Below are 115,343 nucleotides of genomic sequence, written 5' to 3'. Positions count from 1 at the left end.
TAAGGCTTTGTTAATTCATTATTACATTTCGATTTTGTAAATTCGTAACCTAAAAATTAACAAATGAGTAAATACGATATTATTGTTCTTGGAAGTGGTCCTGGTGGTTATGTAACAGCTATTAGAGCATCACAATTAGGTTTTAAAACTGCTATTGTTGAAAAAGAAAATCTTGGTGGGGTTTGTTTAAACTGGGGTTGTATTCCAACCAAAGCCTTATTAAAATCTGCTCAAGTTTTTGAATATCTAAAACATGCTGAAGATTACGGTTTAAAAGTAACAGATGCAGAACACGATTTTGATGCTGTTGTAAAACGTAGCCGTAACGTTGCAGACGGTATGAGTAAAGGTGTTCAGTTTTTACTAAAGAAAAATAAAGTAGACGTAATTGATGGTTTTGGAAAACTTAAACCAGGTAAAAAAATAGATGTTGATGGTACTGAATATAGCGCCGACAATATTATTATAGCTACAGGTGCTCGCTCTCGTGAGTTACCAAACTTACCGCAAGATGGTAAAAAAGTTATTGGATACAGACAAGCCTTAACGTTAAAAGAACAACCTAAGAAAATGATTGTGGTTGGTTCTGGAGCTATTGGTGTTGAGTTCGCATACTTTTACAACTCTATGGGAACTGATGTAACTATTGTTGAATATTTACCAAACATTGTACCTGTTGAAGATGAAGACGTATCTAAATTAGTTGAGCGTTCTTTCAAAAAATCTGGTATTAAAGTAATGACTTCTGCTGAAGTGACTACTGTTGATACATCTGGAGAAGGTGTAAAAGCTACAGTTAAAACTAGTAAAGGTGAAGAAGTTCTTGAAGCTGATATTATTTTAAGCGCTGTTGGTATTAAAACAAACATTGAAAACATTGGATTAGAAGATGTTGGAATTGTTGTGGATAGAGATAAAGTAATTGTTAACGATTTTTACCAAACTAATATTCCTGGATATTTTGCTATTGGAGATATTACTCCTGGGCCTGCTTTAGCACACGTTGCTTCTGCTGAAGGTATACTTTGTGTAGAAAAATTAGCTGGACAACACGTTGAAGCTTTAGACTACGGAAACATTCCTGGTTGTACTTACTGTACTCCTGAGATTGCATCTGTTGGTATCACTGAAAAGCAAGCTAAAGAACAAGGTTTAGATGTAAAGATTGGTAAATTCCCTTTCTCTGCTTCTGGAAAAGCTAGTGCTGGTGGAAACAAAGAAGGTTTTGTAAAAGTAATTTTTGATGCTAAGTACGGCGAATGGTTAGGATGCCATATGGTTGGTGCTGGTGTTACTGATATGATTGCTGAAGCTGTTTTAGGTAGAAAATTAGAAACTACAGGTCATGAAGTTTTAAAAACCATTCACCCACACCCAACAATGAGTGAGGCCGTTATGGAAGCTGTTGCAGCTGCTTATGATGAAGTAATACATATCTAATACTATTAGATATTATAAATATAAAAAGTGTGATTCAATATATTTTGAATCGCACTTTTTTTTTAGAATTTATATTTGCCGCTTAGTTTAAAAATAGAATTTGTAGTTGGTAAGTTTGAATTAAATGGCGCATCATCGGTTAAATTATAATTTAGCCTAGCCTCCATTAAAAACGATTCAGTAAAATCGTATTGCACACCTAAAGTTCCTGATGTAGATACATCTTCAATAACACCATTTTTTAATAATAAACGTGTTATTGGCCCAAACATAACACTAAATTTTTGAGTAAAACTGTATTTTGCAAGTATTGGAAATTCTTTCACCTTATAGTTTGTATTAAAACCTCCAAAGTTGGTTTCAATATTCTCTGCACGGATGTTCCAATTATCACTTATTCTATATTCCGAAAAGTAGTTTGAAAATGGTAAAACGCTGTTGTTTATGTTAACATCATCGGTTATCTCAAAGGCATCTTCCTTCTCTTTAGAATTTTCTTGAGCATTTACAATAAAAAATACAGGGCAGATAAAAAACAGAATAAGTAATTTTTGTTTCATATATAAATTATCGTAAACTTAATACTACACAAATTTAACCTTAATACCTGTTAATCTTTCACAATTTATTTATAATTTAAACTTAAAAGACTTTTACAAAAAGCTCTGTATAGCCAATCCGTAACTTGCCATACCAAAACCTAATATAACCCCTTTAGCATTTGGTGAAATGTAAGACTGGTGACGAAAAGCTTCGCGACCAAATGTATTAGAAATATGTACTTCTACAACAGGAGTGGAAATTCCTTTTATAGCATCGCCAATACCGATGGATGTGTGCGTATAAGCTCCTGCATTTAAAATAATACCATCTATACTAAAACCAACTTCGTGCAACTTATCTATAATCTCTCCCTCTATGTTAGACTGAAAATACTCTAAACTTACCGATGGATACTTTTCTTTTAATTCACTAAAAAAAGCTTCAAAAGTTAAGCTACCATAAATTTCAGGTTCGCGTTTACCTAACAAATTTAGATTTGGCCCGTTGATGATCATTAGTTTTTTCATATGGTAAATATATTTAATTTTTACGCATAAAAAAAGGAAGCCTTTACGACTTCCTTTTTTTTATTTTCAATAACTATTATTACTTAGAATACGAATAATACTCCAAATTTAGCAGTTCCACCAAAAGGATTGTTTACTTCACCTACTCCAAACTCAAAACTGTTTGTAGCTTTAGCTCCAGATACATCTACTTTAGAAGAAGAGTATGCTAAAACATTATCTAATCCGAAAGTAAGTGCAATGTTTTCTTTTACAAAATAGTTAAGACCTAAATCTAGACCAGCTCCAATTGAATTCACTTTAACATCAGAAATTTTGTCATCTAATGTGTTATACCCAACACCAAGTTCAGTATACGTTTTAAAACGTTTTCCTAAATCTAAAAAGTAATAACGTCCAAAAGCACCAATTCCAACATTTGAGTTTTTAGAAGTGTCAGTTCCAGAAGCAGAAGTTTTAGCTGTACCAAAATCTAATTGAACACCAACTGCTAAATCATCATTTAAAAAATAACCTACTTTTGGTGTAAAGTTAAAAGTGTTAGATTTTGTATCAAAGTTTTTGTCATTAGTACTGCTAAAACCTAAACTTCCTTCAACAAAAACGTTACCTTCTCCAAAACCAAATTCAGTAGTATCATCTTGTGCATTTACTGTAGTAAATCCGAAAACTGCAATTGCCGCAGCAAAAAATAATTTTTTCATAATTAAATTGTTTTATTTTAAATATTCCGCAAATTAAAGACTGTTTACCCGTTAAATTAACACTTAATCCCGCTTTGTGATAATTTTAACATTGTTTAGACTACAACTCATTGGTAATCAATATCTACAGAAAAAACTTTTTTTTTAACATAAAAAAAGCCGAAAATCAGTTTTTTTTCATCCTTAAATACACTGTGATTTCTTATTCATTTGTTTATTAAATACTTCCAAAAATATGAGCAATCCAATCTCTATTTAATCCAAAAAATTCTTTACTTTTATCATAATGAAATGGAGTCAAGCTTTAAAAGATTATACCTTTTATCTAAAAATAGAAAGAGGGTTATCTCAAAATTCAATTAACAGCTATGTACTAGATGTTGAAAAATTAATATCTTTTTTAGAGGAAAAAGATATTAACGAAACAGCTATTTCAATTACAGATGAAACCATTAGAGAATTTATCTATAACACCTCTAAACATATTAACGAGCGTTCACAGTCTCGATTAATATCTGGTTTACGTAGTTTTTTTAATTACTTGGTTTTCGAAGATTATAGACCAGACAACCCTTTGGAGCTTATAGAATCTCCTAAAATAGGAAGAAAACTTCCAGACACCTTATCAGAAGAAGAAATTGATAACCTTATAAAAGCCATAGATTTAAGCAAACCAGAAGGCGAACGTAATAGAGCCATGTTAGAAACACTATATGGCTGTGGCTTGCGTGTTAGTGAATTGGTGAATTTAAAACTATCGGATTTATTTTTTGAAGAAGGCTTTATAAAAGTTACCGGTAAAGGAGACAAACAGCGTTTTGTACCTATTATTGATGTTACTAAAAAATATATTGATATTTACAGAAAAGATATTAGAAAACACATGAACATTCAAGCAGGTTTTGAAGATACTTTGTTTTTAAACCGTCGGGGTAAACAATTAACAAGAGCCATGATTTTTACCATTATAAAACAGTTGGCAGTGAAAATAGATTTAAATAAAAGTATTTCTCCACATACATTTAGACATTCTTTTGCAACACATTTACTTCAAAACAATGCAGATTTAAGATCGATACAGCTTATGCTTGGGCACGAAAGTATAACCACCACCGAAATCTATGTGCACTTAGACAGAAACCATTTAACTAAGGTTGTAGAGAAATTTCATCCAAGAAAATAGTGCTTTTATCCGAGAAATATTGTTTCTTATGTAAGATTTGAAACAAAATCAAGACCAAAACTGTGACCTATTACTATTTAATGCGTCTAAATAGCACCTACTTATAATTCATATTACATTAATAACCCTAAGAAAACCAAATGATTAAGCGTATATTCTCCCCTATTCGTCGTCTATTTGAACATAGAACTAATTCTAATAACTCCAATAGTTTAAAATGGCAATTTGCTGTTGAAAACTCTAAAATTGGTGTTTGGGATTGGGATGCAAAGATGAACGAAGTGTTTTATTCAGTTGAATCTAAAAATATTTTAGGATACAATGATCATGAAATTGGTAACCATGCCGATGAATGGAACAAACGTGTACACCCAGAAGATAAAGCTGCTTACAATAGCGATTTTCAAAGACATATTACAGGCGAACTAGAACTCTACAAAAATGAACACCGTGTACTTTGTAAAGACGGTAGCTATAGATGGATTCTAGATAGCGGAAAAATTGTTAGTAAAGATAAAAACGGTAAACCGTTACGCATTATAGGTACACATATAGACATTACATCTCGTAAGCGGAATGAAGTGCTTTTAAATGAAAACTTCAACATAATTACAAGTCAAAATAAAAGACTTTATAATTTTACGCATATAGTTTCTCATAATTTAAGAACCCATATTGGTAACTTTAAAAACGTACTAGAGTTTCACGAGTCGTCTACAACGCAACAAGAAAAAGATGAAATGTTTAATTATTTAAAAACCATTTCGTCTGCGTTAACGACTACTATCACCAATTTAAATGACGTTATTAGTGTAAACTCAGAGTATAACGACCTAAACAATAACATAGGCATAAATGGTGTAGTTAGAGAAACATTAGGTAATCTATCTATTGAAATAGCTACAAAAAGAGCGACTATAAACACAGACTTGCCTTCTAACTTATATCTTAAAGGAAACTCGTCTTATTTAGAAAGTATATTCCATAACCTAATTTCTAACGCTGTAAAATACGTTCACCCTCAAAAGACACCAATAGTAAATATTAAAGGTGTTCAAACAGAGGAAGGCTTTGAAATTTCGATTTCGGACAACGGTATTGGTATTGATTTAGAAAAATATAAAGAGCAAGTTTTTGGAATGTACAACACATTTCACGAAAGCAGTAGAGACGATTCTGAAGGCATAGGTTTATATCTTACTAAAATACAAGTTGAAGATTTAGGAGGTAAAATTACTATTGATAGTAAACTAAACGAAGGCACGACATTTAAACTCTTTTTTCCAAAAGAAAAAGCTTTCCTTCTTAATAAAAAAAAGGAAAGCTTTAATACGTCTTCTACTTTAAACCAGTAGTTTATTTTGCAATATTAACTGCTCTTGTTTCTCTAATTACAGTAACTTTTACTTGTCCTGGATACGTCATATCTGTTTGGATTTTCTGAGAAATATTAAACGACAAATCAGCAGCTGTTTGATCGTTAACCTTTTCGCTTTCTACAATCACACGTAGTTCTCTACCGGCTTGAATAGCGTATGCTTTTTTAACACCACTAAATCCGAAAGCAATTTCCTCTAAGTCTTTTAAACGTTGAATATAACTGTCTAATACTTGTCTACGTGCTCCTGGTCTTGCTCCTGAGATTGCATCACAAACTTGTATAATTGGCGCTAGTAAAGATTTCATTTCAATTTCATCGTGGTGTGCTCCAATAGCATTTATTACATCGTCTTTCTCACCATATTTCTCAGCCCATTGCATTCCCAATATAGCATGTGGCGTTTCCATATCTGTTTCAGCATCTGGCACTTTTCCAATATCGTGTAATAACCCAGCACGTTTTGCAAGTTTAGGGTTTAAACCTAATTCTGCTGCCATCACTCCACAAAGCTTAGCAACCTCACGTGAGTGTTGTAATAAGTTTTGTCCGTAAGATGAACGATATTTCATTCTACCAACCATTTTAATAAGTTCTGGGTGTAGATTATGAATACCTAAATCGATAACCGTACGCTTACCAACTTCTATAATTTCCTGTTCTATTTGTTTTTGAGTTTTCTTAACTACTTCTTCAATTCGTGCAGGGTGAATTCTACCATCTGTCACTAATTTATGAAGTGATAATCTTGCTATTTCACGACGTACAGAATCGAAACAAGATAAGATAATAGCCTCTGGCGTATCATCAACAATAATTTCTACTCCTGTAGCTGCTTCAATGGCACGTATATTTCTACCTTCACGACCAATAATACGTCCTTTAACATCATCAGATTCGATATTAAATACAGATACACAGTTATCAACTGCTTCCTCTGTTCCAATACGCTGTATGGTGTTTATTATAATTTTCTTAGCGTCCTGTTCAGCTGTAAGCTTAGCTTCTTCTATAGAACTCTGTATAAAAGCCATCGCATCATTTTTAGCTTCACCTTTTAAAGACTCTACTAATTGCTCTTTAGCTTCTTCTGCCGAAAGACTAGAAATAACTTCTAATTGTTGTACTTGACTTCTGTGTAATCTTTCAACCTCTTCTTGTTTGCTTTCTAATACATCAAGTCTGTGGTTATAGTCCTTTATTTTACTCTCTAAACTATCGTTAGCTTTTTTACTCTTGGAAAGTTCATTTGATACTTGAGATTCTTTATCTCTAGTGCGCTTTTCAGCTTCACTCATTTTTTTATCACGACTTAAAATAACCTTTTCGTGTTCTGCTTTTAGCTCTAAGAATTTTTCTTTAGCCTGTAGCATTTTATCTTTTTTAATACTCTCACCTTCTAGGTTAGCTTGTTTAAGTATTGATGCTGCATTTTTTTTAGCGTTTTTTATAAGTTTAGACGCATTGTTTTTTTCTAACGTTTTTGCTATAATAAAGCCTATTGCAAGCCCTAATATAACACCACCTACTGCAAATATAATTGAGTTATCCATCGTTTAAATTAGTTGATTATAATATATAAAAAAGCCTACACTAGCATAAAGTTTTGTATAAACTCCTTAAAAACAAGTTTAGGGCTAACAAGCTGATCAAGGATCTGTCTAACACTAAATAAATTTAGTGTTGCAGCCTGCTTTTACAACTTAAACTCACCCTTTTTAAAGAATTAACGTTGAGTTTATCAAAAAAAATAACCAATGTAGGCAGTAACTTTTTAGTTTATTTTAAAGAACGAATTAAGAGCCTATGTGAGAATCTAACAAACTATTAAGCGCAACAAGCTTTTCTTCAACATGCTCGTTTATATTTGTTTTATCTATAGACTTCTGCTCTACTTGAGATGCAAATTGCAAGGCACACATAGCCAAAACGTCTTGTTTATCTCGAACAGAATAACTTTGCTCAAATTTTTTAATCATTACTTCAATGTTCTTTGCCGCCTTACGTAAACCTTCTTCTTGACTTGGGTCAATAGTTAAAGGATATACGCGATTAGCAATAGATAGCTTTATTTTAAGCTTGTCGGACATTGAATTTAATTAGCACTATTCAGATAGTTGTCCAATACAATGGTCAATTTCTCTAATTAGGGCATTTATTTTAAGCTTAGTTTCTCTTTTATTATCGTCACCACCAAGCATTGAATTTGCAATTTTAAGAGCTTCATATTTTTCTTCCCAATTAGCATTTAGCTTTTTTTGGTTCAAAATTTCCTGCTTTGAAACTTCTAATTCTTCATTTAATTTCAAATTAGTTTGCTTTAAAAGCTCTATTTTATGTAATACTTTGCTAATTTTGTTTTCTAACGAATCTACAATATCCTCAATATTACTCATTTACAAATTTCAATACTTATCTTACAAAGTTAACCAAGTTCGCTATAAATTACAATAGTTTTTCAATAAATTTTTAGATTATTCCTTTAAACTCCTTTTAAATACAATGGCTTAGTTTTTGCTTTATTCTTTGTGTTTTCATCTCAAATTAATATTTTAGCAGTTACATTTATTCTATGAAATTTATCCTTTCCCTTCTTTTGTTCTGTTCGTTTTTATTGAACGCCCAAAACAACTATCCACAAGATTATTTTGCAAATCCTTTAGAGGGTACTTTGGTACTCGCTGGTACTTTTGCCGAACTGCGGTCTAATCATTTCCATTCCGGACTCGATATTAAAACCAAACAACGCATTGGCTTAAAAGTAAATGCTTCGGCAAGCGGATTTGTAAGCCGTATTAAAATTGCACATTACGGTTACGGTAAAGCTCTATACATTACACACCCAAACGGTTATACTACAGTGTATGCGCATTTATCAAAACTATCTCCAGAAATTGAAGCTTACATAAAAAAGAAGCAATACGAGGCCGAAAGTTATGAAATTGAGCTATTTCCTACTCCAGAAGAATTACCTGTAACGCAAGGTGAACTTGTGGCTTATAGTGGAAACACGGGCAGTTCTGGCGGTCCTCACCTACATTTTGAAATTAGAAACAAAGACGAGCACCCCATAAACCCAATGCTTTTTGGCATTGACATTCTAGACACTAAAGCCCCTGTTGTGCAATCACTTTACGTGTACCCTTTAGATAGCACTTCATTTGTAAATAAGAAGAATAAAAAGCAAAAAGTAAGATTGGTGCCTCTAAAAAATGGTGATTTTGTTACCGAAAAAATCGATGCCATTGGAAATATTGGTTTTGGAATTAAAACTATTGACCGACAAGATTTGGCAGGAAACTCTAATGGTGTGTACAACATACAAACCGTAATTAATGGTTTGCGTAATTTTGAAATTGATTTTAAAGAATTTTCATTCGATGAAACAAAACACATTAATGCCTTAATCGATTACGAGCATTTTAAAACTAAAAGAGAACGCATTCAACGTTTGTACCGACAAGACAACCAATTAAGCTTATATAAATCGGTATCTAACAATGGTATTTTAACTATAAAAGATAGCACCAATTCCGTTTACAAAATTAGAGTATCCGATTATAAAAACAATTCAACCTGGATTACCGTTAATATAAAGGGAACAAAAAAGACCATTACCGAACCCAAGGAAAAGAAAATAACACCTTATTTTATTAAAGCCGATCAAGTAACCAATTTAAAACAAGATAAAATTACTGTCGATTTTTATAAAGATACTTTTTACAACGATTTTTATTTAGATTTTGAAGTAAAAAACGACACCTTATTATTGCATGACGATACGGTACCAACACAAAAAAGTTTCAATATCTCTTTTGATGTTAGCCAATATAACGATGCCGATAAAAGCAAACTATTTATTGCTCGTCTACTTGGCTACAAAGATTACCCAGCTTATTCTACAACAAAAAGAAAAGGCGATATTTTATCGACTACCACAAAATATTTAGGAAAATACGCGTTAGCAACAGATAGCGTTCCTCCTACTATTAAGGCAGATAATTTTAAAAATAAGCAATGGTTAAGTAATTTTAGATATCTAAAAGTTAAAATTAGCGACGATCTTTCTGGCATTTCTAATTACCGAGCAACCATTAACGGGAAATTTATTTTAATGGAATACGAATACAAAACAAATACTTTAACTTACGATTTTAATGATGGCGATTTTACAGACACTAACAATAATTTAAAAGTTATTGTTACTGATAATGTTGGAAATAGCTCTACTTTTGAAGCGTTATTTTACAGGAAATAACACGAACTAACTCATCAATTCATTTGAAAACAAAACTTTTAATTTTCAGTTTATTTTTTTGGAACCTTTACAATGGGGTTGCGCAAACAGCAACTATAAAAGGTATTATTTTAGATGAAAACAATTTACCCGTAGAACAGGTGAGTATTAAATCTGGTACGCAAGGCACCATTAGTAATACCAACGGGTTTTACAGTTTAACTATAAATATAAATGAAGATGTTTTAGTTGAATTTACACATTTAGCTTTCAAGAAAATATCGAGTACTTTTAATTTGAAAAACGGAGAAATCTTCGAATTCAATCCTGTAATGAGTACTTCTCTCGAGCAAATAGCCGCTGTTGTAGTAACAAGCAACCGCAGAAAAGATATTGAAGGTATAATTACTATAAAACCAGAAACCATTAGAAAAATACCCGGTGCTAATGCCGGTGTAGAAAACCTATTAATGACCTTACCAGGCGTTAGTAATAATAACGAATTGAGCACACAGTACTCTGTTCGCGGTGGAAATTACGATGAGAATTTGGTTTACGTGAATGATATAGAAGTGTATCGTCCGTTTTTAATTCGTTCCGGCCAACAAGAAGGTCTAAGTTTTGTAAACTCTAATTTGGTGCAAAATGTTGATTTTTCAGCAGGTGGATTTCAAGCTAAATATGGCGATAAATTATCTTCAGTTTTAGATATTACCTATAAAACACCTTACCAGTTTGAAGTTAATGCCGATTTGAGTTTACTTGGCGGAAGTCTTTCCGTAGAAAATATTAGTAAAGATTCTAAATTTACAAGCATTATAGGTTTACGTTATCGCGACAATAGTTTGCTAGTTGATGCTAAGGAAACCGAAACTAATGTTAAACCAACCTTTGCAGATGCTCAAGCATTTTTGACTTATAAATTTACCGATAAATTTCATTTGAGTTTTTTAGGAAACGCCTCTATCAATAAATACAATTTTGAACCGCAAAGCCGACAGACCAATTTTGGAACACTTGCCGATCCTATTGCGCTTTTAGTATTTTATGAAGGACAAGAAAAAGATGAATATCAAACCTATTTTGGAGCTTTTAAAGGAAGCTATTTTGCAAATGATGATTTAACATTAAAGTTAATAGCCTCAACTTACCACACTACAGAAGAAGAGTATTTTGATATTTTAGCACAATATAGATTAGGTGAAGTTAATAGTAATATTGGTGACGAGAATTTAGGAGAGGTAGAATTTAGCGAAGGTGTTGGTAGTCAATTAAATCATGGCCGAAACGATCTTGACGCCTTAATTACAAATATTGAGCATAAAGGCGATTTAAGAATTGAAGATAACCATATTGAATGGTCTATAAAATATACTCACGAAGATATTAGAGACCGCTTAGTAGAATGGGAAACCATAGATTCGGCAGGATTCTCTATTAGGCCTCCAAAAACAGTAGCAAACGAGCAACCTTATACGCCATTTAGCGGTCCGCTAGAACCTTATCAAAATATTAGAGCTACAAATAGCACGCAAATTAATAGACTGCAAGCCTATGCGCAATGGAGTAAACGCTCTACTATAGGCAATAGCGATGTTTGGTACAATGCCGGAGGGCGTATACATAGTTGGTCGGTTTCGGGAGATGGAATATCTGGAAGCAATCAAATCGTATTTAGTCCGCGTGCACAATTCACTATAAAACCTAATTGGGAAAAAGATATGCTATTTAGAGTAGCTACAGGTTTATATTATCAGCCACCTTTCTATCGTGAGTTACGTGATGCTTCGGGAACAATTCAGCCTGATGTTAAAGCTCAAAAATCACTTCATGTTGTATTAGGAAACGATTATAGTTTTAAAATGTGGGAACGCCCCTTTAAATTAACTACCGAACTTTATTATAAAGGCATTACCGATGTTAATCCGTACACTTTAGAAAACGTACGTATCCGTTATGCTGCCAATAATAATGCTGAAGCTTATGCATATGGTTTAGATATGCGCTTAAACGGAGAGTTTGTTCCTGGAACCGAATCTTGGTTTAGTTTTGGATACTTAAAAAATGAGGAGAATATAGATAATCGTGGCTATATTGCACGCCCAACAGATCAGCGTTTAAAGTTTGCTGCCTTATTTCAAGATTATGTACCTAATGTACCAAACATGAAAGTGTATTTAAATCTAGTTTACAATACAGGCTTACCAGGTGGATCGCCAAGTTATGCCGATCCTTACGATTATCAAAACAGATTACCAGATTACAAACGTGCCGATTTAGGGTTACAATTTGTGGTAGTCGATGATAAAAAACAATTTGATCGTGGTTGGAGAAAGCCTTTTAAAGCTTTGTCTTTTGGGTTTGAAATCTATAACATGTTTGATGCTCAAAACTCTATAACAAACACTTGGGTACGCGATGTATATAGCAAACGCCAATATGCGATTCCTAATTACTTAACACCGCGTGTTTTTAATGTAAAAACTAGTATGAGGTTTTAATATTAACGTTTTATTTAATAGATAAATTCTCTGAAAAAACAGCAAGTTCATCTGTACCTGAACCTGTTAAGCGCTGAACATAAACCTCTATACTTTCACCTGCTATTAAATCAATATCGGCATTTAATGATACATTTTGAATTTGAAGATCACTATCAATACGTACAACTGCGTTAGATTCAGTAACTAAAACACCTTCTTTAGCAATAACAAAAGCGTAAAAATTACCTGCAGCATTATCTACACGAATAGACATCGATACATTTACTTGAAATTTTCTAGGTTTAATACCATCATAGGTTAATTTATTATTCCCTTCAGACGCTATAAACCGAAACAATCTAGGAGCATCAAAACCACCTGTGCCTTGTACTTCAACAGGAGTGCCGTTAGATATAAATTGAGAAAACCCCGTTGTTAAAGTACCATTAAAGTAAAAATTACCAGATGCTACCCCATCTGTTTCTACGGGAATTCCCGGGCTATCCACATCCCATTTATTAGAAAAATCGTAGCCAGTATAAGGAGAAGAACCATTAACATAATTGCCTCCTCCATAAAAATTAACATTACTTATATTTCCACTAGTCAAAGCTGATACTCCTGTGATATCGATTGCCGCTGTTGCGCCCACTACTTTACTAAAACCACCTTGTTTGGCTATAATATCAAAGTCACCTGTAAAAGTTTGATAAATACCTGTATTATCACTAGCCCATCCTTCAGAATTTAAAAGTAACTGGTGTATATCATCAAAAGTAATTCCTGCTGCATTACTTACGTACTGTACAATACTAATAAAAACTAATCCATATGAAGAAATAGTACCAACCGAAGTTGAGTTCGCTACAACACTATCTCGAAACACAAAACGCTCTGTTCCAGTACTACCCGTTAGATTAAATACCGCTGCTCCAGGTCCAGAGGCTACTAAAGTAAGCCCCCTAATAGAACCGCCAGTATCACCTTCAAAAATAGTACCTCCAACTCGCATTAAAATATCTTCGTTTGTATCCTCTCCAACTAAATAAGCACCATTTAAATTAATTGGTGCAGCTAAAGTTATTGTGCCATTAATTTCATACATAAAGTCGGTAGTAAATAAGTATTCGGTTCCACCACCCGCAGCAAGCTCATCGGCCAAATCGGCTGCAGATTTCACTAATTTATAATTATCTCTAGTTACTGATCCTTCTAACTCAACCCAAACTGTTCCGTCAAAATAGAAAAAAGAACCTTCATCGATATCGAAAACCATTAAACCTTCTGCAGGAGAAGCAATAGCAATTCGCTGTGCAGTTGTCATTCTTGGTGTTAAAATTCCTTGAGTTGTAGATTCTATATCTAGAATTGAAGAAGCATCAGGAGTAGTTGTTCCTATACCTACTTGTGCATATGTTGGTATCTGAAAAAGGACTAAAAATAATAATCCGATAAAAATAGTAGTGTTCTTCATGTTCGCTTAGCTTTAAGTTACTCTAAATATAATAAATAAAGCGCAAAGTTAAGCATAAAAAATCAGTTAAACACTACAAAAACACATTTAAACGTTAAAAACAATCATTTAATCGGATTTATTATATAAAAACAAATTATTATTAAGCGAATTCCTTCAAAATAGAAATCACATAGTCAACCTCTGCTTTTGTATTAAAAATACTAAATGAGAATCTTAAAGACGGTTTCTCTAAATCGTCACCAGATAATATTTCGGATAAAACATGCGATTTTTTATTACTTCCACTTTGGCACGCACTGCCTTTAGAACAAGCAATACCTTTTAAATCTAATTGAAAGAGCAGCATAGCAGATTTATTTGCCGGAATTGGCAAGCAAACATTAATTAAGGTATAAGTGCTTTTTTCTAAATTCTCTGACTCTCCATTAAAGGTAACACCCGGTAAAGCCGCCTTAATTTCATTTATAAAATATAATTTCAGGCCATTAATATATTCATGCTCTTCTTCTGCACGTTCGTGACATAATTTTAGAGCCGCCTCTAAACCAGCAATATTGTGCACACTCTCTGTACCTGCTCGAAGTCCGCGTTCTTGCTCTCCTCCAAAAATTAAAGGTTTAAGGTATCCTATATTTTTTCTGATAAAAGCAAAACCAACACCTTTTGGACCATGGAATTTATGACCTGCTGCAGCTATAAAATCAACTTGAATATCTTGTAAATCTAAATTATAGTGCCCTACAGATTGTACGGCATCACTATGGAAAAGTGCATTATTAGCTTTACATAAATTAGAAACATGCTTAATATCGGTAATGTTGCCAATTTCATTATTAATGTGCATTAAGCTCACCAATGTTTTGGTTTCTGTTTGTAATAAGGATTCCAAATGATTAAAATCCAAATTCCCTTTGCTGTCCAAATTAACAAAACTGACATCAATGTTATGGCTTTCCTGTAAAGCTTCTACTGTATGTAAAACGGCATGATGTTCAATTTTTGTGGTTATAATATGCTTAACGCCTAAATCGCGAACGGCACTATTCAAAATTAAATTATCAGCCTCTGTGCCACCCGATGTAAAAATAATTTCACTAGCCGAAACATTTAAACAACTCGCTATGGCCTTTCTAGATTTTTCGATTAAAGATTTTGAAGACCTCCCGAAACTGTGTGAAGATGATGGGTTTCCGAAGTTTGCTTTCAAAACTTGAGCCATAACATCAATAACTTCATCTCTCAGTTCTGTTGTTGCGGCATTATCAAAATATACTGGTTTCATATTACTTTATTAAGCAACAAAAATACTTCAAATAAAATTATTTCTAATATCGTTCGTTATTAGTTTGAAATGAATTTTACAACATTGCAAAATTCAGTTTACTCATTATTTTTTATTACATATTAAGTAGGTTAAAAAAATGATAAAAACGAATTTAATCTGTAATTTTGAAGTTTATTTGTTATCAATATCAATTCCACTATTTTTGTGGCAAAATAGATGTCCATGCGTAAGTTAATTTATATTTTTATTGCTGTTTGTTTAATTTCAATCCAAGGCTGTGATGATGGTGATATTATTACCGTAGAGCTTGAATTCGACGATGAGTTTAGCGCATGCGAAGGTGTATCAGATCTTGTTCTTTATAAAACGAAAGACGATCCATCAGAATCTTTATCAGTATTAATTTCTGATTTGACTTTAGATGAAATTCTAGCGGTAGAAAGTAATGATTCTCTAGAACTTGCCTTAGGTGCTACGTTTTACTATAGAACTTATAGTGATGAAAGTTTACCCTCAACCCTATTTTGTAACGATATTCCTGATGAAGTAACGATTACTTCTAGTGAAAGTGATGCTTGTACTGCGGAAATTTTAACTGTTTTAACTAAAGATGATGAAGATGGAATTTTAGCAAGCTTAGAAGATCTAGATGGTGATGGCGATTTAACTAATGATGATACTGATGGTGATGGTTTACCAAATTATATTGATTGGGATGATGATGGTGATAATATTTTAACTGAAGATGAAAACCCAGACCCAAATGGTGATGGTGATTTAGAAGATGCTCAAGATACCGATGGTGATGGTATTCCTGATTATTTAGATGCTGATGATGATGACGATGGTGTTTTAACTCGTGATGAAGAAAATGACTCACAAGATCAACGTCCAAATAATGATATTACTAACAGTGATGTTGGTGCAGATTATTTAAATCCTGCCGTTGCAGAAACAGTTCCGGCAACAGCTTATAGAGAACATACAATTTACTACACCTATTTAGTAACTGTAAACTTGCAAGAAATTAGCTTAAGCTTTTTATCTCAAGACGATTTTGATTTTGGTGTTTTAAGCGATAGTGGTTTAACATCATCGGAAAGTGTAACACCAGATTTTGAGTAGGCTTTAATTAACACTTACATTTTGGTAAATATAAACTTCGGTGGCGCCTAAACCATATTTTTGGTAATTGGCGTCGTAATATTTAACGTTGTTGTAGCGACCAAATAAATATTCTAATTCCATTTTAAGCACACCTTCTCCAACACCATGGATAAATACAATTTTCTGTATGCGTTTAGAAATAGCCCAATCTAGCTTATACCTTGCTGTATCTAATTGGGTGGTTAACATATCGTGATTACTCATGCCTCTAGAGGATTTTACAAGTTGATTAATATGTAAATCGACCTCCATTGTAGGTTCAAATCTTTCTTTTGGTTTTACTCTAACAGATTTTCTGCGACCTGGTTTTTCTTTTTCATCTAAAACAGAACTTAAACTTTTATGAGAAAAAACACCAGTAGAAAAATCGCTCTTTGAAGTATCTTTAACGAGTTCTTCGGCTTCAAAATCTAACAAAAAACCATCGATTGTTTCAATAGATATTGTATTTCCGGCAATAGATTTTATATGCCCAGACAGGTTTTCATCTAAAACTAAAACAAAATCGTTTACTTTAAATTTCATAGTAATTAGTTTTCTATTGAGTCGTTGTTTTCTAAATCTTCATCCCTTTTACTTGGTACTAATTTAGAAATTCTATAAACTCCCATCATTAAAAAAACAATACCAACCATTAGTAAATACTGGTTCTGCTCTGCACCAACTTTAGCATACATAGCAACTACTGCTCCAACTAAAATTAATATATAATTTAAATACTTCATTCGGCAAATTTAAACAAATACTAATCAAAATAATTGAGATTATAATTTCTTAAATTACTCAAAAACATTAAATCATTAATTATCAAACACTTAATTTTTAACCATTTTATATAAATAATATGATGTTAACAAAGTTTTAGTATATTTGTATTGTTCCATATTCATTAAAAAACTATGATAAAACCTACACCAAACATCCGTGAAACGCTTTTTAGCTCGTTAAAATGCAGTTTAACGAAAGAAAAAACAACTATTTTATCAATTAGATTTGGTCTGTTCTTCACAGTATTATTATGTCAATTTGCAGAAGCTCAACTAGCTGTAAGAAACAATGCATATGTTTATGTAAATGATGAAATTGTATTTGTTGAAGATGATATTAACCTAGGAGAACCTGCAAGTACAATATATTTAAGAACTGAAGCTCAAATAATACAAGGTATTGGAACTACAGGAAACTCAGGAGAAGGCGCATTAAGTGTTTACCAAGATGGAAATGTTGGAGCTTACGAATATAACTATTGGTGTTCGCCTACAGGACTTCCTGCTGCTACTGCCGGAAATGGCTTATTTGGAATTACACTACTTAATGACATTGTAGATGATGTAAATTCTACTTCTGCAGGTACAACCCACCAGCCTGGCTATAATGGAACATCTGCCCCTTTGAATATAGAGCCTTATTGGATTTGGACTTACCCTGCAGGAACAGACTATACAGGTTGGGTATACGCAGGGGACGCAACACTTATAGCTCCTGGATATGGCTTTTCTATGAAAGGCACTGTTGGCTCTGGAGAAAATCAGAACTACGATTTTAGAGGTAAACCAAATACAGGAACAATTAGCATCACTGTTGTCAATGGCTCCGAAACTCTTGTTGGAAACCCATACCCTTCTGCAATGGATGCTCACGCTTACATATGGGATGCTGAGAATAGAAATGTTTTTGATGGCGTTTTACGCTATTGGGAACAAGACCCTACTACCGATTCTCATAATTTAGCTAGTTATGATGGCGGATATACAACATATACTATTGATGAGTTTTCTTTCGTCCCTACTATTGTTCCAGCTGTCTTTAAAACTTATAATACAGACGGTACTGAAGCTGGAAATAGTGGCACAACCAATACAGGCAAAATACCTGAACGTTATATTCCTATTGGACAAGGATTTAAGATTTTAGCTAATGCTAGTGGAACCTTGAAAGCAAAAAATAGTCATCGTGTTTATGAAAAAGAATCTGGCGGAAATAGTGCTTTTTTCAAATCGGCTAACTCCAAAGGGGAAAAAACTGAAAATTCAATTTTCACAACTGTAGCTGAGGACACGAAACGCTTTAGATTAAATATTAGCTTTAACAACCTTTACTCAAGACAACTAGTTGAGACTTTTAATGATCGCGCTACTGAAAGTTTTGATCGTGGATTAGAAATTAAACAAAACGAAAATGATAAGCTTGGATCTGATGCTTACTGGCTCTTGGAAAATGAAGCTTATCTCGCTCAAGCACTACCTTTTAATGAAGCAATGAAAATACCTTTACATATTACGATAGCTAATGATATGCCAGTAAACATTAAAATCGCAGATGTTCAAAATTTCGATTCAGATTTACCAATTTTCATTCATGACAAAACAACTGACCTATATGTTAATTTACAAAGTCAAGACTTTAGTGTAAACCTCGATGCAGGAAATTACACGGAACGTTTTGAAGTTACGTTTAGAGCAGACGTTACATTGGCTACCGAAGAACATCTTGTAGATAGCATGGACGCTATTCAAAATAACACAACAGATATACTTAAGGTTTTAAATCCTTCGAATTTAGATATAAAATCTATTTTGGTATATGATGTTTCAGGAAAACAAGTAATAACAGAGAGACCTAATGACATTTCTAATGCTTACGAGCTTTCTACAAAACAACTTAGTACAGGTGTTTATATTGTAAAAGCAACACTAGATAACAACACAACATTCAATAAAAAGATAATTATTAATTAAACCATTTTAATACTGGTTAAAAAAAGCCAACTAACAAAAAATCCATAAAGCATTTTTTTGTTAGTTGGCTTTTATTATTTTAGCATACTTAGAACAAATAAAACATGCAATCTCTAGAAAAATACATGCTTCCATGCCTAAATAAAAAACTATTTGGTGTAGAATGTATGGGCTGCGGTATACAGCGCTCTATTTCATTAATTTTTCAGGGTGACTTTATTGCTGCTTTTAAAATGTATCCTGCTATATACCCTTTAATATTTCTTTTTATTTACATAGGAAGTAATATGGTCTTTAAATTTAAGCACTCAAATATTATCACAACAATTTTAGCTATAGCAACAATCGTGACTATTGTAACAAGCTATTTTATTAAAATAATTAATTAAAATTAACACATGGAACAAGAAAAACTGAACCCAACGCTAGTATATGTATTAGCAATTATCGGACTATTATGCTGCTGTATTGGAGGCTTCGGCTTTATATTGGCTGGTATTGCCTTTTTTATTGCAAATAGTAAATTAAATGCAGCAAAAGCAAACCCAGAGAAGTACGATCCTGCAAGCGTAAAAGCGATGAATACTGCAAAAATAGTAGCCTTGGTGATACTTATAATAAACGTACTATACCTAATATCTACTATTTACCAAATTGCTACGGTGGGTTGGGATCAAGTTATGATGCAATCTCAAGAGATTATGGAACAATACCAAAATCAATAATTATTATTGATTTATTACAAATAAAAAAGCGACCCATAGGTCGCTTTTTTTATTTCATTAATTACTAAAACAATTATTTTTCAAATTGAGATAGTGTTTTTGTTATAATTGAAACACAATCTAATAATTGTTCCTTCGTCATCACCAATGGTGGTGCAAAACGAATAATATTACCATGTGTTGGTTTGGCTAATAAACCATTATCGCGTAAAGCTATACATATATTCCAAGCCGTATCACTTTCTTCTGTATCGTTTATTAAAATAGCATTTAGAAGACCTTTTCCTCTAACACCATTTACTATAGAACTTGTTTCTATAAATTTAGACAATTCCGATCGAAACAATTCACCTAACTCAAAAGCATTATTAGCTAATTCTTCATCTTTAATAACATCTAAAGCTGCGATACCAACGGCCGCTGCAATTGGATTTCCTCCAAAAGTACTACCGTGATTCCCTGGCTTTATAACATTCATAATTTCGTTATTAGCTAAAACCGCAGATACAGGGTATGCACCTCCAGACAAGGCTTTTCCTAATATTAAAATATCAGCTTTTACTTCAGGAGTTCCAGAACAATGTTTATCTGCACAACTGCAGTTCCCACAAGTTGCTAATAAACGCCCTGTTCTTGCAATACCTGTTTGCACTTCATCTGCAATAAATAAAACATTGTGCTTTTCACAAAGTGCTTTTGCTGAAGCTAAATAACCTTCGCTTGGCACATAAACTCCTGCTTCACCTTGAATTGGTTCTACAAGAAAACCAGCGACGTTTTTATTATTTACTAAAACATCTTCTAGCGCTTTTAGGTTATCGTATTCAATTTTAATGAATCCTTTCGTATAAGGGCCAAAGTTCTTTCTAGCTACAGGATCGTTACTAAAAGAAATAATGGTTGTGGTACGCCCATGAAAATTATTTTCACAAACTACAATTTCAGCTTCATTCTCATCAATACCTTTTACTTCGTAAGCCCACTTTCTACATAGTTTCAAAGCTGTTTCTACAGCTTCTGCACCCGTATTCATTGGTAATAACTTATCGTAATTAAAGGTTTCAGTAGCGTATTTTTCAAACTTACCAAGCACATCATTATAAAATGCTCTAGAGGTTAAGGTTAATGTTTGCGCTTGCTCTGTCATGGCTCCAACAATTTTTGGATGACAATGCCCTTGGTTTACTGCTGAGTAGGCCGACAAGAAATCGTAATATTTCTTACCCTCTACATCCCATAAATACACACCTTCTCCTCTACTCAATACTACTGGTAGTGGATGGTAATTGTGTGCACCATACTTGTTTTCTAAATCTATCGCTTGTTGCGAAGTTAATTGGTCTAAAACAGCCATTTTAAAAAAATTTAAACGTTTATATCCAAAAAAATGGATATTATAAAATAACCATTCCTTCTCTACCTTTATCCTTTCGAAGTTTCGAAAATTCAGCGTGGGAGAGAAATCATCCCTAGGAATGCCAAATTTATGAAATATTCAATTAAAATGTGTCTTTTTAATATTTAATGTGTCCAAGTAGTAACTATTACTTAATCAATAACAAAAAATTATGGACTATTTAACAAATGTATTAGAACAACTTTCACAATCTATTGGTGGAAATTTATCAAGTGCTTTAAGCGCTTTAATTATCATCATTATAGGTTGGTTTATTGCCGGATTACTAAAACGAGTTATTTTTAAATTACTTAGCAAAACGGGAATCGACAATAAAATGAAAAATTCCAAAATTGGAATTTCAGGCTTTATAAGCAAACTGGTTTACTTTTTAGTAATGATTTTTGTTTTCACTTTGGCTTTAGAAAAATTAGGAATGAGTAGTGTACTCGACCCTTTAAAAAATATGCTAGACGAATTCACTGGGTTTATTCCAAATATTATTGGTGCTGGTTTAGTTTGCTATATTGGTTACATGCTAGCAACTATAGTATCTGAATTAGTTGAACTTTCTGGAGATTCTATTCAAAAACTAACTCCAAAATTAAAATTACCAGAAAATATTGATATTGTTAACGTGATTAAAAAAATTGTGTTCATCTTTATTTTTATTCCGTTATTAATTTCAGCATTTAATATCCTTAATATGGATGCCATCTCGGAACCTGCAACAACGATGTTAAAGGATTTCTTTAGTGCTATTCCAAAAGTAATTTTAGCTGCAATTATTATTATCTTATTTGTAGTTGGTGGTCGTTTTTTAAGTGAACTTATAAAAGACCTACTTAACAGTATGAATTTGAACAACTTTTTCAACAAAGCTGGTTTAGGTGCCGTTACAGGAAACACTAACCTAGTAGCCATTATTGGGAACTTAGTGTATTACTTTATTATTTTATTTGGACTTACAACCGCTGTAGACAAATTAGAATTTGGCTATTTAACCGATATTTTATATACCATTACAAACTACTCTGGTAAAATAATTTTCGGACTTATTATTTTAGCCATTGGAAACTGGATAGCTTCTGTTGCTGCCAATAACTTTGCGAAAAATGATGATAATGCTTTTGTTGCATCTATCATTAGAATTGCCATTATTGCCATTTTCTTAGCCATCGGATTAAGAACTATGGGACTTGCTGATGAAATTATCAATCTTGCCTTCGGTATTTCTTTAGGTACAGTTGCACTAACTATCATACTATCTTTCGGACTTGGTGGACGTGAAGCTGCAGGAAAACAAATGGATAAAATACTTAACAAATTCAATAAAAAATAGTTTATCGCCCTCAAAAAATTAAAAGCTGTTCAGTAATTTACCGAGCAGCTTTTTTTTATGTAGAATATTTTCTTATTTCATTCTAAAAAATTAGAGATTATTAAGCTTCTCCTCGCCTTCTTCACCTAAAAACCATCTTATATTCTAGTTGAAATTAAAATTCCATTAAAGTAATTGAAAATAATATGAAATTTATTTCTGGCTATTAGTATTTTTGCAGCATGTCTAGAAGAAAAACAAGAAAACAAGTTTTTGAAAACGTTGAAGTAATTGATGCCGGAGCTAAAGGAAAAACCATAGCCAAAGCACCCGACGGAAAAGTTATTTTTTTACCTAATGCTGTACCTGGCGATGTGGTAGATGTGCAAACCTTTAAAAAGCGTAAAGCGTATTATGAAGGTAAAGCTACGGTATTTCATAAACTATCGGATAAAAGAACCACGCCTGCTTGCGAGCATTTTGGCACTTGCGGTGGTTGTAAATGGCAAGATATGGCTTACGAGCATCAGCTGTTTTACAAACAAAAAGAAGTTACAAATAATTTAACCCGTATTGGGCATATAGAATTACCAGAAGTTACTCCGATTTTTGGTGCTGAAAATCAGTATTTCTATAGAAATAAAATGGAATTCTCATTTAGTGATAGCCGATGGTTAACTCTAGAAGAAGTGCAGTCGGATGAAGATTTAGGAGATCGAAATGCTTTAGGATTTCATATTCCTGGTATGTGGGACAAAATTTTAGATGTTAAAAAATGTCACTTACAAGCCGATCCTTCTAACGCCATTAGAAATGCCGTTAAAGCATTCGCGCTTGAGAATGATTTAGAATTCTTTAATACAAGAAACCAAACTGGATTATTACGTACCATGATGATTAGAACATCTAGTACTGGTAATATTATGGTAATGATTCAATTCTTTAAAGAAGATAAAGAGAAACGTGAACTAATATTAGATTATTTAGGTGAAACGTTCCCGGAAATTACATCTTTACAATATGTTATTAACGGTAAGGCAAATGATACTATTTACGATCAGGAAGTGATTTGCTACAAAGGCAACGATCATATCTTTGAAGAAATGGAAGGCTTAAAATTTAAAATTAATGCCAAATCATTTTACCAAACCAACTCCGAGCAAGCTTACGAGCTTTATAAAATCACTAGAGATTTTGCAGGACTAACTGGTAATGAGCTTGTTTACGATTTATATACCGGAACCGGAACCATTGCTCAGTTTGTTGCCAAGCAAGCTAAAAAAGTAGTTGGTGTAGAAGCTGTGCCAGATGCAATTACCGCAGCAAAAGAAAATGCACAATTTAATAACATAAACAACGTTGAATTCTTTGTAGGCGACATGAAAAATGTTTTTAATGCCGATTTTATTGAAGCCAACGGTACACCAGATATTATAATTACCGATCCACCTCGTGATGGTATGCATAAAGATGTAGTACAACAAATATTAAATATTGCTCCGGCAAAAGTAGTTTATGTAAGCTGTAACAGTGCTACACAGGCTAGAGATTTAGCCTTAATGGACGAGCAATACAAGGTAGTTAAAACACAAGCTGTAGATATGTTTCCACAAACATTTCACGTGGAAAACGTAGTGCTTTTAGAAAAACGATAATTTAGAATTTAAGCGTTCGTTTTTCTTTTAATTTTAGGAATACATTGTAATAAAGTATGAAATATTTTAAAATTCTTTTTATCCCCATAATGATATTAATTGTGGGGATAACTATAAGTTGTGAACGTGATGATATTTGTCCGGCTATTACACCTACAACACCTAATTTAATTATCGATCTTTTAGATTATACCGACGAAGATAGCAGTAAAAATGTTTTTAAATTAGTAGTAATTGGTGTTGATAATGATGAAGTTTTATCGGGGTATGAAATAGTAACAAGCAACCAATTGGTACTTCCGTTAAAAACTACCGATAATACAACACAGTATGCGCTTATTAACAATTATGTTCTAGACGATAATGATACCCCAGATGATGATACAGACGATTTTCTCTCCGATGAATCAAACATAGATATTATTACCATAAACTATAGCCGTACCGAAGTTTTTGTATCGCGAGCTTGTGGTTACAAAACTATTTATGAAAACGTAACGGTACAAATAGAAAGTGATGAAGATAATTGGATAGAATCCATACAACCCCTAAATTCAAATCAATCTGTAGAAGATGAAACAGAAACACACTTTAACTTATTTCATTAATAGCGTAATGCTATTAATATTTTGTGTGTCTGTAAATGCACAAAACGATAGTATCCCGGAAACAGTTACCGACTCTACTAAAATCAAACAAAAATACGGTATTCGTATAGGTGGAGATATTAGTAAACTAGCACGTTCTTTTGCTGAAGATAACTATAGTGGCTTTGAAATAGTGGCCGACTATAGACTAAAAAAAGATCTTTATGCTGCAGCTGAAATTGGATTTGATAACAAAAACACAATAACAGATTATTTAGATATTACCTCCAAAGGAAGTTATATTAAAGCAGGTTTCGATTACAATATGTACGATAACTGGCTAGATATGGATAATATGGTTTACACAGGGTTTCGTTTAGGCTTTAGCTCCTTTAGTCAAGAACTTAACAGCTACACCATATATAACACCAACCAATATTGGCTGCCACAATATTCATCTAGCGATTTACAAGAGTTTAACGATTTAACTGCTGTTTGGGCAGAAGTCCTTTTAGGTATGAAAATTGAACTATTCAATAATTTATATGCTGGCGTAAACGTGCAACTAAAATTTTTAGTAACAGAAACAGAACCAGACAATTTTCAAAATGTTTACATTCCTGGTTTCAACAAAACATACGATAGCAATAGTATTGGCGTAGGTTTTGGCTATACATTATCTTACCGCATTCCACTTTACAAAAAAGACAACTAGTATATTTTTAACGCGTTTAATACCACTAGAATGAAACGTTCCTTTTACTTTATATTCACCATAGGTTTTTTAATGCTTTGGAGCTCTTGTCGTAAAGATTTTGAGTTTTCTCCAAGCACGGGGAGTCTAACATTTTCGAGAGATACGGTATACTTAGATACTGTTTTTTCAAAAATTGGTTCTAGTACATATAATTTAAAAGTTTATAATAAAAGTGATAGAGATATATCTATTCCTTCGGTAAAATTAACTTTAGGTGAAACTTCTAATTACCGCTTAAGCGTAGATGGTATTGCTGGTAAATCTTTCGAAAACGTTGAGCTATTGGCAAAAGACAGTCTTTATATTTTTATAGAAACTACCGTTGATATTGAAAATGAAGCTGCAACATCAGGCCAATTTTTATACACCGATGCTATAGAGTTTGATAGCGGTACAAAACAACAAAAAGTAGAATTGGTTACCCTTATTCAAGATGCCATTTTTATATATCCTAATCGTGATAATACCACAAAAGTAGTTGAAACATTAAGTCTTAACATTGATGGAGAAACTGTAGAAACCGATTTACAAGGTCGAGAATTATTACCAAACGAACTTAATTTCACAAACGATAAGCCTTACGTTATCTATGGTTTTGCTGCCGTACCAAACAATGAAACCTTAACTATAGATGCCGGTGCGCGTATATATTTTCATTCGGAATCAGGACTATTAGTAACTAACGGAGCTTCTTTAAAAGTGAATGGAGCTTTAAGTAACGACAAAGAAACATTAGAAAATCAAGTTATTTTTGAAGGCGACCGATTGGAACCTGACTTTTCTGAAACTCCAGGGCAATGGGGAACCATTTGGCTTTTTGATGGTAGTATAGACAATATTATCAATTACGCCACTATTAAAAATGCCAACGTTGGTATTTTATGCGATGGAGACCCAAACGCTACAAACCACAAATTAAACATAACAAACTCTCAAATTTATAATTCAGGTAGTTTTGGTATTATGGGCAGAAACACCTCTATTGCTGGAGAAAATGTTGTAATTAATAATGCCGGACAATCTTCTTTTGCTGGAACTATTGGTGGCAGATACAATTTTACACATGCTACTATTGTAAATTATTGGGATAACGGCTTTAGACAATTACCTTCTGTGCTTTTAAATAATTTTGTTTTAGATGAAGATAACAATGCTACCCTAGCCGATTTAGGTGAAGCAAATTTTAACAACTGTATTATTTACGGCAATGATAATCCTGAATTTTTATTAGAACAAATAGAAGACGAAACCGTTGCATTCAACTTTAAATTCACCAATTGTTTATTGCGTTTTCAAGATGATAGCAACTTCTTCTCAGATGAAGTATACAACCTAACGGATACTAATCACTTTGAAAATAACATCTTTAATAAAACACCCGATTTTAAAGATACCGATTTAAATGAATTTATAATTGGAGCCAATTCCGAAGCTATAAACCAAGCTAATACCACGTTTGCGGCACAAGTACCAACCGATATTTTAGGAGTAAACAGAACTACCTCTGCAGATATTGGAGCATACCAGCATATTACATTTCCTGAGGAAGAATAAGAACTTCATTGTTTTTAATAGTTATTCAAATGTTTTTTATAATTTAAAACACATAACAAAACTCAACTCTATTCAATTAAATATATGAGCATATTCTCTTATCACCTTGTTAGAATACCATTTACATTGGCGATAAAAGGCTTGCTCTCAGCCCCTATTAAAAGAAACACTAAAGGACTAATTCATTCTGAATACATGACAGCAATGACATTAGGCTCTCCAATTATTTCTACTTCCAGATTTCTTATAAAACAGGTCGCTATTTTTGCACAATGGGAAAACGAAGAAGCTCTTGAAGATTATTTAAAAAAAGAAAAACTTGGTAAACTCCTGGCTAAAGGTTGGCACGTTCGGTTAGAGTTTATGAGGGAATGGGGAAAGATAAGCGGATTCAAAATCCCTGAACGGAAAGCAACATTAGAAAGCGAGCTATCTCCTGTTGTGGCCGTTACAATTGCTAGAATGAAACCCTTAGCAATTCCAAGATTTTTGCATTGGGGAAGACCTGTTGAAAAATTAGTTCGTGACCACGAAGGTACTTTACTCTCATTAGCCTCAGTAAGGTTTCCTAATACAGTTTCTACCTTTTCTATTTGGAAAACAGAAGAGGAAATGACCAATATGGTTCACGGCCATAGTGCCATGCCTAAACCAAAAAGACATTCAGACGCCATGAAAGAGCGGGAACGAAAAGATTTTCATTTTGAATTTACAACTTTACGTTTTAAACCTATTTCTGAATTTGGCTCTTGGAAAAACAAAGAGAATTATATTCCTAATTTTAAAAAGAATTAAATGGGAATTGCTATTTTAAAACAAAACTTTCAAGATGTAATTACCCAACAATGGGTCATATTATTTGGAAAAAAAATCACCAAGAATCAATATGAATGGCTTTTGGGTCCTTTTGGAACCACAAAAGGCATTGGTGTAAAATTTATTAAGCAACTAGCTAAAAACGAGCAACTAACAATAGATGAGAAAGAAAATGATAAAGGAATATTATCATCTATAAATCAGCTAAATTTATCTAGTGAAGCACAACATAAATTATCTAAAAACGTCATTGATTTCTACGAAAATACAAGTAATTACGATTTCGATTTAAAAGTAAAGTGGAATCCTTTTTTTAAAGTATTCGGTATCTTATTAAGATTATTATTTAGTAATCGTATTGAACAGCTAAACGTTCCTATTGAGAACATCGAGGATTCAAAATCATTAAAAAGTGATATAATTCATTTGTTAGATGCTAAAACAAAAAAAGTTAAACGCACTATATGGCTTAGAACTTTTAAAACATCAGGAGAAGTAGTGTATTCAGGTGTTTATGAAACTTGCGTAATACCATCAGGACAAACGTGTATTAAAGCCATATTTCCTTTACCAAACGGGAACGCTACAGTCATTTTAAGTCCAAGTGTTGGAGAAAACGGCGAACTCATTTTAACATCCTCAGGAAAGAAAATTGGTGATAGTGGTTTTTACTTTTTGCTAAACGACTCCAAAGGAAACTTATGGACTAAATTCATCAAATCATTTAAAGACGAGCTCGTAGTTGGTTCTAGAAATGAAAACATTACGGCTCTACAAACCTTAACGTTATGGAATTTAAGAGTGCTACAATTTCAATATACAATAAATAAAAAAACGTCTGAAATATAATTTCAGACGTTTTTTTTATGTTTTTTAATTTAAGAGTGTTTCAAACTCCAGATTGTTATATTTCACAACTTTAAGCGCTTTAGAATAGTTGAGAAGAAAATTAATAGTCTCCTCCTTGGGCTCAAGTTTTTCTGGGTTTCCAATAGATTTCTTAGAGTAAATTTTTTCCATTTCTTTCAAATTAAAGTTAATTTAAATAGTAAACGCAGCAAAATTCACTTTATTGTATTTAGTAAAACTAATCGGTTAAAACAATGTTATGCTTCTCAATTATTTTACGTAGGTTTATTAAAGCATAGCGCATTCTTCCTAAAGCTGTATTGATGCTAACGCCTGTTCTTTCAGATATTTCTTTAAAACTCATATCATTATAAATACGCATTAAAAGCACATCACGTTGATCTTCCGGAAGCTCATCCACCAAACGGCGCACATCGTTCTCAACCTGTTCCTTAATAATTACTTTTTCAGCATTTAAACTGCTATCACTAAGCACCGAAAAAATACTAAATTCACCTGTGTTATCAAATTTAGGCATACGGCTGTTCTTTCTAAAAAAGTCGATTACCAAGTTATGCGCAATACGCATTACCCAAGGTAAAAATTTGCCTTCTTCATTGTAAGCTCCTCGTTTTAAGGTTTTAATAACCTTAATAAAAGTATCCTGAAAAATATCGTCGGCAACATCGCCATCATATACTTTCGAATAAATAAAACTGTAAATTCTTTGCTTGTGCCTTTTTATAAGTACTTCTAAAGCACATTCATCGCCTTTAATGTAGTTACTAACTAAAATAGCATCTGTAGTAGGTTCGTGTTTCATAATCATTACTTTATGGTAAAGAAAAACTGGGTTTTCTCAAAAATTAAAATTTTTAAAGTAATGTTATGCGATAGGCAGGTGTTGATTTATAATTAATTAGCTGATTCAAAGATAACAAGAATCGTTCCTAAAAAACAAAAATTAATTATTTTTTTTTAACATTTCTTTACTAGCCATTCTATTTTTTATGCTCACAGACTTATATTATCTTTGTGAAATTTGCATACAAAAGCCTATGACTACTAATCTTTCCGAAGTTGATCCAAAACAAAACATCATTATAAAAGGTGCCAAATTACACAACCTAAAAAATATCGATGTTGTTATACCAAGAAACAAATTGGTGGTTATTACAGGTCTTTCGGGCTCTGGAAAATCGAGTTTAGCCTTCGATACGCTTTACGCGGAAGGCCAACGTCGCTATGTAGAAAGTTTATCTAGTTATGCGCGCCAGTTTTTAGGGCGTCTAAACAAACCAAAAGTAGACTATATAAAAGGTATTGCGCCAGCCATAGCCATCGAGCAAAAGGTAAACTCTACCAACCCAAGATCTACAGTAGGTACTACAACCGAAATTTACGATTATCTCAAATTATTATTTGCCAGAATAGGTAAAACAATATCACCAGTTTCTGGAGATGAAGTTAAAAAAGATACGGTTACCGATGTTTTAAATTACTTAAAAACATTTCCTGAACGCGAAAAAATGCTACTCCTCGCTCCTATTCATTTAGAAGAAGGACGAACTATAGAAGATAAATTAAAGGCTCTAAATCAACAAGGTTACGCTAGAATAAAAATTAATGAAGACGTTGTTAGAATAGACGACGCTACAAAAATTGGTAAAAAAGACAAAATTTTATTAGTTGTAGATCGTATTATTACTAAGCACGAAGAAGATTTTTACAACCGCTTAGCCGATGCCATACAAACTGCATTTTTTGAAGGTAAAGGCGAATGTACCATCGAAACTTTAAAGGATAATAAACAACGTACGTTTAGCAATAAATTTGAGTTAGACGGCTTAAACTTCTTAGAACCTAATGTGCATTTATTCAGTTTTAACAATCCTTACGGCGCCTGTCCAACATGCGAAGGTTATGGAGATATTGTTGGTATTGACGAAGATTTAGTTATCCCAAACACCGCTTTATCGGTTTACGAAAGCACCATTTTCCCTTGGCGTGGTGAGTCTATGAGTTGGTATAAAGACCAATTGGTAAACAACTCGCATAAATTTGATTTTCCAATACATAAACCTTATTTCGAACTTACCGAAAAACAGCAACAACTCATTTGGGAAGGCAATAAACATTTCGAAGGTTTAAACAGCTTTTTTGCAGAGTTAGAATCTAAAGCATATAAAATTCAAAACCGCGTGATGTTATCCCGCTACCGGGGAAAAACCAAATGTAAAACCTGTAATGGCAAACGTTTACGCGTAGAAGCTAACTATGTAAAAGTAGGCAGCGCTAGCATTTCCGATTTAGTAGAGAAACCCTTAGATCAATTAGCCGAGTTTTTCAATAACCTAGAATTAAACGAGCACGACAACACGATTGCCAAACGTTTATTAAAAGAAATTAATAACCGTTTAGAGTTTTTGGCCAATGTTGGTCTCGATTACTTAACCATAAATAGAAAATCGAACACACTTTCCGGAGGGGAAAGTCAGCGTATAAATTTAGCAACCTCTTTAGGTAGTAGTTTGGTGGGATCTATGTATATTTTAGATGAGCCTAGCATAGGCTTGCACCCAAAAGATACCGAACGTTTAATAATGGTTTTAAAGTCCCTACGCGATTTAGGTAATACCGTAATTGTTGTAGAGCACGACGAAGATATCATGAAGGCCGCCGATAGCATTATCGATATTGGTCCTGAGGCAGGAACTTTTGGCGGACACGTTGTTGCGCAAGGTGATTACGATGCTATTTTGGCTTCCGACTCGTTAACAGCTCAATACTTAAACGAGACTTTAAAAATTGAAGTTCCTAAAAAACGTCGTCAATCTAAATACTACGTCGATATAAAAGGAGCTCGCGAAAATAACCTTAAAAACATAGATGTTCGCTTTCCATTAGGTATGTTAACTGTAGTTACAGGTGTTTCTGGTAGCGGAAAAAGTACGCTCGTTAAAAAAATATTACACCCAGCTTTACAGAAAAAGCTAACCGATTTTGGTGACAAACCCGGACAATTTTCTAGTTTAGAAGGCAATTTTGCAAACATAAAACAAATTGAATTTGTAGATCAAAACCCTATTGGGCGTTCATCTCGATCCAATCCGGTTACTTATATAAAAGCTTACGATGATATTCGTGCCTTATTTTCGAAGCAGAAATTAAGTGTTATTAGAAACTATCAAGCCAAACACTTTTCGTTTAATGTAGATGGTGGACGTTGCGAAACCTGTAAAGGTGAAGGCGAAGTGACTATAGAAATGCAATTTATGGCCGATGTGCACCTAGAGTGCGAAACCTGTAAAGGCAAACGCTTTAAAAAAGAAGTGCTCGAAGTTACCTTTGCAGATAAAAATATAGACGATATTTTAAACCTAACTATTGACGATGCCGTGGCTTTTTTCGAGGCTAACGATCAGGCTAAAATTAAGAACAAACTCCAACCGCTGCAAGATGTAGGTTTGGGCTATGTAACCCTTGGGCAAAGCTCCTCTACCCTTTCTGGTGGCGAGGCCCAGCGTATTAAACTAGCGTCATTTTTGGGTAAAGGCAACAAAAAAGAAAAGGCACTCTTTATTTTCGATGAACCTACAACGGGACTGCATTTTCACGATATTCAAAAACTATTAAAATCTTTTAATGCTTTAATTGAAAACGGACATTCTATTATTGTTGTCGAACATAATATAGAGCTTATTAAGTGTGCCGATTTTATTATCGATTTAGGACCTAAGGGTGGTGAAACCGGTGGAAACCTTGTTGCTGTAGGAACTCCCGAAGAAATTGTAAAAATTAAAACTTCGGAAATTGGAAAATATTTAGCTGAGAAAATTTAGATTTATTTTTAGGGCGTTACCCGAAAAGGGTCGAGCTATCACTACTCAATCTTTTTGTTTTTTTAAGGAAAACAAAAAGGATTTCAAACATGCCGTTCTATCCCTAACGCGGTGAAGTGAACCATTTTTTAAGTAGGCAATTTTCAGTCGCGGTATTCAGTACTCATTTAGATAACTGAATACACTGTATCAAAAACAAAACAATACTTTTCCAAAACAAGAAGCACAGCTATACGAACTATCGCTGCAAACTATGCGCAAGGGATTGCAGAGTAAAGCCCACAGCCTGACGAAGGAAGTGCGAGGACTTGCAACGAAAAGCCCGACCCATTTCGGGTTGCGCCAAAATAATTTATATATACAGAATGAATTACTATAGCTGAGTTACAAAAAATGTATATCAGGTATAATTATTACTAATATCCACCACGAATTTCTTGATGAATTTGTGTTTTGTATAAATCGATTAACGCCTCCTGAACCTCTTGTGACAATGCTTCTAAAGTTGAAGCTTCCGCATTAGAAATAACATGTTTTGGCGAGCTCGCGCCCGGAATAATAGTACTCACCGCCTCATGATCGAGCAACCAACGCAAGGCCAATTGCACCATGGATAGGTGGCTTGGTAGAATATCTTTTTTTATAGTTTCTACAAATTCTATACCTTTTTGAAATGGCAGACCTGCAAAGGTTTCGCCCACGTTAAAGGCTTCTCCGTTTTTATTGTAATTACGATGGTCGTTTTCTGGAAAAACCGTGTCTTTTGTGAATTTACCCGATAATAATCCGCTTGCCAAAGGTAAACGTACAATAATACCAACACCTTTAACCTGAGCTTGTGGCAACAAATCTGTAACCAGTTTTTGTCTGAATATATTGAATATTACTTGTAGTGAAAGTAAGCCTTCTTGCTTAAGGCAAATTAAACCTTCTTCCACGGTTTCTACGCTAGTACCAAAATGTTTTATAAGTCCTTCTGCTTTTAATTCGCGTAACCAATCAAAAACATCACCGTCTTTTAAATATTGAATTGGGATGCAATGGAGTTGTAGTAAATCTAAAGATTCGACACCTAAACGTGCTATAGAAGCTTCTACACTTTGGCGTAAAATGGCTTTGGTATATTTATTTGGGTATGCATTGTCTGCGCGACCAAATTTAGTTGCTACACGTATTGGTGTTTGGGTGGTTTTTAGAAATTCGCCAATTAAGGTTTCACTTTTTCCGTTACCATAAACATCTGCGGTATCAAAAAAGGTGATGCCGCTTTTTACGGCTTCATTTAAAATCTCGAAGCCAGCTTCTTGAGATAGTCCTTCTCCCCAATCTGCTCCTAATTGCCAACAGCCTAAACCAACTTCACTAACTCTAAATCCGTGTATTCCTAATTCTCTTTTTTGCATACCGTAAAGTTATACTTAAAAAGAGAACTGTTAAAAACATTAAAACGATTTTAACACAACTGTTTTTTGAAACTTTAATTAAAAAAAACACCTTTCATGACATCATGAAAGGTGTTTTTAATTTTTAATAAAGAGTATATTATTAGTTTATGCGTTCACCTGTAATTTCTCGTCCACCTTGCAATAGCGTCACACTTTCTATGTTTCCAGAATTACCTTTATTAAAAGTTAGCTGTGCGGTAACTACTTTTAAATAAAATACGTTTTCAGATTTAGGAAACACATCAAACACGGGTTGTCCTGTTGCTTGAGTTTTAAGTTGACTGCCTTCTCGAGTAACAGCAAGAATAAACCCAGGCATAAGTTGATAATTACCAATGTAGGTTTCTAAAATAGCTTCTGGCACTTCAACATCTTTTAACAAATCGCTTACATCTTCTCCTAATTTTTTTAAAAAATCTATGCCGTTTTGATTGGCTGGATTTAACGCTACCGATTTTTTATAATTTGTAATAGCTAAGTCTTTTTTACCGGAAGTCATTAAAGCTTCAGCATAGCTATCATAAGCATTCGACGATTTTGGAAATTCATTAACAATTAACTCAAATACTTTAACCGAGGCTTCTATATTGTTAGACCCCATCAGTTGGTATCCCATAGCATTTAAGTCACTTTCTTCTAAATTATAAAGTTCAGAGTCTTTAATTTTATTGTAATGAGTAATTCCGGCATCGATACCTTCTGCTTCTATAACGGTTAGCATAGCGTCTGCTACCGATTTTTTAGGCATGCTATACGTTTTGTTATTTATAATACCCAAAATAGCATTTGTTATGTTACTAAGTGGAGCGCCTCCTGTATTATTTAAAAGAACTATTAATGATTTATCTGAAGGTGTTCTAAGTATATTAGTATTAAATCCGTTAATTCCTCCTCCATGCTGAATGGCATAAATACTATCTGTAGAAGTACCAATTTTACTATAACCAACGCCCCAACCGTAAGCGTAATGACTGTTGCTCCAAGCTGAAATTTGAGGTTTAAAATAGAGTTCCATATATTTTTTGGATAGCAGTTTATTTGTGTAAAGCGCTTGATCCCATAAATATAAATCTTCAGCTGTTGAATACATCGAACCTGCCGCATAAGGAATAGACATATCTAAATACTTCGAGTTTTTATAACTACCTGCATTTTTCTCGTAACCTGTTGCTCTATTTTTTAAAATATCGCTGTGGTTATCAAAACCTGTAGCATGCATATCTAATGGTTTAAAAATATTTCCGCTTAATAAAACCTCATAGCTTTTACCTGTTAATTTTTCAGCAATAACACCCAATAAAAAATATCCAGAATTACTATAACTGAAACGTTCTCCCGGTTTAAAGTCTAAATTTTTATCTTGGAATTTTTCAATAAACGCTTCTGGAGTGTATGGGTTTCGACTTTCATCTTCCATAAACCCTGGAAAAGAGGTGTAATTTGGAATGCCCGACGTATGCGTTAATAAATGATGTATCGTGATTATGTTTCCCGTTTCTTTTGGATAATCTGGAAGATAAGTGGTTATTGAGGCTTGTAAATCTAGCTTTCCATCTTGAGCCAATTGTAAAATAAGCATTGCTGTAAACTGCTTAGTTATGGAACCTAGACGGTGTTTTGTATTGGGTGCATTTGGCATATCCCATTCCATATTTGCCATTCCGTAACCCTTTTTAAAAATAACCTCTCCTTTATTTGCTACTAAAACAGAACCATTAAACTTACCGTACTCGACATATTTACTTATAAGTTGGTCTATTTTATCTGCCTTGGTTTGTGCAAACGTAACATGACAAACTAACAATACCGCTAATGCCAGGAAAACCTTTTTTAGGCTTAAAAATTTTGATTGTGATTTCATAAGATGTTTTTTGATTGATTGATTGATTGATTGATTGAACTTATTATGATTATTAATGTATGACGATTAATAACACCTATAAGTTACAGTAAATTTCAAAATAAACTCTTTAAATTAAAAAATGATTGAAGTTTACAAATACAAAAACTATATAATCGCTTTGATAAGCCAAGTTAAATTAGTGGCTATTTTGTGTTAGCGAAAAGCATAAGCAGAACTTAATAAAAACAATAAACATAGCTTTATAAACCACAGTTGCAAACTATGCGCAAGGGATAGTAGTGAAAAGCCCACAGTAGTAACAATGGTAATTGTTGCTACGCGGACTTGTAGCGGATAGCCCGACCCTTTTCGGGTTGCGCCAAAATTAAAAAGAAGCATACTATTCGACCTACTACTAATTATAACCGTTTTGTTTTCATTTGTTTATCGTAACTTGCGATCCGAAAAATTAAATTGCAGTATGTTTACTCCTCGAAACAAAAAAGCGAGAATTCTCTTTTTTAAAACTTTTTCCTTTTTATTAATATTCATTCTAACAGGTTGCTATTCCTATAAATGGGCCAACTATAATGGCACACTTTTAAGCGAGGCTCCAAATGCAATAAAAACTTATTTTGATGCTTCTCCAAACGGTATTATGACTATAAATGCCATTAGCCCAAGTGAGGATTATGCTTTTGATGCTTGGGAAAAAGATCGTGTTTATGCAAAAGATAGTTTGGCTATGCATTTTAATACTGTAGAGCTAAAATTACATAACACCATGCCGGAAGGTACTGTTATTGTTGACTTTACTTTTATGGATGGTAAAGGAAATAAAGTAATTGTTTCTGATTTTGATTTACTTAGAATTGTTCCTAAATTTAATTCTAACGGCCAACATTTGTATCCTGAATTACTTTTAGAGGAGTTTAATAGATACGGGGTTAGCTTAAGAAAAGAGTTTAATGAATTTAGTATTATTACTCCAGAAACAACTTCAATAGAAGATAAAAATGCACTAAATAGAGTGTACAGAACAGGTATTACAAATGGTTGCCTTTCTGGAGGTAAATGGGAATTTAACTTGAATACGGAGGATTTTTCAGATTTCGATAGTCGCCTTCATAATAACATCAATTTTAACCAATCGAAAATTTTAGCGCACTCTTGGTTTTTACTCGATAAGTCTTTTTACAAACATTTAATCGCCCTTAAAAACCCTAACATTGATTTAAAAGATGTTGATTTAACGGGTTTTAATTATGATACACTATCTGAACAATCGCAAAATATTGTTATTGATTTTGATGCTTTAAGAAATCCGATAAAAAAAGTATGGAAAACAGAAATGCTCGAGATAGGCTATAAGTCTGAAAGACCAATTGAACTATTGGATATGGAAGAACATTATAAAATTGAATACGGCTTATTCCTTAATAATAACTTAGCGAGTATTTCTAAGGAAACGTATAAAAGTATTTTAGATCCGGAAAAGCAACCTATAAAATTAGCCCAATTTAGAGATGAAGGTTTCTACTCTAATAAAACGCCGTTAACCTTTGATATGAATTGGTTAAAACACCTAGACAACATATCTATAAGTGCTATTGATATAAAGGATACCGAATGCTTAAGTGAGATACAAATTACAGGAAAATGGGCTCCATTTACGCTTACCATAACAAATGTAGATTTAGCAATGATACAGGAACAAAAACTTTATGGCCTTCATTATGGATTTAATGTTTATCCAAAAGGTCGCCGCTATAACCCTGCGCAACCTACAATAAATTTTGATAGTGATTTAATGCCAAAGGCTTATGAGCAGTCTTTACTTTTAACGGATAAGCATACCGGTAAATGGGTTGATAATTTTAAAAAAGGACTGAGTAAAGTGTACCTAACCTACCCTACTTTAGAAAAAGATGTGCTCGATATTTATTTAATATCCTACGAGCGTATTCTGCCTTTATGGATGGGTCGCGTAAAATTACCTAAAGAATTAAGAGAAAAAGTACGTATTAGAAACCAACTTTACAATTACTAATAGTATACACCTAGTCCAAATTTTACTATAATGAAAAAATATATTTACACGCTTACTCTTATTTTTTGTTTCTTACTTTCATCTACATATGCACAAAGCTCTTTAAAACGCTCTAAGCAAGACCACCGATTTCATTATTTACAAGCTAATATCCATTTTGGATATTTGGATGGAGATACTTCAAATTTTGACTTATCAACGTCTGGACCAAAGAATAGATTGGTTTATCAATATTTTACAAAAAACCAACGCTTACAACAAAAAGGCTATATAAGAAACGTGGCTTTAACGAGTTTTAAATCTCAAATATCTATAGATTTCTTAGGAAGTTTAAATGATAAAACCTCACTTAATTATCAATTAAAATTACAAAACGTAGGGTTATCCTTTGGAACAAAATGGGATAGAACAAGCTTTTTTGTAGGCTATTCTAATATAAAATTTGGACATAACCCCAAAATAGACCCCGTAACATCTTTTATAGCAAATAGCCTGAGTCTCGATTTAGGATTCACTCAAGATTTAGGAGTTACTTTTAAAACAGCAATTTCTGAAAAACTTGATTTTGAAGCTGGTTTTTATAGTGGAGGATTATTAAGAGATCCATTGGTTAGCTATGCACCAAACCTTACGGATGCTCAAAAAATAAATAGAAGTGCTGTAGAATTTATTAATCCAAATTTTAATGGCTCTTGGCTAGGTACTGCACGTATAGGCTCACCTTTATTTAAATCTTTTGAATATGGATTAATTGCCATGACCGGAAAAACTGGAGAAGGTATTAACGAACGTTACTTAACAAGAATTGGTGCAGACGTTGTGAAAAAATTAGGTGAAAAACTTAAGTTTGAATCACAACTTCATGGTGGACCAAATTTTTACCAAAACCGGGATAACAGTATAGATTTAGCACTACAAAACAATATAGAGCTTTATATTAAAGGTGTTTTTGTTATTAATACATCTAACGCTATATTATTAAACCTACCTAATAATAGTAGCGACAGAGAAACTAAAGGAAACCTTGTAAACAGTTTATCTTATGTAGTTTCTCCACATACTCGATTAAGGTTAAATCATTTTTACAATTATGGAAACCTGATTAACAAAAACTGGGGATTAACTTTTCAATTAGTAACTGGTATTGGAAAACGCTAAAATCTTGTAATAACAACTTTTAATACCACAACTAATTTGTGAGCTTTTTCACAATATCCCTAATCGGTAAAATAGCATTGGTATGCGATATACTTGGTCCCGCAACCCAAACCGTTTTATAAGTCGCTTTAGTTGCTGCTTTTTCGGTTGCTTTCATTCCGATAGAAAAACGAATCATTTTCACCCATTTTTTCAAGGTTTTACTTTTATTTAAAACAGATTCTATCCAAGTTGATTTTGTTCCAATTTTTTGAACATAAGGTGTGTTTATTACGGTACATGGTGTTCCAGAAATACGCTCTGTCATTACAATATCTTCCGCTCCATAATCTACACAGGCTTGTTTGTACTCTTCTGTTACACCTGCTTCTACTGAGGCTATAAATGGGCTTCCAACCGAAACTCCATCGGCACCATAACTTATCATTTTATCTATATCAGCTTTACAGCCTACACCGCCGGCAGATATTACCGGGATATTTAAATTGGATTTTAATTCTTTTATCAGTGCTTCGGGAGATAATTTACCTCTATGTCCGCCAGCTTCATTATTTACAGCTATAGCAGCATCTGCTTTTAAACCCTCTACTTTTTTAGCAAAATGTAAATCTGTTACATCACAAAATACTTTAATACCAGCTTTGTGAGCTTGGTTTATAGTTTCTTCTGGACTTCCTAAAGATGTTATTATAAAATCGCAACCTTCCTCGCAAAGTACGCGCAGTTGTTCTTTATACTTTATGTTCGATTTATTCACTATTAAATTAAAACCAAAAGATCCACCTTCTACTTTTGCTGCTTTTAATTCCTGAATGGCTGCTTTTAGCTCTTCTAGCGTTCGGTAATTTAGAGCAGGAATACATCCAGCAATACCACTTTTCATGGCTTCGATAACCATAGCGGTATTAGATACCAGAAACATTGGTGCCTGAATTATTGGGTGTTTTATATTAAGTAGTGTGGTGAGCTTAGTTTCCATTTGGCTGTATTGATTTATACAAATATAGTAAAATATTATGCACGCATAACATTTATTCTATTTCCTCAATTACCAACACCTAATCTATAAATCGATAATAAACCGTTTTTAAATAAGCTCCCTCTGGAAATCCTACAGGATGATCTGTATCATGCTGAGTTTTTAAAAGGATTTTATAATTACGTTTTATAGAGGCTACCACGTCACTATTAATATCATAAAATTCTTGAGCAAGAACACGAGAAGAACAAGACGCTAAAACAAGCATACCATTTTTGGCTGTAAGTTTTTCACCTAATTCCGCTAATTGCGCATATTTCTTTTTGGCTAGTTCTATTTCCGAAGCCTGTTTTGCAAAACTTGGCGGATCTATAACAACCACATCAAAAGTAACCTTATCTTTTATTAATTTTTTCAATTCTAAAAAAGCATCGCCAGCTATAGTGTGGTGTTTCCCTTTAAATTTGTTTAGCTTACCATTTTCGAGGGCTATTTCTAACGCTTGTTTACTTATGTCTAAACTAGTAACTTCTTTGGCGCCGTTAGAAAGTGCATGTACTGAAAACCCACCGGCATAAGAAAAAACATCTAGTACCGTTTTACCTCTACTCAACTCGCCTACTTGTTTTCTATTGGCACGATGGTCTAAGAAATAACCTGTTTTGTGTCCTTTAATAACGTTAGCAGAAAAGTTTACGTCGTGCTCAACAAACTTAACAACTTCATCTTTTAAAGTTCCAAAAACCACATCACCATTTTCTAGTTTATGTTTTTTAGAATTTTCTAAACTTCGACTTAGCCTAATAACAACTGTTTTACAATCTGAGATTTCTTGCAAATCCGGAATAATAGTTTCTATATAAGGTAACCAAATTTCAGAATATATTTTCACGACCAAAACAGATGCATAAACATCGGCAATTAAGCCAGGGAAACCATCATTTTCGCCAAACAACAAACGGTAACTGTTTGTATTTGTTTTTAATAACGATTGACGTTTACTAAAAGCTTTACTAATCTTATGCTTAAAAAAAGCGGCATTAATTTCTGCTTTTTCTGTACTACTGTGTAGCATTTTAATTCGAATTGGCGAATTAGCATCATACAAACCTAAACCCACAACTCGGTTTTTGTTTTTACCAAAAATAATAGCTAAATCTCCCGATTTCGCATTATCATTTACTTTGATAATATTATCTGAGAACACCCATGGATGCCCCTGAACCACAAACTGTTCGCCTTTAGCGTTTAGTTTCACGGCTAATCTTTTTGGATTATAATTAGATTTTATTTTTGAAGAAAATAGCATGCTTAAAATTTACTGTAAAAGTACTCGTTTTCTTTTGGATAAAAAGTAAAATATGCAAGTGAAAATAAAATACTTCTTATTAATTGAAAATAAAAAAAGCGCAACCAAATTAATGATCGCGCTTAAAATAAAAGTATTATAGTTCTATCTTGTTAGAATAATTTCTATTTTAATTTCTGTGATACCGCTTGCACTTGCATTTGGTATAGCTTCTAGGCTATCTGCTGTAAGAACTAGCTTATTTTCTGTTAACTCTGTAATTTGGTAAGCAACAGTTTCCGTACCATCTGTTAGCAATAATTGGTTACCATCTCTAGTCCAAGTACTATTATTTTCAAATGAAAGATCTTCAAAATTTTGTGTTTGACTCTGCCCTAGCGTAGTTGAAACTAATTCTAAACTATAATTACCTTCTCCAACAACGTTATTAGGCATTTCTGTAAAGGTCATGGTAAAATCGATATCATAACCTTGCGCTACATAAGTAGACTCTATAGATTCTCCTAAAACTTCTGTAATTATAGTTCCGTTGTAGCTAATGGCTTGGCCATTCCACGCTCCTGTTAATTCTGCAGAAGTAGACGCTGTATCATCATTTGAGCATGACAATAAAACCATTGTAAACGCAATAAATAAAACACTTAATTTTTTCATAGTCTGTTTTTGTATATTAAATAATTCGACAATATTAAGAAACAAAAAAAACGCAACCAAACTAATGGTTACGTTTTTAATTTTTACGAAATGTTTTATAAAAATTCTAAATAAATTCAGAATACAATATTCACTCATTTCGATTTAGCAAAATATAATTTCTGCTTATTTTACTTCTTCGAAATCTACATCTTCAACATCACTTCCTTCAGCTTGAGCGTCTGCTCCAGTATCTGGTCCTGGTTGTGCTCCACCTGCATCGGCTTGTGCTTTGTACATTTCTTCACTTGCTACTTTCCAAGCTTCGTTTATTTTATCTAAAGCTGGTGTAATAACAGCAACATCTTTAGTTTCGTAAGCTTTTTTCAATTCTTCTAAACCATCAACGATTGGTTGTTTTTTATCTTCCGATAATTTATCACCAAACTCTTCTAATTGTTTTTCTGTTTGAAAAATCATAGAATCAGCTTCGTTTAATTTCTGAGCATTTTCAGCTGCAGCTTTATCAGCTTCAGCATTTGCTTCAGCGTCAGCTTTCATCTTTTGGATTTCTTCTTCAGTTAAACCAGAAGATGCTTCAATACGAATATCTTGTGTTTTATTTGTTCCTTTATCCGTAGCCGATACTTTAATGATACCATTAGCATCGATATCGAAAGTAACCTCAATTTGCGGTGTACCACGACGTGCTGGTGGAATATCATCTAAGTGAAAACGTCCAATAGTATTATTATCGGCAGCCATAGCTCTTTCACCTTGTAATACATGTATCTCTACAGATGGCTGGTTATCTGCCGCTGTTGAAAATACTTGCGATTTTTTAGTTGGTATTGTAGTATTTGCTTCAATTAATTTAGTAAATACATTACCCATAGTTTCAATACCTAAAGATAAAGGTGTTACATCTAAAAGTAATACATCTTTAACATCTCCAGATAATACACCACCTTGGATACCAGCTCCTAAAGAAACAACTTCATCAGGGTTTACACCTTTACTTGGTGCTTTTCCGAAGAATTTCTCAACTGCTGCTTGTACTGCAGGAATACGTGTAGAACCACCTACTAAAATAACCTCGTCAATATCAGATTTAGATAAACCTGCTGCTTTTAAAGCTGTTTGACATGGCTCAATAGTACGTTTTACTAAGTCGTCAATTAATTGCTCAAATTTAGAACGTGTTAACGTACGTACCAAGTGTTTTGGTCCACTCGCTGTAGCTGTAATATAAGGTAAGTTAACTTCTGTTTGTGCAGAAGATGATAACTCAATCTTAGCTTTTTCAGCAGCTTCTTTTAAACGTTGTAAAGACATTGGATCTTTTCTTAAATCCATGTTTTCTTCAGCCTGAAATTCATCTGCTAACCAACCAATGATTTTCTCATCAACATCATCACCACCTAAGTGCGTATCACCATCTGTAGAAAGTACTTCAAATACACCATCACCTAATTCAAGGATAGATACATCATGCGTTCCTCCACCAAAATCAAATACTACTATTTTTTGGTCAGTTCCTTTTTTGTCCATACCGTAAGCTAAAGCAGCTGCGGTTGGTTCGTTAATAATACGTCTAACTTTTAAACCAGCGATTTCACCAGCTTCTTTAGTTGCTTGACGTTGACTATCGTTAAAGTAAGCAGGTACAGTAATTACCGCTTCAGTAACATCAGTTCCTAAATAATCTTCTGCCGTTTTCTTCATTTTTTGAAGAATCATAGCCGATAATTCTTGTGGTGTATATAAACGACCATCAATATCAACTCTAGGCGTATCGTTATCTCCTTTTACTACTTTGTAAGGAACACGTTCCGCTTCGTTTTTAGACTCAGAATATTTGTTACCCATAAAACGTTTAATAGAATAAACCGTTTTTGTTGGGTTAGTTACAGCCTGACGTTTTGCAGGATCACCAACTTTAATTTCACCGCCTTCTACAAAAGCGATTACCGATGGCGTTGTTCTTTTTCCTTCTGCATTAGGAATAACTACTGGCTCGTTACCTTCCATCACAGAAACGCAAGAGTTGGTTGTTCCTAAATCGATTCCAATAATTTTACTCATAATATATTTTTTTATTGTGTTGAAAATTCATTTTTAATTTCGAGTTGTATAAGTCAATCATTATGCCAACCAAAAATAACTGACACAGTGTCATATTTTTAATTTTCAGGTGCCGTATCACTTTACAGACCTAGTTATATGCAGCAAAACGCCGGTCACCTGTCATTCACCTACTGTCAATTTAAATATTTGGGCGCATCCCAAAAGGATCGGGCTCTCACTACTCGCTCCTCCTTAGGTCGGGAGCTCAAACAAACCGTTCCACCCCTTGCGCATATATCTGCCAACTTTAGTAAGCCAATCCAATAAATTTCAATTTGCAATGGTTTTACATTTTGTTTATAAAAAATTGACACATTATTTAAACCTTCTCTTAAAACATTATATATATTTGTCTCCAAATACAACGTTTTCGTAACTATGGAATGTATCTCTGTTTTCGACATGCTAAAAATAGGCATTGGCCCATCAAGTTCTCATACCTTAGGGCCTTGGCGTGCCGCCGAGCGCTGGATTAGCGAATTAAAAGCGAACAGCACTTTTAGTAAGGTTGAAACTATTCAGGTCGATCTATATGGATCATTATCCCTAACTGGAAAAGGCCATGCTACAGACTATGCTGTAATGCTTGGTTTAACCGGTGCCGATCCAGAAACATTGCCTATAGAAACTATAGAAACCACTATTGCAGATATAAAAGCAACTCAAAAAATACATTTTAACAACGAGAAAATATTAGATTTTACACCAGAAACAAATATTGTTTTCAATAAAAAGTTTTTACCATTTCATTCCAATGGCATCACATTTAGTGCTATAATAAATAGCAAAAAAGCGAAATCGACCTTCTACTCTATTGGTGGCGGATTTGTTGTAAAAGAAGAACGTAAAAATGCTAAAAAGAATTTTGAAATAAAATGTTCTTTTCCCTATCCTATTGATAAAGGAACAGAATTATTAAAATTCTGCAAAGATTTAAATAAACCCATTTCTGAAGTTGTTTTAGAAAACGAAAAATCTATTCGTACAGAAGAAGAAATAGATTATGAGTTAAAACGCATTTGGGATACCATGCTAGAATGTATGTATACCGGCTGCCATACCGAAGGGCATTTGCCTGGAGGTTTAAACGTGCGCCGTAGAGCATTTGATATGCATAAACGCTTACAAGGATCATCTCCATACTCAAATCCTGTAGAATGGATTTACTCCATTAGAAATACCGAAGTTAAATTTAGACAAATATTAAAATGGGTAAGCTGTTTTGCATTAGCTGTAAACGAAGTTAATGCGGCATTAGGTCGTGTAGTTACAGCTCCTACAAATGGTAGTGCTGGTGTAATTCCGTCTGTATTAATGTATTATTTAGTAATAGAAAATCACGATGGTAACTTTGAGGATATTAAAAAATTCTTATTAGTTGCTGGAGAAATTGGCAGTATCTTTAAAAAAGGAGCCACAATATCGGCTGCCATGGGCGGTTGTCAGGCTGAAATTGGAGTATCATCTGCAATGGCTGCTGGAGCATTAACAGAATTACTTGGTGGCTCACCAGAACAAGTTTTAGTAGCTGCCGAAATTGCTATGGAACATCATTTAGGTTTAACCTGCGATCCTATTGGAGGTTTGGTACAAATACCCTGTATAGAACGTAATGCCATGGGAGCCATAAAAGCTATAAATGCTGCAGAACTAGCTCTAGATACAGACCCTAACAACGTAAAGGTACCTTTAGACAAGGTGGTTAACACCATGTGGGAAACTGCAAAAGACATGAACTCTAAATATAAAGAAACTAGTGAAGGTGGCTTAGCAGTTGGAGTTAATATGTCTGATTGTTAATCACTTTTTAATTACTTCTTTTTCTTCTAAAAGACATCTTTTTAATTTCACTTAAGTTTTAATCAAAAAAAGGTCTCTTCCCAAATTAATGAGAAGAGACCAGTAGAAAGTGGTTCGTAATACAAAATAGTAACCAACCAAATTTTAACCCTAACTTAAAGTTAATCTTGCACTCTTACTTGACTTTCCACTATATCTTTAATAGGAATTACAATTTTTCCTGTTGTTGTTTTTAATGTTACCGATATACCATCAATAGACTCTATTTCTCCTTTTATATCGTTGAACTCAATAATTTGTCCAACTTCGTATATTTTTCTTGTGTAGAACGTTCTAAACAAATCGCCTACTACTTTTTGCGCTCCTAATCCAACAGCCAAAGCAAATGCTAATAAAAAGGCTGCCAAAATCATGGTAATGTTACTTGTAATTATTTCAGTATCTACACCAGCTTGGTTTAAAGCTGTAATAGAAATAAATATAAGCAGTAACATAAATATTGACTGACTTATCATTTTACCGCCAGACAATTCCATAGACTCAAAGAACGATTGCAAAGATTTTTTAACAAAATTCGCAAACAATAAACCAATAACAAATATGGCTAGAGCCGTAATTAATCTTGGTAAATAACCAATAACACTTTTAATACCATCAGAGATCATTGTTAAATTCAATAGATCTGTAACAATCATTATTAAAATAATGTAAAGCATCCATTTAACAAATTTCGCTACAATATCAATAACATTAAATTGTATCTTCTTATCACCAAATAAGTCAATTTCATTTAATTTATCATCCAGCTTATCAGCCTTCACAAATTTTAATGACTTCCTTATAATATTAACTACTAGTTTAATAATTAATATTCCAATGATTATACCAATTATCGCTCCTGCGATAGTAGGTAATACACTTACTATACTTTCCCAAATTGTACTTAATGATGCTTTTAAGCTGTCGACAAGGTTCATTTTATTTAGAGTATTTTGGTTACTTATTTTCTACTTCTCATGGTAAGCTCTATCACGCTGGATAAATTGTACGAAAACAATTCGGCTATTTCCATTATTAACTTGGCCATGGCAATATCGCTCATAACCTTAGCCTTCAGTTCTTGTGGAACTTCCTTTAATGGCTTATTTATGTCTAAAAACGGGTTTTCCATTATCCAAGGTTATTATTATAAACGGTCACTAATTTATCCTTAGCTCGTTTAATTCGCATTTTTACTGCACTTTCTCCTATTCCAAGAACATCTTCAATTTCTTTTATAGTTAAGGAGTCTTGATATTTTAAAAGCAAAATCATTTTTTCCTCCGGAGAAATCAACTCTAATGCTATTTTTAATTTATCAACTTTCATACTTAGAAAGCTACTATCATCTTCCTCTTCTTCATAGAGGCTTTCTACATTTTCTGCATCAGCATAATCTACTGATTGTTTTTCTATTTTTTTTGCTGTATTACGGGTTACATAATTTACACAATGATTATAAGTGAAGGCATATAACCAAGTTGAAAATTTAGAATTTCCTTTAAAACTTGCTAATTTAACAAATAACTTTAAAAATACATCTTGTGTTAAATCTTTTGCTTCATCTTCATCTTTAGCAAACCCCATACACTTGTTATATACTAAGGTGGCATACCTATCGTATAGAACTTCAAAAAGCAGCGTATCGTTGCTTTGAACGATGCCTTTGATCAAATCCTCGTCGGATTTTTTATTAATTTTTGGTAGGGTTTTCAAATTTAGCTTACGCTAGTTTAATGGTTACAATTGTTAAGACACTCATACATTTAAAAGGTCACAATCTTTTTCATATTTCTTTTTAAAAACACGAAACAAGACTGTAATCACCTAAAATGAAGACGATTATAGTTTAAAATAAAAATAAATGTTTTTTGGAATTCATCTTTGAAGGAATAAGCTCTAACTGTTTAATGTAAATTTAACACAATTTTAAGAAAATAACACTTTCTATTTCTTCTTTTTTATAAGAAATAAAAAAAAAGGCTGCTAATCGAAATTAGACAGCCTTCAAAATGTTAGCAATAATTCAATATTAAATTAAATACTGAAATTTATATATGTAATGCTCTATCTTCAGTTGCAGCTAAGGCTGCTTCTTTGATAGCTTCTGTAAATGTTGGGTGCGCGTGAGACATGCGAGATACATCTTCCGCGGAAGCGCGATACTCCATAGCAACAACAGCTTCAGCAATCATATCGGCAGCACGAGCGCCAACCATATGCACTCCTAAAATTTCATCTGTAGTTTTATCGGCTAAAACTTTTACAAAACCATCTAGATCCATACTCGCTCTACTTCTACCTAAAGCACGCATTGGAAATTGACCTGTTTTATATGCCACGCCAGCTTCTTTTAATTGCTCTTCTGTTTTACCAACAGTAGCAACCTCTGGCCATGTGTAAACAACACCTGGAATTAAGTTATAATCTATATGTGGTTTTTGCCCTGCAATAGTTTCTGCTACAAAAACACCTTCTTCTTCAGCTTTGTGAGCTAACATCGCACCTTTAATAACATCTCCAATAGCATAAATATTAGATGCACTAGTTTGTAAATGCTCATTTACATCTACTAAACCACGATCTGTTAATTTTACACCAGCAGCTTCGGCATTTAAACCATCTGTATAAGCATGACGTCCAACAGATACTAAACAATAATCACCTCTAAACTCTACTTCTTCTCCTTTTTTATTATCTGCTTTAACGATAACTTCATCGCCAACACGTTCCACAGATTTTACTTTGTGAGATGCGTTAATTTTGAATTTTTGTTTCTTTAAAACTTTATTTAATTCTTTAGATAAACCAGCATCCATTGTCGGAATAATACGGTCCATATATTCTACCACAGTTACTTCTGCACCAAGACGTTTGTAAACTTGTCCTAATTCTAAACCAATAACTCCTCCACCAATAACGATTAGGTGTTTCGGAATTTCTTTTAATTTTAAAGCTTCTGTAGATGTAATTACACGTTCTTTATCTAAAGTGATAAATGGTAATGTAGATGGTTTACTTCCGGTAGCAATAATGGTATTTTTTGCTTCAATCTCGATAGTTTCTTCACCAGCAATTGTGATATGCGTAGCATCTTTAAAACTTCCTAAACCTTGATAAACATCAATGTTATTCTTCTTCATTAAAAAATCAATTCCGCCTGTTGTTTGATCTACAACAGCTTGTTTGCGGCTTATCATTTTTTCTAAATTCACTTTAATTTCACCAGGAATTTCAATACCGTGCTCTTCAAAATGTTTTACAGCATCATCATAATGGTGCGAAGAATCTAAAAGCGCCTTACTCGGGATACAACCTACATTTAAACATGTACCTCCAAGGGTACTATATTTTTCAATAATTGCAGTTTTCATTCCTAATTGTGCACAGCGAATTGCTGCTACATAGCCTCCTGGACCTGAGCCAATAACGGCTACATCGTATGAATTCATAATATCTTTTTGAAATTTATCATTGTAATTTGAAAATCAAAAATACGAATGTTTTATGGGAAGTCAATAAAAAAAATAACATATCAAATAGAATTATAATTCTTCTATTTCTTTAGCCTAATTATTTAAAATTCACTTATAAAAAGGGCTAAATGCTATATTATTCACAGAATTGGTTAACCAATTTAGAAATATCTCTCTAAACCTCAATAATTGTTTCTTTTGCTTTGTAGACATAAGTGTAAAGCCACATAAGCGTGAATGTTGGTATAACATCTAGACCTGGCGCTGCTTCTTCTAAGAAAGAAATAACGGCTGCAATTTTACCTGGTTTACCTTTGTAAAGCTTCGTCATTAACCAAGCTGAAACAGGAGCCCATACCACATCGGTAAATTCTCCAAAACCTGGGATTACGAAAGAGACATAGCCTAAGGCATCAAAGGCAATACTAATTGCTAATTTTTTGTATTTGTTCATGTAATAGTAATTTATACTTTTGGATAAACAAGAAACATACCAAAATTATTTTTTGCCTACTTCCCTATTAATTTTAAGAATTCGTTTCTAGTTTCAATTTTCTCAAATTGACCTCTAAATCCAGATGTTGTAGTTATAGAGTTTTGTTTTTGCACACCACGCATCATCATACACATATGCGACGCTTCTATTACTACAGCTACACCTTGAGGCTTTAAAGTATCGTTTATACAGTCTAAAATTTGTTCTGTTAAACGCTCTTGCACTTGTAATCGTCTGGCAAAAACATCTACAATTCTCGGTAATTTACTTAAGCCAACAATGTGTCCGTTTGGAATATAAGCAATATGTGCTTTTCCAAAAAAAGGTAAAATATGATGCTCGCAAAGTGAATACAACTCGATATCTTTTACAATAACCATTTCATTATAAGACTCCTTAAACATAGCGCCTTTTAATATTTCTACAGGATCTTGATCGTAACCTTGTGTTAAAAACTGCATAGCTTTTGCTGCCCGTTCTGGAGTTTTTACTAAGCCTTCCCGCTCGGTATCTTCACCTAAATCTTCAATGATGTTTCGATATCTATTTTTAACATCATCGGTAACCTGCATGTTGTATTCTTCTAGCTTTCTGTAAGGCATCTTGTACTATAATTTAATTTCGAAAATAAATATAAGTCTAAAAATGGACTATACAATAAAATTGATTCAAAATTGTACGGTATAACTTAAAGTAGTAATTTCACGCCTATATTTTATTGAGATGATTAAAGCAAAAAACATTCAGAAATTCTACGACGATTTACAAGTTTTAAAAGGCGTTGACATACATATTAAACCTAGCGAAGTAGTATCTATTGTAGGAGCTTCGGGTGCGGGTAAAACAACTCTTTTACAAATTTTAGGAACCTTAGATAAGGCATCACCTGTTGCCGATTTTGAATTAATTATAAACAACATCAATATTGGCGAACTTAATGATAAGGCTTTAGCTAAATTTAGAAACGAGCATATTGGCTTTATTTTTCAGTTTCATCAATTACTACCTGAATTTACAGCCATAGAAAACGTTTGTTTACCTGCTTTTATTAAAGGAACTAATAAAAAAGATGCCGAAAAACGCGCTAAGGAGTTGTTAGATTTCCTTGGCTTATCATATCGTTATAACCACAAGCCAAATGAATTATCTGGAGGGGAACAACAACGTGTTGCTGTCGCAAGAGCCCTTATTAATAGTCCTGCTTTAATTTTTGCAGATGAACCTTCGGGGAATTTAGATAGTGAATCTGCTGAGAATTTACATAGTTTATTCTTTAAATTACGAGATCAATTCGGGCAAACCTTCGTGATTGTAACGCATAATGAAGAGTTAGCTAATCTTGCCGATAGAAAATTAACAATGGTAGATGGTAATATTGTAAGTTAAGCTTTCTTTAAAAGTCCAACAAGACCTAAAACGGGGCCAATAGCAATAAACAAAAACAAATATTTTACAGCCATAACATCTATTAAACTGCTAGCCAATTGAATACTTACAATGGTTACAGCAAACCCAATAGAGTTAACAATAGTCAATGCCGTGCCTTTATGTTCTGCATTAACATTTTGCGCGACTAAGGTTGAAAATAATGGAGAGTCGGCCACGACAACCATACCCCAAAACACCAAAAATATTATAAAGCTAATTTCCGATTCTAAACTAAAAAATAACGGAGATACTAAACAGCAAATACCAGAAAGTGTTAATGCCATGGCTCCTATCTTTTTGATTCCAAACATTTGAGATAAATAGCCCGAAATTACACAAGCAATTCCTCCAGAAGCTATAATTATAAAACTTAGTAATGGAATGTTAAACGTTACGCTTCGATGATACTCCACATAAGCACTTAAAAGTACGGGAACAAAAGCCCAAAAGGTATACAGTTCCCACATGTGGCCAAAATATCCAAATGCCGCCTTTCTAAACTCGCGCACTTTAAACACGTTAAATAGCACCGAAACATCAAATTTAGCTGCCGATTTCCTATAAGGTCCATTTGGTACAAAAGCAAACATAACACCACCTCCTAGCACAGCCAAAGCAGTTGTTGTATAAATGATGTCTTGCCATAAAAAACCGCTTCCAAAGCCTTTTAAAACGTGAGGGAAAGCAGTTCCTAAAACTAAGGCGCCAACCAAAAAACCTAAAGATTTCCCGAGGCCTTTATTGTAATAATCGGCAGCAATTTTCATTCCTACGGGATAAATACCAGCTAGAAAAAAACCTGTAAAAAACCGAAGCATTACTAAACTCCAAAGATTATGATTTTCTAAAACAATTAAAACATTAAAAACAGCCGCCAGAACAGCACTTATAAAAAATACTTTTGAAGGTGCAAAGCGATCAGTAATGGTTAAAAGTGCAAATAAAAAGGTGCCGATAATAAAACCAAATTGCACAGCTGATGAAAGATGCCCTAAAGCCAAACTATTTAAATTAAAGTTAGTTACTAAATCTTCAATAACTCCATTTGTAGCAAACCACAATGAGGTGCAACAAAATTGAGAAAAAACAATAACTGGTAAAATATACTTGGCTGGCTTCATTAAAATAAATAAGAAAACGAATTTAGTTTTTAATTGGTTAGTAAGACGGATGAAAAGTCAACTTATTACAATATTTTTGCTAATTTTATAAAGCATATCCCTATTAACTTAAAATTAAATAGTAATTAGATAAAAATATGAACTTATCGAAATGGTATCAACTTATCAAGCCTAATTTCAGGTTCTATAAAGATGGTTTTTTTGAATTTCCTTATTTAGCAAACACACCCGAATTATTCATAGAGTCAACTATAAAAACACCGGGAAGTAAGCATGCTGCTGAAGAGCAGGTAGTTTACAGAAACAATCCATTTATTAATGGAGAAATGCATTATAGACAAATTGAAGAGGGTTTATGGCTCACTATCACTAATTTAAAGTTTAAGTATGATACCGTTATTAAATCTAATTACGCCAATGGAATTCCTAGCGATCACTATTCAATAACTTTTACTGTATTTGAAAGCGAGGTTAAACTTCAAAATGTATTTATAGACAAAGTCCCTTTTCAAAACAAATTCTGGAGTTTTAAAAAACCAGGAACCGATGTAGGTGCTTGTTTTTATAAAGGATCAAAATGCCAGTTTTACATCTATTACATAAGTCCTAGCTGGTTAGAAAAACACGTTCCACTAGACATATTGGACCGTAAAATTCCATTTAAAAAATTTTTAGATTCAAGCAAAGGGTTTATTTCTTATCAAGATATTGTCCCTAATGCCGAAGAATTGTCGCATGATATACTGCAAACCTTCAAAACATTTAATAATGATGCTTTTAACTCTACAATATTAAAAGCACAAACATTAAGTATAATAACTACATTTTTTAAAAATGTTTTTGCAGATACTAGAACTGATAATTACCAAGAAAAAAGCTCTGTAGATTACAAAGCTATCGCAAAGTGCGAATCGATGATTTCAACAAAATTATCCAAACCTTTTATAGGAATTGATGCACTTGCCAAAGCATTCAATATGTCTTCTTCTAAACTAAAAGCGGATTTCAAGTCGGTTTACGGAACATCAATACTTCAATATAATATTGATAAAAAAATGGAACTAGCTATGCAGCTCGTCCTTAATACAACTATGCAAATTAAGCATATAGCTAAGGAAGTGGGTTATGATAGTTCTAGTAAATTTAGCGCTACTTTCAAGAAAAAGCACGGAAAACTCCCTTCAGAATTGCGTTCAGTTAGTAAATTGGAATAAAAAATCATTTAATCTTAAAACTTCTCAAAGACTAACTACCTCTTATTTTAAGAGGCACAGAAGAGTGAATTCGACTATTTAAAAAAAATCAAAACTACCGACAAAGCGCTATTTAAATCCGTTTAAATATCTTAATGGGCTATCGTTTTGTCCGAATGGGCTACTCAAAAAATAATTGAGCCTATAACTTTGCGGCTTTAACAACCCTTAAAAATAATTTAAACCAAATCTTATGAAAAAATTTTATTTTTTTATTCTACTCTTTTTAAGTATCAATTATGTTAAAGCACAAAGTCAGGCAGACTATTTAAATTTTGATGGTGTAGATGATTCAGTATCACTAACAAACACATATAGCTCTGTTACCGATTTTACAATTGAAGCTTGGATAAAAACAGATACTGACGGAATAGTTTTATTTAGTATTTCTGGTTATGACAGTAGTTATTTAGCAGTAACTAATGGAAAGCTAACTTATACAACAGGTCGACATGGCTACGGAGGTTTTATTCTTACATCTAATCAAAATGTTGACGATAATACTTGGCATCATGTAGCATTTTCTACAAGCTCAATAAACACAAATGGTCAAGGTAACTTATATATTGATGGTGTTTTAGATAATTCAGGTTCATTCGGTGTATACACAGTTCCAATGGGCTCATTAATTGTTGGAGGTTTTAATAATTCACACTTTAGTGGTTCTATAGATGAATTACGTATTTGGAATGTAATCAGAACTGCTACAGAAATTAATAATGCAAAAAGTAGCGAAATACAATGTAATGAACCGGGTTTAGTAGCCTATTACCAATTTAATAAAGGTATTGATGCAGGCGAAAATACTAATGTAACTAATTTAACTGATATAACGGGAAATGGTAATAATGGAACGTTAACGAATTTTGCTTTAACTGGAACATCTTCAAATTGGTTGGCTGGTTCACCAATAACCTCACTTTCATCTCCACCAGATGTTGTTTCACCAATAGCATATGCACAAGATGACACAGCAACAGCATTAACTGCAACACCAGGTACAAATGGTATAAGTTTATTATGGTATACAGATGCAACGGGAGGAACTGGATCAGTAAATGCGCCAACACCTTCAACTACAACGCTTGGAAATACTACTTACTATGTTTCTAGCGTTAATGCAAATGGTTGTGAAAGTGAAAGAGCAGAAATTGTAGTTACAGTCGCATTACCTGCAACACATTTAAATTTTGATGGTGTTAATGATTATGTTGAAGTGCCTTCAGGAATAAATATAGCTAACTCATCATTTACAGTTGAATTTTATGCTAAACGTGCTTCAAGTGATGTGAATAGTATGGTATTAACCCAAGGATATGAGGTGAATAACGGTCTATTACATATTGGGTTTAGAGACACCAATGATTTTACATTTGCTTTTTGGTACAATGATATAAATATACCAGCTACTAATTATGTTTCTGATAATGCTTGGCACCACTGGTCTTGTGTTTACGACGTAATTAATAGTACAAGACAAGTATATCAAGACGGTATTTTGGTTGGGGAGGATACAGGAGTAGCAACATATAATGGAAATGGAATTCTTCAAATAGGGAAAAGAAATAGTCGTGATTTTTTTAATGGAAATTTAGAGGATCTTCGCATTTGGAATGTTGCACGAACAGCAGAACAAATTAACGGAAGTAAAAATTGCGAATTACAAGGTACTGAAACAGGTTTAATAGCCTACTATAATTTTAATCAAGGTGCCAATTCAGCAACTAACACTTCGGAGACTACAGCTATAGATGCAACAGGTGCAAACAATGGAACATTAACAAATTTTGATTTAACAAGCACAACTTCAAACTGGTTAGCTAACTCTCCAGTAACTACAGGTTCAATAATACCTTCTGAGGCTACAGTTACTACACCAGTAACATATAAGCAAGGTGATACTGCATCACCGTTAACAGCTACAACAGGTACAAATGGTACAGATTTATTTTGGTACACTACTGAAACGGGAGGTACAGGAACAACAACAGCTCCTACACCAGATACTACAACAGTTGGTTCTACCTCTTACTGGGTTTCTAGCGTTAATGCAAATGGATGTGAAAGTGAAAGAACAGAAATTGTAGTTACAGTAGTACTACCTGCAACACATCTTAATTTTGGTAGTTTGAATGACTATGTAGATTGCGGTAACGACCCAAGCTTACAAATTACTGGAAACACAATTACCTTAGAGGCCTATGTGAAATTCAATACTTTTGGTTCAGAACATTGGTTAGGTAATATTATTAATAAAGCAGCACCAACTTCTAGTGGTTATATGCTAAGAGCTGGTGGTAATGGTGCCGTTAATTTTGTTGTAGCAAATTCTGGGTGGCATGAATTAACTACTCCAGATAATACAATTACTCTAGATACTTGGTTTCATATTGCAGGGGTGTATAATGGTACGACATCAAAAATTTACATTGATGGTATTGAGATTGCTTCAACTAATATTGCAATGGGTAATATTGGTAACTCTAATTTTAATGTAAACATAGGGAGAGATCCTCAAGATACAAATAGAGGATTAGATGCATCATTAGACGAAGTTCGTATTTGGAATATTGCCAGAACAGCAGAACAAATTAACGGAAGTAAAAATTGTGAATTACAAGGTACTGAAACAGGATTAGTAGCCTACTATAATTTTAATCAAGGTGCCGACTCATCAACGAATACTTCAGAGACTACAGCTATAGATGTAACAGGTACAAATAATGGAACATTAACAAATTTTGATTTAACAGGCACAACTTCAAATTGGTTAGCTAGTTCTCCAGTAACAACAGGTTCAATAATACCTTCTGAAGCGACAGTTACTACACCAGTGACTTATAACCAAGGTGATACTGCGTCACCATTAACAGCTACAACAGGCTCAAATGGTACGGCTTTATTATGGTATACTACTGAAACTAATGGAACAGGAACAACAACAGCACCTACTCCAGGTACCACAACAGCAGGTTCTACCTCGTACTGGGTTTCCAGCACAAATGACAACGGTTGCGAAAGTGAAAAAACAGAAATTGTAGTAACCGTAGAATCGACGCTTAGCTCTAATAATTTTGATATTAGCAATAAATTAAAAATATACCCAAACCCTGCAACTAACACTATTACCATTGATGTTGATAATTTAACCACTGCAAAATTACAAGTATTAGATCTTACAGGTAAAATTATCAATAACGAAACTCTAGAAAGTATTACAAACAGCATCGATATTACGAAGTATCCTTCTGGAGTATATATGTTTAAAATAATTACAACCGAAGGTACCACAATAAAAAAAGTTATTAAGCAATAATAAAGTTTACAGAAAACCAACTCTATAGTTTTGAGCAATTACTTTATTTGCTAGTTATATAAACTAAGAATGTTTCCTTTACTAGAACGGCTGTATTTTTATGTACAGCCGTTTCTTTTTTTTAAGTTAATACAATCTTGAAGTAAAACCACAGCCATAAGCACAAAAAATTATTTGTAACCTTAACGTCCTTTATAAAACATAAACCTATACTATCAAGCCCTATAAATTATAAAACAACTCGTTTTTATAGTATTTTTGCTTTATTATGAAAGAGCAATCAAAAAGGTTAAACCAACAAGAACTTAAAGAATTTTTAGATGCTAAGGTTTACGAATTTAATAGTCCCAAATTTATTGATAGTGATCCAATTCAAATTCCTCATCAATTCTCTAAAAAGGAAGATATTGAAATCGCGGGGTTTTTAACCGCAACTATTGCTTGGGGAAACCGAAAAAGCATTATTAATAACGCTAATAAGTTAATGACACTTCTAGACCATTCTCCTTACGATTTTATTATAAACCATACAGAAGGTGATCTAGCAAAACTACTTCCTTTTGTACATCGCACTTTTAATGGTGACGATTGTGTTCAATTTATAAAATCGCTACAGCATATCTACAAAAACCATAATGGTTTGGAAGCTGTTTTTGCAAAACATGCCGATAATGCTTTTTTACAGACTTCTATTTCTGAGTTTAAACGTACTTTTTTTGAAATTGATCATTTAAAACGAACTGAAAAACATGTAAGCGATCCGTTAAGAAAATCGGCTGCCAAACGTATTAACATGTTTTTACGCTGGATGGTAAGAAACGATAACACTGGTGTAGATTTCGGTATTTGGAAAAGCCTATCGCCTGCCCTACTATCTTGCCCTTTAGATGTACATTCCGGAAATGTTGCACGTAAACTTGGCCTGTTAGATAGAAAACAAAATGATGCCAAAGCACTTTTGGAATTAGATACCAACTTAAGAAAACTAGATAAAACCGACCCCGTAAAATACGATTTTGCACTTTTTGGTTTAGGCGTTTTTGAAGGATTTTAGCTTCTATTTTTTTATATAAATAATTGAACGGTTTAAGAATTTAATAATAACACAATACTTTTACCTTCTATTTTAACTGTTTTATTATTTTTTTAGCATTAATAATACTAAATTCTAAGTATTTTCGTGTTTCGAAAATACTTTAAGCCCCTAAAGATTCCCTTAAAATGATAGCACCAGATTTCCCTAAAAATGAAAGAGAACGCCTTGCGCAAATTAATAGATATAAACTACTAGATACACTCCCTGAAAGTGATTTCGATAACATAACGAGTTTAGTGGCTACTATTTGCGAAGTTCCTATATCGCTAATTACATTACTCGACTCTGATCGTAATTTTTTAAAATCACATCATGGTATCGACATCCAAGAATCTCCTCGAAATATTTCTTTTTGCGGGCATGCGATATTGCAAGATGATATTTTTATTGTTGAAGATGCTCGAGAAGATATACGCTTTAAAGACAACCCGCTAGTCGCTGGCGTAAATGCTATTTTTTATGCCGGTGTACCGTTAATTACTAAAGAAGGCCTTGCGTTAGGTACTTTATGTATATACGACCATGTACCTAGGAAACTAACAGAAATACAAAAAAAGGCATTAATTACTATTGCCAAGCAAGTTTTAAATCTATTCGATTTAAGATTAAATAATAGATTACTTGCAGAGTCTAAACAAGAATTAACGGACAGAAATAATGAACTTGGAAGATTTGCAAGCCATGTATCTCATGATTTAAAATCGCCTTTGGCTAACATCATGTCGTTAACTACTTTTTTAAAAGAAGATGAAGCCAATACGTTTTCTGAAGAGTCTATTGAATATATCAGTTTTATTGAAGAATCTGCTGAGTCATTGAAAGACTATATAGATGGTATACTTATTCATTATAAGGCGAACGAGTTACTGAATGCTGATAAAGAATACGCAACATTAAATTCTGTTTTTGAAGAAGTACAACGCATTCATTTATTAAATGATAAACAACTAAAATTCAGTAATTACACGGATAGTGTTTTTATAGTAAAAGCTGCTGTAACACAGGTATTAATTAATTTGGTGGACAATGCTTTAAAGTATAACAATAAACCAAATCCTGAAGTTATTTTAGGGTTTTCTGAAAACAAAAATAATTATACTTTTACAGTTAAAGATAATGGTAATGGCATTGCTGAAGCACAACAAGACCAAGTTTTTAAACTGTTTAACAATAACAACCAAGTCGATGTTAAAGGTAAAAAAGGAACTGGTATTGGTTTGTTTACTGTGAAGAATTTAGTTGAAAAATTAGGAGGTACCATTACTCTAAAATCTGAGTTAAATATAGGAAGCATCTTTACTTTTAGTATCGCAAAATAAAGCTAATCGTAAATCTGATACATTTATTTTAAGAAAAAAAAGAAGCGCTACAGATACAAAAAAGACTTTATTACGTAAAATGTAGCTCGCAACTAACTGCGTTAGGGATTGCAGTGAAAAACCCACAGTAAGACCAATGGAATTGGGCTTGCGAGGATTTGTAACGTAAAGCCCGACCCTTTTCAGGTAACGCCCAAATTAAAGTTTTCTACAAAAGTAAAACCCGGCCATGTTTACTTAACGTTTTTAAGTAAACATAGCCGGGCTTTTATAAAATAAATGTTTGTATTTATTTAATCTCTAAAACTTCAAGATCGAAAACAAGATCTTTACCAGCTAAAGGATGATTTCCATCTACAACAATAGATTCGTCTTTAACTTCTACAACAACTAAATTAAATTCTTGTCCATCTGGAGATTTAGACACTAAGCCCATACCTACTTCTGGAGCCATTTCCTGAGGAAGTTCTGATTTTTGAACCTCTTGAATTAAATTCGGGTTAATTTCCCCATATGCCTCTTCTTTAGCAATTGTAATGGTTTTTTTCTCATTCAGTTTCATATCGATTAACCCTTTTTCAAAACCAGGAATTAGTTGTCCTTGTCCTAAAGTAAACTCTATCGGCTCTTTCCCTACTGAACTATCAAAAACTTGTCCGTCTGTTAATTTACCTGTGTAATTTACTTTTACCGTGTTATTCTCTTTTACTTGACTCATACTATAATACTTAATTTTTTAAAAATATTCTTTACATAATTCTTACGCAGCAAATATTTTAGTTTAAACTTTCTAGGCCTGTAGCCACCAAAACCAAGCCAAAAGCCAAAAAGTGAGAATGAATATTAAAAAACTCATGATTTGTTAAATTATTATTCAAAAAAAACAGCTTGCAGCCCTTTGGTAGCAATACTCGATGGTTTTTAAATAATTTTAGAAATAATGGTGATTAAAAATTAAATAATCAGTAAATGTGTCAGTTATGATTTAAAAAAATCATTAAAAATGCACTTTCAATCTTTATTGAAATTCCAAAGTATGGTCTAATTCTTTACAAAACTCATTATTATCAACACAAAGTATGCTTAATGTTTCAATTAATAATTGATTTAACCTTTCGCTTTCTGGATTTACTTTATAAGCCAATTTAAACTCAGAATACGCACCAAGAGGATGATTATTTAACAACCGATTTTCACCCGAATTTACAAGAAAAGAAAAAGTTTCTAAATCTTTTTTCTTTGTGATATTGATAACAGCTTGTGTATGCTTATCGGAATAATCTATAAAATGTTTAATTGTAAAAACGGACAGCAGTAAAGTGCAAAAAACAAAAAGAACTGTTATCAATCCTTTTAGTTTTTTGTTCTCTTTTCTATTAACCTGTAACTTAAATGTTCGTGAATATTTGGGTAACGCCGTAAAAGATTTCAAAGGTTGTTTTTTGAACATCTTTTTTTGCGGATCTCTGGAATAAATCCACTGCTGTAAGCCTAAACCCATGTATCCTCCCATAATATATCTTTAATATATAAGTAGATATTTAGAATAAAATGTTACAGTTATAATCAAAAAAAACCTTCCAGAATAAGTAATCTGAAAGGTTTTAAAGTTCTATTTAGAAGCCGCTTTTAGCGAATCTATTTCTTTCTTTAATTTTTCAATTTCCAATACCTTTTTTTCTTCTTGAAGTTGTTTTAGCAACTCATCGTTAGACATCGGTTTTATAGAATCTATTGGTTGCGGTACGGCGTCAATTTGCTTAGTTTCTTCTAGAAAGTACTTGCCAATACCTTCACTAGATCTCCAAGCTTCGTTTAACTGATCGTAAACTGTTTTATCCCATTGACTCGGGTGTTTTACATCAATCCAAACAACATCGCGATATTCACTATCTACTAATGCCAAATCTGGAGTTGCAGAGCCATCAAAATTATTAGAATCTTCGCGAATTGCCGATATAGTACCTAAGAAAAACATTCTACGGCGTCCTGCGATATCTTTGATATAAGGACGAAACTCAACAGGTTTATTTACCGACCAATCGAATTCCTTACGCGACTCAATAACCTTTAAAGGCATAGCAGAAACTCCGGCATAACCTTGTTTTTTAGATGCATGATCGTAATAATAAAAAGCATTACTACCATCTGCAGGCACAAAAACACTATACGATAAACTGGTACGTTCATTCCCTACAGGCTCTAAACCAAACCAATGATAAAGGCCGCTGTAAGCGTTTGTATTAGTATCAGAGAAATCAAAATCGGTTACAAAGGGTTGTTTATTTTGATCATCGGCTAAATTCGGGATCTTAACAGCTGTTTCCATATTCCATGGTAACGGATCGCTAAAACCACCCAAGAATTTTAAAGATTCGGCCTGTAAACGTGATACCTTTTCGGCTAAGGTATTTTGGCCAATTAAGTAAGGATGATTTTTCATCTCCTCGGCACTAATATAAGTTCCTTTCCCAATTAAAATACGCTCAATGTAATCGTTAAAATCGTGCTCTCCACTATCTATAACCATAACACCTCCATAAGTTGGGTAAGGAAACAAAAAACCTTTCCATTTTATTAAACTCACTACTTCTACCCATTTACCAGCATCATTTTTCATGTAGTAGGTATCACTAGGTTCCATGGTAAATAATTGGAAAATATTAAAACGTTGCACTACGGCATTGTAAGTGTTACGGCTAAATTTTAAAGACTCGCCAATAGAAAATGTTACAGGAATACGATTTTCACTAGAAAAACGAGGAAATGGCGTTGTACTAGACACAGCGAACACCTCTTCCGTATTATCCGTCATACCTTGCCATCTGTATTTCTCAGTGGGTTGTATGGCCATAGTCCATTTATTTTCGGTTCCAACACGAACCAAATGTGGTAATGAAACATCTTTAGTTTCACCCACACTTTCATTCGCCATAGAATACACGTTGCGCATAGGTTGTATACGCTCGTTTTGTGTTAGCGGCAACTCGTTAATTTCAATGCGGTTTAAGTTATTGTAAACGTTGTAAGTTTTCATGTATTCGTACATTTTAAACTGCCATCCAACCACATATAATATTCCGAAAAATATTATTAAAACAACCAGCATACCTAATCTACCACCTGTACTTACCGAGTTTCTAAACTTGCGCAAACCAAAAAATAAAACCACAGCACTAAGCAGAATAACAAAAATGTATTTTCTAACAAATAGTAAAGCCGGTTGGTAATCGTCTCGTAAAACAAATAATAAAATAAGTAAAACTAAAAAACCAATTACGGTTACTGTTTTTTGCTTTTTTCCTTTATTCCAATAATTTTTAATCATTTCTATATTGTAAAATTTTTATTCTTTTTGTTTTGGTTTACACTTAGCGCGAAACCATTATAAACCTTGCTGCAATACGTTTTTCATTGCCATTCTTTCCATTGAAAACGTATCGGAGTTTTCATCTAAAAAGTTAATCAAAAGTATATTTTTTTTAATCAATTCTATGGTGTTAAAACCAGTTGTTTTATCCATTTGCTTTGCCTTTTTCAAAACTTCAAAAATAAGCTCTGTTAATCTTTCAACGTGTTCTTCATTTAGATCTTTAATTACGCTTTTAAAATCATCATTAGGCATTATAGAAATAGCATTTAAAGATAAATCAAAAGTACTTTTTAAAACCGTATCAGTTTCCTCAACAGCAACATCAATGTCGTTAGGTTCAATGTCTACAACTTTACTAATTAATGTTTTTAAGAGCAATGTTAGACGTTGAATTTCTCTAAGTAATGTATCTTTCTCGTTAATCACAATTCCTTTTATTTAAATAATATAAGTTTCGTTTTTCAAAACAAAAAATATTACAAAAGCCCTTTATCTTTCAATCTCTCACGTGCACTTTTTTCTTCAACTTTTGGCTGCTCTCGTTTTACAGTTTCTATTTCGAGATCATCTTTACTCGTTAAATCTTCAATAAAATCCTTTCCTTTTTCAATAGTGTCTTGCATAATATCTTCAAGCGAATCCGTTTGCTCTTCAATAACTTCACTAGATTTAAAAATAAAATTAGCCAAATACGTCCCAATTATGGTACCTACTATCATAGAAGCAAATATAGAAATTGTGGCTACATCTATCGGAATTAAAAAACGGACAACTACAATACCAATTAAAAATAGAAAACCAACAAAAACCAAGCGCAGTAAAAACGACTGCTTGTACACAAAACCTGTTTTATCCTCAGGTTTCATTTGTAGAGCTTTCGAGTTTATAACCTTATTAAAAAAACGATAAAGTCCATTATTTCTAGATTCTCTCCAGTAAATAAAAATTCCGAAAAGGACAGCTGCAATAAAGATTATAAGTTCTAATGTCATGATGTTTTGTTTGTTTTTATGCTATTTTATATCGCTTTCGCGGAAAAAGAACAAGCTTATTTTATAGTGTTAGTCTATTTGTTTTAAATATTGTTACTAATAGTTTCTATAGCCCAATCTTTTAAGGATTCATCCCAAGTTTCAAAACTACTGTAAAATGCTTCTTTATCGAACCAATACATAAACAATACATCTTTGGGCGAAATATTTACCAATAGCATCCAAATTAAATCTTGATGTTTGGCAGATAAAGACGAATGCGGTTGGTGCAGTGCTTCGTACATTTTAGAATCTACAATATCGGAAATTTTATATTGATTACTCGTTTCCAGCTTTTCTAAATAACGCTCTACACTCATTACTTTTTTACGAGCTTTAATGTCGAGTTTATTTAAATAACTTTTATATAAAATCGGATCGTTTAAAATATCTTTTATAGGGTGTTGCGTATCTTTTAAATACGTGGCCATCTCATATTTTTTTACACGTTCGTAACGTTTGTCCTTTACAACCTCGTCTAAATTGCATTCTATAATAACGTGATCACGAAGCTTAGCCATAAGTTCGGGTTGCGAAATATGGAATATTAAAACATCGTAATTAGTATCTTTTATAGCTTCCTTATGCCAAGTTTCATCTTCAAAAACAACAATAGGCGTAATAAAATCTCGCAATACATAAACACCTCCAAAAGCACGCGTATAAAACGAACTTGTGGAATATTCAAGTTCGTGTAAATCTAAATCGCGTTCGCGTAAATCGCCATGCTTCTTTGCGGATTGTAATAAAGCAGCCTGAATATTTTCGTCTATAAAATTCTGATCCCTATTGAAAGTTTTAACCAGTTCGCGTTGCTGTTTTTGAACGTTAAGCAAATCGTTAATTAAATGAAAATGGATGTTTACCGTTTTGTACTTTAAAACATCTAAAGGCTCGTAAAACGCATCAATACCTTGATCGAAATCTAAACAAATAGCACAATCTCTTGTGATATCTTTAATTTTATCACCATGAATTTTAAATACAAATTTCATGAGTTCTCTATCGAACGTATGAAACGGTAAATACACCGGTTTTCCTTTTTGTAAAGGCGAAATTATAATACCATGCGGATTAGCCTCTCCGTTATTCAGGTAATTTATTTCACCCTTTTCTTCTGCTACTTGTGGACTCCAACCGATACCATCAATTTGAAAAGACTTTAATTTTGTTTCCGAAAAACCAAGCTTTACCAAACATTTGTTGTAACGCTCGACGAGTTTCCCGCTCACTGAAATGAGTTCGCTTCGGTATAAATTCGCTTCTAGTAATTTTTGCATGTTTATTTCTTTAATACTTTGAGCTTATTATTACTCACGGTATACTTTGATTCAGTAATTATTACATTCTTTTTTACTCTCTTGTCAACTTATTAGTTATGTAAAAAAACTATTTCAAATAATTATCTTCTTTATTTCATTTTAGTTTTCTTTATCAGAGAATTATAATAGTTCTCTAACTCCATTGCCTGTTTCAAGTGCATTTCTCTATATGTAATTTCTTTTAAAACCAAATCACTCAATTCACTCAACTCTAAATCATTATAATTCTTATTAATAATACTCTCGATAGTTTTATTTTTCATATAAATTGAAATATGATTTCTATAAGAAATTAAACTTGGCCTATATGAAAACAATTCTTCCGCAAGCAATAAAACTTTATCACTATTTTGTTTTAGGGCAATATCTAATTTGTAAAATAACAACATGTCTCTAACTTCATTATTCCTTATTTCAATATTATCTATGTAACTTAGAGCTTTGCCATACTCACCATTAAAGTAATAAAATTTTATTTTTTTCATTAATACTCCTCTATCAACCAATTTATTTTTAAATACATTTTTCTGAATTTCAATAGAACTTTGATATAAATCATTGAGGTTATCTAACATATAACTTAAACTTGGATTTACAGCATGTACTACTTTTCCATTTAAATTCATCATTGCATTTATACCATAATCACTTAGATCATATGTGTTAAGTTTATTTCGAATTTCATCAAGTAAAATTATCTCATTTGTGTTTAGATAATCACTAAATATATTTATTCTATCAATAGTTTTTTCGATATTCAAACTTCTACCAAAAAGCCTTCTACCTATTGGGTCCAGTTTATCTTTTATATTTTCATCATATAAAAATGATTCATTCATACATTTATTCTGAAGTCCAATTTTTATATCTTCTTTTGTGATTTTACCTGCTATTATTTTATTCTGATAACCTGATGCTATTGGGAATTTTGAATTCAAAATTATATCAAATAAAGCAAACAAATCATTCAAAATTTTTATAAAGTCTTTATCTATTTTTATTCTTACTTTATTTACACGTCTATTTTGAGGTAAAAAAGAAAAAACCAACCAAAATATTATTGCAGCCAAGATGGATAAGATAATAGGATAAATAAAGTCTTTAAAAATTTCATTTTCAGGACTATGTATTAACTTATAAATATCTGCCGTCGATTTCCTTATACTATCATTTTGTATTCTTAAATGACTATTTACTTCTTGTATCTCCCTTACCTTCTGGCTCAGGCTATCAATTTTACTTTCTAAAATGTCTTCGTGCAATTCTAATTTAGAATCATTTTTCTCCAACAAAACCTTAGTTTCTTTTTGAGCAAAACCGTTTAATGAAATTACAGTTAAAATTAAAACAAAGATTTCCTTCATTAGTTTCTATTGATTAAACCTAAATTATTAATAATAGCATACTGCAACAAAACAATAGTCCGCATATCTTGAATTTCACCATTATTAAGCATCTCTATCGCTTCTTCAACAGGTAATTCTAGCACTTCAATATCTTCAGTTTCAGTTTCTACACCGCCGCCTTCGCTCACCTTCATATCATCGGTATACTCCGCAATAAAAAAATGCATTTTCTCGGTCATTACACCAGGCGACGTATAGGCTTCGTAAACTTTGGTTACTTTATTTATACGGTAACCTACTTCTTCTTCTGTTTCTCTAATAATACAGTCTTCCGGATTGTCTTTATCCAACATCCCTGCAGTAATTTCTACCAAAAAGCCATCCTCATTATCGTTTTGATATGTAGGCATTCTAAACTGTTTGGTTAAAATAACCGTTTGCTTTTCGGTATTGTAAAGTAAAATTCCTGCGCCATCTCCTCTATCGTAAACTTCGCGCATTTGGTTAACCCAAGTACCGTTAGACATTAAATAGTCAAAACTTAATTTTTTAAGAATGTAATAATTATCAGAAAGCAACGTGCTTTTTATATTTTTTAATCTATTAGATGCCATTTTCAAAAGTTTTTCTTGCTGCTGTTTCTATATTTAATTGGTTTACTCTAGCGTCAACTTTGCGCTTAAAATCGGTATCGGCAATAGTGGCAACGTTATCTAAATAACGTACTACTTCCTGACGTCTAATTTCAGAAAAATCTAAACCTTTCATATTCCCTTTCATCACTTCCTGAAGCATATTAAACTTGGTGTCGTAATCTTGTTTGAAATAAGTTTCAGGGTTTTCAAACCAGCTTTCTTCTAAATCAAAATCGGTAAGACGTAAAGAAATAGCAGACTGAATATTTCTAACATCACGAGATGAAAAGAACGGAAAAGCCTTTTGCATTTCTTGATACAAATTAGCATAAAACAAATGCTCGTTACTTTTAAATTTAGCTTCCACCTTATCGCAAATAGCATGCACTCTAGCTTCACTAGGTTTGCTAGATGTATTTAATATTTCACCCATGTTTTTAGAAAGCCCTTGATCACTTAAATACTTATAACTTTCAGGGTTTTCCATGTTTACAAAATCGGGTAAAGATTGGTTTAGTTTATTCCACCAAATGTAATCTTGATCTAAAAAATCGTGTTCCGTTCGGGCTCCATCAATTTTAAAACGACCTTGTACACGAGAAATCACGGCTTTATCTAGCATTTCGGGTAAATTAGTGAACAAACCAATAGAACTGTTACCATAATTTACGGCATAAGCGCCTTCTGTATAACGTAAAAACACGCCAATAACTTCTTTTACACCTGCAGATACGCCTTGAGCTGTACGCTCTTGTAAATTATTTTCGGCATCATCAATAGGTGCAAAAATCAATTTTGCAGGATCTTGCATCGGTTTCATCCACTCTACCATTTTTTCTGCCGATCCACCTTGGAATGTAGAAATTAAAGTATCTGGCATAGGGTGAAACAAAAACGGGATTTCTAAATTATCGCAATGCTCTTTTAAACGTGTCGCAATAGCAGCTATAAGCATACTTTTTCCTGTACCAGGAATTCCGTAGCCCATAAAAACGGGCATAAACCCTCCAAGTTCCTGAAACGGATTCTTTTTTGCCGTAAAATCGTAACTCAGCATACGCTCTGTTAAACGACGCGCAAAGTGCTTCGCATCTCGGTTACCTACAATTTGTTCAAATTTTATTTTGTTGAATTCAATACTTTTGGCAGTTCCCGAAAACACATTATTCCAGCCAGATATAGCAAACTCCGATTTTTCGAGTTTATACGTTCTATCTTCAATGGTTTCCGTATACTCTAAACTACTTTTTCTAAGTTGAATTTCGCCAATTAAAGCCTCAAAATATACCACTGTAAAATCGATAACATCTTTATCAGACTTTACAATTTCCGGGTGTCCAAGGTATTTATCAAAATAAAACAAACTACACGCAATTCCTTTTAAAGGTGATAACAATGAAACCTCCGGAATACCGGCAAATTTCTGTTTCATAACCGATAAATCGTCTGAAGCAAAAGGTTTTAAATCGTTTAGAATTTTATAAGCTGTAGAAAATAACATGAACGCCGTTGCAGTATGCATTTTACTTTCAAACTCACGTTTTCCGTTAGAATCTAAAGCCGATTTATTTTCGTTTAAACTAGATAATCCCGAAGCATCATAATAGCTATCCTTAATCCAAATGCCCAAAGTAATCCCTTCCTGCACAGCATAAAGAGTTTGATTTAAATGAATAGGAAGCGCTACAGAATCGGGCAATAATCGCTTTTTTAAGGCTAAAATCGTTTTAGAAACCGAGGTAATATCTACCGAAGAACCGCTATTTGCTCTAGATAAATAGAGTAAAATAGATTCGTCTTTAGCATCCTTATCTTTATTTTTCGCTCTTGAGCCTTGCTCCCATTGCACACTTTTTAAGTATGATGAAGCCTCGTCGCGAAGCATATCGAGTTCGGTAAGTTTTATCGGGAAAGTTGAGTTGTGTTCCATTTTTTTAGTTCGCAGTATTCAGTTTTCAGTAATCAGTCACTAATACTCAGTAAAACAGTTCTCTGTATTAACGTATTGGTATCTAATCTTTCTTTAAATATTCTCTGCTTTTTTTAGTTAAACTTTTCTGGGTTTTTCATCATGTAATTAATGAGTTTCCCTATTTCTTCACTTTTATATTGTAATTCTTGTCTTTTTTCTTTTGAAATATAATCGCAAGCTAATGCAAAATCGAGCCATAATTGTGTTTCGGAATTTTCACTATCCGCATCGGATAGTTTACTTTTAAAATGTTTTCATACTGGCGTTTTCTATAACCCTCAGCAATATTTGAACATACCGATCGACTTGATCTGACTATTTGAGAAATTAAAGCATATTGCTCAGAATTAGGAAAGCTTTTAGTGAGATGAAATATTTCCATCGCTAAATCGAATCCTTTTTGATAAGCCAATAATGTTTTAAAACTCATTTTATTTCAATTCTTCTACTTTATACTTTTTTCCTCCTTCACATTCAAATACGCTATGACTGCCTACTGAATACTGCAACTGAGTACTTTTCTACTTTTTAATATCTATTTTTAAACCCGAGACTTCAAACGGTGCTTTCGCTAATCCGTCTAACAACTCTGGCGTTTTATTGTATAATAATTGAATAATACGGTGTGGTGCAAAAATGTATTTCTGCTTAAATACCGTATCCCATTTTTGGAGGGTTTGCTTGCTAAAAAAACTACCTTCTTTAAATTCACTTCCAGATGCAACTTCGTCTATTTCTAAAGAAATGGCATAAGACTCTAAGGGAATTTCCTTTTTAGCAATAGATTCTAAAATAGTATGGGTTACTAAGTTTTCATCTTTTGCAAATACGTTGTGTATAGGTCCCAAATCAACACGCTTTATAAGTTTAGGAGATACTTTAGGCAATTTCCTATCTATGGTATACGCCATAGTATCTAACGACATTTTACGATCTGATGTGGTTTTTAAGACCTCGTAAATTTCATCCTTGTAATCGTTTATTCGGCTACCATCATAATTAAAGTACATAAAACAGATAAACGGTCTGTTTAACGACACATCAAAAAACGACCAGCTTATTAATAAATCTGCTATCGAGTTCTGCGGTGCGCCCAATATTTTGCCTTGTACAAAACGATTAAAAATATATTCTTTCTTTACTGATGAATAATACACAATAGATGCCGCTTGAAACAACTTTCGTTTAGAAATTGGTTGTTTTTTGTGCATTAGAGTGTTTAAAAAATCTTCTTTTAAAGTTGCTATTGGTGTTAGCTTTTCTAAATATTCTTGACGCAATTCTAGATCGTTAAACAGATACCGGAATTCTAAATAATTTGGAAAACCAGACTCGGTTAAATCGACTTTCATATTATCTTCATCGTCATACATATATTTAATACGCATGGCTTCGATGGAATATAATAGTAAATCTGAATATTGCTTGAATAACTGAACTTCTTGCTCATTACAAAGTTTTTGCCTTTGCACGGCCACTATAAGTTCTTTAAAAACAAAGTCGACCATTTTATGATAAAAGACATACTGCTCCTTGGAATCGAGAATGGCAGAGTCTAATGGTGTAACTATTTGGTTTATTGACATTTATTTTAATTAAATATGAATCTTTACAGATTGTTTATTTTGATGTTCTTTCGAAAATAACATCGCCTGTTTTTAATAACACCTTTCCTGCCTTTATGCTTCTGGATAGGTGAATTACACTTAAATCTTTTCCGTTTCTTAAATATTCAAGAATAACCCCATTTTCTAAATTGGCGTTTGGCCCCATAATTTTAATGGAATTCTCGGTTTCTTTAGTGCTCCAAGCCCCTATAATCGTTTTAATTTCATCGCCTTTGGAAATTAAAAAATGAGCAGTATAATCTTTTTTTAAATCAATTTCGAGAATAGAACTAGCTCTATATTTTTTAGCGGCTGGTGAATAACTATTTTGAATCCACTTACCAATAAAGTCCTTATCATCCTGATTTTGGTTGATACTTGTTATTGTATGGTTTGTGCTAGGTTGGAAAGTAGCTTTAGTTTTAAAAGATGTTAAGGTGATAAAAGCAGATAAAACAATGATGATTTGTAATGATTTCATTTGGCTATTTTAAAGTAACATCTGTTTTAAAAACTGGCCTTTGATATAATCCTGCTTTAAGGATTGAACGGCCTGTTTGAGCTCCTCGACCTTAGGAGGGAGCGCGTAGTGAAAGCCTGACTTTTTACGATACTGCAAGGTTTAATAAAAAAACCTTGCAGTGTTGTAAAAAGGAACGCCCACTTTTTTATAAGTGTTTTGTTCTTTACTTTTTTAGCTTAGCAAATCGTCTTCGGTAGCTTCTGGTTTTGGCTTTCCTGCTGGTTCGCCACCATCACCTTGTGGTGCATTTGCATCTGCTTTGTAATAATCTTCGAAAATTTCTTTCATGTCGATACCATAACGCTCTGCAAAGTTTTTTTGAATTTCACCATCTTTAGCACGAATTTCTTGTAAAGCCTCTGCATAACTGCTGTAAACACCTTGCATAACTTTTTCGTGAACAGGTATATTGTCCATCATATCTTGACGCGCTTTAGCACTTGCAGTATGCATAGATGCTAAGGTTTGGCCAATATGCTCATCGGTTTTTACACCTAAATGCTCTAGAATTGCAGCAAATTCTTGATCGGTTCTAGCTTTTAAAGCCACAACATAACCATCGTAATATTTAAGACGTTCTTCGGTATCCGACTTTAATTTTGCACGATGCGTTTGCAAGTTGCTACGTAAAGACGTTAATACTTTTATTGTTAAATTATGCTTGTGCACAAAACTATCTTTACTGGCAGCTAGCGTAGTATAAGCGTTTTTAAGACCTTCCAACTCTTCTACTTTTTGCTCTAAAGCCGTCATTTTACCAATAGCCTCAGAATACTCAGTAGATTGTTTATCGGCAATATCTTCTAGTTCTTGGCGCGCTTGTTTTAATAAAGCGTACTGCTCTTCTAGCTTTCCTTCTACTTCTTTCTTTTTCTCTAAAGCTTTAGTATGGTTTTTAGAAGCTTCTACAATAGCATCTTTTAGTTTTTCTTCAACCTCTTTAATTTCTACTTCACGATTTTTTAAACGTGTTACTGCAGCTTGAGATTTGTATGACAACTCACTTAAAAGTGTTTGTATATCGGCACTTTCTATACGCTCTTGAAACATAGCTTTGGCCTTATTATCGGCTCCTGCACGTACTTTCTCGGCTTCTTTATATTCGGCTTGTTCTTTTTTAATTTTGCTTTTACGTCCCCATAGATTATTCCACCAAGTGTCTGCCTTATTTTCGGCATCCTCTAACTCTATTCTAGCACGCTCTAATGCTTTTTGAGCATCGTCGATTACTTTTTGTTCTGTTGGATTTAATGCTGAAAATTTTTCGAACATAATACCAACTTCATCTTGATAATCTGTTAAATCTTTAATAGCATCTAAAAGTGTAGAACGGTCTTTTTCTGCCATATGAACAACATCGTCCAAGGTGGCGTTTAGAATTTTTTGACGCACTTCTGGGTCATCCTCTTGAGACAATTTAGATTTCATGGTGTCTATGGCTTTTCCCCAATTGACATCTACTTTTTCTGTTTTTTCGTTGGAAGAGGTTTCTAATAAATCAAAATCGTCGGACATACTGATACTTTATTATTTAAGATTAAACATTTTTTTTGCGTAAGCAATTTCGGTAAAATTTGTGAGTTGTAAAAGTAAAACCAAAATATAGTTCTTTTGGTGTTTAAATTTCACTTTTAATTCCTACAAAATATAAGTCTATCACTTTAAAAAAATGTTACACCTCCTTTTATATTTTTAGTTTAAACCCCTACTGTAAAGACAAATAGAAGCTCATTTTTGTAGTAAAAAACTTTGATAAAGTTGTGAATAATAATTAAATAGAGGAAAAACCTTATAAAAAAAACATTATCTTTGGTGAGCTATTAATTATACTTTACGAAAAACATGTTGAATTTTCAACTACATATAGTATCGTTAACAATTGTACTTGTGTCCCAATCTGCAATCGCAACTATACTTACTATTGTACTTATCTTTTTTGCCGCACTGCTATGCCTTGGTGTGAGAAAATCTTATTTGCTACAGAAGGAGAATGAGCGCTTAGAAGCCATGAATCCTCAAATAGAAGATGAAAAAGATAAGCCTTACAAAGATTTTACACAAAGCCACATGTACGATAAAAAATAGCTGTTTTGAATACTAATATTATTTTGAGCGTTTTTAGATTACAAAGAAAACAAACTGTTTTTTTAGAAAATATAAACCCATGAATTTATAATTCGTAAACCCCATAATATGCAGAATACAACAGAGCACCTAAATAGCTTAAACACTCTAATTTCAATTCTCTCTATCGCATTTATTACAATGTTAGTTTTATTTACATTAAACCTATACAAGGTATATAAATTAAAAAAGAAAAACTCTCTACTAGAAACGGAATTGAGGGCGTTAAAAACAAACGCAGAACACGCTTAAAAAAAACCATTTACATAAAATTTATCATAAAAAAACACCCACTTTTCAGTGGGCATTTTTTTTTTAATTTTATACTGTAGAAAAATTATCTAACTAGTTTTTTGTACTTAATTCGTTTTGGCATTAAATCTCCACCAAGACGTTTCTTTTTATTTTCCTCATAATCAGAGAAACTACCTTCGAAGAAATAGACTTGCGAATCGCCTTCAAAAGCTAAGATATGTGTACAGATACGATCTAAAAACCAACGGTCGTGACTAATAACAACAGCACAACCTGCAAAGTTTTCTAAACCTTCTTCTAAAGCTCTTAATGTATTTACATCTAAATCATTGGTTGGCTCATCAAGAAGCAATACGTTTCCTTCTTCTTTAAGCGTCATAGCTAAATGCAAACGATTACGCTCTCCACCTGAAAGTAATTTCACCTTCTTGTTTTGCTCACCACCAGAGAAATTAAATCGACTTAAATAAGCTCTAGAATTCACTTCCTTTCCGCCCATCATTACCAATTCTTGCTCATCACTAAAGTTTTGCCAAATTGTTTTTTCTGGATCTATATTAGAGTGTTTTTGATCTACATAAGCCAACTTAGCCGTATCTCCAACTTTAAACTCACCTTTATCTGGAGTTTCCTCACCCATAATCATTCTAAAAATAGTGGTTTTACCAGCACCATTTGGCCCAATAACACCAACTATGCCAGCTTGAGGTAGATTGAAGTTTAAATTATCATACAACAACTTATCATCGTAACCTTTGGCAACACCAGAAGCTTCGATAACATTGGTACCTAAACGAGGTCCGTTCGGGATGTATATTTCTAATTTTTCGTCAAGTTGTTTTTGATCTTGACTCATTAATTTGTCGTAATTATTTAAACGTGCTTTCTGCTTCGTTTGGCGCCCTTTTGCTCCTTGACGTACCCATTCCAGCTCACGTTCTAACGTTTTTTGACGTTTAGAAGCTGTTTTGCTTTCTTGAGCCATACGTTTAGATTTTTGATCTAACCAAGATGAGTAGTTTCCTTTCCATGGAATACCTTCACCTCTATCTAGTTCTAAAATCCAACCTGCTACGTTATCCAAAAAGTATCTATCGTGCGTTACAGCAATTACAGTACCCTTATATTGTGCCAAATGATGCTCTAACCAATGTACAGATTCTGCATCTAAGTGGTTGGTAGGCTCATCTAAAAGTAATACATCTGGTTCTTGTAAAAGTAAACGACATAATGCTACACGACGCTTTTCTCCACCCGATAATACACCAATTTTTTTATCGCCATCTGGAGTACGTAACGCATCCATAGCAATTTCTAATTTAGTATCTAATTCCCAAGCGTTAGACGCATCGATTTGGTCTTGAAGTTCCGCTTGGCGGTTCATCAATTTCTCCATTTTATCAGCATCAGAATATACTTCTTCTAAACCAAACTGATCATTAATTTTGTTGTACTCATCAAGAATAGCAACCGTTTCGGCAGCACCTTCACGCACAACTTCTATTACAGTTTTATCATCATCTAATTGTGGTTCTTGTTCTAAATACCCAACTGAATAATCTTGAAGAAACGTAACATCACCTTGATAGTTTTTATCGACACCGGCGATAATTTTTAACAAAGTCGATTTCCCCGATCCGTTAAGACCTAAAATTCCAATTTTAGCTCCGTAAAAGAAACTTAAATAAATGTTTTTTAATACAGGTGTATTTGCACCCGGAAATGTCTTGGTTAAACCAGACATTGAAAATATTATTTTTTTATCGTCACTCATTTTTTGTAATTATCTATTTAAAATGGTTTAAGATTTTAATTATTGTGTTTAAATTCTAAATTTAAACACGTCCTTTTAGCGCGTTAAACACCCAAGCCACAGCAAAAAAGCCGAAACCTACAGCTGCAAAACCCCAGCCAGCAACATCATCATATCGAAAAGCGCCTAATGCTATTAAACCTAATCCTACGAAAATCATTATGATTGTAGCCCAAGCTAAAACCGTGTTTTTATTCATTGCCATATTCTTTCTCTTGTATTGATGGTTAGTCTAAAGGCAAATATCGGATTTTTACCAGTAAAACTAAAGTTCTATTCATTATATTTTTTAAAGATTACTTATTCATGTATGAATTAGAAATATAAGAATAAAGCAAAACACGAACGCCTTTCTTATTCTTTTAATCACTTTTCACCAATTATATTAAACACTTCTCAATTAACTTTTATTTAGTAATAAAACCATAATCAACACCGCTTGTAACTCCTATTTTTGCAGTTGATTAAAATCTAATTGAATGAACAAAGCCCTACTTTCTTTAGCTATTGGCGGATTCGGAATTGGCCTTACCGAATTTGTAATTATGGGTATATTACCCGATATAGCAACCTCTTTTGATATTAGTATCCCTATGGCCGGACATTTTATTTCGGCTTATGCTTTAGGTGTAGTTGTTGGTGCGCCAACACTTACCGGTTTAGGTAGCAAATGGCCGGCACACAAAGTGCTATTGCTTTTAATGCTATGGTTTACAGTATTTAACACCTTATCATCTTTCGCAACTGGATATAATTCTTTTATAGTCTTACGTTTTTTATCAGGCTTACCACATGGTGCATTCTTTGGAATTGGAGCTGTAGTTGCCGGTAAATTATCTAAAAAAGGAAAGGAAGCACAAGGCATCGCCATAATGTTTAGTGGTTTAACCTTTGCGAACTTATTAGGAGTTCCGTTAGGAACGTATTTAGGTAAGCATTTTAACTGGAATGTTTCTTTTTTAATGGTTGGTATTGTTGGTGTTTTGGCTGTTTTAGCAGTTAAATTTTGGATGCCTACTTTAAAACAATCTTCAGAAAATAGTTTTATTAAAGAGTTTAAAATCTTTAAGCGTTTAGAACTATGGCTTATTATATTACTAACAACCATAGGTACTGGAGGCTTCTTTGCTTGGTACAGCTATATTGCTCCATTAATTACCGACGTTGCAGGGCATGATAAACAAGTGGTGTCTTATGCCATGATTCTTGCGGGATTAGGTATGGTTATCGGTAACGTTATAGGTGCCAAACTTGCCGAAAAACTCCAACCTATAATGGCGGTATTAATCACACTTGTATTTATGGCTGTTTGTTTAGTATTAAACACCTATTTAGCTTCCGATAAAGTTATGGTTTTAGTGATGACATTTGTAATTGGCATGGTAACATTTTGCTTATCAACTCCAATTTCGCTAGCCATTATAAATGCTTCTAAAGGCGCCGAAACTTTAGGCTCTTCACTAAACCAAAGCGCCTTTAATGTTGGTAATGCAGCTGGTGCTTACTTTGCGGGCTTACCAATTGCAATGGGTTATGGTTATACATCGGCCGATTGGGTTGGCGCAGGTATGGCGGCTTTTGGTGTTTTTATTGCCTTCGGAATTATTCTATATAGAAATTATCGCTTTAAGCGGAAAAATAAAATGAAAGCGTGCTACTCTTAATAGCAATTTAAAATATTTTCAAAATGAAAAAGACTGTCTAAATTTAATTTAAACAGTCTTTTTTTATATCTTAATTTTCAAAGTTTTAGAACAACATCGGTACTTCTATAAAAAGTAAACTAGCATCTTCTTTTGAGTGAATTTCAAATGTATTTGTTTCTGAAACACCTATGGCATCCCTAGAATTTAAAAGTGAATTATTGATGATTACTTCTCCAGAAATCGTCATGACATAAACACCATGATTTTCAGATTTCAAATTATAACTGAAGGTGTTGTCTTTATCCAAATCTATTCTAGAAATTACCGCATCTTGATGAATTTTTAAACTTTCATCATGGACTTCATCTATTGAGGTTACCAAGATTTGAAGTTTGTTTTTCCTTTCATCTACATTGAACATTTTTTGATCATATCTAGGCGTTACGTTTTCCTTATTTGGTATGACCCAAATTTGAAATAAAGATAAATGATCGTCTACCGAACCATTAATTTCAGAATGTTCTAAACCTGTTCCGGCCGACATAATTTGAACTTCACCAGGTAAAACCGCCTGCCATGCATCGTGCATAGAATCGCGATGTTTTAGCACGCCTTTTAACGGAATAGTAATAATTTCCATATTATCATGCGGATGCGTGCCAAAGCCCATTTTAGGAGCTATAACATCATCATTTAAAACACGTAAAGCTCCAAAATTTACTTTTTCTGGATTATGAAAATTAGCAAAACTAAAAGAATGATTGGCCTGCAACCATCCATGATTAGCAAACCCTCTACTATCTGCTGTATGAATTATTGTTTTCATAGTATTATACGTTTTTATTAAAACCTCAGCTTAAAATTTCAAAAACTATTTAAAGTTAAAAAGCTGTATTATTATCTCATTTTATCAAGCAAATCGCTTAATTGTCCTGCTTCTTCTTCATTTAAATTTTTAAACAAATCAGAATTCAATGTATTTGGTATAGATTCTAATAAATCAATGCCTTTTTTGGTGATTTCTATATTAACCACACGCCTATCTTCCTTAGAAGGCAAACGTTCTATATAATCTTTGGCATACAATTTATCCATTAATCGTGTTGCATTAGGTGCACGCTCTACCATCCTATCTTTTATCACTTGCACACTTAACGGCTCTTTGGCACCATTTAAAATTCTTAAAATATTGAATTGTTGTGCAGAAATACCAAAGGGTTTAAAAAACTCAGTTTGGTAACTCGCAATCCAATTAGCTGTGTAAAGAACGTTAAGCATCGCTTTTACCCTATTGCTGGGGAATTTCGAATTGATATCTTTACTTATATCGCCCACAATTATAGACTATTTTGAAGTTTATTAACTGCTTCTTTTAACTGAGCATCTAGTGCGTTGTCTACTATTTTATTTTCCTTAAAATTTTCACCGAAAAAAGGAAGTGAAAAACTCTCTACAATGTTTCCATCATGAAAAGGAAAACGGCCTTTAGCAATCTCTAAAACAGATAAACCCCCTCGCCCACCTGGTGATGTTGCCATAAGTAACATTGGTTTTTTGAAAAATAATTTACCTTCAATTCTAGACATCCAATCAAACAAGTTTTTAAAAACCACAGAATACGCCCCATTATGTTCTGCTAACGATAATATAATGCCATCTGTGCTTTTAAGCATTTCTAAAAACCGATGTGCATCTTTTGGAATGCCATGTTCATTTTCATGATCCATACCATAAAGTGGTAAATCAAAATCGTTTAAATCTAACACAGTAGTTTCTACATTTTCAACCAAACTCGCTGCGTAAGTTGCTAACTGCTTGTTAATAGATTGTTTACTATTACTTCCTGCAAATGCTATAATTTTTTTCATAATTATTTATTTATTCTTTTATTAAAAATATACGATACTATTAAAAACACTAACGCTAGTGCTGCTGTCATGTGTCCGCCATCATTCACCATTATATGCGCAAAAAAAGCTAAAACGAAAGCAAAAAAGAAACCTGAATAAGCCCACTCTTTTAATGCCTTAAAGTTAGGATTCCATACTGCAAATAAACCAAGTAATTTTAAACCTGCATACGGATAAATTAAATACGGCGGGTAACCTAAACTAGTAAATGCGCCAACAATAGCTTCATGTTTAAAAACATACATGTAAACCGAAAACAATACAATTACAGATAATAAACCTGTTGCGATATAAAATATAATTTTATCTCTTTTCATCTTATTTTTATTTCAATATTAGAGTACAAAACTAATCAAAATAAATTTATATTCCAAGGAATATATTTCCATGTAATATATTTTAACAAAACATTCGCTTTAAAATTGATTACGGGTTTTGTAAATTCGTGCAAATAAAATTTCGACCATGGACATTAACTTCAATAAAAACGAAGATCATAATAAACTCTTACTTTCCGAATTAAAAAAACGCCTTGTTAAAGTAAAACTCGGTGGCGGAAAAAGTCGTATCGAGAAACTGCATAGTAAAGGTAAAATGACGGCTAGAGAGCGTATTGACTTTTTATTAGATCCAAAAAAGAAATCTATTGAAATTGCCGCCTTTGCCGGTGAAGATATGTACGCCGAACATGGCGGATGCCCTTCTGGTGGTGTGGTTGTAAAAATGGGTTATGTAAAAGGTAAACAATGTATTGTGGTTGCTAATGATGCTACTGTAAAAGCTGGAGCTTGGTTCCCCATTACTGGGAAGAAAAACTTGCGTGCCCAAGAAATTGCTATAGAAAATAGACTGCCTATTATCTATCTTGTAGATTCTGCCGGTGTGTATTTGCCTTTACAAGACGAAATTTTCCCAGATAAAGAACATTTTGGACGCATTTTTAGAAATAACGCTATAATGAGTAGTATGGGTATTACTCAAATTGCGGCCGTTATGGGAAGTTGTGTTGCTGGTGGTGCTTATTTACCAATTATGAGCGATGAAGCTTTAATTGTAGACAAAACAGGTAGTATATTTTTAGCTGGGAGTTACTTAGTAAAAGCTGCCATTGGTGAAAGTATAGATAATGAAACTTTAGGCGGCGCGACAACACATTGCGAAATATCGGGTGTTACCGATTATAAAGCTAAAGATGATGCCGATGCTTTAAATACTATTAAAAATATTATTGATAAAATTGGTGATTTTGATAAAGCGGGGTACAACCGTAGTGAAGCTAAAAAACCAAAAGAAAACCCTGAAGATATTTACGGAATCTTACCTAAAAGTCGTGCCGATCAATATGATATGTACGAAATTATTAAGCGCGTAGTCGATAACTCGGAGTTTGATGAATATAAAGCTGGTTACGGACAAACCATAATTACAGCTTACGCGCGTATTGATGGTTGGGCTGTTGGCATTGTTGCCAACCAACGTAAACTGGTTAAAACTGCTAGTGGAGAAATGCAATTTGGTGGTGTTATTTATAATGATAGCGCCGATAAAGCCACACGTTTTATTGCCAATTGTAACCAAAAGAAAATTCCGTTAGTATTTTTACAAGATGTTACTGGCTTTATGGTAGGTAGTAAAAGTGAGCATGGCGGTATTATAAAAGATGGTGCAAAAATGGTAAATGCAGTAAGTAATTCGGTGGTGCCGAAATTTACTATCATTATAGGAAATAGTTACGGTGCCGGAAATTATGCCATGTGTGGAAAAGCCTATGACCCAAGATTAATAGTAGCTTGGCCAAGTGCTGAACTTGCGGTTATGAGCGGAAACTCTGCTGCAAAAGTATTACTTCAAATAGAAAAAGCATCTTTACTTAAAAAAGGAGAAGAAATTACTCCGGAAAAAGAAGCTGAACTTTTTAATAAAATAAAAAATAGATACGATAACCAAGTATCTCCTTATTATGCGGCCGCTCGTATTTGGACAGATGCTATTATAAACCCTCTAGACACCAGAACATGGATTAGTATGGGGATTGAAGCTGCTAACCACGCTCCCATTGAGAAGCCTTTCAATTTAGGGGTTTTACAGGTTTAAGAATTCAATCTTCCTATAAAATAAAAAACTCTCAGGCTAATTGGTAACCTGAGAGTTTTTTGTTTAATTCAAAATATGTTTTCTATTACATACTTACGGTGCCTACTTCAATTTCATCTTCTTTTTTATTTAAGCGTAATATTCTAATTTCCTTCTTTTCATTTTTTCTTCCATAATTAGTAAATATGATCACCTTTAAAGTTGTTGGTCCAGATATTTTTTGAACCTGATCGGCATAATAATCTACAAGAATTTCATAATCTCCTTTCGAAGCTTTTTTAATCATGAATTCTTCTGGACCATAACCTTCAGTTATATCTTCAGAAAGTCGCCCGCCATCTTTAGAGGTCTTATTACTGTAGAGTACTTTTTCGTCGTTAGGATTTTCAACCCAAAGATCTAAATCTGTATCATTATGGTTCCAATCTATCACAACTCTAATATCTACATCAAATGTTTTAAGTAACTTTCTTTGATTTTCAGTTAATGTTATCTCGTCTTCATGTTGCGACGCCAAGTGGCACGCTTCTACATAGGCAATGTGCTCAATACCATAAAAACGTTCATCTTCATCTTTTTCTAGTAATTCGCCCTTTACAATTCTAAATAAGATGTCAAAGGCTTTTTGATATTCACCTACGGCTTCATAAGCTAATGCTAAATCGCGATAAGAATGAGGTTCTTCTGGTCTTAATTTCAAAATCTCTTGATAAACATAAACCGCTAAAGCGTCTTCTTTAAAATACTGCAATTTATAGGCTAAGGCTCTACTAAGTTCATGGTTATCTAAATCTATTTCAATTAAATTAGTTACAATCTGCACCGCTAATTCCCTTTGATTAATAGAATCGAAATACTCTGCGATATCCATAAAAAATGTTGGTGTGTTTTTATACGTTTCTCGTAATTTTAAATACGCATTATAAGCTATTTCCGGAGTTTCAGATTTAGATAAGTTTACCAAGTACTCTGCTTTAGGCGACCAGGGCTTGAAAACAATTTCTTCGTCAATCTTTCTATTTAATGCTTCAATTTTTTCTTTGTTTTCCAGTATTCCGCTTTTAGTTGAAATGAGAATAACACCATTTGAAGCTCTACTTCCATAAATAGAACTCCCTGCTCCATCTTTTAAAACTCTAATATTATCAATGTTTTTCGCCGAAATATCTTTAAAATCTTCCTCTGAATACACGATACCATCAACAACATATAATGGTGCATTCTCACTATCATTCAAATTTAATCCATGAACACGAATTGAAGCATCATCTGTATTGTTCGGTGCTCGTTTTGACTCCATATTTAATCCCACAACACGCCCTTGCAAAGCTTCAACTACTATATTTTCGTTTTCTATACTTTCCGAAGAAACTGCTGTAACAGCGCCAGTAACATGAGTTCTTTTTTGCACGCCATAACCAACCACAACAACTTCATCTAAAGACGACGTATCTTCTTTTAAAGCTACATTAACAACAAAATTTGAACCAAGAGTTACTTCTTCAGTTAAAAAGCCAATGTAAGAGTAGACCAAAATTGATCCGAACTCTGCATTAATCATATACTTACCATCAAAATCTGTAACAGCAGCAAAAACATCATTTTTCACATAAATATTTACACCAGGAAGCGGTTCTCCGCCAATACTCGTAACATAACCACTAATTATCCTTTTAGTAGAATCTATAACTCGCGTAAAACCTGAATTTGATGTATTTGAATTTACACCAGGTGCTCCATTATGCTGTGACGGTGTTGTATTCGTTTCTGTTCGCTCTTGTCTAGGTTTTTTAAAATCTTTTATATTTTTAGAAAAATCTTTACTGTACCATCTCATTAAATCTTTGTATTCCGAAAGCAAATCATGTTTTCTACTTTCTACTTGTTTTAATCTATATGCTTCGTTGGCTTCTTCTTGTTTTATAAGCTCTTTATATCTTGCTTTCAATTCTGTTGGAGGTTCAATTTTATAACGTGCATAATCTTCAACACGATCTAAAATTATCATAGAGGTATATGCTGTAATCAAATGGTTTTTTAATGCTAATTGAATAATTTTATCTTTATTTTCTTCGGAATTTCCTTTTAAATAATTCAGCTTTTGCTTTGCCCACAAACGTTTTACAATTGGACTATTTTCTAGATTTTCTAGATTAACCTTTACCCTATCTATTACATCATTGTTATAGCCGAATAACAATTCTATGGTTGTATTGGCTTTAAACTTTCCCGATAACGAAAAATCTTCATTTACAATAGTGTTTTTTAACGGATAGACTTCATATGTTTTATCATTTTCAGCAACTCCTAAAAACTTATAATTCTCTCTTGTAATAGTTTTTATAGCTTGTTTCACCTCAACGTTAGATAGGTTTACATAATTTGCTTGACTTGTATGCGCCAACTGAGAAAGCCTGTTATGGTTTGCTGATGTTAAAGAATTAATAGCATAAATAGCACCATGATTTGTTGGCTTAAAATCGCCTAAATTAAACATACCATCTGTAAAGAGTAAATTGGTTTCAGTAATATAATTTCCTAAATCAATGTAAGATGTGCCACCATCGTAAACTACATTTTCGAGGGCTTTTTTAACCGCGTTCCAATTTCCGTTTTTTATATTATATGTAGTATTACTTCTAATTTTATTATTAAACACAACCACATTCAATTTAACATTTTCTAGATATTGTAAATAGGCATCTAACAACTCAAATTCTTTATCTAGTTTTCTGCGTTCCATAGAATATGATGCATCCCAAAAAACAGTAATAGCCTTTGGTTTCGATTTTAATCGTGATTTTGGTTTAAAAGATTTATAAAAATTAAAATAATCATTGTAAGTGGTTAAGTTGGCTTCATCTTCCAACCTCATTTCTAAAGTAATGGTGTTTCTAGGAATAAAATTTTCAGCTTTAAAATGCGCTTTTTTAACTCCTAATGCATTTTTAAACTTCAAATTATTATAGATAGAAGTATCTGTAATTTGAATATTTTTCTTTCCGAAGGCATTTATTTCTATAGAAAAATGAGATAACTTATTTTCAAAATTTAAAGGTATTTGGTAGCTGTGCTTTTGGTTATTGGCAACAAGTGTTTGCTCGTAAGTTATTTCTATCTCTTTATAACCTCTAGCTGGAATTGGGTAAACTCTAGCTTTATAGTTGTTCCCTTTTGTCATCTCTAACAAACCCGGATCTATGGTTTTTCTTATTGTGCTTTCGTAAGCTACGCGTCCTAATTCTTTTTCTACAATAGCAGCATGCCTCATGCTTCCATTAACATCCATAGCGAAATCTGTAACCGATTGTCCTTGACCTAAAGGAAACGCCAACTCGCCTTCTAATACAGTATTTGAGCCATTATAAAATTTCATTTTATAAGTGGTTAAAGCCACATTACCTGTAATGTTAACCTCAACATTTAAATTAACAAGTTTTAATGTAGAGTTATCTTTTAATTTAACTTCTGGAATGTTTTGAGCATACAAGCTTACACTCAAAAAAAGACATAATAATTGGAAGTAGTACTGTTTCATAATAAGTAATGAATTTTAGGTTCTAGATAAAACTATGCTTATTACAGCACTTAGAAAAATGACAATGAGTGAAACTAACTTTTGATTGAGTGTAGAGTAAAAAATCGTCATATGGTTCAAAATTACCCATTAAAAGTCGAATTAAAATTTAAATCTTATTTTTGCTTCATATAGCTATAACTCCCTAACATGAAATATTTAATTACCCTACTCCTTTTATTATGGAATATCTCTGTCTTTTCGCAAACAGAATTTACCTCCATTTGGAATACAGCAAATACTGAATCTGGATCTTCTGCCGATAATGAAATTTCCATACCTACTCATCCTAGTTACACTTATAATTACATCATAGATTGGGGAGACGGACAAACAGACTCCGCCGTTACTGGTGATATTACACATACCTACACAGCTCCAAACACATATACTATTAAAATAAGTGGAGACTTTCCTTCTATTTATTTTAATAACTCGGGCGATAAAATAAAAATAATAGAAATCTTATCCTGGGGCACTATTGAGTGGCAAACTATGGAAAATGCTTTTTATGGTTGTGAAAACTTAAATTTTGACGCCATAGATTCTCCAGATTTATCGCAAGTGACCACTCTAAGGAACATGTTTAAAAATGCTGAATCTTTTAATGGCATTATTAATAATTGGAACACAAATACTATTACAGATTTATCAGGATTATTCTATGGTGCAGTAATTTTTAACAGACCTCTAGATTTATGGAACACCGGTAATGTAACCGATATGTCTGAAACATTTTATCTCGCTAGAACTTTTAATGAGCCATTAGATAATTGGAATACAGCACAGGTAACAAACATGGCCGACATGTTTCATTCTGCATCTAGATTTAACCAAAACATAAATAATTGGGATGTTAGCAGAGTGACTACAATGGCAAACATGTTTTATAGTGCAAATAGCTTTAATGCGCCTTTAAATAGCTGGGTAGTTGATACGGTTACCGATATGTCTGGTATGTTTTATTCTTCAGATTTTAACCTTTCACTTTCTAGCTGGAATGTTAGTAATGTAACAGACATGTCTAGAATGTTTGGACAATCGGAATTTAACCAACCTATAGAAAACTGGGATGTTAGTAAGGTAACAAACATGAGTTCTATGTTCTATAGACACAGAACATTTAATCAACCTTTAAATAATTGGGATGTTAGTAAGGTAACCAATATGACTAGCATGTTTGATGGTTGGATTTGGAGCGGTATATTTAATCAACCTTTAAATAACTGGGACGTTAGTAACGTGACAGAAATGACATACATGTTTAGAGATAATGCTTTTTTTAATCAGCCTTTGGATAATTGGGATGTTAGTAATGTTACTAATATGAAAGGAATGTTTGAAAACACCAAAGTATTCAATCAAGATATTACCGGTTGGGATGTTAGTAATGTTACAGATATGAGCTCAATGTTTCAAGAAACTGACGACTTTAATCAACCTATCGATATATGGAACGTTAGCAAAGTAACCAATATGAGTTCCATGTTTAATTCGGCTTTAGCTTTTAACCAAACATTAAGCACTTGGGATACCGCTGCGGTAACTAACATGTCTAGTATGTTTAGTTCTTATAATGTAACAACCGTTTTTAACCAACCCTTAAATAGTTGGGATACTGGCGCTGTCACTAATATGTCTAGCATGTTTAGAAATACTAGTACCTTTAATCAAGATTTAGGTTCATGGAACGTAAGTAATGTTACTAACATGAGCATTATGCTATCTGGTTCTGGACTTTCGCAAACCAATTATGATAATACACTTATAGGTTGGGAAGCACAAACGGTTAAAAACAACGTAACTCTAGGTGCTAGCGGCCTCAACTATTGCGATAGTAGAGATCAGCGTCAAAATCTTATAGATAACTCTGGCTGGAGTATCGATGGAGATATTATTAACTGTTCGTTTGTACTTTGTACATCATTAGTTTCTCCGGTAAATGGAGATGTTAACGTGCCTTCGAACGCTAATTTAATTTGGGAAGCTGTACCCGGAGCTACTGGTTATAAAGTGAGCTATAGAATAGAAAATGGTGGTGCTACTACATTTACAGAAACCGATAAAGATGTTGGTAATGTTGTTGGTTTGGATTTCACATCAGACTTAACACCTGGCGATACCGTTTTTGTAACCATTGTACCGTACAATAATACCGATGGTGATGCCGTAGGTTGTACCGAAGAAAGTTTTAGCGTTATACCTAGTTGGGTAAACGACACAACTGCTTTTAAACTCACATTTGATACTAGCTTAACAGAAAGCTATACCTCTGCAGCAAACCAGCTTAAAATAGAAACCAATTCTGGATATCCAGATTATTTAACCTACAACTATTCTATAGATTGGGGAGACGATCAATTTAATAACGACGTTACCGGAGACATCACGCATACCTATCTTTCGCCCGGCGTTTATACGGTAACCATTATTGGTGAATACCCTGCCCATTATTATTCTTATTTTTCAGATAATGTAAAACTAATATCTGTAGACCAATGGGGTACTCAGCCTTGGAAATCCATGAGGAACACATTCTATAATTGCGAAAACATGGAGTATAATGCTACCGATGTCCCAGATTTGTCTCAGGTAACCAATATGTATCAAATGTTTTATCAAGCCAAACTTTTTAATGGCGATATTGATAATTGGGATGTTAGCAACGTTACAGATATGGGGATTATGTTCGCCGGAGCATCGGCTTTTAACCAACCTTTAAATAGTTGGGATGTTTCCAATGTTACCAATATGCAACTTATGTTTTTGTCTGCTACAACATTCGATCAACCATTAAACAATTGGATTACAAGTAGTGTTACCAATATGTCTAGAATGTTCGAAACGGCTTCTGTTTTTAACCAAGACATCAATTCTTGGAATGTTGCGGCGGTTACAACCATGGAAAAAATGTTCAATAGAGCTACTCTTTTCAATCAACCTCTAGATACTTGGGATGTCACGTCTGTAACCAATATGGAAGCCATGTTTAATTCAGCTTCAGCTTTTAATCAACCAATAAGTAATTGGAATGTTGCTGCAGTAACCGATATGAATTCTATGTTCAATTCTGCTTCAGCATTCAACCAAAATATAAATAATTGGAACGTAAGTGCCGTAACAAACATGAGCTCCATGTTTAATAGAGCATCCACATTTAATGAGCCATTAGATAATTGGAATGTTTCCTCGGTTACCAATATGCAGTCTATGTTTAATAGTGCAGATCTTTTCAACCAAAATATTAATACCTGGAACGTTACTAATGTTATCAATATGGCATCTATGTTTCAATCTGCCGAAATGTTTAATGAACCTTTAGATAATTGGGATGTAAATTCTGTGGTAAACATGTCTTCCATGTTCGAAAATGCAGAAACCTTTAATCAACCTATAAATACTTGGGATGTTAGTGCTGTGGCTAATATGACGTCGATGTTTGAAAATGCCTTAGCCTTTAATCAAGATTTAAATAATTGGGATGTAAGTTCTGTAACTCTAATGCCTTCTATGTTTGAAGATGCCCATGCTTTTAACATACCGATAAATTCATGGAATGTAGCCTCTGTAACCAACATGGAGAGCATGTTTAAAAACGCTTTAGCTTTCAATCAAGCTTTGGATAATTGGGATACAGGTGAAGTTTTAACGACTTCTGAAATGTTTAGTGGCGCAGCAGATTTCAATCAAAACATAGACAACTGGAATGTTTCTTTTGTAAACACTATGGAAGCCATGTTTAAAAACGCTACAAGCTATAACCAAACCATGAATTCATGGAACGTAGCCTCTGTAACTACTATGGAAGATATGTTTAGTGGAGCCTCTGCTTTTAACGAAACCATTGATGGATGGAACGTAAGAGCCGTTACTACCATGGAAAACATGTTTTATAACGCAACCAGTTTTAATCAAACTATAAATAGTTGGCGAATTACTAATGTTTTAAACATGAGTGGTATGTTTAGAAACGCATTAGCCTTCAATCAAACTTTAGACCGTTGGGATATTGGAGCAACTAATATGCGCTATATGTTTAGTAACGCTACCGCCTTAAATCAAGAATTTACAGAGTGGGATGTTAGTCGAGTTACCAACATGCAATACATGCTAGATAATACCGCACTAACAAGAGAAAACTACGATGCTACATTAGTAGCTTGGTCTAAGCAAACCTTAACGCCGGGTATAAATCTAGGTGCTCAAGGATTACTGTATTGTGATGCTTTAGAAGAAAGACAATCTATGATGGATACTTACGGTTGGTCGTTTACAGGCGATATTCTAGATTGTCCTATTCCGGTTTGCACACAATTAATTTCTCCTGCTAATGGAGATACAGACGTACCTGTTAACACCAATTTAAGTTGGGAACCTGCGCTTTATGCTCGAGGGTATAGACTAACTGTTACAACACAACCTGGAAATATTGTACTAGTAAACAATGAATCAGTTGCCGATCCTTCCTTTCAATTTACATCAGATTTTTTAGGAGGTGAATCTGTAGAAGTTACAATTACACCTTTTAATGACGAAGGAGAACCTACTGGCTGTATTACAGAAAGCTTCACTATTACCAACAATAGTGTACCAACAGTTCCTGAGTGTACTATATTAACACTGCCAACAAATGGTAGTATAGATGTATCTGTTGAAACTAATTTAGAGTGGACTCCAATAGCAAATGCAGACGGCTACCGCATTACTGCAGGAACAAATTCAGGAGCTACCGATTTACTAAATGATATAGATGTAAACAATGTAACCGTTTATGATTTACCAACAGATCTTCCGGAAAACACAATCATTTATGTTAGTATAACGCCTTATAATAGCACTGGAGATGCAATAACTTGTACTGAAGAAAGTTTCACGACAGAAATTATTCCTGTTGCTCCCGCATGTACTACTTTAACGCTTCCTTTAAATGGAGATACAAATGTATCAACAGATACTAATATTAGCTGGAATGCCGCACCAAACACTACAGGATATTTACTTACCGTAGGAACTACAGGAGGTGGTATTGAAATTCTGAACAATATTGATGTGGGCAATTTTACAACTTATGATCTTCCGGATGACTTACCTCCTAATAGATTAATTTTTGTTTCAATAACACCATATAATGAAGTTGGCGATGCTACAGGTTGTGATGAAGAAAGCTTTAGAACAGGTGCTTTTTCAGCATCAGATCCACCAAGTTGCACAACACTATCTACTCCCTTAAACAATGCAACCGATGTAGACGTTACAACAAATTTAACCTGGGATACCGCAACCAACGCCACAGGATATAGAATTTCCGTAGGAACAACTGCTGGCGCTACCGATATTGTAAACAATGAAGATGTTGGAAACAACACTACTTATAACTTAACTTCAGATTTACCTGAAACGTCCACAATATTTGTCACTATTACACCTTACAACACCGTAGGTGATGCCATTGGATGTAATGAAGAATCTTTTACTACCGAAACTTTACCAACAGCTCCAAACTGTACAACACTTTCCGCTCCTGCTAACAATGCTATTGATGTAGACGTAACAACAGATTTAACTTGGAATGCAGCAACCGATGCTACTGGATATAGAATTTCCATAGGAACAAGTCCTGGAACTACCGATATTGTAAACAATGAAGATGTTGGAAACAACACTACTTATAACTTAACTTCAGATTTACCTGAAACATCCACAATATTTGTCACTATTACACCTTACAATACCGTTGGTGATGCCACTGGATGTAATGAAGAATCTTTTACTACCGAAACTTTACCAACAGCTCCAAACTGTACAATGCTATCTACTCCTGCTAACAATGCTATTGATGTAGACGTTACGACAGACTTAACTTGGAATGCAGCAACCGATGCTACTGGATATAGAATTTCCATAGGAACAAGTGCTGGAACTACCGATATTGTAAACAATGAAGATGTTGGAAACAATACTACTTATAACTTAACTTCAGATTTACCTGAAACGTCCACAATATTTGTCACTATTACACCTTACAACACCGTTGATGATGCCATTGGATGTAATGAAGAATCTTTTACTACGGAAACTTTACCAACAGCTCCAAACTGTACAACACTTTCCGCTCCTGCTAACAATGCTATTGATGTAGACGTAACGACAGATTTAACTTGGAATGCAGCAACCGATGCTACTGGATATAGAATTTCCGTAGGAACAACTGCTAGAACTACCGATATTGTAAACAACGAAGATGTTGGAAACAATACTACTTATAATTTAAGTTCAGATTTACCTGAAACGTCCACAATATTTGTCACTATTACACCTTACAACACCGTAGGTGATGCTACAGGATGTAATGAAGAATCTTTTACTACGGAAACTTTACCAACAGCTCCAAACTGTACAACACTTTCCGCTCCTGCTAACAATGCTATTGATGTAGACGTAACAACAGATTTAACTTGGAATGCAGCAACCGATGCTACTGGATATAGAATTTCCATAGGAACAAGTGCTGGAGCTACCGATATTGTAAACAATGAAGATGTTGGAAACAACACTACTTATAATTTAAGTTCAGATTTACCTGAAACATCTACAATATATGTTGCCATCATACCTTATAATGCCGTTGGTGGTGCCATTGGATGTAATGAAGAATCTTTTACTACGGAGACACTTTTAACACGTCCTGAATGTACAATCCTTAACAATCCTACACAAAATGATATCGACGTTTCTTTAGATACCGATTTTAGCTGGGATCCTGTTTCTAACGCGGATGGATATAAAATTTCAATAGGTTCTTCACCAGGAGGAACAGATATTCTAAATAACGAAGATGTTGGAAACTCTACTTCATATACTTTATCAGAAGATTTAAAGCAAGATACCTCTTATTATGTAAACGTTATACCTTATAATATTATGGGAGACGCAACTTCTTGCGCAGAAAATGTTTTCACCACTTTAACTGCTCCAAAACATGATGTAAAATATGGTTTTTCACCAGATAACGATGGTATCAACGATTTCTGGAATATTGAAGGTATAGAAATGCATCCTGATAATATGGTTACTATATATAACCGATGGGGCGATATGGTATTCCAAATTAACGGATACAATAACACAACCCATGTGTTTAGAGGTATTGCAAATAAAAAGACTAAAATGGGAGCTGATGTATTACCAGAAGGCACTTATTTCTTTAAGTTTAATATAAGTGGTCCGCATAATTTTGACAAACTAGAAGGCTTTGTAGTTATAAAAAGATAAACCCATTTCAATGATTTTTACAAAAAACATAATAGCAATTGCTATCATCACCATATTTGCCTGTAAATTAAACGCACAGCAAACACCTACATTCTCGGAGTATAATTATAACCCTTTTATTATAAATACAGCTTATGCTGGCTTAACGGAAAACCCCGAGTTCTCTTTGAGTAATACAGGATTCTTTAATCAATTTGAAGGAAGTCCGAGAAATTTTTCATTTAGTGGCCATGGTTCTATAAACAGAAACAAAATGGGCATTGGGGCAGGTATTATGCGAGACGAAATAGGTGTTACTACCTCAACCTCTTTTTTCGCGGCATATTCCTATAAAATATTTTTCGATTTTAAAAGTAATAGACCTTACTGGCAATTGTATGATGCAGGTGTTCTATCATTTGGTATTACCGCAGGGTTACAACAATATCAAAGTAATTTAACCCAGTTAGGCATTATAGGAGATCCTAAATTTGCACAAGATATAAACAGTACAATACCAACCATTGGTTTAAGTTTTCTTTTTAATCACGCTTCTTTTTATGTTGGTTTTTCGACTCCAAATGTTATGGGCGATAGTTTGGCATCAGACAGTGATTTGGTGTTAAATAGTCCTTACTATGGATATTTTGGTTATCGTATTTATAATAATCGTTTTGAAGATTTTATGATAAAACCAAACATGCTCATAAAATATGAAGATGGAGCACCGTTACAAGCAGATTTTAATGTAGCCCTTAGTTTTAAAAATAAGCTAGAAATAGGAACAGGTTACCGAACCAGTAATTCCATAAACTTTTTAGCAGGAATCTATTTATTCAATAATCTACGCGCTATATACAATTACAATCTCGCCAACAAAAATTCTACCCTAGGAAACACACATGGTTTAATATTAAGTATTCAACTCGGTGATGGGTATAGTTTGAATTAAATTTACTTACAACTGGAAACAAAAAAAAGACGCTTATATAAGCGTCTTTTTTTTGTTTATTAAAATATGATCGAAATATTACTTCACATCTAAACTATAAGGAAATAATAACTGAATACCTTTACGTTGCGTACGTGTTTTTACTTCTTTGTAAATATTGTATTGTACATCGCCTAGCTCTTCTTTTAAAATGGTCTCTTTAGCTTTCACTAAACCAAAATCTTGAAGCATTTTATCTAAGTCCTTTTTGAAAATAGGAAATTCGTTTATCTTGTATTCTTCAATTTCAGCAGCTTCAGCAGCATATTTTAAGGCTAAATCTAATCCGCCTAATTCATCAACTAAACCATTTTTTATTGCATCGGTACCCGTCCAAACACGTCCTTGCGCAATAGCTTTTACATCATCTTGATCCATACCACGACCATCGGCAACTCTTTTTGTAAACAACTCGTATACATCAATAATTCCTTCTTTAATAAAAGTACGTTGTACATCGCTCATAGGCTCATAAAAACTAAACGACACGGCGTTTGTATTAGTGATTACTTGCTCGGCGTTAATACCAATTCTATCTGCTAACGCTTTACCATTTGGCATCATCCCAAACACACCAATACTTCCTGTAATGGTTGTTGGTTCTGCAATAATCTTATCAGCATTGCAAGCTATATAATAACCACCAGATGCCGCTACGTTCCCCATAGACACAATTACGGGTTTTACTTTTTTAGTTAACTCTATTTCTCTCCAAATTAACTCACTGGCCACTGCACTTCCTCCGGGAGAATTAATACGCAAAACCACCGCTTTGACCTTATCATCTTCTCTTGCTTTTTTAAGCGAAGCTCCCATAGTACCTTGACCAACTTTATCCTCATCACCTTCACCATAGATAATTTCACCTTCGGCATAAATAACTGCAATTCTATTTTGATTACTTTTTAATTTCAATTTATCAGCTGCGTGAATAGCATAATCTGCAATAGAAATGGTCTTTAATTTTTTATCATTTTCAATACCAATAGCATATTTTAATCCATCAATATATTCATCGTGATAAGCAATTTTATCAATCATTTTAGACGATTTAGCTAAAGTTGCATTTCGAGCCAAAAGGCTATCTGCAATTGTATTAAGTTCCGCTTCATCAATCATTCTACTTTTTGAAATATCACGTTTCATTTCTGTCCAAAGCGAATTTAAATACACCGATATTTGCTCACGATTATTATCGCTCATCTCATTTTCTAAAAACGGCTCTACAGCACTTTTGTATTTCCCGAAGCGCACCACTTCCATTTTAACACCCGATTTTTCTTGTAAATCTTTAAAGTATAACTGTTCAGAATATAAACCTTTAAATTCCATCGCTCCAACAGGATTCATAAAAATAGTATCGGCAACCGAAGATAAATAGTAATCTTTTTGCGTATAAATATCGGCGTAAGCCACAATAAACTTACCCGATTCTTTAAACTTCAATAACGCATCTCTTAAAGCTTTTGTTTGCGACAAACCAGCTTGTATAAAATTATTATCAATAGATATTCCTTTTATTTTATCGTCTGTAGCAGCTAATTTAATACCGTCTATAATATTGAAAAGTCCATTTTTTTCATCTTCATTTAAAAAAGGATATTCAGCAAACTCCGTTTTACCTGCATAATCTTTAATTGGAAAATCTAATGTTAATTCTAAAACAGAATTATCTTTTACAGTAATAACATCATCACCTCCCGATCCCATAATAGCACCTAGAAAAATGATTCCTAAAAAGAAAAGTAAACAAAACAACATGATTCCTGTTAATGTCGATAATACACGTTTTATAAATTCCATATTTTTTAAATTATTATTTTTCTATAAGTATTAAAAAAGCCTAAGACGTTACACTTATGCCTCATTATTATTTTTAAATTTTCTAAAAGATTTAACTTTAAATGTGCTGACATAAAACAATAATACCCACCAAGCTATAAAAACCTAGTAGGTATTATTAAAATCACACATTATCGAGGTTTTAAAAAACAACCTGTTCTAAAGTGTTTTTACGATGAATTTTTCCCGAAGCTGTATTTACAAATTTACTTACCGCGTAAATAGCTTTTGGTTTTTCGTATTTATCCAAACCATCAAAAATAGATTCGTCTAGCTTATTATCTTTTCCTTCAATAATTAGAATAGCTTTCTCTCCTAAAGTCTCATCAGGAACAGATGTAATAAAAAATTGTTGAGGTATTTTACACTGTAGCTTCTCTTCTATCACCTCTGGATATAATTTAATACCACCAGAATTAATTACGTTATCAAAACGGCCTAACCATTCAAAACTACTATCTGAATGTATTTTTACAATATCATTTGTAACTATAGTTTCATCTAAAAGCTCTGGAGCATTAATTACTAAACAACTTCTATCGTCGGTAGAAATAGTAATATTTGGTAAGGTTTTAAAGTATTTATCAGACTCCGTATCTGTAAAGTTATTTATCTTCTTAATGGCAATATGCGATACCGTTTCCGTCATACCATAAGTTTCGTAAACATTAGGTTTTTTATCCTGAATTAAAGCTTTTATACTTTCAGAAACACGTCCGCCACCAACAATTACTGTTTTAATTTTATCGAAATATTTAGCGAAGTTTTTAAGTTGCATTGGTGTAAATGCGCAAAATTCGTAATCTTTTTCATAATCGATTCTAGGGAAAGCCGCAGGCTCTACCATATCTAATTCTAAACCTAAAACAATAGCACGAACCATCATCATTTTACCTGCAATAAAGTTTGAAGGCAAACAATGCAATACTTTTTTACCAGGTCTAAGGTCGAAGAAGTTACCAGTTGCAATGGCAGATTTTACCATAGCTTCCTTTTTAATTATTATCTCCTTGGGCTTACCGGTAGATCCCGATGTACGTACTTTTATAAAATCATGCTTATCTAACCAATCGAGTAAAAACTCACCCAATTCGCGCTCGTAAGCAACGCCTTCTTTTACAAAACTATACGCAACCTCCATTAAATCTTCATGAGAATAATGGTGATTATTTAATTTAAACCTTACATGTACTTTAGTGTAATCTGGTATCATAATTATTCTATTATTTTATAGTCTTCTTTTGTTGGTTTAATAACTTTTCCTATTAGTTTATCTTTCCAATTACTCCAATTATATTTCTTAGAAAGAATAAATAAAAGTATTGGAAAAACAACAAATACAGGTATAAATATTTCGCCTAATGCCATGGTATCTGGATCAGACATATCTTTTAAAATTGAGTCGGTTTGGAAGGCAGTCCAGTCGGCAGTAACCAACAGCGCTGTAAACAAGTTATTAGCTGCGTGAAACCCTAAGGCAAGCTCTAAACCTTCGTCCATTAATGTTAAAACTCCTAAAAACAAACCGGTACCAATGTAATAAACCATTATAACGGGCCCTAATTGCTCTACTTCTGGATTTGCAATGTGCATAAGTCCAAAACCAACCGAAGTGATTAAAAGTGGCAACCATTTATTTTTACAAACTACACCAATACCTTGCATTAGGTAGCCTCTAAAAAAATATTCTTCGAAACTGGTTTGTAACGGTATTAAAGTAATAGCTATTGCTGCAAGTATTAAAAATGGTTTTAACCTAAAATTAAGCACATAATCTTCTGGCGCAAAAAAGAAATAATCTATCAATACAAAACCAGAAGAAATAACACCCCAAAGAATAAAAATAAACCAAAAACGGCTCCAATCTATCTTTTTTCGTGCTGTTGTTAATTGTACAAACGATTGCTTATGCAAAACTTTAGCCGAAAAAATAACGCCTGCCAATCCTGCCGCAAAAGAGACTAGCATTAAAAACAGAAACAAATTACTGCCCAAAGCCTCAATCATATCCGGGATTGTAACGGGTATATTTCCGGTCTCAAAAACTTTTATGCCTAATACAACTCCCAAAGGAATCATACCAACCATTTGCCAAGCGGTAAAAACTATTAATACACCTAATAAATATCTCCACCAATCGTGTAAGCCTTTAAAGGCTTGAGCTATATACATACTTCTAAATTAAATTTCCAAGGTTCTACCTTATTATACTGCAATGTACCATTTTTAACTAAAAGCGGTGAATCAAAATTGTTAGAAAACAAACTGCCCGTACCTAAACCTTGTGGTAAATTACTATTTAAACCATAGGTGTATTGTGCAATAGCATTTAAGCCTACATTACTCTCTAAGGCACTTGTAATCCACCAACCTATATTTTGTTTATGCGCTAAATTAATCCAAGAATCGCTGCCTTTAAAACCGCCTATTAAAGTTGGTTTTAAAATAATGTACTGCGGACAAATGTTTTCTAATAACGCTTGTTTTTTTTCTTCGGAAAACACACCTATAAGCTCCTCGTCTAGAGCAATGGGCAATGGTGTAGCCTTACAGAGTTTTGCCATTTCAGCTATCTGGCCTTGCTTTATAGGTTGCTCAATGGAATGTAAATCGAAATCTGATAATATTTTCAGTTTTTCTAAAGCTTCCGAAGGTTTAAAAGCTCCATTAGCATCTACTCGTAATTCAATATCATTTGAATTGAATTCTTTTCGAATTGATTTTAAAAGATTAATTTCTGTTTGAAAATCGATAGCACCAATTTTCATTTTAATACAACTAAAACCAGCTTCTATTTTATCCTGAATTTGTTGTTTCATGAAACTTTCCGTCCCCATCCAAATTAATCCGTTAATAGCAATGCTATCTTCCGTTTTAGTGAATTTTGAAGGAAACAAATCGAAACCATCTATGCTTTCAATAGATTTAAAAGCCATTTCTAATCCAAATTGAATACTTGGAAATTCTTCTAACTGAAGTAATAAAGCATCTAAACCTAATTGAATATTTTTACAAACCCATTTTAATTTATCTTCAAAATCGGGTCTATCATCAATGGAAAGTCCGCGAAACATGCCGCACTCTCCAACACCTTTTTTTTCACCTTCATTTAAAATAATAAACCAAGTATCTTTAGTCTTTAAAATGCCGCGCGAAGTTCCGCTAGCTTGTTTAAAGTTTAAAGTGTATGGTTGGTAAGTTGCCGTCATAGTCATGCTAAAATAACGATTTATTTTATGGAACATCAAAACTAGAGAAGGATTATAATAAAAATTTGAGATTGATTAATTGTTCAATCTTTTACTATAAAATCGATAATTATTTGATGTATAATATTACAAATAACCACTTTCATCCATACACAAGGTATAGACTAAATAATTCAAAATCAATTTAATCAGTTTTAACGACTAATATAATACGTGTTAAAATGAATTTATTAAAGTTCGATGCTTTCTCCTATTTCTAAAAGCATTAAATCTTTATCCTTCTCGAAAAACTTGCGTTTAGCAGCTTCATGATCAATTTCAATATAGCCGAAAGTATCAAAATGGTAACCTAAAATTTTATCACATTCTACAAAATCGCTCGCTAAAATGGCATCGTTAATACCCATGGTAAAATTATCTCCAATAGGAAGAATAGCCAAATCTAACTTAGTTTGAAGCGGTATTAATTTCATATCAAAAGTAAGAGCCGTATCGCCTGCAATATAAATATTTTTATGTTCGCCTTCTATAATAAAACCGCCAGGTTGCCCACCATAAGTACCATCAGGAAAAGACGATGTGTGTATGGCGTTTACATATTTTACATTTCCAAATTCAAAATCCCATTGCCCACCATGGTTCATTGGGTGACCTTCGAAACCAAGATTACCAAAATGCGTAACAATTTCGAAGTTAGAAATTATAACAGCATTGGTACGGTTGGCAATAGCTTCAACATCTAGAATATGATCTTGATGTGCATGAGTTACCATAATATAGTCAGCTTTTAAAGTACTAATGTCAATGTTTGCAGCCTTTTCGTTTCCTGTAATAAAAGGATCAACAAGTATATTGATATCATCTATTTGAATACCTAAACAAGCGTGACCGTAAAATGTGATTTTCATTCGAAATAAATTATAAAATTGAACTCTAAATTTACTAAATATTTACAACACTTGCCCCAAACCCATCAAAATAGATAAAAGCACTGTTGTTAGCGCTAACTTTTTTAATTCGGGATCAAAATGTTTTGGGTTTTGTGTGTTATTCACTTTTTTAAGATGAAGAAATAAAGGAATAAAAGCGATAATAAAAATGAAATTAAATGGTGAATTATAAAACAGAACACCAAATAAAACGGATAACAAAATTGCCGAAACCACAAGAGTAATATGATAAGCTTTAGCTTTTTGACTACCTAATTTTAAGGCTAGCGTAATTTTGTTCGATTTAGTATCAGATTCTATATCTCGCATGTTGTTTAAATTAAGTACAGCTGTACTTAACAAACCTATTACCACGGCAGGTAAAACCACAACAAAATCTATGGTTTTTGCATACAAAATATAACCACCAATAACACTCACTAAACCAAAAAACAGAAACACAAAAACATCGCCCATAGCATTATAGCCATAGGCATTACCGCCAACAGTATATTTTATGGCTGCAATTATAGCAGCAACGCCAAGTGCAAAAAACAACACAGCCAGAAAGAAATGAGCTTGACCAAACGCATAATAAACAGTAAGTAAGGCTAAAATAACAGAAATCGCTACATTTATTGTAATGGCACGTTTCATTTCTATTGGAGATATCACACCACTTTGTATGGCACGCTCTGGCCCTATTCTATCATCATTATCCGTGCCTTTTACGCCATCGCCATAATCGTTTGCTAAATTTGATAGTATTTGAAAACTTAAAGTCGACAAAATAGCCAACACACAAATTACCCAATTAAAAACACCCTGATAGGCTGCTAAAAACGAGGCTAAAATAATTCCAGAAACAGATAAAGGTAAAGTGCGCAAACGCATGGAAGAAATCCAAACTTTTGTTTTATTCATTTATGGAATCCATTTTTTTTCAAAATTAGGCTTACGTTTTTCTAAAAAAGCATTTCTACCTTCGGTAGCTTCCTCCGTCATGTAAGCTAAACGTGTGGCTTCTCCAGCAAATACTTGTTGCCCTACCATACCATCGTCTGTTAAATTCATAGCGAATTTCAACATTTTAATAGATGTAGGCGATTTTGCTAATATTTCCTGAGCCCACTCATAGGCTGTACTTTCTAATTCATCGTGAGGAACAACAGCATTCACCATGCCCATATCAAAGGCTTCTTGAGCCGAGTAATTTCTTCCTAAAAAGAAAATCTCACGAGCTCTTTTCTGTCCTACCATTTTGGCTAAATAAGCCGATCCGTAACCACCATCAAAACTAGTAACATCAGCATCGGTTTGTTTAAAAATAGCATGCTCTTTACTCGCTAAAGTTAAATCGCAAACTACGTGTAAACTATGTCCGCCACCAACAGCCCAACCCGGAACCACAGCAATTACTGCTTTTGGCATAAAACGAATTAAACGTTGCACTTCTAATATATTTAAACGGTGATACCCATCTTCACCAACATAACCTTGGTGTCCACGTGCTTTTTGATCTCCCCCACTACAAAATGAATAAACACCATCTTTAGTCGATGGACCTTCGGCAGACAATAATACCACACCTATATTCACATCTTCGTTAGCATTATATAAGGCATCGTACAATTCTGATGTTGTTTTCGGACGAAATGCATTTCTCACATCTGGTCTATTAAACGCAATACGCGCAACACCATTACATTTTTTATATGTAATATCGGTGTATTCTTTAACAGTTACCCAATTTTCTTGACTCATTTTCTTTATTTTAGCCAAAAATAAATTTTATTTCATTAAAACCCTTCATTACCTATGAAAAATAATATTTCACTACTCGTTTTACTATTTATTTGCCTTTCTTTAAATGCGCAATCGTATAAATTTGAAACGGTTATAGACCTTGAAACTACCGATGTTATTAGCCAAGGAAATACCGGGACTTGTTGGAGTTTTTCTACATCGTCTTTTTTAGAGAGTGAAATAATAAGAATTACAGGTAAAAAGATTGATTTATCTGAAATGTATACCGTAAGAAACACCTACCCGAAAAAGGCTTGGAACTACATTATGCGCCAAGGTAAAACACAATTTAGTGATGGTGGTTTGGCTCACGATGTTTTAAATAGCGTAAAAGATCATGGTTTAGTACCAGCTTTCGCTTTTACAGGTCTTGAAGAAAATGCGACCAGACATAACCACAGTGAAATGCTTACCGTTTTAAGAGGTTTATTAAACACCTATACTAAGGATGTAAAGAAACCATTATCTCCAAAATGGAAACAGGTTACAGAATCCGTTTTAGATATTTATTTAGGAAAAAATGTTGAAACTTTTAATTATGAAGGCGTACAATACACACCACAATCATTTTTAGAATTCACAAAAATAAACCCTGATGATTATGTAAGCTTAACATCATTTTCTCACCAACCTTTTTACACAAGCTTCATTTTAAATATTCCTGATAATTTTTCTAACGGAAGCTTCTATAATATCCCAATTGAGGAAATGATTAAAGTTGCAAATAATGCACTTAAAAAAGGATATACTATTGCTTTAGATTGCGATGTAAGCGAAAGTACATTTACAGCAAACCCTGGTATGGCTATAATTCCAGAAGACGGTAATGTTGATTTAAAGGACTTAACAGAAATTGTAGCAGAAAAAGAGATTACACAAGCCTACAGACAACAAGAATTTGAAAACTTTAATACTACCGACGACCACTTAATGCATATTACAGGTTTAGTAAAGGACCAAAATGGCAATATTTACTATAAAGTAAAAAACTCTTGGGGTAAAAACTCCGAACGCGTTGCGAACAATGGTTTTATATACATGAGTGAAGCTTATTTCAAATTAAAAATGATTTCAATTACCTTAAATAAAAACGTACTTGATAAAAAATATCACAAAATTTTGAATTAAAGTTAATTTTATCAGGAAGTAAATTGCGGATATCACAAAAGTGAATACTAGTGATAATAAAGCAATGTTACTGTGAATATAATTATTAATTTTGTGGCGTAATAACAGTTTGTCAAGAAAACTTGCAAATTATCGAGATAAATCGTACATTACAACGTATTTAAACCCAGATTAATATGATTTTAACAGTTACTCTTACATTTACCCTACTTGTATTCGTTAATTTATTGCTTTTAAAATTTAGCTGTAACAAAACAGTTAAAACAACAAAAGTTAACAAACAACCAGTTATTTTAGCTCCGTATCTAGAATTAGATGCCATGCAAGAAAGACTGGCACCAACAGGTAGCTAATTTGTAGCAAGCGTTTTAATTTTCCCTTTTCTTTTTTTACCACTCTATTATTTCTTCTCCAAGAATTTCAAGCTTTTGATTAACCTTTGAGAAATGTTTATTTCCAAACCAATACCCTCTATTTGCAGATAATGGCGACGGATGCCCACTAGTTAATATCAAATGCTTAGTCGCATCAATTAATTTAGCCTTCTTTTTTGCAAAACCACCCCAAAGTAAAAATATTACATCTTCCTTATTATCACTTACTGCTTTAATTACAGCATCTGTAAACGTTTCCCAACCTTGTTTTTGATGGCTTGCCGCTTCGTGAGCTCTAACGGTTAGTGTCGCATTTAAAAGTAATACACCTTGCTTTGCCCAACGTTCTAAATTACCGCTTTCAGGATACGGAATACTTAAATCCGTTTCAATCTCTTTGAAGATATTAACTAATGATGGTGGATGTTTAACACCATCTGCCACAGAAAAACATAAACCATTAGCCTGCCCATGATCATGATAAGGATCTTGACCAATAATAACCACTTTTACATCATTAAAATGGCAATAATTAAAGGCATTAAAAATGGCTTCTTCCGGAGGAAAACATTTTGAGTCCTTATATTCTTTAGAAACAAATGCTATTAAGTTTTTAAAATAATCCTTTTTAAACTCTGCCTCTAAATAGGGTTTCCAACTTTCGTGAATCTCTAAATTCATTTATAAAATTTTATTAAGAAACTAAATTAACACTATCTTTATTGTAATTTCAATTTAAGAAGAAAAAATGTCGCTTAATTCTTTAGATATAAAAACAGATGCCAGAATGGAGCACGTGTTTAACGCCTATCCGGAATTTGTTAAAAATAAAATATTACATCTTAGAGCTTTAATTCTAGACGTAGCCAACAACATTGAAAGTATAAACACCATTGAAGAAACCTTAAAATGGGGAGAACCAAGCTATTTAGTAAAAAAAGGCAGCACCCTTAGAATTGACTGGAAACCAAAGAAACCAGACCAATACGCTATGTATTTTAAATGCACAAGTAAGCTTGTTGAAACATTTAAAATTGTTTTTAAAGATAATTTTGAGTTCGAAGGCCACCGTGCTATTGTTTTTCAACTTAACGATACCATACCCGAAACCGAGTTAAAACAATGTATTACTGCGGCTTTAACCTACCACAACGTTAAACAATTACCTTTTTTAGGATTATAGCTTAACTAAAAATACGTACCAAAAGTTCTTTTAGTAAATCGCCTTGCGGCACGGCATTAGAACCTACACCTTTACTTTTTACATCAAACTCCCTTAGCGTAGCTACTACGCCACTCACCTTTCTCATTGGGAAATTTCGAGCAGCCGTTATATAATCGTTCACAAAATACGGATTAACTCGAAGCGCAGACGCGACACTCCTTGGCGACTTATCACTTAAACCATGAAACGTAAGCAATTGTGAGAAAAACGCAAATAACAACGATACTGTAACCACCATTGGGTTATCTTTTGGGTTATCACCAAAATAGTGTACAATTTTAAAAGCTTTAACGGTGTTACGCTCACCTACCGCTTTTCTTAACTCGAAGTTATTATAATCTTTACTAATACCAATATTTTCCTCAACGTGCTCTGGAGTAATTTGAGTGCCTTGCGGTAAAATAATTTGAAGTTTTTCTAACTCATTATTTATTTTGCTTAAATCTGTACCTAAAAATTCCACAAGCATTTGTGCTGCCTTTGGAGTTATCTCGTATTTTTTAGGCGCTAAAACACGACGAATCCAATCGGCAACCTGGTTGTCGTAAAGTTTTTTACTCTCAAAAACAATCCCGTTTTTCTTAAGCGTTTTATAAAGCGCTTTACGCTTATCAATTTTTTTATACTTGTAATTAAAAACTAAAACTGTAGTTGGCTGTGGGTTTTCGGCGTATTTAGCCAATTTCTCAATACTTCGAGCTAAATCTTGCGCTTCCTTTACAATTACCACTTGGTGCTCTGCCATCATTGGGTAACGTTTAGCATGCCCAACAATATCATCTATAGTAACATCACGACCATACAATACCATTTGGTTAAAGCCACGTTCAGCTTCATCTAAAACAGAGCTTTCAATAAAATCAGAAATTTTATCAATATAGTAAGGCTCTTCACCCATTAAAAAGTAAATAGGCTTTAAGTTTTTGTTTTTTATATCGGTTACTATTTGTTTTACTTCGTCCAAATCTAGTTTAATTCCTATTTTATAAATTTCAAATTCCTAAAAACGATTGCAGTCTTTAAAACTTGATTATTTCCTTAACTTTGAAAAAATTTAAAATTTCAGTGTTACAAAAATTAAATTTTCCTGAGTTTTCATTTCGTTTCAAAAATAGCGAAAATAAAGTATCTATATTCGATTGCATTCGCAAAAAATTTGTGATTTTACAACCCGAAGAATGGGTAAGGCAACATTGTGTGCTTTATTTAATGGAGGTTAAAAAATATCCCATCTCGTTAATTAACGTCGAAAAAGAACTCTCTATTAACGATTTAAAAAAACGATATGATATTGTTATTTTTAATCCCGACGGTAGTATCCATTTAATTGTAGAATGTAAAGCCCCAAAAATAAATATTAATCAAACCACGTTCGACCAGATTGCACGCTATAACACCGCGCTAAACGCCACGTATTTAATGGTTACTAACGGAATTAATCATTATTATTGTCAAATGGATTTTGAGAACGAACGTTATCAGTTTTTAAAAGATATACCGGAGTATAGTTCTCAGTGAAGAGTAAGCAGTAATCAGTAAGCAGTAAGCAGTAAGCAGTAATTTAATTATTCAGAATAAAACAGATAACCTTTTAACCCATAAACAAACCATCTTTTGAAACTTGCCATTGTTATATTAAACTGGAACGGAACACAACTATTAAAGCAATTTTTGCCATCGGTAGTTACGCATTCTAAAGAAGCCGATATTTATGTGGCCGACAATGCCTCTACAGATAACTCCGTTGCCTATATAAAAACTCATTTTCCTGATGTAACAATAATTCAGAATCAAGAAAATGGTGGCTATGCCAAAGGTTACAACGATGCTTTACAACATATTGAAGCCGATGTGTTTTGTTTATTAAACAGCGATGTAGAAGTTACAGAAAATTGGTTGAAACCTATAATAGAAATCTTTAATAAAAACCCAAAAACGGCCATACTTCAACCTAAAATATTAGACTTTAAAAACAAAGCCTTCTTTGAGTATGCCGGCGCTGCTGGTGGTTTTATAGACAAATATGGATACCCATATTGCAGAGGTCGCATTTTTGATACAATAGAAAAAGATAACGGACAATACAACGACACCATCGATATTTTTTGGGCAACTGGGGCATGTTTATTTATAAAAAGTGATGTTTTTAAAGCACTCAATGGGTTCGACGCTCACTTTTTTGCACACATGGAGGAAATAGACCTCTGCTGGCGTGCAAAAAACCAAGGCCACCAAATAAAATACGTAGGCACATCTACCGTTTACCATGTTGGTGGCGCTACACTAAATGCTATAAACCCCAAAAAAACCTTTCTTAATTTTAGAAACAGCCTATTCATGGTAACTAAAAATGCGAAAGGTAACATATTCGCTCTTATTTTTATTCGTTTAGTTTTAGATGGTATTGCAGCGGTTAAATTTCTATTCGATTTAAAACCCAAACATACATTCGCTATTTTAAAAGCACACTTTAATTATTACTACAATTTAAACCGGTTATTAAAACAACGTAAGGCCACAAAAAATAAAATTATTTACTACAACAAAACATCTGTGGTTATCGATTATTTCGTAAATAAGAATATGTATTACAAAAGTTAAAAAGAATAAGTAAAAGTTTTGTTAATAACTCTGCTATCAACCTATTTTTATATACTTTTGTTAATTATAGAAAGAACATTTTTTAATCCAAAATTATAAAACAACTTATGAAAAAAGTTTTATTACTTAGTCTATCAGCCATGTTACTTTTAAGTTCATGTGTTACTAAAAAACAATTCACAGATCTTGAAGCAAAGCAAAAAGAAACTCAAGATTTACTTAATTCTGCAACCGTAAAATTAAACTCATGTTTAGAAGAGCGTGCTGCTGCAACTGCAAAAGCAACTGTATTAGAATCTCAAGTAAACGATTTACGTAAAAACAACGATAACCTTCAAATATTATCAGCAAAAGGAGCTAGTAGTATCGAAAAAACGTTAGAAAGCATCAAAGAAAAAGAGCTTAAAATTACACGTTTACAAGATGCCATGACTAAAAAAGACAGCATGACTTTAGCGCTTGTAACAAGTTTAAAACGTGAAGTTGGTATTAACGATCCAGATATTGAAGTAAACGTAGAAAAAGGTGTGGTATTTATCTCTATTGCAGATAAATTATTATTCCAAAGCGGAAGCTACAATGTAACATCTAAAGCTAAAGAAGTATTAGCTAAGGTTGCAAAAGTAATTAACAGCAAACCAGATTTCGAAGCTATGATCGAAGGTCATACGGATAGCCAATCTTACCAAAAAGGTGTGCTTTTAGACAACTGGGATTTAAGTGTTAAACGTTCTACATCAATTATCCGTGTATTACAAGACTTAGGTGTTAATCCAGGACAGTTAATCGCTGCAGGACGTAGTTCTTATGTACCTTTAGTAGATAACAATACTGCAGAAAACAGAGCAAAAAACAGACGTACTCGTGTTGTTGTTCTTCCTAAAATTGATCAATTTTACGATATGATCGAAAAAGAAATGAAAAACTTAGAGGCTGCAGGAAAATAAGCAACCTAGTTTAAAATATTTAAAAGCCCGACTGTAAAGTTGGGCTTTTTTTATGTCCTTTTTTTTCTGGGCGTTACCCTATCGGGTCAGGCTTTACGCTACAATTCCTCGTTCGTGCCTCTCTGCGGGATTTTCACTGCAATCCTTAACGCAGGACTCAGCACAAAGGTTTAGTCACTAAAGCAATGTTCTAATAGCTTAATTATTACATTTTTTTATGGGTTTTGATTTTGGAATTGTATTTTTACTTCTTAATAAGTAAGATTATACCTTAGTTGTAGCCAATTTGAGAAAACTCAGAAAGAATGAAATATAATTTTGAAAAAGAATTTTTAGAAAAAGTTGAAGATAAAACTGACAGCACAAACTTGAGAGAAAAAATATCAGACATTGAATTAATAAATCTAAAAAAAGAGTTCCCTAAAATATCATCTGAATTTTTAGATTATCTAAGTGAAATTGGAAGTGGAAACTTTAGAGAGTGTCAATTTAAAGTTCAAAAATACTTATTTGATTTAGAAGATTTAGGACTTGAAGAACATTATGAATTAAAAGATGGAATCAAGTTTTTCGGAGATAATTTTTCTGGAGACTTTTCTGGATTTGATTTTAATGGTAACCCTGATTTAGTAGTTGAATTTTGGCACGAAGACGGAACAATATATGAGACCAATAAAACTTATAAAGACTATATTAGAGAACAAATGTTAATTGGAGATAATGGACAAGATGAAAGAGAATAAAAACTGGCTACAACAATGTATAAACGCAATTACGGCGGATTCGACTGCGTCAGAATCCACTCGGAATTGCTAACGCCTGTGCTTAACCGAAATTTTGTGTATTTTTAATCCGTAACTGACGTTTATACTAACCGTTGTAAGCCATTTGAGAAAAACCTATGAAAACACAAAAAGCATTAGATAAATTAATAAAATCTGACAAAGACCATAAAGTAATTTCTGCATTTGCAGGAGTCATCTATGAAAACTCTCTGAATATGCAGATTAATGTTATCGGAGCAATGCACACTTCTAAATGGTTAAAAAATAGAATAAAGCCTTTTTGGACAGAATATAATCACGGAACTAGAGAATGGATAGAAAAGTGTCTTAATAGGGCAATAGATTTTGATTCAGATGATTATGCTGTTTCTGCACTTTTGAATTGTAAAATTCAGTCAGTTATTTTGAGTTTAAAAAAAATGAAAATGATTTTTATATCTTCTCGCTATTATGAAGATTTTAAAAATGGAAAAGTAAATGTTTTAACATTTGCTAAAAGTATTGATAAACATTCAAGTAAAGTTTTACCGAAGGTTGTCGAGTTTGGCTGGATCGATGGAACTGATGAGATTATAGATGTTTCTGTAATGCGAGCAATGGTTTTTAACACTAAATATGAATTAAAAAACAAACAAGTTTACGGGAAAAACTACTCAACTAATTTTCGAAGAGCAACATTACCTTATGGAAATTGGAATCTAGAAAATTCAGAAGGATTTGAATTAAGAGAAGAATGGAATATTTTTAATGAACTTAACTCTGAAATCAAGAGTGAGTTAATATTAATTGAATAAAAAACGGCTTACAACAAAGTATAAAAACAATTGCGATTTAGTACTTAATCAAAGGTCGTTACGTGTTTGTAACGTCTGATTTTCCTTCGAAAAATCCTCGCACACAAACACGCAATTTTCCATATACGTAACCGCTGTAAACAATTTAAAAAAGGCATTACATTAGAAAATACTTAACTAAAAGTAAGACATTTTTGAGTATATAGGAACTCTTGTCTTTTTTAAAAAATGAAAAAAGATAATGAAAAAAGAAATAATTGATTGGCTCTTTAATATTGAAAAAATAGACGGAATTCCACCTAACTCTTTAATTGCCTTTAATTTAGGATTAATAGAAAGTGAACAGGGATTTATGATTTATTTTGTTGGTGCATTCGAATATTCTGAGGATGACGATGATTGGGCTTGCATTGAACCACCTACCAAACCCTATAGATATTTAAAATTGCCTGATAAAGTTCAAAAAGAAAGTTGGGAAAGTGTTCTTGAACTTTGTAAAAACACATTAACTGAATTAGAAAATGAAGGTAGTCTAAACAAGACCTTGATTAAGAATGCTAAAGCAATTACGACAGGATTTGATGAAGGGGAATTAATAAAAATTAGATAAAAGACGGGTTACAACACTGTATATAAAAAATTGATGTTTTGTGTTTAACCCATGTAGTTGCTTTGATTCCTTGCATCCGATTTTCCTTCGGAAAATCCTCGCTGACAAACCCGGAACTATTCTTAGACATAAACATTGGGCACAATTAAACAAATTAGAATGAAAAAAAAGATAACAACAGAAGAATTTGAAGTTCTTGAAAATAAAATTTGGTTAGAATTTCTTGAAAAAGCAACACCTATTGAAATTCATAAATCATTAATCACATCAAACTTTGACGGAAATAGTTTGCTTCTTAATTTGATTAAAAACAATCCAAAGACGGATAAAGGAACGATTTTAGTCGCTTATTGGATGAGTAGTCCAAGTTATTTCAAAGAGTTTTTAAACAGAGAAGATTTATTGGAGAAAAGTTCATTTTCAATAGACGGTTTTGATTTTGTAGAGGAAATAGAAAAAAAATATTGTGACGGATTCTACCAAGGCAATGAAATAACTTTTGATCCAAAAAGTGATTCTGAAAATTATGATTGGACAAGTGAATATGATGAAGGAGTTCTAGTTAGAAAGATTCCAAAAATAATGTTTGAAAAAATAAATGGAAAAATTGAAATAAAAGAATATCCAAAAGACTTTGATAATGGTTTACCTATGAAACCAATAGATTATGCTCAAAAAGTTTATGATATATTTGAAGAATATGAAGTAGAATAACACTGGTTATAATTAATACGGGTTTCGCGCTTAAACAAAAAGCTATGTATATTTAACAAGTCCGCCAAATCAAAAGATTTGGCTTTTAAAATGAAAAACCTATAAGTAAATCTCAATCTGAACTGAATGATTTTTTCGGACTGAATAAACAAAATGAAATCTATATTGACGGTTATTTATTAGAAAGTAAAAAATATCGAATATCACTAATTGGAGTTACGGAGATTGAAATTGTAGAGCCAGATAACATAAACGGACTTAAAAGCCGAGTACTGAATATATGGACTTTAGCAAAAAGTGAAAGATATATGAAAAGCACAAACTAACCGATGTTTTTTTTGGCTAAGTGATTAATTAGAAATTTACTATTTTAGTGTAAACTCTAACCTTTTACTTGTGTAACCATGTCTCTTACCGAACATTTGAAAAAATCGAATTACGAATAAAATGAGTGATAATTATATAACTATTTGTACAGTAAAAGAAGTTGAAAACCCAAAAGAATTGAGTGAAAAAATTCTAAAATGGTTACAATCAAATGAAATAATAGAAAGTGAATTATCTTACTGTATTTTAAGTATGAGTAACAAAGGTTATAAACCAGGAAACAAACATATAGATGTAATTGGCTCTAACGAAAATATATTAAGACTCAAAGTATGCGGAGTTGAAATAAAAACGGAACGAGAAGTATTTAACGAAGGTGCCTTTACTGCAATGACTAAATTAGAATGCCCAAATTGTATTACCGACAGATTTGAAGGAATAACACCTCAAGATTTTTTTACAGACAATTGTACCGAGGAACAATTAAATAGATTTGATACTGTTTTTCCAGAATTTGACAAATGGACAAATGGACAAATAATGAAAATGCATCTTTAATCTGTCCACATTGTTTAAAAGAAAGCAATTTGATAAATTATAAAACGGACAATTCAATAGCGTTTTCAAATTTTGGATTTACTTTTTGGAACTGGCCAGATTTAAAAAAAGAATTTCTAATGGAATTAAAAGCTAAAATTGGAACAGGTATAGTTAGAATGAATGGACACATCTAAAAAATGCACTACAGCTCCCTATAAAAACAATTACTATTTTAAATCTAACCAAAGGTAGTTGCACTTTTGATACGTCTAATTTTCCTGCGAAAAATTCTTGCATGCAAACACAAAATTATCCTTACACGGCGCTATTATAACAGTCAAAAACAACAGATAAAGAAAGAATGGAAGAATTATTCAATCAAGCTAAAGAATTTATGTCACAGAATCCACATTATGGATATTTAGTTGGTTCAATAGTTCTTTTTATCTTTTCCGTTGGGAATTTTAAAAAATGGAATTGGGCAGTTTCGCCTTCAGGATATAGCCAACGTTGGTGGTATAATTTTTTAGGAGAAAAATATTTTAGCACAATTATGGGAATACTATTTTCGATTGGTGCAATAGCCTGTTTTTTGGGTTTCTATTTATCAAATTAATAACTATACTATGGAAAGTGTAAATATTTTTAAGGTAGAGAAATTACTCCAACCCCGTTGTTTTTTAGCTGATAATGAAAACTTAAAAAAGACAATCCCTACAATCAATTTACCTTTTCGAGAGCGATAACTGATAACTGATAAAATATTAATTTAAATTTTCAATAAAACCACTTTATCATAATTGGATTGGCGTTGAAAAAAAGGTGGAAAATTATATCTTAAACAGATAATTATGAAAAACATTAAACTTGAAATTTTAAGCATTTTAATTTTATGCTTCACAGTAAGTTGTTCGGAAAACACAATCGAAGGTTTTGAATTTGGAGAAAATTTTGACCGAAATAAAATGGATACTTTCTTTTTAGCACTTGAAGAGCAAAATCTTGGAATGGGAAGTGTGGCCATATTTAAAAACGGACAATTAGATTATCAAAAATCATTTGGAGAAGCAGATATTGAAAATAGCATTTCAGCAACACCGCAAACCAAATATAGAACTGCATCAATAACAAAGACGTTTACAGCATCTATGATTATGCAATTAATTGAGGAAAACAAACTCACACTATCAACAACACTTGATACTTATTTTCCAGAGTTACCCAATTCAAACTTAATAACAATAGAACATTTATTGAGGCATAAAAGTGGTCTTTTCAATTACACAGATACCGCATACGGTACTGATATTGTAACCCAACCAGCAACACAGCAACAACTAATTGACTTATTTATAGAGAATGGAACTGTATTTCAACCAAATGAACAAACGCTTTACTCCAATACAAACTATGTTATTTTAGGCTTTATTATTGAAAGCATAGACCAAAAACCTTATTCAGATGCTTTGAGAGACCGAATAGTAATACCATTGGGTTTAACAAATACCTATAATGGCGAAGCAATAGATACAACTAATAACGAGGCATTATCCTATAATCCCGAATCTAATGATTGGATATTAGCAACTGAAACAAATACAACTCTTGTGAATGGAACGGGTTCTATAGTTTCAAACCCTGAAGATTTAAATACTTTTTTTCAAGAACTTTTCGATGGCAATGTAGTTTCAGCAAGCTCATTGGAACAAATGCAAGCAAACAGTACAGATATTTATGGATTAGGCTTAATAGCTATTCCCTTTTATCAAAAAATGGGTTTTGGCGGCACAGGCCTTTTAGACGGTTTTCAATCTATTTCTATTCATTTCCCTAATGATAATGTTAGTATCTCTATCACTTTAAATGGAGTTTCTATGTCAAGAAACGATATTGTAATTGGAGCATTAAGTATATATTCTGGGTTAGAATACACTTTACCATAAAATTGAAGCTTAAAAGAGAATTAATAGATTTAAAACAACAGGAAAATACAAAACAGATTGTTGACTTTTAAGGTAAACATCTTGATTTAAAATCTAAAATACATAGCCCGAATTTTAATCAAAAAAGGAAGGGTAAAAAAGTTTGAAAATAATTACTATTTTGGCTTCGTCAAAGGCCGTTGTATTTTTTGTTATACATAGACCTTACTCAACATTAGTAAAGAACCAAGCATGAAAAAAATAGTTTTAGCCTTATTACTTGTCTTCATTTTTAGTTGTTCTAACGAGAGCAAAACAGATAAAGAATTACTAGAAAACGACAAAAAAGAATTAGTAAAAAACCTAGATTCTTATAAAGTTGCTACTTATAAATTTGGCAAAATACTCATTAGAGCTTCCGCAGAAAAAAACACCATATCGCCAGAATTTCAATCTTTTAAATCTGACCTGGATAGAATATTCAACAAGGTCGTAAAATACGATTTAGATAACCCGGAAAGCCTTTCTATGCTCGATTACATTTCTATTTATCGTGATTATAAAAACATGGAAGATTTTATAATGGAAACCGACGAAGATATTTTTCCAACATTAATAGACGCCTTCAATTTGGCTTATGGAGATTCTATTAGCAAACAAATAGAATATCTAAAAGGAGAAGATAAAGTATATGTTCAAAATATAGAACACTCCGTTTTAAGCGCCATTGTAATTTTAAGTAAAGATTTAGGTAAAGAAGTATCACTCTATGAGTGCACAAAAACATACCCAGAATTACTACCAGATTCTGAGATAAAAACACTGTTACAGTATTTTAGAGGTTTTTTATTTTTTGAAAAAGGGCTTTATTATTTATCCGAAGATGAAATTTCTAGAAACATAGACTGGTTAAACCACAACGAAAAAATCGACTTGCCATATACAAGAGCGCTATTTCAATGGGGAAACCTCAATAACGAGCAAACCCATATAGGAATTCATTCTTTAAATCATTTATTTAGAGGGTTTGATAGATTAATGATGGAAAGGGAAATTGATGAAAAACGTGCCCTGGAAGATTTTGAAATGTTTTTAAAAGACACCAAGAAAATTGGTTTAGACAATGAAATTGTATGGTCTGTTGAAAGCTATTTATATCTAAAAAATGAAGATAATGAAAAAGCAATTGCAGCCTTAACCAAACTAAAAACAAGCAAATTACTTTCCTCTGGAGACAAAGAAAGAATAGACGAGTCTATAGAGTATGTAAAGAACCGAAAGCCCGGAAAAGTACTCAATGGCGTTTACGACAAGTACTTTTTAAGTAAAATAGCTACAAAATATATGTTTTCAATTTTAGCACAAGTAGATTGGAAAAAAGTAATGAAAGAACAAAATGTGCCTCATACCGACGAAATTTTTAAAACCATCGATAACCTAAAAGTCTTTTTAGAAAACATGGAGAAATACTCTAGCACAGAAAACCTAAAGCAAACTGGAGACGAGATTAAAAACACAGGAAAAAACCTTTGGAACAAAGCAAAAGCGTTAGCCGAATAAAAATAACCTTGGCCAAATACCATCTCTAAATAATTGTTTGGCCCTGCCCTATTCACCAAAATTCTCACACGTTTTCTATATGGTTTTTGTTTGGTCACTTTAATCTTTGAACACGTAATATACATACATCAAGATTAAAGAACCAAATTAATAACATATTCCTAATTTCGCTTTTTGGGCGTTACCCTATCGGGTCAGGCTTTACGTTACAATTCCTCGTTCGTGCCTCTCTGCGGGATTTTCACTGCAATCCTTAACGCAGAGCTCAGAACCAATGTTTAGTTCACACAGCAACCTGCTAGTAGCTTAATTATTACATTTTCTTCATGGGTTTTCCCTTTGGAATTGTATTTTTACTTCTTAATAAGTAAGCTTATACCTTAGTTGCCATTCATTGCGGAACGCACTCAAATTCGAAAAATTAAAATAATAATTATGACAAAAAAAACTATCGGAACTATATTTTTAATAATTGCTTCCATTTTGACAATTTATATTGTTTATAGAATTGCAATTAACCCTATTTCTTGGTCTAAATTTAAAGGTTTCATTACTGGAAAAGCAGGGTTAAATTGGTCAATTCTTATTATTGTTTTTTACTCATTAATTTTAGCACCAATATTTTTTATGTATAAATTTGGTTTAAAATGGACAAAATTATTACAACGAACTGAATTGAAAAACTAAAAACGAATTGTATGTGGAATTTAGCAAGTTGAGGAATTTCTCACTCAAACGGAATTGAAAAATATTACGGAATAAAGCGCTGACTGAATTCACTCAAACGCTGAAAATCGGAAAACGGAATTTAGCGGAATAATAACAAATTGAAAAACAACGAAATGGCAACAAAGTACTGTGCTAAAAAACAAGTAAAATCTTATTAATTTTTCACTAGCGTACTTTTATATTCCTTGTCAAATATTAAACCCGATTTTGCGATAGCAAAAGCTTGTTTTAGTAACTTATTACATACCGCTATTAATGCTAATTTTTTACTCTTTCCTT

General features: G+C 33.0%; 99 protein-coding genes, 1 other RNA gene and 2 pseudogenes. 46 read left to right on the top strand and 56 right to left on the bottom strand.

The window, feature by feature from the left end; genetic code table 11:
* Positions 1-63: 63 nt before the first annotated feature.
* On the top strand, positions 64-1,440 hold the full coding sequence (lpdA, locus tag DFQ06_RS01535) for a dihydrolipoyl dehydrogenase (protein WP_133965643.1): 1,377 nt from the start codon (positions 64-66) through the stop codon (positions 1,438-1,440).
* Positions 1,441-1,502: 62 nt separating this feature from the next.
* Here lpdA (DFQ06_RS01535) and DFQ06_RS01530 read toward each other — a convergent pair whose 3' ends face one another.
* The 3 genes from DFQ06_RS01530 to DFQ06_RS01520 form a co-directional block, all read right to left on the bottom strand.
* Positions 1,503-2,000, bottom strand: coding sequence for a hypothetical protein (locus DFQ06_RS01530; RefSeq protein ID WP_133965641.1), 498 nt, complete (start codon positions 1,998-2,000; stop codon positions 1,503-1,505).
* 93 nt (positions 2,001-2,093) lie between these two features.
* Positions 2,094-2,510, bottom strand: coding sequence for a type II 3-dehydroquinate dehydratase (gene aroQ, locus DFQ06_RS01525; protein ID WP_042503835.1), 417 nt, complete (start codon positions 2,508-2,510; stop codon positions 2,094-2,096).
* Between the two features lie 83 nt (positions 2,511-2,593).
* Positions 2,594-3,214: an outer membrane beta-barrel protein gene (locus tag DFQ06_RS01520; RefSeq protein ID WP_042494748.1), complete on the bottom strand. Its 621-nt coding sequence runs from the start codon at positions 3,212-3,214 to the stop codon at positions 2,594-2,596.
* A 286-nt stretch (positions 3,215-3,500) separates the two neighbouring features.
* Here DFQ06_RS01520 and xerD point away from each other — a divergent pair, with 286 nt between their 5' ends.
* Together xerD and DFQ06_RS01510 are read left to right on the top strand one after the other, a co-directional pair.
* Positions 3,501-4,397, top strand: a complete 897-nt coding sequence (gene xerD / locus DFQ06_RS01515) for a site-specific tyrosine recombinase XerD (RefSeq protein ID WP_074936308.1) — start codon at positions 3,501-3,503, stop codon at positions 4,395-4,397.
* 140 nt (positions 4,398-4,537) lie between these two features.
* The gene (locus DFQ06_RS01510; RefSeq protein ID WP_052415273.1) at positions 4,538-5,752 is read left to right on the top strand and encodes a sensor histidine kinase; all 1,215 of its coding nucleotides are present in this window, start codon (positions 4,538-4,540) and stop codon (positions 5,750-5,752) included.
* Position 5,753: 1 nt separating this feature from the next.
* On the opposite strand, the gene rny is transcribed toward DFQ06_RS01510, so the two are convergent.
* The 4 genes from rny to DFQ06_RS01490 form a co-directional block, all read right to left on the bottom strand.
* Positions 5,754-7,328, bottom strand: a complete 1,575-nt coding sequence (rny, locus tag DFQ06_RS01505; RefSeq protein WP_074936310.1) for a ribonuclease Y — start codon at positions 7,326-7,328, stop codon at positions 5,754-5,756.
* Positions 7,329-7,387: 59 nt separating this feature from the next.
* Positions 7,388-7,513: non-coding RNA, 6S RNA (gene ssrS, locus DFQ06_RS01500), on the bottom strand.
* 58 nt (positions 7,514-7,571) lie between these two features.
* Positions 7,572-7,865: a cell division protein ZapA gene (locus DFQ06_RS01495; RefSeq protein ID WP_042494747.1), complete on the bottom strand. Its 294-nt coding sequence runs from the start codon at positions 7,863-7,865 to the stop codon at positions 7,572-7,574.
* Between the two features lie 15 nt (positions 7,866-7,880).
* On the bottom strand, positions 7,881-8,171 hold the full coding sequence (locus DFQ06_RS01490; protein ID WP_042494746.1) for a hypothetical protein: 291 nt from the start codon (positions 8,169-8,171) through the stop codon (positions 7,881-7,883).
* Between the two features lie 176 nt (positions 8,172-8,347).
* On the opposite strand from DFQ06_RS01490, the gene DFQ06_RS01485 reads away from it, so the two are divergent.
* Positions 8,348-10,033 (top strand): M23 family metallopeptidase, encoded by a 1,686-nt coding sequence (locus DFQ06_RS01485; protein ID WP_133965639.1) that lies wholly within the window; start codon positions 8,348-8,350, stop codon positions 10,031-10,033.
* Positions 10,034-10,056: 23 nt separating this feature from the next.
* Positions 10,057-12,513: a TonB-dependent receptor gene (locus DFQ06_RS01480; RefSeq protein WP_133965637.1), complete on the top strand. Its 2,457-nt coding sequence runs from the start codon at positions 10,057-10,059 to the stop codon at positions 12,511-12,513.
* A gap of 10 nt (positions 12,514-12,523) precedes the next feature.
* Here DFQ06_RS01480 and DFQ06_RS01475 read toward each other — a convergent pair whose 3' ends face one another.
* Complete coding sequence (locus DFQ06_RS01475; RefSeq protein ID WP_133965635.1) at positions 12,524-13,969, bottom strand: cell wall anchor protein; 1,446 nt, start codon at positions 13,967-13,969, stop codon at positions 12,524-12,526.
* A 142-nt stretch (positions 13,970-14,111) separates the two neighbouring features.
* Complete coding sequence (locus tag DFQ06_RS01470) at positions 14,112-15,254, bottom strand: cysteine desulfurase family protein (RefSeq protein ID WP_133965633.1); 1,143 nt, start codon at positions 15,252-15,254, stop codon at positions 14,112-14,114.
* Between the two features lie 225 nt (positions 15,255-15,479).
* Between DFQ06_RS01470 and DFQ06_RS01465 the strand changes: the two genes are divergently transcribed.
* Positions 15,480-16,382 (top strand): hypothetical protein, encoded by a 903-nt coding sequence (locus tag DFQ06_RS01465; RefSeq protein ID WP_133965631.1) that lies wholly within the window; start codon positions 15,480-15,482, stop codon positions 16,380-16,382.
* Positions 16,383-16,385: 3 nt separating this feature from the next.
* Here the strand turns inward: DFQ06_RS01465 and DFQ06_RS01460 are convergent, their stop codons facing one another.
* Both DFQ06_RS01460 and DFQ06_RS01455 read right to left on the bottom strand, forming a co-directional pair.
* Complete coding sequence (locus DFQ06_RS01460) at positions 16,386-16,949, bottom strand: Smr/MutS family protein (protein WP_133965629.1); 564 nt, start codon at positions 16,947-16,949, stop codon at positions 16,386-16,388.
* A 5-nt stretch (positions 16,950-16,954) separates the two neighbouring features.
* Positions 16,955-17,149 (bottom strand): hypothetical protein, encoded by a 195-nt coding sequence (locus tag DFQ06_RS01455; RefSeq protein ID WP_042494742.1) that lies wholly within the window; start codon positions 17,147-17,149, stop codon positions 16,955-16,957.
* Positions 17,150-17,323: 174 nt separating this feature from the next.
* On the opposite strand from DFQ06_RS01455, the gene DFQ06_RS01450 reads away from it, so the two are divergent.
* The 3 genes from DFQ06_RS01450 to DFQ06_RS01440 all read left to right on the top strand — a co-directional run bounded on the left by DFQ06_RS01450 (position 17,324) and on the right by DFQ06_RS01440 (position 19,887).
* Positions 17,324-19,162: a T9SS type A sorting domain-containing protein gene (locus tag DFQ06_RS01450; RefSeq protein WP_133965627.1), complete on the top strand. Its 1,839-nt coding sequence runs from the start codon at positions 17,324-17,326 to the stop codon at positions 19,160-19,162.
* Between the two features lie 104 nt (positions 19,163-19,266).
* Positions 19,267-19,551 (top strand): DUF2752 domain-containing protein, encoded by a 285-nt coding sequence (locus DFQ06_RS01445; RefSeq protein WP_133965625.1) that lies wholly within the window; start codon positions 19,267-19,269, stop codon positions 19,549-19,551.
* Between the two features lie 9 nt (positions 19,552-19,560).
* Positions 19,561-19,887 carry a CCC motif membrane protein gene (locus DFQ06_RS01440; RefSeq protein ID WP_042503824.1) on the top strand — a complete coding sequence of 109 codons (327 nt, stop codon included), beginning with the start codon at positions 19,561-19,563 and terminating at the stop codon, positions 19,885-19,887.
* A gap of 73 nt (positions 19,888-19,960) precedes the next feature.
* Here the strand turns inward: DFQ06_RS01440 and rocD are convergent, their stop codons facing one another.
* Positions 19,961-21,241, bottom strand: coding sequence for an ornithine--oxo-acid transaminase (gene rocD / locus DFQ06_RS01435; protein WP_133965623.1), 1,281 nt, complete (start codon positions 21,239-21,241; stop codon positions 19,961-19,963).
* 214 nt (positions 21,242-21,455) lie between these two features.
* Here rocD and DFQ06_RS01430 point away from each other — a divergent pair, with 214 nt between their 5' ends.
* The 7 genes from DFQ06_RS01430 to DFQ06_RS01400 all read left to right on the top strand — a co-directional run bounded on the left by DFQ06_RS01430 (position 21,456) and on the right by DFQ06_RS01400 (position 28,822).
* On the top strand, positions 21,456-22,625 hold the full coding sequence (locus tag DFQ06_RS01430) for a mechanosensitive ion channel (RefSeq protein WP_042503821.1): 1,170 nt from the start codon (positions 21,456-21,458) through the stop codon (positions 22,623-22,625).
* 221 nt (positions 22,626-22,846) lie between these two features.
* A complete protein-coding gene (gene rlmD / locus DFQ06_RS01425) occupies positions 22,847-24,259 on the top strand; it encodes a 23S rRNA (uracil(1939)-C(5))-methyltransferase RlmD (protein WP_133965621.1) in 1,413 nt (470 codons plus the stop codon).
* A 56-nt stretch (positions 24,260-24,315) separates the two neighbouring features.
* A complete protein-coding gene (locus DFQ06_RS01420) occupies positions 24,316-24,867 on the top strand; it encodes a DUF6452 family protein (RefSeq protein WP_133965619.1) in 552 nt (183 codons plus the stop codon).
* Positions 24,833-25,561: a DUF6048 family protein gene (locus DFQ06_RS01415; RefSeq protein ID WP_042494735.1), complete on the top strand. Its 729-nt coding sequence runs from the start codon at positions 24,833-24,835 to the stop codon at positions 25,559-25,561. The genes DFQ06_RS01420 and DFQ06_RS01415 overlap by 35 nt, the downstream gene beginning before the upstream one ends.
* Before the next feature lie 30 nt (positions 25,562-25,591).
* Positions 25,592-27,157, top strand: a complete 1,566-nt coding sequence (locus DFQ06_RS01410) for a hypothetical protein (RefSeq protein ID WP_133965616.1) — start codon at positions 25,592-25,594, stop codon at positions 27,155-27,157.
* Between the two features lie 84 nt (positions 27,158-27,241).
* A complete protein-coding gene (locus tag DFQ06_RS01405; protein WP_042503817.1) occupies positions 27,242-27,952 on the top strand; it encodes a hypothetical protein in 711 nt (236 codons plus the stop codon).
* Positions 27,953-28,822, top strand: coding sequence for a hypothetical protein (locus DFQ06_RS01400; RefSeq protein ID WP_133965614.1), 870 nt, complete (start codon positions 27,953-27,955; stop codon positions 28,820-28,822).
* Positions 28,823-29,060: 238 nt separating this feature from the next.
* Here the strand turns inward: DFQ06_RS01400 and DFQ06_RS01395 are convergent, their stop codons facing one another.
* Positions 29,061-29,645: an RNA polymerase sigma factor gene (locus DFQ06_RS01395; protein ID WP_133965612.1), complete on the bottom strand. Its 585-nt coding sequence runs from the start codon at positions 29,643-29,645 to the stop codon at positions 29,061-29,063.
* A gap of 235 nt (positions 29,646-29,880) precedes the next feature.
* On the opposite strand from DFQ06_RS01395, the gene uvrA reads away from it, so the two are divergent.
* Positions 29,881-32,664, top strand: coding sequence for an excinuclease ABC subunit UvrA (gene uvrA, locus DFQ06_RS01390; RefSeq protein WP_133965610.1), 2,784 nt, complete (start codon positions 29,881-29,883; stop codon positions 32,662-32,664).
* Positions 32,665-33,080: 416 nt separating this feature from the next.
* On the opposite strand, the gene DFQ06_RS01385 is transcribed toward uvrA, so the two are convergent.
* On the bottom strand, positions 33,081-34,067 hold the full coding sequence (locus tag DFQ06_RS01385; protein ID WP_133965608.1) for an aldo/keto reductase: 987 nt from the start codon (positions 34,065-34,067) through the stop codon (positions 33,081-33,083).
* A gap of 142 nt (positions 34,068-34,209) precedes the next feature.
* The gene (locus tag DFQ06_RS01380) at positions 34,210-35,970 is read right to left on the bottom strand and encodes a serine hydrolase (RefSeq protein ID WP_133965606.1); all 1,761 of its coding nucleotides are present in this window, start codon (positions 35,968-35,970) and stop codon (positions 34,210-34,212) included.
* Between the two features lie 463 nt (positions 35,971-36,433).
* Here DFQ06_RS01380 and DFQ06_RS01375 point away from each other — a divergent pair, with 463 nt between their 5' ends.
* Both DFQ06_RS01375 and DFQ06_RS01370 read left to right on the top strand, forming a co-directional pair.
* On the top strand, positions 36,434-38,002 hold the full coding sequence (locus DFQ06_RS01375) for a hypothetical protein (protein ID WP_133965604.1): 1,569 nt from the start codon (positions 36,434-36,436) through the stop codon (positions 38,000-38,002).
* Between the two features lie 30 nt (positions 38,003-38,032).
* Complete coding sequence (locus DFQ06_RS01370; protein ID WP_133965602.1) at positions 38,033-39,160, top strand: hypothetical protein; 1,128 nt, start codon at positions 38,033-38,035, stop codon at positions 39,158-39,160.
* Between the two features lie 31 nt (positions 39,161-39,191).
* On the opposite strand, the gene DFQ06_RS01365 is transcribed toward DFQ06_RS01370, so the two are convergent.
* The 4 genes from DFQ06_RS01365 to dnaK all read right to left on the bottom strand — a co-directional run bounded on the left by DFQ06_RS01365 (position 39,192) and on the right by dnaK (position 44,166).
* Positions 39,192-40,139, bottom strand: a complete 948-nt coding sequence (locus tag DFQ06_RS01365) for an NAD(P)H-dependent flavin oxidoreductase (protein WP_133965600.1) — start codon at positions 40,137-40,139, stop codon at positions 39,192-39,194.
* Positions 40,140-40,218: 79 nt separating this feature from the next.
* Positions 40,219-41,448, bottom strand: a complete 1,230-nt coding sequence (locus tag DFQ06_RS01360; protein ID WP_133965598.1) for a class I SAM-dependent rRNA methyltransferase — start codon at positions 41,446-41,448, stop codon at positions 40,219-40,221.
* Positions 41,449-41,592: 144 nt separating this feature from the next.
* Positions 41,593-42,102 (bottom strand): lipocalin family protein, encoded by a 510-nt coding sequence (locus DFQ06_RS01355; RefSeq protein WP_159140049.1) that lies wholly within the window; start codon positions 42,100-42,102, stop codon positions 41,593-41,595.
* Between the two features lie 165 nt (positions 42,103-42,267).
* Positions 42,268-44,166 carry a molecular chaperone DnaK gene (gene dnaK, locus DFQ06_RS01350; protein WP_133965594.1) on the bottom strand — a complete coding sequence of 633 codons (1,899 nt, stop codon included), beginning with the start codon at positions 44,164-44,166 and terminating at the stop codon, positions 42,268-42,270.
* A gap of 420 nt (positions 44,167-44,586) precedes the next feature.
* Here dnaK and DFQ06_RS01345 point away from each other — a divergent pair, with 420 nt between their 5' ends.
* Entirely contained in the window at positions 44,587-46,008 is a 1,422-nt protein-coding gene (locus tag DFQ06_RS01345) for an L-serine ammonia-lyase (protein ID WP_133965592.1), read from the top strand.
* Positions 46,009-46,169: 161 nt separating this feature from the next.
* Here DFQ06_RS01345 and DFQ06_RS01340 read toward each other — a convergent pair whose 3' ends face one another.
* From DFQ06_RS01340 to folE, 5 genes are all read right to left on the bottom strand, one after another.
* Positions 46,170-46,985, bottom strand: a complete 816-nt coding sequence (locus DFQ06_RS01340; protein WP_074936365.1) for a mechanosensitive ion channel family protein — start codon at positions 46,983-46,985, stop codon at positions 46,170-46,172.
* 193 nt (positions 46,986-47,178) lie between these two features.
* Complete coding sequence (locus DFQ06_RS01335; RefSeq protein ID WP_042494722.1) at positions 47,179-47,763, bottom strand: RNA polymerase sigma factor; 585 nt, start codon at positions 47,761-47,763, stop codon at positions 47,179-47,181.
* Between the two features lie 335 nt (positions 47,764-48,098).
* On the bottom strand, positions 48,099-49,499 hold the full coding sequence (gene lpdA / locus DFQ06_RS01330) for a dihydrolipoyl dehydrogenase (protein ID WP_074936367.1): 1,401 nt from the start codon (positions 49,497-49,499) through the stop codon (positions 48,099-48,101).
* Positions 49,500-49,698: 199 nt separating this feature from the next.
* Positions 49,699-49,977, bottom strand: a complete 279-nt coding sequence (locus DFQ06_RS01325) for a hypothetical protein (protein WP_042494720.1) — start codon at positions 49,975-49,977, stop codon at positions 49,699-49,701.
* A 56-nt stretch (positions 49,978-50,033) separates the two neighbouring features.
* A complete protein-coding gene (gene folE / locus DFQ06_RS01320) occupies positions 50,034-50,621 on the bottom strand; it encodes a GTP cyclohydrolase I FolE (protein ID WP_042494719.1) in 588 nt (195 codons plus the stop codon).
* 121 nt (positions 50,622-50,742) lie between these two features.
* On the opposite strand from folE, the gene DFQ06_RS01315 reads away from it, so the two are divergent.
* Positions 50,743-51,405: an ABC transporter ATP-binding protein gene (locus DFQ06_RS01315; RefSeq protein WP_133965590.1), complete on the top strand. Its 663-nt coding sequence runs from the start codon at positions 50,743-50,745 to the stop codon at positions 51,403-51,405.
* Here the strand turns inward: DFQ06_RS01315 and DFQ06_RS01310 are convergent.
* Positions 51,402-52,568, bottom strand: coding sequence for an MFS transporter (locus DFQ06_RS01310; RefSeq protein ID WP_133965588.1), 1,167 nt, complete (start codon positions 52,566-52,568; stop codon positions 51,402-51,404). The two genes, DFQ06_RS01315 and DFQ06_RS01310, sit on opposite strands and share 4 nt — an antisense overlap.
* A 137-nt stretch (positions 52,569-52,705) precedes the next feature.
* On the opposite strand from DFQ06_RS01310, the gene DFQ06_RS19330 reads away from it, so the two are divergent.
* The 4 genes from DFQ06_RS19330 to DFQ06_RS01290 all read left to right on the top strand — a co-directional run bounded on the left by DFQ06_RS19330 (position 52,706) and on the right by DFQ06_RS01290 (position 59,552).
* A complete protein-coding gene (locus DFQ06_RS19330) occupies positions 52,706-53,782 on the top strand; it encodes a helix-turn-helix transcriptional regulator (protein ID WP_042494717.1) in 1,077 nt (358 codons plus the stop codon).
* Positions 53,783-54,014: 232 nt separating this feature from the next.
* Entirely contained in the window at positions 54,015-57,137 is a 3,123-nt protein-coding gene (locus DFQ06_RS01300; RefSeq protein ID WP_133965586.1) for a LamG-like jellyroll fold domain-containing protein, read from the top strand.
* A 268-nt stretch (positions 57,138-57,405) separates the two neighbouring features.
* Complete coding sequence (locus tag DFQ06_RS01295; protein WP_133965584.1) at positions 57,406-58,191, top strand: TIGR02757 family protein; 786 nt, start codon at positions 57,406-57,408, stop codon at positions 58,189-58,191.
* Between the two features lie 167 nt (positions 58,192-58,358).
* On the top strand, positions 58,359-59,552 hold the full coding sequence (locus tag DFQ06_RS01290) for a sensor histidine kinase (protein WP_133965582.1): 1,194 nt from the start codon (positions 58,359-58,361) through the stop codon (positions 59,550-59,552).
* A 289-nt stretch (positions 59,553-59,841) separates the two neighbouring features.
* Here the strand turns inward: DFQ06_RS01290 and DFQ06_RS01285 are convergent, their stop codons facing one another.
* The 14 genes and pseudogenes from DFQ06_RS01285 to DFQ06_RS01225 form a co-directional block, all read right to left on the bottom strand.
* Positions 59,842-60,270 carry an FKBP-type peptidyl-prolyl cis-trans isomerase gene (locus tag DFQ06_RS01285; RefSeq protein ID WP_074936382.1) on the bottom strand — a complete coding sequence of 143 codons (429 nt, stop codon included), beginning with the start codon at positions 60,268-60,270 and terminating at the stop codon, positions 59,842-59,844.
* A gap of 300 nt (positions 60,271-60,570) precedes the next feature.
* Positions 60,571-61,065 carry a hypothetical protein gene (locus DFQ06_RS01280; protein WP_133965580.1) on the bottom strand — a complete coding sequence of 165 codons (495 nt, stop codon included), beginning with the start codon at positions 61,063-61,065 and terminating at the stop codon, positions 60,571-60,573.
* A 99-nt stretch (positions 61,066-61,164) separates the two neighbouring features.
* Positions 61,165-62,880 (bottom strand): hypothetical protein, encoded by a 1,716-nt coding sequence (locus DFQ06_RS01275; RefSeq protein WP_042503791.1) that lies wholly within the window; start codon positions 62,878-62,880, stop codon positions 61,165-61,167.
* A 57-nt stretch (positions 62,881-62,937) separates the two neighbouring features.
* Positions 62,938-63,351: a hypothetical protein gene (locus DFQ06_RS01270; RefSeq protein WP_074936388.1), complete on the bottom strand. Its 414-nt coding sequence runs from the start codon at positions 63,349-63,351 to the stop codon at positions 62,938-62,940.
* A 50-nt stretch (positions 63,352-63,401) separates the two neighbouring features.
* On the bottom strand, positions 63,402-63,917 hold the full coding sequence (locus DFQ06_RS01265) for a hypothetical protein (RefSeq protein ID WP_042494713.1): 516 nt from the start codon (positions 63,915-63,917) through the stop codon (positions 63,402-63,404).
* An 83-nt stretch (positions 63,918-64,000) separates the two neighbouring features.
* Positions 64,001-65,236 (bottom strand): DUF6638 family protein, encoded by a 1,236-nt coding sequence (locus tag DFQ06_RS01260; RefSeq protein ID WP_133965578.1) that lies wholly within the window; start codon positions 65,234-65,236, stop codon positions 64,001-64,003.
* A 131-nt stretch (positions 65,237-65,367) separates the two neighbouring features.
* Positions 65,368-66,642, bottom strand: a complete 1,275-nt coding sequence (locus DFQ06_RS01255; protein WP_133965576.1) for a hypothetical protein — start codon at positions 66,640-66,642, stop codon at positions 65,368-65,370.
* Positions 66,642-67,238, bottom strand: a complete 597-nt coding sequence (locus DFQ06_RS01250) for an NUDIX domain-containing protein (protein ID WP_133965574.1) — start codon at positions 67,236-67,238, stop codon at positions 66,642-66,644. The genes DFQ06_RS01255 and DFQ06_RS01250 overlap by 1 nt, the downstream gene beginning before the upstream one ends.
* Positions 67,228-69,189 carry an AAA family ATPase gene (locus DFQ06_RS01245; RefSeq protein WP_133965572.1) on the bottom strand — a complete coding sequence of 654 codons (1,962 nt, stop codon included), beginning with the start codon at positions 69,187-69,189 and terminating at the stop codon, positions 67,228-67,230. The genes DFQ06_RS01250 and DFQ06_RS01245 overlap by 11 nt, the downstream gene beginning before the upstream one ends.
* Before the next feature lie 113 nt (positions 69,190-69,302).
* Positions 69,303-69,425: pseudogene (locus DFQ06_RS19630) on the bottom strand (four helix bundle protein); the annotation flags it as partial.
* Positions 69,410-69,613, bottom strand: coding sequence for a four helix bundle protein (locus DFQ06_RS19625; RefSeq protein ID WP_317129995.1), 204 nt, complete (start codon positions 69,611-69,613; stop codon positions 69,410-69,412). The pseudogene DFQ06_RS19630 and the gene DFQ06_RS19625, both read right to left, overlap by 16 nt.
* Positions 69,614-69,752: 139 nt before the next feature.
* The gene (locus DFQ06_RS01235; RefSeq protein ID WP_042494708.1) at positions 69,753-70,817 is read right to left on the bottom strand and encodes a hypothetical protein; all 1,065 of its coding nucleotides are present in this window, start codon (positions 70,815-70,817) and stop codon (positions 69,753-69,755) included.
* A 34-nt stretch (positions 70,818-70,851) separates the two neighbouring features.
* Positions 70,852-71,319, bottom strand: coding sequence for a hypothetical protein (locus DFQ06_RS01230; RefSeq protein WP_133965570.1), 468 nt, complete (start codon positions 71,317-71,319; stop codon positions 70,852-70,854).
* Positions 71,320-71,532: 213 nt separating this feature from the next.
* Entirely contained in the window at positions 71,533-72,876 is a 1,344-nt protein-coding gene (locus tag DFQ06_RS01225; RefSeq protein WP_042503782.1) for a coiled-coil domain-containing protein, read from the bottom strand.
* 372 nt (positions 72,877-73,248) lie between these two features.
* Between DFQ06_RS01225 and DFQ06_RS01220 the strand changes: the two genes are divergently transcribed.
* A complete protein-coding gene (locus DFQ06_RS01220; RefSeq protein WP_231961824.1) occupies positions 73,249-73,446 on the top strand; it encodes a hypothetical protein in 198 nt (65 codons plus the stop codon).
* A gap of 376 nt (positions 73,447-73,822) precedes the next feature.
* Here the strand turns inward: DFQ06_RS01220 and ettA are convergent, their stop codons facing one another.
* Positions 73,823-75,514 carry an energy-dependent translational throttle protein EttA gene (ettA, locus tag DFQ06_RS01215; RefSeq protein WP_074936405.1) on the bottom strand — a complete coding sequence of 564 codons (1,692 nt, stop codon included), beginning with the start codon at positions 75,512-75,514 and terminating at the stop codon, positions 73,823-73,825.
* 61 nt (positions 75,515-75,575) lie between these two features.
* The gene (locus tag DFQ06_RS01210) at positions 75,576-75,758 is read right to left on the bottom strand and encodes a CAL67264 family membrane protein (RefSeq protein WP_042494706.1); all 183 of its coding nucleotides are present in this window, start codon (positions 75,756-75,758) and stop codon (positions 75,576-75,578) included.
* A gap of 274 nt (positions 75,759-76,032) precedes the next feature.
* Here DFQ06_RS01210 and DFQ06_RS01205 point away from each other — a divergent pair, with 274 nt between their 5' ends.
* Positions 76,033-77,217 carry an MFS transporter gene (locus DFQ06_RS01205; protein ID WP_133965568.1) on the top strand — a complete coding sequence of 395 codons (1,185 nt, stop codon included), beginning with the start codon at positions 76,033-76,035 and terminating at the stop codon, positions 77,215-77,217.
* An 85-nt stretch (positions 77,218-77,302) separates the two neighbouring features.
* Here the strand turns inward: DFQ06_RS01205 and DFQ06_RS01200 are convergent, their stop codons facing one another.
* From DFQ06_RS01200 to DFQ06_RS01185, 4 genes are all read right to left on the bottom strand, one after another.
* Positions 77,303-78,025, bottom strand: a complete 723-nt coding sequence (locus DFQ06_RS01200; protein ID WP_133965566.1) for a pirin family protein — start codon at positions 78,023-78,025, stop codon at positions 77,303-77,305.
* A 71-nt stretch (positions 78,026-78,096) separates the two neighbouring features.
* The gene (locus DFQ06_RS01195) at positions 78,097-78,534 is read right to left on the bottom strand and encodes a MarR family winged helix-turn-helix transcriptional regulator (protein WP_052415272.1); all 438 of its coding nucleotides are present in this window, start codon (positions 78,532-78,534) and stop codon (positions 78,097-78,099) included.
* Positions 78,535-78,536: 2 nt separating this feature from the next.
* Entirely contained in the window at positions 78,537-79,067 is a 531-nt protein-coding gene (locus DFQ06_RS01190; protein WP_074936409.1) for an NADPH-dependent FMN reductase, read from the bottom strand.
* Between the two features lie 2 nt (positions 79,068-79,069).
* Complete coding sequence (locus tag DFQ06_RS01185; RefSeq protein WP_042494702.1) at positions 79,070-79,426, bottom strand: DoxX family protein; 357 nt, start codon at positions 79,424-79,426, stop codon at positions 79,070-79,072.
* Positions 79,427-79,574: 148 nt separating this feature from the next.
* Between DFQ06_RS01185 and DFQ06_RS01180 the strand changes: the two genes are divergently transcribed.
* Entirely contained in the window at positions 79,575-81,203 is a 1,629-nt protein-coding gene (locus tag DFQ06_RS01180; RefSeq protein WP_042503777.1) for an acyl-CoA carboxylase subunit beta, read from the top strand.
* A gap of 85 nt (positions 81,204-81,288) precedes the next feature.
* Here the strand turns inward: DFQ06_RS01180 and DFQ06_RS01175 are convergent, their stop codons facing one another.
* Positions 81,289-84,741 (bottom strand): VIT domain-containing protein, encoded by a 3,453-nt coding sequence (locus DFQ06_RS01175; protein WP_133965564.1) that lies wholly within the window; start codon positions 84,739-84,741, stop codon positions 81,289-81,291.
* Between the two features lie 189 nt (positions 84,742-84,930).
* On the opposite strand from DFQ06_RS01175, the gene DFQ06_RS01170 reads away from it, so the two are divergent.
* Both DFQ06_RS01170 and DFQ06_RS01165 read left to right on the top strand, forming a co-directional pair.
* Positions 84,931-92,052 carry a BspA family leucine-rich repeat surface protein gene (locus DFQ06_RS01170; RefSeq protein WP_133965562.1) on the top strand — a complete coding sequence of 2,374 codons (7,122 nt, stop codon included), beginning with the start codon at positions 84,931-84,933 and terminating at the stop codon, positions 92,050-92,052.
* A 10-nt stretch (positions 92,053-92,062) separates the two neighbouring features.
* Positions 92,063-92,983: a PorP/SprF family type IX secretion system membrane protein gene (locus tag DFQ06_RS01165; RefSeq protein ID WP_133965560.1), complete on the top strand. Its 921-nt coding sequence runs from the start codon at positions 92,063-92,065 to the stop codon at positions 92,981-92,983.
* A gap of 78 nt (positions 92,984-93,061) precedes the next feature.
* Here the strand turns inward: DFQ06_RS01165 and sppA are convergent, their stop codons facing one another.
* From sppA to DFQ06_RS01130, 7 genes are all read right to left on the bottom strand, one after another.
* Entirely contained in the window at positions 93,062-94,825 is a 1,764-nt protein-coding gene (gene sppA / locus DFQ06_RS01160) for a signal peptide peptidase SppA (RefSeq protein ID WP_074939344.1), read from the bottom strand.
* 181 nt (positions 94,826-95,006) lie between these two features.
* Entirely contained in the window at positions 95,007-96,077 is a 1,071-nt protein-coding gene (locus tag DFQ06_RS01155; protein ID WP_042501667.1) for an AMP-binding protein, read from the bottom strand.
* 2 nt (positions 96,078-96,079) lie between these two features.
* Positions 96,080-97,036 carry a CPBP family intramembrane glutamic endopeptidase gene (locus DFQ06_RS01150; protein ID WP_133965558.1) on the bottom strand — a complete coding sequence of 319 codons (957 nt, stop codon included), beginning with the start codon at positions 97,034-97,036 and terminating at the stop codon, positions 96,080-96,082.
* Positions 97,027-98,073, bottom strand: coding sequence for an o-succinylbenzoate synthase (locus DFQ06_RS01145; RefSeq protein WP_074939349.1), 1,047 nt, complete (start codon positions 98,071-98,073; stop codon positions 97,027-97,029). The genes DFQ06_RS01150 and DFQ06_RS01145 overlap by 10 nt, the downstream gene beginning before the upstream one ends.
* A 230-nt stretch (positions 98,074-98,303) precedes the next feature.
* The gene (locus DFQ06_RS01140) at positions 98,304-98,981 is read right to left on the bottom strand and encodes a metal-dependent hydrolase (protein WP_042503769.1); all 678 of its coding nucleotides are present in this window, start codon (positions 98,979-98,981) and stop codon (positions 98,304-98,306) included.
* 42 nt (positions 98,982-99,023) lie between these two features.
* The gene (gene menA / locus DFQ06_RS01135) at positions 99,024-99,926 is read right to left on the bottom strand and encodes a 1,4-dihydroxy-2-naphthoate octaprenyltransferase (RefSeq protein WP_133965556.1); all 903 of its coding nucleotides are present in this window, start codon (positions 99,924-99,926) and stop codon (positions 99,024-99,026) included.
* Entirely contained in the window at positions 99,927-100,766 is an 840-nt protein-coding gene (locus DFQ06_RS01130; protein ID WP_074939351.1) for a 1,4-dihydroxy-2-naphthoyl-CoA synthase, read from the bottom strand.
* A gap of 54 nt (positions 100,767-100,820) precedes the next feature.
* Between DFQ06_RS01130 and DFQ06_RS01125 the strand changes: the two genes are divergently transcribed.
* Positions 100,821-101,936, top strand: a complete 1,116-nt coding sequence (locus tag DFQ06_RS01125; RefSeq protein ID WP_042503766.1) for a C1 family peptidase — start codon at positions 100,821-100,823, stop codon at positions 101,934-101,936.
* A 176-nt stretch (positions 101,937-102,112) separates the two neighbouring features.
* A complete protein-coding gene (locus DFQ06_RS19325) occupies positions 102,113-102,289 on the top strand; it encodes a hypothetical protein (protein WP_159140118.1) in 177 nt (58 codons plus the stop codon).
* A 36-nt stretch (positions 102,290-102,325) separates the two neighbouring features.
* Here the strand turns inward: DFQ06_RS19325 and DFQ06_RS01120 are convergent, their stop codons facing one another.
* Complete coding sequence (locus DFQ06_RS01120) at positions 102,326-102,991, bottom strand: uracil-DNA glycosylase (protein WP_042503765.1); 666 nt, start codon at positions 102,989-102,991, stop codon at positions 102,326-102,328.
* A 67-nt stretch (positions 102,992-103,058) separates the two neighbouring features.
* On the opposite strand from DFQ06_RS01120, the gene DFQ06_RS01115 reads away from it, so the two are divergent.
* Positions 103,059-103,493 carry a DUF1801 domain-containing protein gene (locus DFQ06_RS01115; protein ID WP_042503763.1) on the top strand — a complete coding sequence of 145 codons (435 nt, stop codon included), beginning with the start codon at positions 103,059-103,061 and terminating at the stop codon, positions 103,491-103,493.
* Between the two features lies 1 nt (position 103,494).
* On the opposite strand, the gene holA is transcribed toward DFQ06_RS01115, so the two are convergent.
* Entirely contained in the window at positions 103,495-104,499 is a 1,005-nt protein-coding gene (gene holA, locus DFQ06_RS01110; protein ID WP_042501653.1) for a DNA polymerase III subunit delta, read from the bottom strand.
* A gap of 80 nt (positions 104,500-104,579) precedes the next feature.
* On the opposite strand from holA, the gene DFQ06_RS01105 reads away from it, so the two are divergent.
* The 13 genes from DFQ06_RS01105 to DFQ06_RS01050 all read left to right on the top strand — a co-directional run bounded on the left by DFQ06_RS01105 (position 104,580) and on the right by DFQ06_RS01050 (position 115,022).
* Positions 104,580-105,053: a type I restriction enzyme HsdR N-terminal domain-containing protein gene (locus tag DFQ06_RS01105; protein WP_162857693.1), complete on the top strand. Its 474-nt coding sequence runs from the start codon at positions 104,580-104,582 to the stop codon at positions 105,051-105,053.
* A 96-nt stretch (positions 105,054-105,149) separates the two neighbouring features.
* Complete coding sequence (locus DFQ06_RS01100) at positions 105,150-106,136, top strand: glycosyltransferase family 2 protein (protein WP_133965554.1); 987 nt, start codon at positions 105,150-105,152, stop codon at positions 106,134-106,136.
* A gap of 107 nt (positions 106,137-106,243) precedes the next feature.
* Positions 106,244-107,083 carry an OmpA/MotB family protein gene (locus DFQ06_RS01095; protein ID WP_042503760.1) on the top strand — a complete coding sequence of 280 codons (840 nt, stop codon included), beginning with the start codon at positions 106,244-106,246 and terminating at the stop codon, positions 107,081-107,083.
* A 305-nt stretch (positions 107,084-107,388) separates the two neighbouring features.
* Positions 107,389-107,826 carry a hypothetical protein gene (locus tag DFQ06_RS01090; protein ID WP_133965553.1) on the top strand — a complete coding sequence of 146 codons (438 nt, stop codon included), beginning with the start codon at positions 107,389-107,391 and terminating at the stop codon, positions 107,824-107,826.
* A gap of 158 nt (positions 107,827-107,984) precedes the next feature.
* On the top strand, positions 107,985-108,662 hold the full coding sequence (locus DFQ06_RS01085; protein ID WP_133965550.1) for a hypothetical protein: 678 nt from the start codon (positions 107,985-107,987) through the stop codon (positions 108,660-108,662).
* 241 nt (positions 108,663-108,903) lie between these two features.
* Entirely contained in the window at positions 108,904-109,272 is a 369-nt protein-coding gene (locus DFQ06_RS01080; RefSeq protein ID WP_133965548.1) for a hypothetical protein, read from the top strand.
* A 159-nt stretch (positions 109,273-109,431) separates the two neighbouring features.
* Entirely contained in the window at positions 109,432-109,986 is a 555-nt protein-coding gene (locus DFQ06_RS01075; RefSeq protein WP_133965546.1) for a DUF4274 domain-containing protein, read from the top strand.
* Positions 109,987-110,433: 447 nt separating this feature from the next.
* Positions 110,434-110,871 carry a hypothetical protein gene (locus DFQ06_RS01070; RefSeq protein ID WP_133965545.1) on the top strand — a complete coding sequence of 146 codons (438 nt, stop codon included), beginning with the start codon at positions 110,434-110,436 and terminating at the stop codon, positions 110,869-110,871.
* 29 nt (positions 110,872-110,900) lie between these two features.
* A complete protein-coding gene (locus DFQ06_RS19320) occupies positions 110,901-111,047 on the top strand; it encodes a hypothetical protein (protein ID WP_159140119.1) in 147 nt (48 codons plus the stop codon).
* Between the two features lie 167 nt (positions 111,048-111,214).
* A complete protein-coding gene (locus tag DFQ06_RS01065; RefSeq protein WP_042503755.1) occupies positions 111,215-111,469 on the top strand; it encodes an Imm17 family immunity protein in 255 nt (84 codons plus the stop codon).
* Positions 111,470-111,704: 235 nt separating this feature from the next.
* Complete coding sequence (locus DFQ06_RS01060) at positions 111,705-112,796, top strand: serine hydrolase domain-containing protein (protein ID WP_133965543.1); 1,092 nt, start codon at positions 111,705-111,707, stop codon at positions 112,794-112,796.
* A 231-nt stretch (positions 112,797-113,027) separates the two neighbouring features.
* A complete protein-coding gene (locus DFQ06_RS01055; protein WP_133965540.1) occupies positions 113,028-114,335 on the top strand; it encodes a short-chain dehydrogenase in 1,308 nt (435 codons plus the stop codon).
* A 435-nt stretch (positions 114,336-114,770) separates the two neighbouring features.
* On the top strand, positions 114,771-115,022 hold the full coding sequence (locus DFQ06_RS01050) for a hypothetical protein (RefSeq protein WP_133965538.1): 252 nt from the start codon (positions 114,771-114,773) through the stop codon (positions 115,020-115,022).
* Positions 115,023-115,218: 196 nt separating this feature from the next.
* On the opposite strand, the pseudogene DFQ06_RS19510 reads toward DFQ06_RS01050, so the two are convergent.
* A pseudogene (locus DFQ06_RS19510) lies at positions 115,219-115,343 on the bottom strand (IS110 family transposase); the annotation flags it as partial.

Origin of the sequence: Algibacter lectus (genome assembly GCF_004368925.1) — a bacterium.
In the GTDB taxonomy this organism is placed as follows: Bacteria; Bacteroidota; Bacteroidia; order Flavobacteriales; family Flavobacteriaceae; genus Algibacter; species Algibacter lectus.
This window is presented reverse-complemented; position numbering and strand designations above follow the sequence as displayed.

Excerpts from the sequence above, each read along its gene's own strand:
- lpdA (WP_133965643.1), top strand. The coding sequence starts at position 64 with ATGAGTAAATACGATATTATTGTTCTTGGAAGTGGTCCTGGTGGTTAT.
- DFQ06_RS01530 (WP_133965641.1), bottom strand. The coding sequence starts at position 2,000 with ATGAAACAAAAATTACTTATTCTGTTTTTTATCTGCCCTGTATTTTTT.
- aroQ (WP_042503835.1), bottom strand. The coding sequence starts at position 2,510 with ATGAAAAAACTAATGATCATCAACGGGCCAAATCTAAATTTGTTAGGT.
- DFQ06_RS01520 (WP_042494748.1), bottom strand. The coding sequence starts at position 3,214 with ATGAAAAAATTATTTTTTGCTGCGGCAATTGCAGTTTTCGGATTTACT.
- xerD (WP_074936308.1), top strand. The coding sequence starts at position 3,501 with ATGAAATGGAGTCAAGCTTTAAAAGATTATACCTTTTATCTAAAAATA.
- DFQ06_RS01510 (WP_052415273.1), top strand. The coding sequence starts at position 4,538 with ATGATTAAGCGTATATTCTCCCCTATTCGTCGTCTATTTGAACATAGA.
- rny (WP_074936310.1), bottom strand. The coding sequence starts at position 7,328 with ATGGATAACTCAATTATATTTGCAGTAGGTGGTGTTATATTAGGGCTT.
- DFQ06_RS01495 (WP_042494747.1), bottom strand. The coding sequence starts at position 7,865 with ATGTCCGACAAGCTTAAAATAAAGCTATCTATTGCTAATCGCGTATAT.
- DFQ06_RS01490 (WP_042494746.1), bottom strand. The coding sequence starts at position 8,171 with ATGAGTAATATTGAGGATATTGTAGATTCGTTAGAAAACAAAATTAGC.
- DFQ06_RS01485 (WP_133965639.1), top strand. The coding sequence starts at position 8,348 with ATGAAATTTATCCTTTCCCTTCTTTTGTTCTGTTCGTTTTTATTGAAC.
- DFQ06_RS01475 (WP_133965635.1), bottom strand. The coding sequence starts at position 13,969 with ATGAAGAACACTACTATTTTTATCGGATTATTATTTTTAGTCCTTTTT.
- DFQ06_RS01470 (WP_133965633.1), bottom strand. The coding sequence starts at position 15,254 with ATGAAACCAGTATATTTTGATAATGCCGCAACAACAGAACTGAGAGAT.
- DFQ06_RS01465 (WP_133965631.1), top strand. The coding sequence starts at position 15,480 with ATGCGTAAGTTAATTTATATTTTTATTGCTGTTTGTTTAATTTCAATC.
- DFQ06_RS01460 (WP_133965629.1), bottom strand. The coding sequence starts at position 16,949 with ATGAAATTTAAAGTAAACGATTTTGTTTTAGTTTTAGATGAAAACCTG.
- DFQ06_RS01455 (WP_042494742.1), bottom strand. The coding sequence starts at position 17,149 with ATGAAGTATTTAAATTATATATTAATTTTAGTTGGAGCAGTAGTTGCT.
- DFQ06_RS01450 (WP_133965627.1), top strand. The coding sequence starts at position 17,324 with ATGATAAAACCTACACCAAACATCCGTGAAACGCTTTTTAGCTCGTTA.
- DFQ06_RS01445 (WP_133965625.1), top strand. The coding sequence starts at position 19,267 with ATGCAATCTCTAGAAAAATACATGCTTCCATGCCTAAATAAAAAACTA.
- DFQ06_RS01440 (WP_042503824.1), top strand. The coding sequence starts at position 19,561 with ATGGAACAAGAAAAACTGAACCCAACGCTAGTATATGTATTAGCAATT.
- rocD (WP_133965623.1), bottom strand. The coding sequence starts at position 21,241 with ATGGCTGTTTTAGACCAATTAACTTCGCAACAAGCGATAGATTTAGAA.
- DFQ06_RS01430 (WP_042503821.1), top strand. The coding sequence starts at position 21,456 with ATGGACTATTTAACAAATGTATTAGAACAACTTTCACAATCTATTGGT.
- rlmD (WP_133965621.1), top strand. The coding sequence starts at position 22,847 with ATGTCTAGAAGAAAAACAAGAAAACAAGTTTTTGAAAACGTTGAAGTA.
- DFQ06_RS01420 (WP_133965619.1), top strand. The coding sequence starts at position 24,316 with ATGAAATATTTTAAAATTCTTTTTATCCCCATAATGATATTAATTGTG.
- DFQ06_RS01415 (WP_042494735.1), top strand. The coding sequence starts at position 24,833 with ATGAAACAGAAACACACTTTAACTTATTTCATTAATAGCGTAATGCTA.
- DFQ06_RS01410 (WP_133965616.1), top strand. The coding sequence starts at position 25,592 with ATGAAACGTTCCTTTTACTTTATATTCACCATAGGTTTTTTAATGCTT.
- DFQ06_RS01405 (WP_042503817.1), top strand. The coding sequence starts at position 27,242 with ATGAGCATATTCTCTTATCACCTTGTTAGAATACCATTTACATTGGCG.
- DFQ06_RS01400 (WP_133965614.1), top strand. The coding sequence starts at position 27,953 with ATGGGAATTGCTATTTTAAAACAAAACTTTCAAGATGTAATTACCCAA.
- DFQ06_RS01395 (WP_133965612.1), bottom strand. The coding sequence starts at position 29,645 with ATGAAACACGAACCTACTACAGATGCTATTTTAGTTAGTAACTACATT.
- uvrA (WP_133965610.1), top strand. The coding sequence starts at position 29,881 with ATGACTACTAATCTTTCCGAAGTTGATCCAAAACAAAACATCATTATA.
- DFQ06_RS01385 (WP_133965608.1), bottom strand. The coding sequence starts at position 34,067 with ATGCAAAAAAGAGAATTAGGAATACACGGATTTAGAGTTAGTGAAGTT.
- DFQ06_RS01380 (WP_133965606.1), bottom strand. The coding sequence starts at position 35,970 with ATGAAATCACAATCAAAATTTTTAAGCCTAAAAAAGGTTTTCCTGGCA.
- DFQ06_RS01375 (WP_133965604.1), top strand. The coding sequence starts at position 36,434 with ATGTTTACTCCTCGAAACAAAAAAGCGAGAATTCTCTTTTTTAAAACT.
- DFQ06_RS01370 (WP_133965602.1), top strand. The coding sequence starts at position 38,033 with ATGAAAAAATATATTTACACGCTTACTCTTATTTTTTGTTTCTTACTT.
- DFQ06_RS01365 (WP_133965600.1), bottom strand. The coding sequence starts at position 40,139 with ATGGAAACTAAGCTCACCACACTACTTAATATAAAACACCCAATAATT.
- DFQ06_RS01360 (WP_133965598.1), bottom strand. The coding sequence starts at position 41,448 with ATGCTATTTTCTTCAAAAATAAAATCTAATTATAATCCAAAAAGATTA.
- DFQ06_RS01355 (WP_159140049.1), bottom strand. The coding sequence starts at position 42,102 with ATGAAAAAATTAAGTGTTTTATTTATTGCGTTTACAATGGTTTTATTG.
- dnaK (WP_133965594.1), bottom strand. The coding sequence starts at position 44,166 with ATGAGTAAAATTATTGGAATCGATTTAGGAACAACCAACTCTTGCGTT.
- DFQ06_RS01345 (WP_133965592.1), top strand. The coding sequence starts at position 44,587 with ATGGAATGTATCTCTGTTTTCGACATGCTAAAAATAGGCATTGGCCCA.
- DFQ06_RS01340 (WP_074936365.1), bottom strand. The coding sequence starts at position 46,985 with ATGAACCTTGTCGACAGCTTAAAAGCATCATTAAGTACAATTTGGGAA.
- lpdA (WP_074936367.1), bottom strand. The coding sequence starts at position 49,499 with ATGAATTCATACGATGTAGCCGTTATTGGCTCAGGTCCAGGAGGCTAT.
- DFQ06_RS01325 (WP_042494720.1), bottom strand. The coding sequence starts at position 49,977 with ATGAACAAATACAAAAAATTAGCAATTAGTATTGCCTTTGATGCCTTA.
- folE (WP_042494719.1), bottom strand. The coding sequence starts at position 50,621 with ATGCCTTACAGAAAGCTAGAAGAATACAACATGCAGGTTACCGATGAT.
- DFQ06_RS01315 (WP_133965590.1), top strand. The coding sequence starts at position 50,743 with ATGATTAAAGCAAAAAACATTCAGAAATTCTACGACGATTTACAAGTT.
- DFQ06_RS01310 (WP_133965588.1), bottom strand. The coding sequence starts at position 52,568 with ATGAAGCCAGCCAAGTATATTTTACCAGTTATTGTTTTTTCTCAATTT.
- DFQ06_RS19330 (WP_042494717.1), top strand. The coding sequence starts at position 52,706 with ATGAACTTATCGAAATGGTATCAACTTATCAAGCCTAATTTCAGGTTC.
- DFQ06_RS01300 (WP_133965586.1), top strand. The coding sequence starts at position 54,015 with ATGAAAAAATTTTATTTTTTTATTCTACTCTTTTTAAGTATCAATTAT.
- DFQ06_RS01295 (WP_133965584.1), top strand. The coding sequence starts at position 57,406 with ATGAAAGAGCAATCAAAAAGGTTAAACCAACAAGAACTTAAAGAATTT.
- DFQ06_RS01290 (WP_133965582.1), top strand. The coding sequence starts at position 58,359 with ATGATAGCACCAGATTTCCCTAAAAATGAAAGAGAACGCCTTGCGCAA.
- DFQ06_RS01285 (WP_074936382.1), bottom strand. The coding sequence starts at position 60,270 with ATGAGTCAAGTAAAAGAGAATAACACGGTAAAAGTAAATTACACAGGT.
- DFQ06_RS01280 (WP_133965580.1), bottom strand. The coding sequence starts at position 61,065 with ATGGGAGGATACATGGGTTTAGGCTTACAGCAGTGGATTTATTCCAGA.
- DFQ06_RS01275 (WP_042503791.1), bottom strand. The coding sequence starts at position 62,880 with ATGATTAAAAATTATTGGAATAAAGGAAAAAAGCAAAAAACAGTAACC.
- DFQ06_RS01265 (WP_042494713.1), bottom strand. The coding sequence starts at position 63,917 with ATGACATTAGAACTTATAATCTTTATTGCAGCTGTCCTTTTCGGAATT.
- DFQ06_RS01260 (WP_133965578.1), bottom strand. The coding sequence starts at position 65,236 with ATGCAAAAATTACTAGAAGCGAATTTATACCGAAGCGAACTCATTTCA.
- DFQ06_RS01255 (WP_133965576.1), bottom strand. The coding sequence starts at position 66,642 with ATGAAGGAAATCTTTGTTTTAATTTTAACTGTAATTTCATTAAACGGT.
- DFQ06_RS01250 (WP_133965574.1), bottom strand. The coding sequence starts at position 67,238 with ATGGCATCTAATAGATTAAAAAATATAAAAAGCACGTTGCTTTCTGAT.
- DFQ06_RS01245 (WP_133965572.1), bottom strand. The coding sequence starts at position 69,189 with ATGGAACACAACTCAACTTTCCCGATAAAACTTACCGAACTCGATATG.
- DFQ06_RS19625 (WP_317129995.1), bottom strand. The coding sequence starts at position 69,613 with ATGGAAATATTTCATCTCACTAAAAGCTTTCCTAATTCTGAGCAATAT.
- DFQ06_RS01235 (WP_042494708.1), bottom strand. The coding sequence starts at position 70,817 with ATGTCAATAAACCAAATAGTTACACCATTAGACTCTGCCATTCTCGAT.
- DFQ06_RS01230 (WP_133965570.1), bottom strand. The coding sequence starts at position 71,319 with ATGAAATCATTACAAATCATCATTGTTTTATCTGCTTTTATCACCTTA.
- DFQ06_RS01225 (WP_042503782.1), bottom strand. The coding sequence starts at position 72,876 with ATGTCCGACGATTTTGATTTATTAGAAACCTCTTCCAACGAAAAAACA.
- ettA (WP_074936405.1), bottom strand. The coding sequence starts at position 75,514 with ATGAGTGACGATAAAAAAATAATATTTTCAATGTCTGGTTTAACCAAG.
- DFQ06_RS01210 (WP_042494706.1), bottom strand. The coding sequence starts at position 75,758 with ATGGCAATGAATAAAAACACGGTTTTAGCTTGGGCTACAATCATAATG.
- DFQ06_RS01205 (WP_133965568.1), top strand. The coding sequence starts at position 76,033 with ATGAACAAAGCCCTACTTTCTTTAGCTATTGGCGGATTCGGAATTGGC.
- DFQ06_RS01200 (WP_133965566.1), bottom strand. The coding sequence starts at position 78,025 with ATGAAAACAATAATTCATACAGCAGATAGTAGAGGGTTTGCTAATCAT.
- DFQ06_RS01190 (WP_074936409.1), bottom strand. The coding sequence starts at position 79,067 with ATGAAAAAAATTATAGCATTTGCAGGAAGTAATAGTAAACAATCTATT.
- DFQ06_RS01185 (WP_042494702.1), bottom strand. The coding sequence starts at position 79,426 with ATGAAAAGAGATAAAATTATATTTTATATCGCAACAGGTTTATTATCT.
- DFQ06_RS01180 (WP_042503777.1), top strand. The coding sequence starts at position 79,575 with ATGGACATTAACTTCAATAAAAACGAAGATCATAATAAACTCTTACTT.
- DFQ06_RS01175 (WP_133965564.1), bottom strand. The coding sequence starts at position 84,741 with ATGAAACAGTACTACTTCCAATTATTATGTCTTTTTTTGAGTGTAAGC.
- DFQ06_RS01170 (WP_133965562.1), top strand. The coding sequence starts at position 84,931 with ATGAAATATTTAATTACCCTACTCCTTTTATTATGGAATATCTCTGTC.
- DFQ06_RS01165 (WP_133965560.1), top strand. The coding sequence starts at position 92,063 with ATGATTTTTACAAAAAACATAATAGCAATTGCTATCATCACCATATTT.
- sppA (WP_074939344.1), bottom strand. The coding sequence starts at position 94,825 with ATGGAATTTATAAAACGTGTATTATCGACATTAACAGGAATCATGTTG.
- DFQ06_RS01155 (WP_042501667.1), bottom strand. The coding sequence starts at position 96,077 with ATGATACCAGATTACACTAAAGTACATGTAAGGTTTAAATTAAATAAT.
- DFQ06_RS01150 (WP_133965558.1), bottom strand. The coding sequence starts at position 97,036 with ATGTATATAGCTCAAGCCTTTAAAGGCTTACACGATTGGTGGAGATAT.
- DFQ06_RS01145 (WP_074939349.1), bottom strand. The coding sequence starts at position 98,073 with ATGACGGCAACTTACCAACCATACACTTTAAACTTTAAACAAGCTAGC.
- DFQ06_RS01140 (WP_042503769.1), bottom strand. The coding sequence starts at position 98,981 with ATGAAAATCACATTTTACGGTCACGCTTGTTTAGGTATTCAAATAGAT.
- menA (WP_133965556.1), bottom strand. The coding sequence starts at position 99,926 with ATGAATAAAACAAAAGTTTGGATTTCTTCCATGCGTTTGCGCACTTTA.
- DFQ06_RS01130 (WP_074939351.1), bottom strand. The coding sequence starts at position 100,766 with ATGAGTCAAGAAAATTGGGTAACTGTTAAAGAATACACCGATATTACA.
- DFQ06_RS01125 (WP_042503766.1), top strand. The coding sequence starts at position 100,821 with ATGAAAAATAATATTTCACTACTCGTTTTACTATTTATTTGCCTTTCT.
- DFQ06_RS19325 (WP_159140118.1), top strand. The coding sequence starts at position 102,113 with ATGATTTTAACAGTTACTCTTACATTTACCCTACTTGTATTCGTTAAT.
- DFQ06_RS01120 (WP_042503765.1), bottom strand. The coding sequence starts at position 102,991 with ATGAATTTAGAGATTCACGAAAGTTGGAAACCCTATTTAGAGGCAGAG.
- DFQ06_RS01115 (WP_042503763.1), top strand. The coding sequence starts at position 103,059 with ATGTCGCTTAATTCTTTAGATATAAAAACAGATGCCAGAATGGAGCAC.
- DFQ06_RS01095 (WP_042503760.1), top strand. The coding sequence starts at position 106,244 with ATGAAAAAAGTTTTATTACTTAGTCTATCAGCCATGTTACTTTTAAGT.
- DFQ06_RS01090 (WP_133965553.1), top strand. The coding sequence starts at position 107,389 with ATGAAATATAATTTTGAAAAAGAATTTTTAGAAAAAGTTGAAGATAAA.
- DFQ06_RS01085 (WP_133965550.1), top strand. The coding sequence starts at position 107,985 with ATGAAAACACAAAAAGCATTAGATAAATTAATAAAATCTGACAAAGAC.
- DFQ06_RS01080 (WP_133965548.1), top strand. The coding sequence starts at position 108,904 with ATGAAAAAAGAAATAATTGATTGGCTCTTTAATATTGAAAAAATAGAC.
- DFQ06_RS01075 (WP_133965546.1), top strand. The coding sequence starts at position 109,432 with ATGAAAAAAAAGATAACAACAGAAGAATTTGAAGTTCTTGAAAATAAA.
- DFQ06_RS01070 (WP_133965545.1), top strand. The coding sequence starts at position 110,434 with ATGAGTGATAATTATATAACTATTTGTACAGTAAAAGAAGTTGAAAAC.
- DFQ06_RS01065 (WP_042503755.1), top strand. The coding sequence starts at position 111,215 with ATGGAAGAATTATTCAATCAAGCTAAAGAATTTATGTCACAGAATCCA.
- DFQ06_RS01060 (WP_133965543.1), top strand. The coding sequence starts at position 111,705 with ATGAAAAACATTAAACTTGAAATTTTAAGCATTTTAATTTTATGCTTC.
- DFQ06_RS01055 (WP_133965540.1), top strand. The coding sequence starts at position 113,028 with ATGAAAAAAATAGTTTTAGCCTTATTACTTGTCTTCATTTTTAGTTGT.
- DFQ06_RS01050 (WP_133965538.1), top strand. The coding sequence starts at position 114,771 with ATGACAAAAAAAACTATCGGAACTATATTTTTAATAATTGCTTCCATT.